Annotated in this window: 94 protein-coding genes and 2 pseudogenes (2 of these 96 running past the window's edge); 46 read left to right on the top strand and 50 right to left on the bottom strand. The window is 69.8% G+C overall.

What is annotated here, in order from left to right:
- The 3 genes in view from ACTWP9_RS04075 to ACTWP9_RS04065 are tightly spaced (each overlapping or abutting the next) and all read left to right on the top strand, a layout consistent with a single transcriptional unit that may run on beyond the window.
- On the top strand, window positions 1-785 hold the 3' portion of the coding sequence (locus tag ACTWP9_RS04075) for a DUF58 domain-containing protein (protein WP_443244552.1). 391 nt of this gene lie to the left of the window's left edge; 785 of the gene's 1,176 nt are visible here — the last part of the coding sequence; its start codon lies beyond the left edge, outside the window; the stop codon is at window positions 783-785.
- Window positions 782-3,286: a DUF3488 and transglutaminase-like domain-containing protein gene (locus ACTWP9_RS04070; protein ID WP_443244551.1), complete on the top strand. Its 2,505-nt coding sequence runs from the start codon at window positions 782-784 to the stop codon at window positions 3,284-3,286. Before ACTWP9_RS04075 ends, ACTWP9_RS04070 begins: the two co-directional genes overlap by 4 nt.
- Window positions 3,283-4,791, top strand: coding sequence for a protein kinase domain-containing protein (locus ACTWP9_RS04065; RefSeq protein ID WP_443244550.1), 1,509 nt, complete (start codon window positions 3,283-3,285; stop codon window positions 4,789-4,791). The genes ACTWP9_RS04070 and ACTWP9_RS04065 overlap by 4 nt, the downstream gene beginning before the upstream one ends.
- A gap of 135 nt (window positions 4,792-4,926) precedes the next feature.
- On the opposite strand, the gene ACTWP9_RS04060 is transcribed toward ACTWP9_RS04065, so the two are convergent.
- The 4 genes from ACTWP9_RS04060 to ACTWP9_RS04045 form a co-directional block, all read right to left on the bottom strand.
- Window positions 4,927-6,837, bottom strand: a complete 1,911-nt coding sequence (locus tag ACTWP9_RS04060; protein WP_443244549.1) for a hypothetical protein — start codon at window positions 6,835-6,837, stop codon at window positions 4,927-4,929.
- Between the two features lie 121 nt (window positions 6,838-6,958).
- The gene (locus ACTWP9_RS04055) at window positions 6,959-7,273 is read right to left on the bottom strand and encodes a hypothetical protein (RefSeq protein WP_443244548.1); all 315 of its coding nucleotides are present in this window, start codon (window positions 7,271-7,273) and stop codon (window positions 6,959-6,961) included.
- A 180-nt stretch (window positions 7,274-7,453) separates the two neighbouring features.
- A complete protein-coding gene (locus ACTWP9_RS04050) occupies window positions 7,454-9,178 on the bottom strand; it encodes a hypothetical protein (protein ID WP_443244547.1) in 1,725 nt (574 codons plus the stop codon).
- A complete protein-coding gene (locus ACTWP9_RS04045) occupies window positions 9,178-9,480 on the bottom strand; it encodes a hypothetical protein (RefSeq protein ID WP_443244546.1) in 303 nt (100 codons plus the stop codon). The genes ACTWP9_RS04050 and ACTWP9_RS04045 overlap by 1 nt, the downstream gene beginning before the upstream one ends.
- A 182-nt stretch (window positions 9,481-9,662) precedes the next feature.
- Between ACTWP9_RS04045 and ACTWP9_RS04040 the strand changes: the two genes are divergently transcribed.
- Window positions 9,663-14,087: an FtsK/SpoIIIE domain-containing protein gene (locus ACTWP9_RS04040; RefSeq protein ID WP_443244545.1), complete on the top strand. Its 4,425-nt coding sequence runs from the start codon at window positions 9,663-9,665 to the stop codon at window positions 14,085-14,087.
- 109 nt (window positions 14,088-14,196) lie between these two features.
- On the opposite strand, the gene ACTWP9_RS04035 is transcribed toward ACTWP9_RS04040, so the two are convergent.
- Together ACTWP9_RS04035 and ACTWP9_RS04030 are read right to left on the bottom strand one after the other, a co-directional pair.
- Window positions 14,197-14,457, bottom strand: coding sequence for a WXG100 family type VII secretion target (locus ACTWP9_RS04035; protein ID WP_443244544.1), 261 nt, complete (start codon window positions 14,455-14,457; stop codon window positions 14,197-14,199).
- Between the two features lie 153 nt (window positions 14,458-14,610).
- Entirely contained in the window at window positions 14,611-14,748 is a 138-nt protein-coding gene (locus ACTWP9_RS04030) for a hypothetical protein (protein ID WP_443244543.1), read from the bottom strand.
- A gap of 161 nt (window positions 14,749-14,909) precedes the next feature.
- Here ACTWP9_RS04030 and ACTWP9_RS04025 point away from each other — a divergent pair, with 161 nt between their 5' ends.
- Window positions 14,910-15,389 carry an SPW repeat protein gene (locus ACTWP9_RS04025; protein ID WP_443244542.1) on the top strand — a complete coding sequence of 160 codons (480 nt, stop codon included), beginning with the start codon at window positions 14,910-14,912 and terminating at the stop codon, window positions 15,387-15,389.
- Window positions 15,390-15,723: 334 nt separating this feature from the next.
- Complete coding sequence (locus tag ACTWP9_RS04020; protein ID WP_443244541.1) at window positions 15,724-16,851, top strand: YihY/virulence factor BrkB family protein; 1,128 nt, start codon at window positions 15,724-15,726, stop codon at window positions 16,849-16,851.
- Between the two features lie 2 nt (window positions 16,852-16,853).
- Here the strand turns inward: ACTWP9_RS04020 and ACTWP9_RS04015 are convergent, their stop codons facing one another.
- A complete protein-coding gene (locus ACTWP9_RS04015; protein WP_443244540.1) occupies window positions 16,854-17,450 on the bottom strand; it encodes a hemerythrin domain-containing protein in 597 nt (198 codons plus the stop codon).
- Between the two features lie 137 nt (window positions 17,451-17,587).
- Between ACTWP9_RS04015 and ACTWP9_RS04010 the strand changes: the two genes are divergently transcribed.
- The gene (locus tag ACTWP9_RS04010) at window positions 17,588-18,241 is read left to right on the top strand and encodes a HemK2/MTQ2 family protein methyltransferase (protein WP_443244539.1); all 654 of its coding nucleotides are present in this window, start codon (window positions 17,588-17,590) and stop codon (window positions 18,239-18,241) included.
- Window positions 18,222-18,509 (top strand): CDGSH iron-sulfur domain-containing protein, encoded by a 288-nt coding sequence (locus tag ACTWP9_RS04005; protein ID WP_443244538.1) that lies wholly within the window; start codon window positions 18,222-18,224, stop codon window positions 18,507-18,509. The genes ACTWP9_RS04010 and ACTWP9_RS04005 overlap by 20 nt, the downstream gene beginning before the upstream one ends.
- 31 nt (window positions 18,510-18,540) lie before the next feature.
- On the opposite strand, the gene ACTWP9_RS04000 is transcribed toward ACTWP9_RS04005, so the two are convergent.
- The 3 genes from ACTWP9_RS04000 to ACTWP9_RS03990 form a co-directional block, all read right to left on the bottom strand.
- Window positions 18,541-19,443 carry an SDR family oxidoreductase gene (locus ACTWP9_RS04000; RefSeq protein WP_443244537.1) on the bottom strand — a complete coding sequence of 301 codons (903 nt, stop codon included), beginning with the start codon at window positions 19,441-19,443 and terminating at the stop codon, window positions 18,541-18,543.
- 103 nt (window positions 19,444-19,546) lie between these two features.
- Window positions 19,547-21,817 (bottom strand): catalase, encoded by a 2,271-nt coding sequence (locus tag ACTWP9_RS03995; RefSeq protein ID WP_443244536.1) that lies wholly within the window; start codon window positions 21,815-21,817, stop codon window positions 19,547-19,549.
- Between the two features lie 157 nt (window positions 21,818-21,974).
- On the bottom strand, window positions 21,975-22,889 hold the full coding sequence (locus tag ACTWP9_RS03990) for a Rieske 2Fe-2S domain-containing protein (protein ID WP_443244535.1): 915 nt from the start codon (window positions 22,887-22,889) through the stop codon (window positions 21,975-21,977).
- Window positions 22,890-23,120: 231 nt separating this feature from the next.
- Here ACTWP9_RS03990 and qcrB point away from each other — a divergent pair, with 231 nt between their 5' ends.
- Complete coding sequence (qcrB, locus tag ACTWP9_RS03985; RefSeq protein ID WP_443244534.1) at window positions 23,121-24,818, top strand: cytochrome bc1 complex cytochrome b subunit; 1,698 nt, start codon at window positions 23,121-23,123, stop codon at window positions 24,816-24,818.
- Here qcrB and ctaF read toward each other — a convergent pair.
- The 3 genes from ctaF to ACTWP9_RS03970 all read right to left on the bottom strand — a co-directional run bounded on the left by ctaF (window position 24,763) and on the right by ACTWP9_RS03970 (window position 30,217).
- A complete protein-coding gene (gene ctaF / locus ACTWP9_RS03980) occupies window positions 24,763-25,152 on the bottom strand; it encodes an aa3-type cytochrome oxidase subunit IV (protein WP_443244533.1) in 390 nt (129 codons plus the stop codon). The genes qcrB and ctaF overlap by 56 nt on opposite strands.
- Window positions 25,152-26,867 carry an aa3-type cytochrome oxidase subunit I gene (ctaD, locus tag ACTWP9_RS03975; protein ID WP_443244532.1) on the bottom strand — a complete coding sequence of 572 codons (1,716 nt, stop codon included), beginning with the start codon at window positions 26,865-26,867 and terminating at the stop codon, window positions 25,152-25,154. The genes ctaF and ctaD overlap by 1 nt, the downstream gene beginning before the upstream one ends.
- 158 nt (window positions 26,868-27,025) lie before the next feature.
- A complete protein-coding gene (locus tag ACTWP9_RS03970; RefSeq protein WP_443244531.1) occupies window positions 27,026-30,217 on the bottom strand; it encodes an FAD-binding and (Fe-S)-binding domain-containing protein in 3,192 nt (1,063 codons plus the stop codon).
- A gap of 260 nt (window positions 30,218-30,477) precedes the next feature.
- Between ACTWP9_RS03970 and ACTWP9_RS03965 the strand changes: the two genes are divergently transcribed.
- Entirely contained in the window at window positions 30,478-32,280 is a 1,803-nt protein-coding gene (locus tag ACTWP9_RS03965) for a thiamine pyrophosphate-requiring protein (RefSeq protein ID WP_443244530.1), read from the top strand.
- Window positions 32,281-32,411: 131 nt separating this feature from the next.
- Entirely contained in the window at window positions 32,412-32,774 is a 363-nt protein-coding gene (locus ACTWP9_RS03960; RefSeq protein ID WP_443244529.1) for a hypothetical protein, read from the top strand.
- A 17-nt stretch (window positions 32,775-32,791) separates the two neighbouring features.
- Here ACTWP9_RS03960 and ACTWP9_RS03955 read toward each other — a convergent pair whose 3' ends face one another.
- Window positions 32,792-33,625 (bottom strand): SAM-dependent methyltransferase, encoded by an 834-nt coding sequence (locus ACTWP9_RS03955; protein WP_443244528.1) that lies wholly within the window; start codon window positions 33,623-33,625, stop codon window positions 32,792-32,794.
- A gap of 182 nt (window positions 33,626-33,807) precedes the next feature.
- A complete protein-coding gene (locus ACTWP9_RS03950; RefSeq protein ID WP_443244527.1) occupies window positions 33,808-36,384 on the bottom strand; it encodes an alpha-L-arabinofuranosidase C-terminal domain-containing protein in 2,577 nt (858 codons plus the stop codon).
- A 242-nt stretch (window positions 36,385-36,626) separates the two neighbouring features.
- Here ACTWP9_RS03950 and ACTWP9_RS03945 point away from each other — a divergent pair, with 242 nt between their 5' ends.
- The 3 genes from ACTWP9_RS03945 to efeB all read left to right on the top strand — a co-directional run bounded on the left by ACTWP9_RS03945 (window position 36,627) and on the right by efeB (window position 40,734).
- Window positions 36,627-37,814, top strand: coding sequence for an aldose epimerase family protein (locus ACTWP9_RS03945; protein WP_443244526.1), 1,188 nt, complete (start codon window positions 36,627-36,629; stop codon window positions 37,812-37,814).
- Between the two features lie 255 nt (window positions 37,815-38,069).
- Window positions 38,070-39,233 carry an iron uptake system protein EfeO gene (gene efeO / locus ACTWP9_RS03940; RefSeq protein WP_443244525.1) on the top strand — a complete coding sequence of 388 codons (1,164 nt, stop codon included), beginning with the start codon at window positions 38,070-38,072 and terminating at the stop codon, window positions 39,231-39,233.
- Window positions 39,234-39,513: 280 nt separating this feature from the next.
- On the top strand, window positions 39,514-40,734 hold the full coding sequence (gene efeB / locus ACTWP9_RS03935; RefSeq protein ID WP_443244835.1) for an iron uptake transporter deferrochelatase/peroxidase subunit: 1,221 nt from the start codon (window positions 39,514-39,516) through the stop codon (window positions 40,732-40,734).
- Window positions 40,735-40,756: 22 nt separating this feature from the next.
- Here the strand turns inward: efeB and ACTWP9_RS03930 are convergent, their stop codons facing one another.
- Genes ACTWP9_RS03930 through ACTWP9_RS03920 form a run of 3 tightly spaced genes read right to left on the bottom strand, consistent with a single transcriptional unit; the run spans window position 40,757 to window position 43,410 of the window.
- Window positions 40,757-41,365 carry a DJ-1/PfpI family protein gene (locus ACTWP9_RS03930; RefSeq protein WP_443244524.1) on the bottom strand — a complete coding sequence of 203 codons (609 nt, stop codon included), beginning with the start codon at window positions 41,363-41,365 and terminating at the stop codon, window positions 40,757-40,759.
- Window positions 41,362-42,351 (bottom strand): GlxA family transcriptional regulator, encoded by a 990-nt coding sequence (locus ACTWP9_RS03925; protein WP_443244523.1) that lies wholly within the window; start codon window positions 42,349-42,351, stop codon window positions 41,362-41,364. Before ACTWP9_RS03925 ends, ACTWP9_RS03930 begins: the two co-directional genes overlap by 4 nt.
- A gap of 42 nt (window positions 42,352-42,393) precedes the next feature.
- The gene (locus ACTWP9_RS03920; protein WP_443244522.1) at window positions 42,394-43,410 is read right to left on the bottom strand and encodes a GlxA family transcriptional regulator; all 1,017 of its coding nucleotides are present in this window, start codon (window positions 43,408-43,410) and stop codon (window positions 42,394-42,396) included.
- Window positions 43,411-43,528: 118 nt separating this feature from the next.
- Here ACTWP9_RS03920 and ACTWP9_RS03915 point away from each other — a divergent pair, with 118 nt between their 5' ends.
- The gene (locus tag ACTWP9_RS03915) at window positions 43,529-44,200 is read left to right on the top strand and encodes an HD domain-containing protein (RefSeq protein WP_443244521.1); all 672 of its coding nucleotides are present in this window, start codon (window positions 43,529-43,531) and stop codon (window positions 44,198-44,200) included.
- 178 nt (window positions 44,201-44,378) lie between these two features.
- Window positions 44,379-45,215, top strand: a complete 837-nt coding sequence (gene efeU / locus ACTWP9_RS03910; RefSeq protein WP_443244520.1) for an iron uptake transporter permease EfeU — start codon at window positions 44,379-44,381, stop codon at window positions 45,213-45,215.
- A 105-nt stretch (window positions 45,216-45,320) separates the two neighbouring features.
- On the opposite strand, the gene ACTWP9_RS03905 is transcribed toward efeU, so the two are convergent.
- Window positions 45,321-45,611 (bottom strand): hypothetical protein, encoded by a 291-nt coding sequence (locus ACTWP9_RS03905; protein ID WP_443244519.1) that lies wholly within the window; start codon window positions 45,609-45,611, stop codon window positions 45,321-45,323.
- A gap of 100 nt (window positions 45,612-45,711) precedes the next feature.
- Here ACTWP9_RS03905 and ACTWP9_RS03900 point away from each other — a divergent pair, with 100 nt between their 5' ends.
- Window positions 45,712-45,849 (top strand): hypothetical protein, encoded by a 138-nt coding sequence (locus ACTWP9_RS03900; protein ID WP_443244518.1) that lies wholly within the window; start codon window positions 45,712-45,714, stop codon window positions 45,847-45,849.
- Window positions 45,850-45,870: 21 nt separating this feature from the next.
- Here the strand turns inward: ACTWP9_RS03900 and ACTWP9_RS03895 are convergent, their stop codons facing one another.
- Together ACTWP9_RS03895 and ACTWP9_RS03890 are read right to left on the bottom strand one after the other, a co-directional pair.
- Window positions 45,871-46,089 (bottom strand): hypothetical protein, encoded by a 219-nt coding sequence (locus ACTWP9_RS03895; protein WP_443244517.1) that lies wholly within the window; start codon window positions 46,087-46,089, stop codon window positions 45,871-45,873.
- A complete protein-coding gene (locus ACTWP9_RS03890; protein WP_443244516.1) occupies window positions 46,086-46,319 on the bottom strand; it encodes a hypothetical protein in 234 nt (77 codons plus the stop codon). The genes ACTWP9_RS03895 and ACTWP9_RS03890 overlap by 4 nt, the downstream gene beginning before the upstream one ends.
- A gap of 119 nt (window positions 46,320-46,438) precedes the next feature.
- On the opposite strand from ACTWP9_RS03890, the gene ACTWP9_RS03885 reads away from it, so the two are divergent.
- Both ACTWP9_RS03885 and ACTWP9_RS03880 read left to right on the top strand, forming a co-directional pair.
- A complete protein-coding gene (locus ACTWP9_RS03885; protein WP_443244515.1) occupies window positions 46,439-47,257 on the top strand; it encodes a helix-turn-helix domain-containing protein in 819 nt (272 codons plus the stop codon).
- A complete protein-coding gene (locus ACTWP9_RS03880) occupies window positions 47,254-47,487 on the top strand; it encodes a DUF397 domain-containing protein (RefSeq protein WP_443244514.1) in 234 nt (77 codons plus the stop codon). The genes ACTWP9_RS03885 and ACTWP9_RS03880 overlap by 4 nt, the downstream gene beginning before the upstream one ends.
- Window positions 47,488-47,559: 72 nt before the next feature.
- On the opposite strand, the gene ACTWP9_RS03875 is transcribed toward ACTWP9_RS03880, so the two are convergent.
- Window positions 47,560-48,240 (bottom strand): pyridoxamine 5'-phosphate oxidase family protein, encoded by a 681-nt coding sequence (locus tag ACTWP9_RS03875; protein ID WP_443244513.1) that lies wholly within the window; start codon window positions 48,238-48,240, stop codon window positions 47,560-47,562.
- 232 nt (window positions 48,241-48,472) lie between these two features.
- Here ACTWP9_RS03875 and ACTWP9_RS03870 point away from each other — a divergent pair, with 232 nt between their 5' ends.
- Together ACTWP9_RS03870 and ACTWP9_RS03865 are read left to right on the top strand one after the other, a co-directional pair.
- Complete coding sequence (locus tag ACTWP9_RS03870; RefSeq protein WP_443244512.1) at window positions 48,473-51,061, top strand: polysaccharide lyase family 8 super-sandwich domain-containing protein; 2,589 nt, start codon at window positions 48,473-48,475, stop codon at window positions 51,059-51,061.
- 161 nt (window positions 51,062-51,222) lie between these two features.
- Entirely contained in the window at window positions 51,223-51,390 is a 168-nt protein-coding gene (locus ACTWP9_RS03865) for a hypothetical protein (protein ID WP_443244511.1), read from the top strand.
- Window positions 51,391-51,400: 10 nt separating this feature from the next.
- Here the strand turns inward: ACTWP9_RS03865 and ACTWP9_RS03860 are convergent, their stop codons facing one another.
- Together ACTWP9_RS03860 and ACTWP9_RS03855 are read right to left on the bottom strand one after the other, a co-directional pair.
- Entirely contained in the window at window positions 51,401-52,096 is a 696-nt protein-coding gene (locus tag ACTWP9_RS03860) for a Clp protease N-terminal domain-containing protein (protein ID WP_443244510.1), read from the bottom strand.
- 77 nt (window positions 52,097-52,173) lie between these two features.
- Window positions 52,174-52,953: a hypothetical protein gene (locus ACTWP9_RS03855; protein ID WP_443244509.1), complete on the bottom strand. Its 780-nt coding sequence runs from the start codon at window positions 52,951-52,953 to the stop codon at window positions 52,174-52,176.
- A 761-nt stretch (window positions 52,954-53,714) separates the two neighbouring features.
- Here ACTWP9_RS03855 and ACTWP9_RS03850 point away from each other — a divergent pair.
- Window positions 53,715-54,263 carry a CU044_5270 family protein gene (locus ACTWP9_RS03850; RefSeq protein ID WP_443244508.1) on the top strand — a complete coding sequence of 183 codons (549 nt, stop codon included), beginning with the start codon at window positions 53,715-53,717 and terminating at the stop codon, window positions 54,261-54,263.
- Window positions 54,264-54,393: 130 nt separating this feature from the next.
- The gene (locus tag ACTWP9_RS03845) at window positions 54,394-54,969 is read left to right on the top strand and encodes a DUF4232 domain-containing protein (RefSeq protein WP_443244507.1); all 576 of its coding nucleotides are present in this window, start codon (window positions 54,394-54,396) and stop codon (window positions 54,967-54,969) included.
- 162 nt (window positions 54,970-55,131) lie between these two features.
- Here the strand turns inward: ACTWP9_RS03845 and ACTWP9_RS03840 are convergent, their stop codons facing one another.
- From ACTWP9_RS03840 to ACTWP9_RS03815, 6 genes are read right to left on the bottom strand one after another with little or no spacing between them, the layout of a single operon-like run.
- Window positions 55,132-55,545, bottom strand: coding sequence for a sigma factor-like helix-turn-helix DNA-binding protein (locus ACTWP9_RS03840; protein WP_443244506.1), 414 nt, complete (start codon window positions 55,543-55,545; stop codon window positions 55,132-55,134).
- On the bottom strand, window positions 55,500-56,762 hold the full coding sequence (locus ACTWP9_RS03835) for a cytochrome P450 (protein ID WP_443244505.1): 1,263 nt from the start codon (window positions 56,760-56,762) through the stop codon (window positions 55,500-55,502). The genes ACTWP9_RS03840 and ACTWP9_RS03835 overlap by 46 nt, the downstream gene beginning before the upstream one ends.
- Complete coding sequence (locus ACTWP9_RS03830; protein ID WP_443244504.1) at window positions 56,759-57,379, bottom strand: GTP-binding protein; 621 nt, start codon at window positions 57,377-57,379, stop codon at window positions 56,759-56,761. The genes ACTWP9_RS03835 and ACTWP9_RS03830 overlap by 4 nt, the downstream gene beginning before the upstream one ends.
- Entirely contained in the window at window positions 57,360-57,728 is a 369-nt protein-coding gene (locus ACTWP9_RS03825; RefSeq protein WP_443244503.1) for a DUF742 domain-containing protein, read from the bottom strand. The genes ACTWP9_RS03830 and ACTWP9_RS03825 overlap by 20 nt, the downstream gene beginning before the upstream one ends.
- On the bottom strand, window positions 57,725-58,129 hold the full coding sequence (locus tag ACTWP9_RS03820) for a roadblock/LC7 domain-containing protein (protein ID WP_443244502.1): 405 nt from the start codon (window positions 58,127-58,129) through the stop codon (window positions 57,725-57,727). The genes ACTWP9_RS03825 and ACTWP9_RS03820 overlap by 4 nt, the downstream gene beginning before the upstream one ends.
- A gap of 4 nt (window positions 58,130-58,133) precedes the next feature.
- Window positions 58,134-59,765 (bottom strand): ATP-binding protein, encoded by a 1,632-nt coding sequence (locus tag ACTWP9_RS03815; protein WP_443244501.1) that lies wholly within the window; start codon window positions 59,763-59,765, stop codon window positions 58,134-58,136.
- 744 nt (window positions 59,766-60,509) lie between these two features.
- Here ACTWP9_RS03815 and ACTWP9_RS03810 point away from each other — a divergent pair.
- Complete coding sequence (locus tag ACTWP9_RS03810) at window positions 60,510-62,168, top strand: hypothetical protein (protein ID WP_443244500.1); 1,659 nt, start codon at window positions 60,510-60,512, stop codon at window positions 62,166-62,168.
- A 137-nt stretch (window positions 62,169-62,305) separates the two neighbouring features.
- Here ACTWP9_RS03810 and ACTWP9_RS03805 read toward each other — a convergent pair whose 3' ends face one another.
- Genes ACTWP9_RS03805 through ACTWP9_RS03795 form a run of 3 tightly spaced genes read right to left on the bottom strand, consistent with a single transcriptional unit; the run spans window position 62,306 to window position 63,817 of the window.
- Window positions 62,306-62,602: a hypothetical protein gene (locus ACTWP9_RS03805; protein WP_443244834.1), complete on the bottom strand. Its 297-nt coding sequence runs from the start codon at window positions 62,600-62,602 to the stop codon at window positions 62,306-62,308.
- Complete coding sequence (locus tag ACTWP9_RS03800) at window positions 62,599-63,306, bottom strand: HNH endonuclease family protein (protein WP_443244499.1); 708 nt, start codon at window positions 63,304-63,306, stop codon at window positions 62,599-62,601. The genes ACTWP9_RS03805 and ACTWP9_RS03800 overlap by 4 nt, the downstream gene beginning before the upstream one ends.
- 43 nt (window positions 63,307-63,349) lie before the next feature.
- The gene (locus ACTWP9_RS03795) at window positions 63,350-63,817 is read right to left on the bottom strand and encodes an Lrp/AsnC family transcriptional regulator (RefSeq protein WP_443244498.1); all 468 of its coding nucleotides are present in this window, start codon (window positions 63,815-63,817) and stop codon (window positions 63,350-63,352) included.
- Between the two features lie 84 nt (window positions 63,818-63,901).
- On the opposite strand from ACTWP9_RS03795, the gene ACTWP9_RS03790 reads away from it, so the two are divergent.
- The 4 genes and pseudogenes from ACTWP9_RS03790 to ACTWP9_RS03775 form a co-directional block, all read left to right on the top strand.
- On the top strand, window positions 63,902-64,921 hold the full coding sequence (locus ACTWP9_RS03790) for an EamA family transporter (protein WP_443244497.1): 1,020 nt from the start codon (window positions 63,902-63,904) through the stop codon (window positions 64,919-64,921).
- A gap of 41 nt (window positions 64,922-64,962) precedes the next feature.
- Complete coding sequence (locus ACTWP9_RS03785) at window positions 64,963-65,943, top strand: aldo/keto reductase (RefSeq protein WP_443244833.1); 981 nt, start codon at window positions 64,963-64,965, stop codon at window positions 65,941-65,943.
- 105 nt (window positions 65,944-66,048) lie between these two features.
- Window positions 66,049-66,618: a hypothetical protein gene (locus ACTWP9_RS03780; protein WP_443244496.1), complete on the top strand. Its 570-nt coding sequence runs from the start codon at window positions 66,049-66,051 to the stop codon at window positions 66,616-66,618.
- Between the two features lie 161 nt (window positions 66,619-66,779).
- Window positions 66,780-67,324: pseudogene (locus ACTWP9_RS03775) on the top strand (chitinase); the annotation flags it as partial.
- Between the two features lie 147 nt (window positions 67,325-67,471).
- Here ACTWP9_RS03775 and ACTWP9_RS03770 read toward each other — a convergent pair.
- Window positions 67,472-68,407: an endonuclease/exonuclease/phosphatase family protein gene (locus ACTWP9_RS03770; protein WP_443244495.1), complete on the bottom strand. Its 936-nt coding sequence runs from the start codon at window positions 68,405-68,407 to the stop codon at window positions 67,472-67,474.
- A 607-nt stretch (window positions 68,408-69,014) separates the two neighbouring features.
- A complete protein-coding gene (locus tag ACTWP9_RS03765; RefSeq protein WP_443244494.1) occupies window positions 69,015-70,865 on the bottom strand; it encodes a SpoIIE family protein phosphatase in 1,851 nt (616 codons plus the stop codon).
- Between the two features lie 97 nt (window positions 70,866-70,962).
- Between ACTWP9_RS03765 and ACTWP9_RS03760 the strand changes: the two genes are divergently transcribed.
- Window positions 70,963-75,420: a HAMP domain-containing protein gene (locus ACTWP9_RS03760; protein WP_443244493.1), complete on the top strand. Its 4,458-nt coding sequence runs from the start codon at window positions 70,963-70,965 to the stop codon at window positions 75,418-75,420.
- The gene (locus tag ACTWP9_RS03755) at window positions 75,417-76,100 is read left to right on the top strand and encodes a response regulator (protein WP_443244492.1); all 684 of its coding nucleotides are present in this window, start codon (window positions 75,417-75,419) and stop codon (window positions 76,098-76,100) included. The genes ACTWP9_RS03760 and ACTWP9_RS03755 overlap by 4 nt, the downstream gene beginning before the upstream one ends.
- Here the strand turns inward: ACTWP9_RS03755 and ACTWP9_RS03750 are convergent.
- The gene (locus ACTWP9_RS03750; protein WP_443244491.1) at window positions 76,062-76,928 is read right to left on the bottom strand and encodes an AraC family transcriptional regulator; all 867 of its coding nucleotides are present in this window, start codon (window positions 76,926-76,928) and stop codon (window positions 76,062-76,064) included. The two genes, ACTWP9_RS03755 and ACTWP9_RS03750, sit on opposite strands and share 39 nt — an antisense overlap.
- Window positions 76,929-76,986: 58 nt before the next feature.
- Between ACTWP9_RS03750 and ACTWP9_RS03745 the strand changes: the two genes are divergently transcribed.
- From ACTWP9_RS03745 to ACTWP9_RS03720, 6 genes are all read left to right on the top strand, one after another.
- Window positions 76,987-77,445: a DUF2000 family protein gene (locus ACTWP9_RS03745; RefSeq protein ID WP_443244490.1), complete on the top strand. Its 459-nt coding sequence runs from the start codon at window positions 76,987-76,989 to the stop codon at window positions 77,443-77,445.
- Between the two features lie 161 nt (window positions 77,446-77,606).
- Window positions 77,607-78,581 (top strand): sulfotransferase domain-containing protein, encoded by a 975-nt coding sequence (locus tag ACTWP9_RS03740; RefSeq protein ID WP_443244489.1) that lies wholly within the window; start codon window positions 77,607-77,609, stop codon window positions 78,579-78,581.
- A 319-nt stretch (window positions 78,582-78,900) separates the two neighbouring features.
- Entirely contained in the window at window positions 78,901-80,787 is a 1,887-nt protein-coding gene (locus tag ACTWP9_RS03735) for an ATP-binding cassette domain-containing protein (protein WP_443244832.1), read from the top strand.
- A 234-nt stretch (window positions 80,788-81,021) separates the two neighbouring features.
- The gene (locus ACTWP9_RS03730) at window positions 81,022-81,171 is read left to right on the top strand and encodes a hypothetical protein (protein WP_443244488.1); all 150 of its coding nucleotides are present in this window, start codon (window positions 81,022-81,024) and stop codon (window positions 81,169-81,171) included.
- A gap of 143 nt (window positions 81,172-81,314) precedes the next feature.
- The gene (locus tag ACTWP9_RS03725) at window positions 81,315-82,718 is read left to right on the top strand and encodes a lanthionine synthetase C family protein (RefSeq protein ID WP_443244487.1); all 1,404 of its coding nucleotides are present in this window, start codon (window positions 81,315-81,317) and stop codon (window positions 82,716-82,718) included.
- Between the two features lie 7 nt (window positions 82,719-82,725).
- Complete coding sequence (locus tag ACTWP9_RS03720; protein ID WP_443244486.1) at window positions 82,726-86,013, top strand: lantibiotic dehydratase; 3,288 nt, start codon at window positions 82,726-82,728, stop codon at window positions 86,011-86,013.
- A 149-nt stretch (window positions 86,014-86,162) separates the two neighbouring features.
- Here the strand turns inward: ACTWP9_RS03720 and ACTWP9_RS03715 are convergent, their stop codons facing one another.
- Genes ACTWP9_RS03715 through ACTWP9_RS03680 form a run of 8 tightly spaced genes read right to left on the bottom strand, consistent with a single transcriptional unit; the run spans window position 86,163 to window position 94,860 of the window.
- On the bottom strand, window positions 86,163-86,960 hold the full coding sequence (locus ACTWP9_RS03715) for an SDR family NAD(P)-dependent oxidoreductase (RefSeq protein ID WP_443244831.1): 798 nt from the start codon (window positions 86,958-86,960) through the stop codon (window positions 86,163-86,165).
- 5 nt (window positions 86,961-86,965) lie between these two features.
- Window positions 86,966-88,459, bottom strand: coding sequence for an aldehyde dehydrogenase family protein (locus ACTWP9_RS03710; protein WP_443244485.1), 1,494 nt, complete (start codon window positions 88,457-88,459; stop codon window positions 86,966-86,968).
- On the bottom strand, window positions 88,456-89,346 hold the full coding sequence (locus tag ACTWP9_RS03705) for an ATP-binding cassette domain-containing protein (RefSeq protein WP_443244484.1): 891 nt from the start codon (window positions 89,344-89,346) through the stop codon (window positions 88,456-88,458). Before ACTWP9_RS03705 ends, ACTWP9_RS03710 begins: the two co-directional genes overlap by 4 nt.
- A complete protein-coding gene (locus tag ACTWP9_RS03700) occupies window positions 89,339-90,412 on the bottom strand; it encodes an ABC transporter ATP-binding protein (protein ID WP_443244483.1) in 1,074 nt (357 codons plus the stop codon). The genes ACTWP9_RS03705 and ACTWP9_RS03700 overlap by 8 nt, the downstream gene beginning before the upstream one ends.
- Window positions 90,409-91,287 (bottom strand): ABC transporter permease, encoded by an 879-nt coding sequence (locus tag ACTWP9_RS03695; RefSeq protein ID WP_443244482.1) that lies wholly within the window; start codon window positions 91,285-91,287, stop codon window positions 90,409-90,411. Before ACTWP9_RS03695 ends, ACTWP9_RS03700 begins: the two co-directional genes overlap by 4 nt.
- Window positions 91,284-92,234 (bottom strand): ABC transporter permease, encoded by a 951-nt coding sequence (locus tag ACTWP9_RS03690; protein ID WP_443244481.1) that lies wholly within the window; start codon window positions 92,232-92,234, stop codon window positions 91,284-91,286. Before ACTWP9_RS03690 ends, ACTWP9_RS03695 begins: the two co-directional genes overlap by 4 nt.
- A gap of 16 nt (window positions 92,235-92,250) precedes the next feature.
- Window positions 92,251-93,783: an ABC transporter substrate-binding protein gene (locus ACTWP9_RS03685; protein ID WP_443244480.1), complete on the bottom strand. Its 1,533-nt coding sequence runs from the start codon at window positions 93,781-93,783 to the stop codon at window positions 92,251-92,253.
- 3 nt (window positions 93,784-93,786) lie between these two features.
- A complete protein-coding gene (locus ACTWP9_RS03680; protein WP_443244479.1) occupies window positions 93,787-94,860 on the bottom strand; it encodes an isocitrate/isopropylmalate dehydrogenase family protein in 1,074 nt (357 codons plus the stop codon).
- Window positions 94,861-95,002: 142 nt separating this feature from the next.
- On the opposite strand from ACTWP9_RS03680, the gene ACTWP9_RS03675 reads away from it, so the two are divergent.
- Window positions 95,003-96,463: an amidase gene (locus ACTWP9_RS03675; RefSeq protein WP_443244478.1), complete on the top strand. Its 1,461-nt coding sequence runs from the start codon at window positions 95,003-95,005 to the stop codon at window positions 96,461-96,463.
- Window positions 96,460-97,227 (top strand): FadR/GntR family transcriptional regulator, encoded by a 768-nt coding sequence (locus tag ACTWP9_RS03670; protein ID WP_443244477.1) that lies wholly within the window; start codon window positions 96,460-96,462, stop codon window positions 97,225-97,227. The genes ACTWP9_RS03675 and ACTWP9_RS03670 overlap by 4 nt, the downstream gene beginning before the upstream one ends.
- A gap of 246 nt (window positions 97,228-97,473) precedes the next feature.
- Here ACTWP9_RS03670 and ACTWP9_RS03665 read toward each other — a convergent pair whose 3' ends face one another.
- Window positions 97,474-97,833 (bottom strand): imine reductase family protein, encoded by a 360-nt coding sequence (locus ACTWP9_RS03665; protein WP_443244476.1) that lies wholly within the window; start codon window positions 97,831-97,833, stop codon window positions 97,474-97,476.
- A gap of 117 nt (window positions 97,834-97,950) precedes the next feature.
- Between ACTWP9_RS03665 and ACTWP9_RS03660 the strand changes: the two genes are divergently transcribed.
- Complete coding sequence (locus ACTWP9_RS03660; RefSeq protein WP_443244475.1) at window positions 97,951-98,877, top strand: CehA/McbA family metallohydrolase; 927 nt, start codon at window positions 97,951-97,953, stop codon at window positions 98,875-98,877.
- Window positions 98,878-99,177: 300 nt separating this feature from the next.
- Here ACTWP9_RS03660 and ACTWP9_RS03655 read toward each other — a convergent pair whose 3' ends face one another.
- From ACTWP9_RS03655 to ACTWP9_RS03645, 3 genes are all read right to left on the bottom strand, one after another.
- Entirely contained in the window at window positions 99,178-100,839 is a 1,662-nt protein-coding gene (locus tag ACTWP9_RS03655) for a serine/threonine-protein kinase (protein ID WP_443244474.1), read from the bottom strand.
- A 303-nt stretch (window positions 100,840-101,142) separates the two neighbouring features.
- On the bottom strand, window positions 101,143-102,075 hold the full coding sequence (locus tag ACTWP9_RS03650; RefSeq protein WP_443244473.1) for a DUF6895 family protein: 933 nt from the start codon (window positions 102,073-102,075) through the stop codon (window positions 101,143-101,145).
- Window positions 102,072-102,824 (bottom strand): hypothetical protein, encoded by a 753-nt coding sequence (locus ACTWP9_RS03645; RefSeq protein ID WP_443244472.1) that lies wholly within the window; start codon window positions 102,822-102,824, stop codon window positions 102,072-102,074. Before ACTWP9_RS03645 ends, ACTWP9_RS03650 begins: the two co-directional genes overlap by 4 nt.
- A gap of 1,160 nt (window positions 102,825-103,984) precedes the next feature.
- On the opposite strand from ACTWP9_RS03645, the gene ACTWP9_RS03640 reads away from it, so the two are divergent.
- The 3 genes from ACTWP9_RS03640 (at window position 103,985) to ACTWP9_RS03630 (ending at window position 107,044) form a co-directional block, all read left to right on the top strand.
- Entirely contained in the window at window positions 103,985-105,004 is a 1,020-nt protein-coding gene (locus ACTWP9_RS03640; protein ID WP_443244471.1) for a LacI family DNA-binding transcriptional regulator, read from the top strand.
- A 918-nt stretch (window positions 105,005-105,922) separates the two neighbouring features.
- Window positions 105,923-106,477, top strand: coding sequence for a helix-turn-helix domain-containing protein (locus ACTWP9_RS03635; protein ID WP_443244470.1), 555 nt, complete (start codon window positions 105,923-105,925; stop codon window positions 106,475-106,477).
- A 141-nt stretch (window positions 106,478-106,618) separates the two neighbouring features.
- The gene (locus tag ACTWP9_RS03630) at window positions 106,619-107,044 is read left to right on the top strand and encodes a CBS domain-containing protein (RefSeq protein WP_443244469.1); all 426 of its coding nucleotides are present in this window, start codon (window positions 106,619-106,621) and stop codon (window positions 107,042-107,044) included.
- A gap of 85 nt (window positions 107,045-107,129) precedes the next feature.
- Here ACTWP9_RS03630 and ACTWP9_RS03625 read toward each other — a convergent pair.
- Both ACTWP9_RS03625 and ACTWP9_RS03620 read right to left on the bottom strand, forming a co-directional pair.
- Window positions 107,130-108,836 (bottom strand): annotated as a pseudogene (locus tag ACTWP9_RS03625) (ATP-binding SpoIIE family protein phosphatase); the annotation flags it as partial.
- A gap of 1,918 nt (window positions 108,837-110,754) precedes the next feature.
- Window positions 110,755-110,961 carry a hypothetical protein gene (locus tag ACTWP9_RS03620; RefSeq protein WP_443244468.1) on the bottom strand — a complete coding sequence of 69 codons (207 nt, stop codon included), beginning with the start codon at window positions 110,959-110,961 and terminating at the stop codon, window positions 110,755-110,757.
- 337 nt (window positions 110,962-111,298) lie between these two features.
- On the opposite strand from ACTWP9_RS03620, the gene ACTWP9_RS03615 reads away from it, so the two are divergent.
- The 4 genes from ACTWP9_RS03615 to aspA all read left to right on the top strand — a co-directional run.
- Window positions 111,299-112,045, top strand: a complete 747-nt coding sequence (locus tag ACTWP9_RS03615) for a FadR/GntR family transcriptional regulator (RefSeq protein ID WP_443244467.1) — start codon at window positions 111,299-111,301, stop codon at window positions 112,043-112,045.
- 11 nt (window positions 112,046-112,056) lie between these two features.
- Entirely contained in the window at window positions 112,057-113,532 is a 1,476-nt protein-coding gene (locus tag ACTWP9_RS03610) for an amino acid permease (protein WP_443244830.1), read from the top strand.
- Window positions 113,533-113,687: 155 nt separating this feature from the next.
- Window positions 113,688-114,620, top strand: a complete 933-nt coding sequence (locus ACTWP9_RS03605) for an asparaginase (protein WP_443244829.1) — start codon at window positions 113,688-113,690, stop codon at window positions 114,618-114,620.
- Window positions 114,621-114,709: 89 nt separating this feature from the next.
- Window positions 114,710-115,343: the 5' portion of an aspartate ammonia-lyase gene (gene aspA / locus ACTWP9_RS03600; protein WP_443244466.1), read on the top strand. It continues 767 nt past the right edge of the window; 634 of the gene's 1,401 nt are visible here — the first part of the coding sequence; it begins with the start codon at window positions 114,710-114,712; the stop codon falls past the right edge of the window.

Genomic DNA, 115,343 nt, shown 5'->3' with positions numbered 1-115,343 from the left:
TGGAGCGTACGGACCCGCTCGGACTGGCCCGCCGGGTACGGGTCTTCGGGCCCGGCGAGGGCGGTACGGACACCCTGCTGGTGCGGCCGCGGGTGTGTCTGCTGCCCGTCCTGCCTTCGGGTACGGCGCACCATGTGGAGGGGCCGACGTCGGACACCGCGGACGAAGGGTCGCTGACCTTCCACGCGCTGCGCGAGTACGTGCTCGGCGACGATCTGCGGCGGGTGCACTGGCGGTCCACGGCCCGCACCGGAACGCTGATGGTCAAGCAGCTGGTGGATGTCTCGCTGCCGCACACCACGGTCGTACTGGACACCCGGGCCGCCGCCTACCGCACCGAGGACGACTTCGAACTGGCCGTGGACAGCGCCGCGTCCGTCGCGTTCGCCGCCGCGCGCTCCAACTTCCCCGTCGATGTGCTGAGCGAGACCGGCCCGGTGCTGCGCACGGACGGCGCGGGCGGCAACGACGCGGAGGCGCTGCTGGACCGGCTGGCGCTGGTGCGCCGTTCGGACCGCGCTTCGGCGGCGGGGGCCTTCGACGATCTGGAGCGGGCGCGCCGCCGCGGCTCCCTCACCGTCATCACCGGCACGGGTGATGTCACCGGGCTGAGCGCACTGGAGCGGGTGCGCCGCCGGTTCGACCGGACGGTGGTGCTGCGGGCCGGGGCCCAGAGTGAGGACGACCCGCACGAGCCGCCCAGCGTCGGCAGCGATGTTCCGCAGCTGCGGGTGACAGGACTCGACTCCCTGCTGGCAGCCTGGCGTTGGGAGGCGGTGCGATGAGCCCGGCCTCCAGCCCCCGTGCCGCCGCGCTGCCCGGCGTGAGCCCCGCGAGCTCCGCCGGTCACGACGGCCCCTCGTGGGCGCCACCGCGTCCGACGGCGGCCGAAGCGCCGGGGCCGGCGCCGACGATCCAGGGCACGGACGACGGGCCGACCGGCAGCGGGCACGGCGGCGGCCGGGTGAGGACGGCACCACCGGCGCCGCACCGGCTGTCGCTGCGCCGCCGCCTGTGGTCGCTGCTGCCCGTCGCCGGGCTGTTGGCCGGTGCGGGGCTGGGCTTCCACCGGGTGTTCCCACCGGGGCCGCTGCTTCCCGTGCTGGTGGTTGCCGTGCTGGTGCCGATGGCGGTCGCGGCCGGGCTGTTCCTGGCGCAGGGCCGCAAGGGACGCCCGGCGCCGCTGTGGCCCTCGCTGGTGCTGGGTGCCGTGGTGTGGTTGGTGACGGCGCGCGTGACGCTGTTCCAGGACTCGGCGGGCGGGCTCGCCTCGGGCGGTGCCGTCGGTGAGGTCTGGTCGGCGCTGCTGGACTCGCCGCATGCGATCCTCACCACGATCCTGCCCGCGCCGACCGGACCGGACTTCCTCGTACTGCCGCATGCGGTGGTGTGGCTGGCCTCGCTCACCGCCACCGAGCTGGCGCTGCGGACCCGCTCGCCGCTGCTGCCCGCGCTGCCGCCGGTGCTGGCCTTCGGCTTTCCGCTGGTGCTGGGCGTCTCGGGGCCCGGCTCCAACACGCTGCCTGCGACGGGTCTGGTGGCCTGTACGGCGCTGCTGGTGCTGCTGCGGTCGCGGGCGGCCCGGCGCGGCACCGTACGGGCCCTGAGCACCGGGCTGCCCGTCGTCGCCGTACTGGCGCTGGCCGCGGCGCTGCTCGGGCCGCGGCTGCCGGGGCTGTCCTCACGCGAGCCGTTCGACCTGCGCCAGGATGTTCGCCCGCCCACCGTCCACCCGCAGTCCACCAGCCCCCTCGACCAGGTGGGTGCCTGGCTCCAGCACCCGCAGACGCGGCTGTTCACGGCGCGGACCGCCGGGAAGGCCCACAACTGGCGGCTCGCCGTGCTGGACCGCTACGACGGAGTGAAGTGGACGGCCGGCGCCGAACTGGCCCGCTCCGGCGGCCGGGTGCCCCCGCAGCTGGGCGCCGATCCGGGCCGCCGCGAGCGCGTGGAGCAGCGGGTGACCATCCAGGACCTGCCCGGCATCTGGCTGCCCGCTGCGGACCGGCCCTCCTCGGTGGAGGTCACCGGCAAGAGCACCAAGGGCAGTGCCAAGCATCAGGGTGACGGGGCCGATCGCGAGGGGAGGCAGCTCGCCGTCGATCCGGCCAGCGGTGTGCTCGCCCTCGGTAAGGGCGGCGCCACCGGTACCCGGGTCAATCGCGGGCTGTCCTACACCGCCGTCTCACAGGCGCCGGTGTTCGACGCGAAGCGGCTCCAGTACGCGGCAGTGCCGAACGGGCCCGCGTACACGACGCTGCCCCGTACCGACGCGACGGGCAAGCCGATCAAGGCGGTCGAGACGTTCTCGAAGCTGGCGGCCACCGCAACGGCCGGCAGCAGCTACCCGTACGAGCAGGCGCACAAGCTCGCCTCCTGGTTGCGCGAGCGCTACCGCTTCGACCCCAAGTCGATTCCCGGGCACGCCTATCGGAACCTGGAGTTCTTCCTCACCACGGGCAAGCACGGCACCTCGGAGCAGTTCGCCGCCTCGTTCGCCGTGATGGCGCGGACGCTGGGGCTGCCGACGCGGGTCGCGGTCGGCTTCCGCGCGGACGGCGCCGACAAGAAGGGCACCACACAACTGACCGGGCGGGACGCGCTGGCCTGGCCGGAGGTGCGGTTCAAGGGCGTCGGCTGGGTGCCGTTCTATCCGACGCCGGGGCAGGCGTCCAAGGACGGCTCGTCCGTCCCGCCGGCCGGCCAGCCCAAGGAGCGCGAGAAGGCCGACCGGGACATCGCCGAAAAGCCACGGCCGTCCGTACCGCCCAAGCAGCAGGACGACGGCAAGGACCGGGACAGCAAGGCGGCACCGGACGACGGCGGCGGACTGCCCGCGTGGGCGTACGCGCCGCTGGCGGTGCTGGTGCTGCTCCTGGCGTACGGCGGCTATGCGGCCTGGGCCCCGTACCGCATCCGCAGCCGGCGCCGTGGCGCCCGCGATCCGGGGCAGCGGGTGCTGGGCGCCTGGCAGCAGATCGTCGACCGGCTCACCGAGATCGGGCTGCCGCCCACCGCGGCACACACCGCGACCGAGGTGGCGGCCTTCGGAACCGGGCGGATCGGCGGCAGCAGCAGCGAACAACTGCCCGCGCTGGCCCGGCTGGTGAACGAGGTCGGCTACGGGGGCCGGACGCCTGACGAGGCGACCGCGGACGCCGCCTGGCGGCACTGCGATGCGATCGAGGAGGTCGTCGCGCGGACGGTACCGCGCCGTGAGCGGGTCAAACGGGCGCTGCGGCCCCGCACGTTGCTACGTCACAGCCGATCAGGAGCACGCCAGTGAACGCCACCCCGAGCTGGGGAACCGCGAAGACGGGTACGACCGGCCCCGCCGCCGCGGCTCCCTCCGCATCCGCCGACATCGCGCCTGTCCTGCCCGACGGCTACCAGCCGCGGCGAGTTCTCGTCACGGGTGCGCACAGCACGGTCGTGCTGTGCCAGGAGGTGTCCAGCGGCCGGGAGGTGGCCGTCACGGTGCCGGCGCCGAGGGTGGAGGACCCCGCGCGCCGCCTCGCCGCGCACTCCGAGCTGCTGGCCGCCGGCGCTGCCGCCAAGCACCCGTGCGCCGCCACGGTCATCGACGCCGGGGCCACCAGCGCTGAACAGCTGTATGTGGTGGAGGAGTTCTGCCCGGGCGGCTCGGCCCAGGACCGGCTGACGGCCTCCGGCCCGCTCCCGGTCGAGGACGTGCTGGTGATCGGCGTACGACTGGCCCTGGCGCTGCACTCCTCGCACCGCCGCGGCGTGCTGCATCTGGATGTGCGCCCGGCGAACATCCTCTTCGACGCCCAAGGCGGCCCGCTGCTGGCCGGGCACGCGCTCGGCCGCGTACTCCAGCGTGCCGTACCGTCCCAGGGCGCCGTCTTCGACCCGGCGTACGCGGCGCGGGAGATGTTCGGCTGGGAGGCCCCGGGGCCCGCCGCCGATGTGTACGCGCTGGGCGCGACGCTGTACGCGCTGCTGGCCGGTGAGCCCGCACGCGCCGAGGCGGTACGCCAGGGTGGCTCGGCGCCGTACGAGGCGGCGCTGGCAGGTGAGCTGCCCCGGCTGCCGCGCGGCGATGTGCCCGAGCCGCTGTACGCGCTGCTGCACCGGATGACGGCTCCGCATGCGGAGGGGCGGCCGCCGCTGACGGAGGTGCACCGCATCCTGCGGATGCTGCTGCCCGTCTCGTGCGCGTCCCGGGTTCCGGATCTGCAGCCGGAGGCCGAGCCCGAGATTCCGCTCCCGGGCTGGGACCCCGCCGACGACGCCCTGACCCAGCCGCCGCCGGAGACGGACGACGACCCCGACTCGCCGGAGGCCGTCGCACGCCGCCGCCGCAGCCGCAACCGGGTGCTGGCCGCCGTCGGGGCACTGCTGCTGGTGGGTGGGGCCGGGCTGGCGCTGTTCCTGGTGCGGTCCGCGAACCAGGCGAAGCACGAGAGCGCCGACAAGCCCCCGAAAAAACCCGCCAGATCAGCGCACCCACTGCCCAGGGGCCAGGTCCCGGACTTCCAGGCCCAGGACGTGAAGGTCACCAGGGTCGGCAAGCAGGTGCAGGTCGTCTGGAGCAAGCCGAAGAAGCCGCAGCCCGTCTACGGCTACGCCATCACCGCGCAGTCCCGCGACGGCGAGACGGTGAAGGTGAAGAACACCAACGCGGACGAGCCGAGCGTCATCTTCTCCTCCCCGCCCGTGAAGCCCGGCTCCTGTTACGTGGTCACCTCACTGGTGCAGACCGCCGACGGCAGCGTGGGGCTGGCTTCTGCGGAGTCGGTGTGTGACAGGGGGGAGCAGCCCGGCTGAGCCCGTCGATTTTTCCGCCGGATCCTGTGGTCGGTGGTTGCTCCCCCGACCCCCGGCCTTCGGCCGGGAGGTACCCCAGTTGCGGCGGAACAAGTCCGCCGCAACGACCAAGGTGGGTGCTCGCTCCCGCGAGGTTCACTCGCTCGGGGCGACACCGCCCGCACGTTCAGCCGCTTCCTCGGCTTTGTTGTCGAACGTGTCGTTGTCCGCCGCCGAGGTGGAGTCCGACCAGTCGCTCAGCGCTTTGAGCTTCTGCTGGAAGATCTCGGTGGGATCTCCGCCGTCCGCCTCGTTCTGCGCCTCCTGCTGGAGCTGGTCGAGCGACTTGAGGCTGCCGTCCGCGTTGAGAAGCTCCTGCGGGGGCGGCGGCTGCACCGGATAGCCGGACTCGTACAGAATCTGGGTCATGCGGTACTTCTGGATCTGGTCGTAGTTCTGGTACTCCTCGGTCACCCGCTGCTGCTCCGGATTTTCGCCTTCCGCCCAGCTTCCGGCGCCCTTGCCGATGGCGAACTTGACGGCCTTCCAGCCGTAGTTGAGGGCCTCCTGGGCAATGGTGGCCTCCCCCAGGCCGAGGGTGGCTACGTCCTTGAAGAAATTGCGGACCGAGGCCGCCTGCTCGTCCATGTCCTTCCCGGCCGCGAGTTCCGCGTCGTACTGCATCTGGGCCAAGCTGCCGAAGGCTCCGGAGAGCCGGGAGAACTGCTCCGGGTCCTCGCCCCCGCCGGCCACGGCGTCGGCGTCGATCTCCGCCGCTTCCCTGAGGGCCTGATCGCTGAACTGGCCTGCTGCAGTGTCGAAGATGTCTGTGGCCGACTGGTTGTTTGAGAACGTCGTCAGGAAGTTCTTGGTGTCATCCTGACTCAGGTAGAAGGCCGGGGTGATACCCGCAAGGTCGGTCCAGTTGGCAGGCTTGGTCATGCTCGACGGGTGGCCCTCCGCGTCCGTACCGCGGGATCCGGTCGTCAGCTCGTGGATGTAGGAGGCGCCCAGGTTCGCCATGGATGTCTTCATCGACCAGGGGGTCTCGTCCTTCCCTTTGCCGGCCATGTACCTCATGGCGTTGAAGGCGAACTCGGAGGCGGCCATGCTGTGCTGACCCGGCTGCTCGGTCCCCACGCCGGATCCGGCCTCAATGGCCAGGCCCAGTCCGGCGGCGACGTCGTCGCCCGAGCCGTGCGACCAGGCGTAATCGAGGAAGACGTCGTACGTCTTGTCGGAGGCACCCTGGTACATGCCGTTGAGCACGTGGCGGGCGGCGACGCCGTCCTTCCCCAGCAGGTTGAGGGCGAGTGCAAGATTGTCCTCGCTGAGGCCCAACTTGGCGGCGTCCGACATCGAGGTGCCACGCCAGTCCTGGCCGTCCGGGTCCTGGGCGAACTGGTCCAGGGCCAGGTTCTTCGCCGCCGTCTCGATGTACTCGGTGGGGAAGTGCCCGTACTGCATCAGGGCGAGCCGGTCCCAGGCGTCCCCCGGGTACTCCGACGGGCTCAGCATCATCTGCGTGACTTTGTCGAAGCCGGGCGTGGCCAGGTACGCGGCGCTGCTGGCCGTCCCCAGGGTCCGGCTGAAGGTCTCGAGGTCTTCCTGAGCGGTCGTGCTCCCCGACTGGGCCAGCCACGTCGGCAGCGTGGAGAGGCGGTTGTCACCCAGGTTCGCGTAGAACGCGGCCAGCACCTCCGGATCGTCCTGGTAGCGGGCCAGTTCACCGGCGATGGCGTGTATCTCCTCGGCGCCCGAACCGTCGACCTGGTCGATCTGGTTCATCCGGTCGGCCAGCTCCTTGCCCTTGCGCTGGGCGTCCGAGAGCGAGAGGAAGTCGTCCGGCACCTGGACCATCGTGCTGCCGGAATCCGGGTGGTTCTGCTCCATGGCCTGCGCCAGGTCGCAGCGGCGTTTGAGATCGGGCAGATGCTGTTCCACCCAGACCCCGATGGCCACCAGCCGGTTCAGGCCGCTGGTCTCCACGCCGAACTGGAGGAACCGCCGGCTCCAGCCGTTGGCGCCCTGCAGTACGTCGGCGCCGGTCACCAGTGAATCGATCATTTCCTTGAGTCGCCCCGGGTCGATTCCGCTGAACGTTCCGGATCCGGACCCATCTGCCGGCGGAGTGCTCACCGACGTCTCCCCCCTCGTACCCTCGTACGACGCGCTCGGAACAGCCCGTTCACATTGCGTTGCGGTAAGCCCGCGCCCAGCTGAGCGTTACCTGCTTCGGCGTGCTGTTGATCACCGCATCCACCTCGTCCACGATCTCCTGGGCCAGGCTTTGCACCTCGCCCTTGCGGCCCTCGATCTCCGAGGCGAACCCGTCCGCAACCGACCCTTCCCAGACCCCGCCACCGCCCATGTCGGACGCTGCGCGGTCCAGGGTGGTCGCAATGCTTTCCTTCTGGGAGGCCACGCTCTGCCGCAGCTGCGAAAGCTCCGCGTAGAGCGGGCTGTCCACCATTTGCTCGTCGGAGTCCCCGTGCTCACACATCACGCCCCCGTCCTGTTGTGCATCGCCAAAGGTGCCGCCGGGCCCGATGGCCTCGGCGGCACCCTGCGATCCTAGGACGAATCGTCCCGCACAGACGTGCTGTTGCGGGATTGCTACGCACCGCTGAGCACATCGGTGCACTGGCGAAAATACGGGACGATCTCCTCCGTATCCGCGGTGTCACTTGATGGGCACGAACCGCCGCTCGCCGGTTTTCGGGTCGGGAGCGCCGAGATACTGCTGACCGACGACGTGATCCTCCTTCGCCCCCACTGTCCCCTCGAAGCCGAAGGGGATGCCCTCGATCGTCACCTTTGCACCGGCCTTCACCTCGGTGGCCCTGCCCTGGTAGGAGACAGCGCTCACCTGCCCCCGCTGGTGTGCCAGTTTGGTGAAAAGGTCCGCGTCGGGGGGCGGCGGGCCGGCCGGGACACCGGGGTTGATCAGGGCGGAGCCGGGCGGCGTCTGCAACCACTGCCGGGCGGCGGCCTGCTCGTCGGGGGCTGCGCCGATCGGCACGTTGACCGTCACCACGTTGGCGTTGGTGCCCCCTGACTTGTAGGAGCCGGACACCTCTGCGGCCTTGACGTCGAGTTCGCCGCCGAACGATCCGTTGAGCTTCCCCTCCACTGTCCGGATGAGCCGGACTGCGGTGATGTTGGTGTTGGGGTCCGGGTTGTTCTTGTCCCGGACCACCTGGATCGTGCCGTTGAGGACAGTCCCGCTCTCGATCTTCTTTCCGTTGCCCGCGGCGGCCGTGCCCTCCACGACGAAGTCCCGGCTCTCCGTCACCGTGTGGGGCTTGTCGGGGAGGGTGCTGGTGATGGTGGACATGTTGCCGGCGAACTTGGCGTTGACGGTCAGGTTCCCTCCTGCGATCTCGAGGCTCCCCTCCGTCCCCAGCGTGCCCGTCTTGATCTGTGGCTCACCGATCCGCTTCAGAATCTTGTCGATCTCCATCGTGGCGACGCCCATGGGGTTCATGTCGGGCGCCATCTCCTGCTGCCGCAGCATGAATACCTGGTGGATGTCCTGCTGGAGCCGGTCCGCTTCCGCCTTGTCCCTGAACACCCAGGTGTCGCCGATCTCCAGCTTGACCGCACCGCTCAGAGTCAGCGCTCCCCCGTTGTCGACCTTGACCCCGGCCTGCCCGTTGTTGATCATCGTGACGCGGTAGGTGCCGTCGCTCATCTGCTCCGTGCGGAAGGCGAAGCCCTGGCCGATCTCGAAGATGCCCAGCGACAGCTTGACGCCGCCCGTGCTCTCCTCGCTCGACGTCTTGTAGGGCACCACCTTGAAGTAGGCCAGACTCGCCGCCTGCTGCTGGACCTCCGGGGGAAGCCCCTTGAGCGTCTCCAGCACCTCCGGCTTCAGATACAGGTACTGCTCGCGCTGCGCCGGTGTCAGACCCGCCCACCACTTGGCGATCGCGTCCTCGCCCGCGTTCGGCTTCGGTGTGGCATTGAGATCGACCATGGAGTCGAGGAGGGCGCCCGCGTCCAGTTGGGCGCCGAGCGGAGCGGCCTGAGCGACCTGCTCCAGCCGGTCGCACCGGGTACGGATGTCGGCCGCCGTCTGGCGGAGGAACGGATCGACGGAGCCGGGCATCGGCCCGGCGGCAAGCGCCCCCGCCGACATGGAATGCGGAAACAGTTCCACGGGGAAGTCGGTCACGCTGGAGGTTTGCGGCAACGGCAGCGGCGCTCCACCCGGCAGCTGGAGGGTGGTGAGCACCGGGTCGAGTTCCGGGCTGGTGCTCACCCGCTGCGGCGCCACATCGTTGGCTGCCGCCTGCAGGATCTGTGTCAGCTGCCGGTGCATGGGCACCATCGAGCCGGCCACCGTGTCCAGGTGCCCGGCCAGCTCCCGTACCCCCGCCGGATCCAAGCCTTGGAACTGTCCCATCAGCGACCCCCCGTACCGGCCGCGGCTGCCTCCTGGTCGAGCAGATCGGCCTGGTTCTCCCAGGTCTGTGCGCTGGTGCGCAGCCCGTTGGCCATGCTCTCCAGCGAACCCTGGTAGTTGCGCAGCGCTCCTGTGATGCGTTCGGCGTACGGGCCGCTCCACACGCCGTCGGCAGTCGCCTTGGCCACCCCCGAGCTCAGCGTGGAGCCCAGCGAACCGGCGAGGGTGCGGGCCTGTGCTGCGTGCTGCCGAAGGCGCAAGGCCCGAGCCCGCGCCTGCTCCGGTGTCTCCCCCGGTCTCATCGCTCCCAACGTTCCCCCTGGTCCTGATCAGCCACCGTCGAGCGGTATCTCGATCGTAGGACGAACTGTTGGACGCGAGCGCTCTGTTGCATGATTGCTACGCAGAGCAGAGCGCATCAGTGCAATGGCCGACGAGTCTGAACCACGGAACGGACACCGGCCGACCCCGGGGGAGAGCTCATATGGAACTGCGGCTTACTGCCGCCGACGCCGCGGGCGGGCGGCGTGCGGACCTGCTGGTGGATGTCGAGCCCGACGCCGCAGTCGGAACCGTCGCACGGGAGGTCGCCCGGCAGCTGGGCGGCACCGCACCGGACCGCGGCCGACCGGACGGCAGCGCTCCGGGCGGCGACGGTGCGCCAGCCCTCTTCGTCAACGGCTACCCCCTCGATCCCGCCCTCCCGGTGGCCGACTCCCCCGTCCGGGACGGCGCGACGGTCTCCGTGGGAGCGCCCGGCGCATGCCCGCAGCCCGAAGCGCAGGGCCCTGTGGAGGTGCGGGTGGTGGGCGGCCCGGACTCGGGGCGGGTGTACCGGCTGGGGCCGGGCGTCGCCGTCGTCGGCAGTGGGCCGGAGGCGTGGGTGCGGCCGGCGGACAGCACGCTGCCCAGCTCGGCCTGCGAGATCGATGTGGCCGTCGACGGCACGGTGACCGTCACCCCGGCGTTCGGCAGCAGCGTCACGATGGACGGCCACCAGCTGGAGCAGCCCGGAACGTGGCGGCAGCGGGGCGTGGTCGCCGCGGGGCACTCGCTGTTCGAGCTGCGCGAGCCCAGCTTCCCGAACGCCGCGCTCAAGCCCTCGCAGGATGGTACGGGCCTGGATTACAACCGGCCGCCGCGGATCAAGCCCTCAGCGCGTAAGACACAGTTCCAACTGCCGTCCAGGCCCACGCAGTCCGAGAAGCGGCCGCTGCCGTGGGCGGTCGCGCTTGCGCCGCTGCTGGCCGCCATCGCGATGGTGGTGATACTAGGCAGCGCCATCTACATGATCATGGCCGTGCTGACCCCGGTCACGCTCGTCGCCAACCACTTCTACGACCGCCGGCACGGCCGGACGTCGTACCGCCGCAAGCTCCGCGAGTACGAGCAGCACAAGGTCTCCATCGAGTACCAGGCGCTCAAGGCGATGGCCGAGGAGACGGCCGCGCGCCGGCTGGCCTGCCCCGACCCGGCCGAGCTGTACGTCGTCGCCACCGGACCCGGGCAGCGGCTGTGGGAGCGACGGCTGGAGGACGACGACTACGGCGTGCTGCGCGTCGGCACCGGCACGCAGCCCTCCGAGGTGGAGGTGAGCGACCCCAACCAGCAGGAACACCGGCGTACCGAGCCGCGGATGCTGACCGACGTCCCGGTGAGCATCCCGCTGCGGACCCACGGCATCCTCGGCGTGGCGGGCCGCGGCGAGCTGCCCCGCGCCGTCGGACGCTGGCTGGTCGCGCAGGCGTCGGTGCTGCACAGTCCGACGGACCTCAGCATCTGTGTGCTGACCGATCCGTCCGGCCGCGAGAGCTGGGAGTGGGTGCGGTGGCTGCCGCACGCCCGCGGGCGCGAGGGCCGGAGCGCGGTGGCGCTGCTGGGCACCGAGATGGAGAGCGTGGCCCGCCGGATCAGCGAACTGCTGGCGCTGCTGAACGCCCGCCAGGAGGCCGCAGGCGAACGCCGTCCCGGCGCCGACGACCAGTGGCGCGGCCCTTCCGTCCTCGTCGTCCTCGACGGTTCCCGCAGGCTGCGCGCGCTGCCCGGGCTGACCCAACTGCTGCGTGAGGGGCCCCGCTTCGGGATCCACCTGGTGTGTCTGGACGCGGACCGGGGGCTGCTGCCCGAGGAGTGCCGGGCGCTGGTGGAGGAGGACCACTTCGGGCTGTTGCAGGTGTCGCAGTTCGGCGAGAACCCGGTGCAGTCGGTACGGCCGGACTGCGTACCGCCCGCCTGGTGCGAGTCCGTGGCGCGCGCCATGGCGCCGGTCCGCGATGTGAGCGAGAAGGAGTCCGGCGCCCTGCCCGACTCCTGCCGGCTGCTGGACCTGCTGGACCTGGAGCCGCCGTCGGCCGCCGCGATCACGGCGCGCTGGGCGGCGGGCGGCCGGTCGACCGCCGCCGTGGTCGGCGCCTCCTTCGACGGCGCGTTCACCATCGACCTGGTGCGGGACGGACCGCACGGGCTGGTCGCGGGCACCACCGGATCCGGTAAGTCGGAGCTGCTGCAAACGCTGGTGGCGTCGCTGGCGGTGGTCAACCGGCCGGACGCGATGAACTTCGTACTCGTCGACTACAAAGGCGGCGCCGCCTTCAAGGGCTGCGAGCAACTGCCGCACACCGTCGGCATGGTGACGGACCTCGACTCGCACCTGGTGAAGCGGGCGCTGGTCTCGCTCGACGCGGAGGTACGGCGCCGCGAGCGGATCCTGGAGCCGGTCGGCGCCAAGGACATCGAGGCGTACGACCGGGCCGCCCGCCGCGACCCGTCCCTGGCGCCGCTGCCCCGGCTGCTGATCGTCGTCGACGAGTTCGCCTCGATGGCCCGGGAGCTGCCGGACTTCGTCACCGGTCTGGTCAACATCGCCCAGCGGGGCCGCTCCCTGGGCGTCCATCTGATCCTCGCCACCCAGCGGCCCAGCGGTGTGGTCTCGCCGGAGATCCGCGCCAACACCAACCTGCGGATCGCGCTGCGGGTGACCGACAACTCCGAGAGCCAGGACGTCATCGACGCGCCCGACTCCGCGTACATCTCCAAGAGCACTCCGGGGCGGGCGCTGGTGCGGCTGGGCGCCTCCTCGCTGCTGCCGTTCCAGTCGGGCCGCGTCGGCGGGCGCAGGCCGCAGACCGCCGCGGAACAGACCAGCGAGCCCTGGGCCGTGCCGGTCGCCTGGCCGGACCTGGGCCTTCCGGCGCCCACCCGGCCCAGGCCGTCCAGCCGCCCGGACGACGATCCGCTGACGGACCTGGCGCTGCTGGTCGAGGCCGTGGGCGAGAGTGCCGTGGCGCTGAAGTGCGAGGAGCCGTACCGGCCTTGGCTGGAGCCGCTGTCCGACCTGGTGACGGTGGCCGAGGTGCCCCGCCCGGCGGCCGACCGCCGCAGCGATGTGCCGCCCGCGGTGTTCGGCGTCACCGACGTACCGGCGCGGCAGGCGCGCGAGGCGCTGACCCTGGATCTGGTGGACGGCGACCATCTGCTGCTGGTCGGCGGGCCGCGCTCGGGCCGTTCGACAGCCCTGCGCACGATCGCCGCCTCGCTGGCCGACATCGCCTCCCCGGCCGATGTGCACCTGTACGGCGTGGACTGCGGCTCCAACGCGCTGGTGCCGCTCTCCGTTCTGCCGCACTGCGGCGCAGTCGTCACCCGGGACCAGCCCGACCGGCTCACCCGGCTGCTGGCCCGGCTTCAGACGGAGATCGCCCGCCGCCAGCAGATCCTGGCGCGGGCAGGCGCGGCCAACGTCGCCGAACAGCGCGCATCCGCCGTCTCCCCCGAGGAGCGGCTGCCGTGGCTGGTGCTGCTGCTGGACGGCTGGGAGAGCTACACCGCCGCTTTCGAGTCGTACGACTACGGCAAGCTCATCGACGCCATGACCCAGCTGTTCCGCGAGGGGCCCTCCGTCGGTCTGCGGGTGGTGATGACCGCGGGACGCAACGGCCTGTCGGGCGTCGTCTCCTCCTCCTTCGGCGACCGGCTCATCCTGCGGCTGGCCGACCCCAACGACTACACCACGGCCGGCTTGACGCCCCGGGAGGTGCCCTCCCACCTCCCGCCGGGCCGCACTCTGCAGCCCGGTGACGACGGGGTGCTGGAGAGCCAGATCGCGCTGCTGGACCCGGACCCCTCCGGCCAGGCGCAGGTGAGTGCCATCCGGCGCATCGCCGAGCGTGCCGCCACCACGCACGGCCGCCCGCCACGCGGCCTGCGCCCCATGCGGGTGGACGCCCTTCCGGGGCGCGCCACCACGGGCGAGGCACTGGCGCTGGACCCGGAGTTCGCCCCGCCGTCCCCGCTGTGGGCGCTGGTGGGCGTGGGCGGCGACGAGCTCGGCCCGCTCGGTGTCGACCTGTCCCAGCACGGCCCCGGCTTCGTCATCGCGGGCCCGCCCAAGTCGGGCCGCTCCACCTCGGTGTGCGCTGCGGCACGGTCGCTGCTGCGCGCGGGCCTGCCCCTCGTCGTCGTCACCCCCAAACGCACGCCGCTGCGCGAGCTGGAGAACGAGCCGGGGGTACTGGGCGTGATACGGGAGACGACGGACGCGGCGCCGCTGCAGGAGTTGCTGGAGCGGGCCGCCGAGGGCGGCCGGTACGCGGTGGTCGTCGACGACGCCGAACTGGTCTACGACACGCCGCTGGACTCCGTGCTGGAGGCTGTGGTGCGCAGCGGCGTGGACGGCGGCCACGGGCTGGTGGCTGCCGGTACCACCGACTCGCTGACCTCGCAGTACCGCGGCTTCGTCAGGGAATCCCGGCGCGCCCGCAGCGGGCTGCTGCTCTCGCCGCAGAACAACTCGGAGGGCGAACTGTTCAACATCCGGCTTCCCCGCGCCGCCGCCTCCGGCGTGGCGGGACGCGGGCTGCTGGTGCTCAGCGGGGAGATGCTGCCGGTGCAGGCCGTCACGGACGTCTGAGCGCCGGGTGCCGGCACCCGCACGCCGCCGGGGGCCGGCACCGCACACACAGACGGGCCGCAGCCGACAGCGGCTGCGGCCCTTCCGTGCTGGATCGGTCAGGAGCGGATCAGTTGGTGGCCTGGTCGATGTTGTCCGCGTTGGTCCGAGCGGCGCTTCCCGCGTCCTGCAGCGTCTGCACGAACCTGTCGAAGGTCGGCTTCAGCCCCTCCCACTCGGTACGGAACTGGTCCGCCTTGCCGCCCTTCCAGTAGCCGCCGCTGTTGTTGCAGGCGCTCTGGAGGCTGGTGATAAGCCCCTGAAGCGTGGTGGCGTCACCGTCGAACTTGCCCGCCAGATCCCGCAGCTGCTGCAGATCAGCACCGTTCATTCCCATAAGGAACCCTCCCCGTATTCCGGCTTTGACACGTCTTGCAGCACGGTAACGCACTCCGCGGTGAACCGGGTACGGATCGTGTCACAGACCGTCAACGCCCTTGTCGCGCCCGGCAGAAGCCGGGTCCGGCCCGGCCTGTGCTTGCCGTCAACGCCGGGCCGGGCCGTTGGGGCCCCGTGGCTCGGTCGAGGCCACCCGCGTAGCGGCGCGCATCGTCCATCTCGCCGCGATCAGGCCGCTCTGGATGATCGGCCCGACGTCCCCCTTGATGGTGACGACGCTCACCGTGCTCCCTCAGTTACAGAGAGTGCTCGAATGGCCAATCCGTTCAGGTGTGATATAAATCACACTGTATGGGGTGATTTATCCCGATTGTTGGTCACTCGGGGTAGGTGGTGGACGGTTTCCGCCGTTCGCCGCAGGCGCTCCTAGGAAGGAGGACGACCATGGCAGTGCCTACTACCGGCAGCACCATCGAGCACCACCCGGATCTCGTGGAGATGCGCGCCCGGTACGAGAAGGCCGGATCCACTCCGGTCGCACAGCTCGTCGAGGGGCTGACCTTCCTCACCGGTCTCTACATCGCGATCTCTCCGTGGGTGGTCGGGTTCAACGGATCGACCACTCTGACGGTGAGCAACCTCATCGTGGGGCTGGCGTTCGCGGTGCTCGCCCTCGGGTTCGGTTCCGCTTACGAGCGGACACATCTGCTGGGTTGGACAGCGCCGCTGCTCGGAGTCTGGGTGATCATCTCGCAGTGGGTGATCAACGGGGCTCCGGATACGGCGCAGATCGTGGTCAACAATGTGGTCGCGGGAGGTGTGGCAGCCGTCTGCGGATTCGCGATCATGGGGTTGGCGCTCATGGGCAAGCGGAAGACGACAGAACGGCGTACAGCGCCTGTGACGCGCGAACGGGAGACGTGAGCACAAGACACCGAATGAAGCCATGACGCGCGGGATCCGACGCGCGTACGGACGGGCGGAGCGGTCTGACGAGCGACCGCACCGCCCGTTCTCCGTTTCCCATGACTTCCCGGCCCCGGCTCCCGGCCCGGACCGTTCCCCTCCCCCCGACCGGCTCCGGTTCCGGTTGGTTCCGGCTCCGGCCTTCCGGCCGCCGCCGGATGGCTGCCAGGGGGTGCGGCCCGGGGCGGACTGGGATTGGCTGGGGTGATGAGGGGCCGCAGCCGGCATGCGGGTGGAGGGCCGCGGCTCGGCGACACGGCACACGGGCAGTCAAGGAGGCGTCCGACGGGCCATGGGCATGGGCACGGCGCAGCGGATCGACGCCTTTCAGCAGCGGCACCGCTGGGCGGGTCTGCCCCTCGCCGTCGTCTACAAGATCTTCGACGACCAGGCCCTCTATCTGGTCGCCTTGCTCACGTACTACACCTTCCTGTCGATCTTCCCCATGCTGCTGCTGTTCGTCTCGGGGCTCGGCTTCTTCCTCGAGGACAACCCGGAGCTCCAGCGGCGGTTGCTGAACTCGGTGCTCGGCGAGTTCCCGGTGCTCGGTGACCAGCTGCGGGGCCGTATCCATGCGTTCCGCAGCAACGGCATCGCGCTTGCTGTCGGTGTCGCCGGAAGCCTCTACGGCAGTCTGGGAGCCGCGCAGGCCGCGCAGTACGGCCTCAACAAGATGTGGGCGGTACCCCGGTACAAGCGGCACGATCCCTTCAAGTCACGGATGAAGGGGATGCTGTTCCTGATGACGGTGGCGTGCGGGCTGTCCGTGACGCTGCTGCTGTCGCTCGCGACCTCGGAGTCCCGGGCGTTCGGCACCGACCTGGGCACCGGGCTGCGGGCGACGATCGCGCTGGTGGCGGTGGCCGTCAACGCCGGGCTGCTGCTGGCCACCTACACCTTCCTCACCCACCATCAGGTGGCTCTGCGACGGCTGTGGGCCGAGTCCGTCGGCGGTGCCTGCGCATGGCAGCTGCTGCAATGGGCCGGCGGGTACTACGCCACCAACGTGCTGCGTGGGGCGAGCTCGACGTACGGGATGTTCGGCATCGTGCTCGGTCTGCTCGGCTGGATCTATCTCGGCGCGCTGATCTTCGTGGTGGCGGCCGAGGTGAGCGTGGTGCGTGCCCACCGGCTCTGGCCCCGCAGCCTGCTGACGCCGTTCACCGACCGGGTGTGGCTGAACTGGGCCGACCGGAAAGCGTACGCCTCCTATGCCACCACCGAGACGTTCAAGGGCTTCGAGACCGTCAGCGTGGACTTCCACCAGCGGCCACCCCCGGGCGCCCCGCCCGCCGAGGACCCGCCACCCGATCCGCCGCCCGATCCCCCGTCCGATTCCACGTCCGATTCCTCGTCCGATGCGCCGCCCGATTCCACCTCCGGTGAGGAGCCGTCGCCCCGCAGGCCGGGCCCGGGCTGAGGCTAAGGCTGGGCTTCGCCTCGGTGGTCGGGTTCCTCCTCCACCTTGCCGCGGCCGGTGAACGCGTCGCGGGCGCGGTCGACGAGGCCGACGCCCGGGGCCAGGGCCTTGAGGGCATGGGGCTCGTGGGGGCTCGCGCGGTGCGGGCGGGTGGGAGCGGTCTTCTTGGCGTGCCGGACCTTGCCGCCGAGGTCGGAGAGCTCCGGGGGTGGCAGCACCTCCTTGAGCCGCGGGAAGAGGTTGTCCTCCTCGTCCCGCACATGGATACGGACCTCCTGGATCAGGCTGGTCAGGATGTGGTCGAAGGCCGGGTCCTCGCCGCCCAGCCCCTCCAGGTCCCTCATCAGCCGCTCGACGCCCTTGTGGTCCTCCAGCTCCCTGTCCGCGAGAGCCTCTCCGCCGACCACATGGGAGCGTACGGCCGGGTACAGATACTCCTCTTCCGCCACGGAGTGCCGCACCAGTTCGATCACGGCCCGCTCGGCATACTGCTTGCGCGCCTCGTGTCCGGGCGGCAGCGCCTCGATCTTGGCGAAGAGCTCCTCCACCTCACGGTGGTCGGCGGTGAGTTCTTCGATGACCGTTCCACCGTGTGTCATGGCATCTCCTCCCGCGGGCCGCTGTTCCGGGGCTCCTCGGGTCCCCGCGGGGCGTACCCGGCTAACCTCCGCGGTCCGACCGTGTACGGAGAGGCAGAGAACGTTTCGGCGGCGTCTTCCAAGGAACCCAGTGGCGCGTGTGGCTCCTGAGACCGCCAGGGGTGTACGCCCCGCAAGGCGATTCCGAACTGCTGCTCGAAGCCCTCCACGACGCGGCCGTACCGCGCGGTACGCGGATGCTGGACGTCTGCACCGGCACCGGCGTGGTCGCGCTGGCGGGCGCGCGGCTGGGCGCCGCCGAGGTGCACGCCGTGGATATCTCAGCCCGGGCCGCGCTGGCGGCCGCCTGGAACGCCCGGCTGCGGAAGCTGCCCGTACGGGCGCACCGCGGGGACTTCTTGGCTCACGCTGCGGGCCGCTTCGACATCGTGACCGCCAACCCTCCGTACGTACCGCACGCGGAACCGGACAGGCACGCCGGGCGCCGGGCGCGTGCCTGGAACGCCGGACAGGACGGACGCAAAGTGCTGGACCGGCTGTGCCGGGCCGCACCGCAGTTGCTCGCCGTGCACGGTGTACTGCTGGTGGTGCACTCCGCGCTGTGCGGTCCGCAGCGGACGCTGGACATGCTGCACCAGGGCGGGCTGAAGGCAGCGGTGACCGCACGCCGTATCCAGCCGTTCGGCCCGCTGCTTCGGGAACGGGCGCACTGGCTGGAGCAACAGCAACTGATCGCCCCTGGACAGCGACACGAGGAACTGGTGGTCATCCGTGCCGACCTCACCCGGTGAGCAGGACGAGCCACGCCGCGACCGACGGCGTGTGACTCTGGAGCAGGGCGGACCGGTGCTGGTGGAGGGCCCCGTGGAGGTCCGGCTCGACGACGGGCGTACGGTCGTCTCCGACCGTTTCATGACGGCGCTGTGCACCTGCCGCCGCAGCCGCACCTACCCCTGGTGCGACACCAGCCACCGCCGCCGCTCCCGCTCCCCCTCCCGGGACAGGGACGTCACCTCCCGGACCGGTGACGCTCAGGGAGGTGGCGACCCCACCGCGTAGTCGATCGATGGGTGCCGCCCACCCCCGCGGCTCAGGGCAGCGGTATGCCGCCGGTGGCGTTGAGGATCTCCGCAGTCACGTAGTTGGCGTCCTCGGAAGCGAGGAAGACATAGCCCGGCGCCATCTCGGCGGGCTGCGCGGGCCGTTGCAGCAGGCTCTTGGCGCCGAACTCGGAGGTGTCGGGGAGCGTCGAGGGGATCAGCGGCGTCCACACCGGGCCGGGCGCGACGGCGTTGACGCGGATGCCGCGCTCGGCCAGATTCTGCGCGAGGCCCTGGGTGAAGGTGACGATGGCGCCCTTGGTCATGGCGTAGTCGAGCAGATACGGCTTGGGCTGATACGCCTGTACCGAGGTGCTGTTGATGATGCAGCCGCCCTGCGGGATGTGCGCGAGCGCCATCTTGGTGATCCAGAACATGCCGTAGAGATTGGTGCGCACCACACGGTCGAACTGCTCGGTGCTGATGTCGTCGATACCGGCGGACTGCGCCATCTGGAAGGCCGCGTTGTTGACGAGTACGTCGATCCCGCCCAACTCCCGCACCGCGCGCTCGACCAGCCGGCGGCACTCGGCTTCCTGGCGGATGTCGCAGGCCACGGGAACGGCGCGGCGGCCCGCCTCCTCCACCAGCCGGGTCGTCTCCTGGGCCTCGTTCTCCTCCTCGGGCAGATGGCCGAAGGCGACGTCGGCCCCCTCGCGGGCGTAGGCGAGCGCGACGGCGCGTCCGATGCCCGAGTCCCCGCCGGTGATCAGGGTGCGCCGGCCGGTCAGCCGGCCGCTGCCCCGGTAGCTGCGCTCGCCGTGGTCGGGGCGCGGCTCCATGGCCTCGGTGTCACCAGGATGGGTCTGCTCCTGCTGCGGAAACTCCGGCTTGGGGTGCTTGTCGGCGGGATGCCCACCGGTCGGCGGGGTGCCGTTGTCTGCTGCGCTCATGTTTCCTCCTCTGTCTTCGGTTCGCGGTCGGTCGGCACCCGTCCGCCCTTTCCGGGAGGGGCGGGCGGGTCGGGAGGTGGTTCCGGGCCCGGCCGCCGGATGGTCAGCCCGCGGATGCGCCCGCCGGGAAGCGGTCCCAGGCCCGGTGCTCCGTCAGCAGCTCGGTGACCCGGCTGAACACGGAACGCGGGTCGTCGGCCACCACGACGCCGGCCGCGTCCTGCGGGCACCCGGCCGCGGCAAGCACGTCGGCGCCGGCTCCCCACGCGCCCAGTGCCTTGGCGTGCCGGAACGCCTCGGAGACCAGCAGCAGGACGCGCGGGTCGATGCCGCCGCTGCCGGTGTGCAGGCCCGCCTTGGCGTCGCGGGCCCCGTGGGCGTCACCGCCGATGCCGGGTGCTGCGGCGAGCAGTACGGCGTCGAACTCGATGGAGCGGGCGCCTGCGAAGGTCCGCTGGACGACGACGGGCCCGCCGGCGCCCGCGAGTTCACCGCCGTGCGGGGCGATGACGAGTGGCACCATTCCCCCGTCGTGGATGGTGGTGCGCAGCGTGGACAGCGCCGCCAGGTCGCTGTTCTCGTCGGCGACGATGCCGACGACCCGGCCGTCGGTGGGCCAGCTGCGGCCGACTTGGGACAGCGCCGGGCTGGGGGTCACGTCGGGGAGCGGGCCGGAGGGCTCGGGGGCCGGGAGGCCGAGCCCGGCCGCCACCGAGGCGCACAGCTCCGGGTCGATGTCGGCGAGCACCCGCAGCTGGCGCTCCTTGATGGACTGCTCGTAACACTTGCTCAGCTCGAAGGTGTACGCGGCGATGACGTGCTCCCGCTCGACCGGGCTGAGGCTGAGGTAGAAGCGCCGCGGGTGGCTGGTGTGGTCGCTGAAGGACGCGGGGGCCGCCCGCACCTTGGACGCCTGCGGGACGGTGACCGGGCTCTCCACGTAAGCCCCCTCCCCGGCGCCGGCCAGGAACGGGCAGCCGCCGTCCAGCGAGTTGGGGCGGAAGGGCGCCACGCCGCTGTGCACCGCGGTCTGGTGCATACCGTCCCGTGTCATGTCGTTGATCGGTGCGTGCGGCCGGTTGATGGGCGCCTGCGCGAAGTTGGGACCGCCCAGCCGGGTGATCTGGGTGTCGAGGTACGAGAAGAGCCGGCCGGCCAGCAGCGGGTCGTCGGTGATGTCGATGCCGGGCACCAGATGGCCGGGGTGGAAGGCGACCTGCTCGGTCTCGGCGAAGAAGTTGGAGGGGTTGGCGGTGAGCGTCATCAGCCCGAGGGGCTGCACCGGTGCCCACTCCTCGGGCACGATCTTGGTCGGGTCGAGCAGGTCGATGCCCTCGAACGTCTGATCGGGGGTGTCGGGGAAGGTCTGGATGCCCAGCTCCCACTCGGGAAAGGCGCCCGCCTCGATGGCGTCGGCCAGGTCACGGCGGTGGAAGTCCGGGTCCATGCCGCCGGTGATCTGCGCTTCCTCCCAGGTCATCGAGTGCACACCGAGCCTGGGCTTCCAGTGGAACTTCACCAGGGTGGTGCCGCCCTGCTCGTCGACGAGCCGGAAGGTGTGCACGCCGAAGCCCTCCATCATCCGGAACGAGCGCGGGATGGCCCGGTCGGACATGGCCCAGATGGTGTGGTGGGTGGCCTCGGTGTGCAGCGAGACGAAGTCCCAGAAGGTGTCATGCGCGCTCTGCGCCTGCGGGATCTCCCGGTCCGGATGCGGCTTGCCTGCGTGGATGACGTCGGGGAACTTGATGGCGTCCTGGATGAAGAAGACCGGGATGTTGTTCCCCACGAGGTCGAAGGTGCCCTGCGCGGTGTAGAACTTCGTGGCGAAGCCTCGGGTGTCGCGCACCGTGTCGGCGGAGCCGCGGGAGCCGAGCACGGTGGAGAAGCGTACGAAGACAGGGGTCTCGACGTCCTTGCCGAGGAAGGCCGCCTTGCAGATCTTCGAGCCGGTGCCGTAGCCGCGGAAGACGCCGTGCGCCGCGGCGCCCCTTGCGTGCACCACCCGCTCCGGGATCCGTTCGTGGTCGAAGTGGGTGATCTTCTCCCGCAGATGGTGGTCCTGAAGCAGTACGGGCCCGCGCTCACCGGCCTTGAGGGAGTGGTCGGTGTCGTACAGCCGCAGGCCCTGCGCCGTCGTGAGCCGGCCGCCCGTCTGGGCCCGTACCGCCGGGTCCACTCCCCCGGCCTCCGGCCGGGAGGTACCCCCGATGTGCTCGCCGGTCGCGGAGTACACCTCGGGGCCCGACTGGTCCTGTTTGGGCGGCAGCGGCTCGCGCGGGGTGGTCGGCTCCTCCACGGGGGGTGCTTCGGGTGCTGGACGTCCGGGGATGAACGGCTCCCCGTTCCGGTTCTCGTGGGTCGGGCCGGCCATGGGACCTCCAAGAGCGAGTGGGACGGACCACCGCAGGGGTAACCCGGCCGTCCCGCTCCGAAACGGGAGGTATCGGAAGTATCCGCTGATGCCGCAGGCCCCGGAAGCTCGCCCCACTGCGGGGGAACTGACGGCGCATTACCTCATCGACACTGCCTCAGCCCGCTTCCGGCAGGCGCACCTCCAGCATGCCGTCCCGCTCCCGTGCCTCGAAGCTGGGCTGCGGTGCGGTGGCAGGGCCGCGTACGTTCCAGCCGTCCGAGAGCCGGAAGGTGCTGCCGTGCCAGGGGCAGGTCACACAGCCCTCGGCCACCGTGCCCTGGGACAGCGGGCCCGACTGGTGGGCGCACCGGTCGGCCAGCACCCGTACCGGCCCCGCGGGCTCGCGGTAGACCAGCAGCCCGACTTCGCCGAGCACGGCGCTCGTCGGCTGGCCGACGGGGAAACTGTCGGCCTTGCCCACCGGGTGCCAGCCGGGTTCGACGAGGTGCGGTACCGGCTCGGCCTTGTTGGGGCCCGCCGACTGCCGGAAGGCGAGATGGCCGCCGAGCAGCCCGCCCACACCTGCGACGGTCAGCCCGCCGAAGCCCAGCAGCCGCCCCCGGCACTCGCGGCCGCGCAACCGGGCCGCCAGGGAAGCCGTGTACAGACCGAGGGCCGCGACGTTGGCCGCCGCATGGACCAGTCCCACCCGCAGCTGCGGCTTGTGCAGCTCTGTCCAGTCGGTCGCGCCGCTGACCGCAGCGGGAAGCGCGGCGACCACCCCGGTGCCGATCAGCACCCGGCCGGCGCGTCGCGTACCGGGCATCAGGTCCAGCAGCGCCGCCGAGGACCAGGCCCCGATGGGGACCTGCACCAGCGCGGGGTGCAGCGGGTGTCCCAGCCAGGTGCCGTGCAGTACGTCGCGGAACCTGCTGAGCGGACTCTTCTTGACGGCGCTGCGGAGCGGGCCGATCGCGGGGTCCAGGGCGCGGAGCGTACCCAGCCTGTCGAGCCATGCGGGGAGCGAAGAAGCTTCGGACGGCGTTGCAGCCGATGTGTCGGACGACTTGGACGACGTTTCGGAGGACATATCGCTCCGGTTGCCACACCTGGCCGCGGACAAACGGTCCGCGGCGCGCACCACTCCGTCAGCCGCCGTCCCGGGCCCACAGTTCGATCCGCGGTCCGAACCGCGATCCGGGCCGCGTTCGCCGCCGTTGGTGTGCCGTGCCGGGGGCGTACGAGGCAACCGGGAACCCGGGGCGTTTGCCGCCCGGGCGGCGGGGCACTGAGGTATGCGGTCTTCGAGGAGGGCGACCGCATGACACACTCTCGGGCCCGTGCCGCCCGGCGGGCCGCACTGCGCAAGGCCGCCGAGCGCGGGTTCACAGCCGCGGACCAGAGACTGCCCGTGGCCGCGGGTGGGAAGGCGCTGCTGCGCAAGGCGTTCCCCGAGCACTGGTCCTTCCTCCTCGGGGAGCTCGCTCTCTACAGCTTTCTCGTCCTGCTGATGACGGGGGTCTACCTCACCCTGTTCTTCGACGCGGACATGACGCAGATCCGCTATGACGGCGCCTACCGTCCGCTGCGCGGCCAGCCGATGTCGGTGGCCTACGCCTCGACGCTGGAGATCAGCTTCGAGATCCGCGGCGGACTGCTGGTCCGTCAGATCCACCACTGGGCCGCGCTGATCTTCATCAGCGCCATCGGGCTGCATATGCTGCGGATCTTCTTCACCGGCGCCTTCCGCAAGCCGCGGGACATCAACTGGGTGATCGGGCTGACGCTCTTCGTCCTGGCGCTCGCCGAGGGCTTCTCCGGTTACTCGCTCCCCGACGACCTGCTCTCCGGTACGGGGCTGCGCATCGCGCAGGGCATCATGCTCTCGATCCCCGTCGTGGGTACCTACGTCGCGCTGTTCGCGTTCGGCGGCGAGTATCCGGGCGACGAGATCATCGACCGGCTCTATCCGCTGCACATCCTGCTGCTCCCAGGGCTGCTGCTCGCCCTGGTGGTGGCCCATCTCATCCTGGTGGTGGTCCTCCAGCACACGCACTGGAGCGGACCCGGCAGAACCAACAAGAACGTGGTCGGCCATGCGATGGTGCCGCAGTTCGCCGCCCGGTCGACGGGGCTGTTCTTCATGGTCGCCGGGGTGCTGGGAATCCTCGGCGCGGTGGCGCAGATCAACCCGGTCTGGAACTACGGGCCGTACCAGCCGGGCCAGGTGTCCACGGCCGCGCAGCCGGACTGGTACGTCGGCTTCCTGGAGGGGTCGCTGCGGCTGATGCCGCCGTTCGAGACGACGCTGTTCGGGCACACCGTGATGTGGAACGTGCTGGTGCCCGCCGTCATCCTGCCCGCGCTGCTGTTCCTCGTCCTGTACGCGTACCCCTTCTTCGAGCGGTGGATCACCGCAGGGGACGAGACGCCGCACGTGTGCGACCGTCCCCGCAACCGTCCCGTACGCACCGGCCTGGGAATCGCCGGGGTCACCTTCTACGGCGTGCTGCTGATGGCCGGCGGGAACGATGTCCTCGCGCACACCTTCGACGTCTCCCTCAACGCGCTGACCTGGGCGTTCCGCGTCCTGCTCGTGGTGGGGCCGCCGCTGGCCTTCCTGCTGGCGAAGCGGCTGTGCCTGGCGCTGCAGAAGCAGGACGCCGAGCGCGTCACCGAGGGCGAGGAGACCAGCCATGTGCGGCAGTCGGTCGAGGGCACCTTCAGCGCCGACCACGAGCCGCTGTCGCAGGCCGAGAAGTTCCGGCTGGCGGCCCAGCGGTTCCCGCGCCCGCTCGACGCGGAGGCGGCGGCGAGCCGTGCAGCGCGGCTGCGGGCAGCGCTCAGCCGCTGGTACTACCAGGACTCGCCGGCCCGGCAGTGGCGGACCATCGGCCACCAGCGCGAGCGCGCCCAGACCGCGGTCTCGGGCCTGCGCGCCGAGCAGCGCAACGTCCGGACGCTCAGTGGTCGGTCTGCGCGTACTGGAAGGCGAACCCGCACACTCCGGCGCCGGTGAGACCGGCACCGATCAGGGCCAGCCACAGCCCGAAGACGGTGCCGGTACCCAGCGTCGCCACGCCCAGCGCGGTCAGCACCGGGTAGGGGCTGCGCGCGGGGAAGAAGTCCAGCGGCCCGCCCCGCTCGTGGATCTCCCCGTCCCTGCGGTCCTCCGGCCGTACGCCGCGGCGCTTGTACTGCACCGTGAGGAAGAACGAGACCAGTGAGGCCATCAGGGTTGCGATCAGCACGGCGGCTGTGCCCGCAGGATCGTCGCCGTAAAGCGCGTACGGGATGGTGACGCAGGCGAAGAAGAGCGCGACGCCTGCGAACAGAATGGCTTCGAGCTTCATCAGGGGCTCCCCTTCATGGGCGTCCGCTTCGAGGCGGGGTCCTGTATGCCGGGCGTCGGCGGGCTGGGCGGCTCGTCAGGGCCCACGGGCCGCACTCCGGGGCTCTCCGGCGCACCCGGCGCCACGATCGCCGCTCCCTCCTCGGCCTCGGGGTGGTGCAGCCAGAAGGCGGGTGAGTCGGAGCGGATGTTGGGCAGGGCGACGAAGTTGTGCCGGGGCGGCGGGCAGGAGGTCACCCACTCCAGGGAGCGCCCGAAGCCCCAGGGGTCGTCTTCGGTGACCTTTTCGGTGTGTGTCGTCGTCCACCAGACGTTGTAGAGGAAGACCAGGGTGGACACGCCGAGAGTGAACGCGCCGATCGAGGAGACCGTGTTCAGCGGCGTGAAGCCGTCGGCAGGCAGGTAGTCCGCGTACCGGCGCGGCATCCCGTTGGCGCCGAGCCAGTGCTGCACCAGGAACGTCGTCTGGAAGCCGACCAGCGTCAGCCAGAAGTGCACCTTGCCCAGCCGCTCGCCCAGCATCCGGCCGGTCAGCTTCGGCCACCAGAAGTAGAAGCCGCCGAACATGGCGAAGACGACGGTGCCGAAGAGGACGTAGTGCAGATGGGCGACGATGAAGTAGCTGTCGGTGGCGTGGAAGTCCAGCGGCGGGGAGGCGATCAGGACGCCGCTGAGTCCGCCGAGCAGAAAGGTGACGAGGAATCCGACGGCCCACAGCATCGGTGTCTCGAAGCTCAGCGAGCCCTTCCACATGGTGCCGATCCAGTTGAAGAACTTCACCCCGGTCGGCACGGCGATCAGGAAGGACATCAGGGAGAAGAACGGCAGCAGCACGGCGCCGGTGGCGAACATGTGGTGCGCCCATACGACGGCGGAGAGCATGGCGATGCTGGCCGTCGCGGCGACCAGCCCGATGTAGCCGAACAGCGGCTTACGGCTGAAGACCGGCAGGATCTCGCTGATGATGCCGAAGAACGGCAGCGCGACGATGTAGACCTCCGGGTGCCCGAAGAACCAGAACAGGTGCTGCCACAGCACGGCCCCGCCGTTGGCCGGGTCGTAGATGTGCGTGCCGAACTTCCGGTCCGCCTCCAGCGCCAGCAGCGCCGCCGACAGCACCGGGAAGGCGAACAGCGCCAGGATCGAGGTGAACAGCACGTTCCAGGTGAACAGCGGCATCCGGAACATCGTCATGCCGGGGGCGCGCAGGCAGATGATGGTGGTGATGAAGTTGACGACACCGAGGATGGTGCTCAGCCCCGCCACGGCCAGCCCCATGGTCCACAGGTCGCCGCCCGTGCTGGGGGTGTACTTGGGACCGTTGAGCGGGGCGTACGCGAACCAGCCGAAGTCCGCCGCACCGTTGGGGGTCAGGAATCCGCCGACCACCATCAGCCCGCCGAACAGATACACCCAGTAGGTGAAGGCGTTCAGCCGGGGGAAGGCCACATCGGGGGCGCCGATCTGCAGCGGCATCACGGCGTTGGCGAACCCCGCGAACAGCGGGGTGGCGAACAGCAGCATCATGATGGTGCCGTGCACGGTGAACAGCTGGTTGTACTGCTCCTGGGAGACGACCTGCATTCCGGGGTGGGTCAGCTCGGCCCGCATCACCATGGCCATCGCGCCGGCGGCGAGGAAGAAGCAGAAGGATGTGACGAGGTAGAGGTTGCCGATCACCTTGTGGTCGGTAGTCGTCAACCACCGCAGCACCATGTGGCCTCCGCCCTTCGCCGAACGCTCTGGTCTGGCCCGCCGACCTTTCCGCCGGGGCGAGCGCCGCAACGAGCGCGCTCGGCTCATCCGCCGGGCAGGCTCGGTAGGAGTAGCCCGCTCGCCGGTGCGGAAACCTGATCTGCACGAAGTCAACCCGCTCAGCGGCCGGGGGCGCCGCGCCCGGCGCGACCCGCTGCGAGGGCTGCCACCCCGGCGGCTGCCGCGCCGCCGGCCAGGGCGAAGGGTGCCGCAAGGCGCACCGCGCGGTGGGTCCAGGCCGGTGCGGGCTTGACGGTCCGATCCGGCGCGCCCTGGTAGGCGCGCCGGACCAGTTCGGCGAGGTGTACCGGCGCGGCGCCGATGTCCGCGGCGGCCAGCTGGGTCTTGCAGGAGAACCCGTTGGCCACCACGGTGGTGCCCGGCGCGGCGTCGCGGACCGCGGGCAGCAGCGCCTGTTCGCCACAGTCCATGGAGATGCCGTACTTGCCCTGCTCGAAGCCCCAGGAACCGGCCAGCCCGCAGCAGCCGCCAGCCAGGTTCTCGACCTGAAGGCCGAGCTTGGCCAGCAGCTTCCGGTCGGGCTCCGTACCGCCGGTGGCGCGCTGATGGCAGTGGCCCCACAGCAGGACGCTGCCGCGGTTCCCGGCCGGCCGGGGCAGGGTGATGTCGTAGGTGTCGAAGAACTCGGCGAAGTGGTGGGCACCGGCCGCCAGCCGCCGGGCGCCGTCGTCGTGCGGGAGCAGCTTGGTCAGCTCGTCCTTGAAGACGGCCAGACAGCTGGGCTCCATGCCGACCACGGGTGTTCCGGCGCGTAGGTGCGGGCGCAGCGCGTCAAGGACGCGGTGCAGATAGCGCTCGGCGGCGTCCAGGAAGCCGTAGTCGTAGAGCGGGCGCCCGCAGCACAGGTGCTGCTCGGGCATGATCACCGACCATCCGGCTGCCTCGACGGCCTCCACGCAGGCGACACCGACGTCCGTGTCGAAGTAGTTGTTGAACGTGTCGGGAAAGAGGACGACCGGCCGCCCGGCGGGGTTGGCGGTGCCGCCGCGCTGCCGGAACCACCGCTGGAGCGTCATGGGCGCGAAGGCGGGAAGGGGCCTGCGCCGGTCGATGCCCGCGGCGAGCTTCGCGAACCGGCCCAGGAGCGGGGCGTGGGTGGTCAGGTTGGCGGCCTCCGGCAGCCGGGAGGCGAGCCGTGCTGCCTGGTCGATGAAGCCGAACGCGTAGGCGTGGCGGGGCCGCCACCTGCGGGCCGACCGGTAGTGGTGGTGCAGGAACTCGGCCTTGTAGGTGGGCATGTCGACGTTGACGGGGCAGTCGTTGGTGCAGCCCTTGCAGGCCAGGCACAGGTCGAGCGCTTCGGCGACCTCTTTGGACTGCCAGCCGTCCTTGACGGTCTCGCCGCGCAGCATCTCGTGCAGCAGCCGGGCCCGGCCGCGGGTGGTGTGCTTCTCCTCGCGGGTGACCTGGTAGCTGGGGCACATGGTCTGCCCCTGGCCGGAGTCGGGGACGCGGCAGGCGCCGATGCCGACGCAGCGCAGGCTCGCGTGGGCGAAGTCGCCGTTGTCCTCGGAGTAGGCGAACTTCACCTCGGGCCGGGGCGGGTTGTAGTCGGCTCCCAGCCGCAGGTCCTCGTCCAGCCGGTAGGCGTCGACGACCTTGCCCGGATTCATCCCGGCTTCCGGGTCCCAGATCTGTTTGAACTCGCGCATGGCCTGGACGAGTTCGCTGCCGTACTGCCGCTCCAGCAGCTCGCCGCGCTGCTGGCCGTCGCCGTGCTCGCCGGAGAGGGAGCCGCCGAAGGAGGCCACGAGGTCGGCGGCCTCCTCCATGAACCTGCGGTAGTCCGCCACTCCCGCTGCGGTGCGCAGGTCGAAGCTGATCCGGGAGTGGATGCACCCGTGCGCGAAGTGCCCGTACATGGCGCCGCGCAGCCCGTGCTTGTCGAGGAGCCCGCGCAGGGCCGTGACGTACTCGGGCAGCCGGTCGGGCGGTACGGCGGAGTCCTCCCAGCCCGGCCAGTGGTCGCCGTCGGGCGGGAAGGCGGTGGCGCCCTCCCCGCCCTCCCGGACGGCCCACAGGTTCTGGGCCTTTCCCTCGTCCTGGTCACTGGTGGTGATCCGGTCGGACGCGTAGCCGCGCGCCTCGGTCAGCCAGGTCACGAACCGTTCGGCCTGGGCGTGCGCGTCCTGTTCGGTGTCGGCGCCGAACTGGACGAGCAGCCAGGCGGCGCCGCCCTGCCGGGGCAGCTGTTGCAGCGAGGCGAGGTTCATGTGCTGGAGCTTCTGGTCCTGGATGAGCTGTTCGTCGAGGGCTTCCAGGCCGATCGGCCGGAACCGGTGGGCGCAGATGTGGGCGTCCTCGGCCGCGGCGGTGATCTGCTCGTACTCGACGACGACCAGCGTCCGCTCCAGCAGCGCCGGGGTGAGCAGCACCTGCGCCTGGAGGACGGTGGCGCAGGTGGACTCGGTGCCGACCAGGGCGCGGGCGACGTTGAAGCCGTTCTCGGGCAGCAGCTCGTCCAGGTTGTAGCCGGAGACCCGGCGCGGCATCCCGGCCACCGGAGGGAAGCCCGCGCGGATGGCGTCGGCGTACCGGTCGCGCAGGTCCCGCAGCTTGGCGTAGATCTCGCCCTTGGGCCCACCGGCGGCGGTGATCGACTCCAGCTCCCGCTCCTCGTCCACGCCGACCCAGAACCGGTCGCCGCCGTAGGTGACGACCTCCAGCGCCCGCACGTTGTCGGAGGTACGCGGCCCCGGCCCGTACAGCTGGGCCTGCACGGAGTGGGTGCCGCAGGAGTTGTTGCCGATGTTGCCGCCGATGACGCAGCGGGAGTGGGTGGAGGGGTCGGGCCCGAAGACCAGGTTCCAGGCGCCGGTGTGCCGGTTGAGCTCCTCGTTGATGACGCCGGGCTCGACGGTGACGTGGCGTTCCTCGGCGTCGACCTCGCCGATGCGGGTGAGGTACTTGGAGTGGTCGATGACGACGGCGTAGTTGACGGTCTCCCCCGACAGGCTGGTGCCGCCGCCGCGGTTGAGGACCGGGGCGCCGTACTCGCGGCAGATCCGGTGGGCGGCGACGACGTCCTCGACGGTCTTCGGCACCACGACGCCGATCGGCACCTGGCGGAAGTTGGAGGCGTCGTGGGCATACAGCCCCTTGGTGGCGGTGTCGAAGCGGACCTCGCCCTCGATCGCGTCACGCAGGGCCCTGGCCAGCTTCCCGACGGCGAGCAGCCGGCGGGCACGGGGCGGCCCGGGCACCGCGGGATCGGTCCTGGCGGGGATCTCCTCGGTAAGCAACGTGCGGGGCAGGTGCGAGGTGCCGGTGCGGTCGGGTGTCTCGGCCATGCGGGTCGCCTTCAATCACGTTCGTCGGCGGGGGGCGCTGCTGCTCGGCCGGGCGGGCGGGCGGGCGGGCGACCAAGCCGTCACCGTGGGTAAATGCCAGGCCAGTGGCCCGGTCCACGCGGCGACCGCGCGCGGTCATGGGTACCTCGCCGACCGGCTGTGAAACGGCCCCCAAGGCTGAGCAGCGACTTGTTTGCGGGTGTCCGCGGCGTGGGACCCGGGCCGGGACCGTCGCGTCGACCATGTGAATGGGAGTACCAATGGCGCAGCAAGTAGCCGACTACGTTCTTCAGCGCCTCCGCGAATGGGGCGTGCACCGGGTCTTCGGGTACCCCGGCGACGGCATCAACGGCATGCTGGGCGCCTTCGACCGCGCCAAGGGCGATCCGGAGTTCATCCAGACCCGGCACGAGGAGATGGCCGCGTTCATGGCGTGCGGGCACGCCAAGTTCACCGGTGAGGTCGGGGTCTGCGCCGCCACGTCGGGACCCGGCGCGATCCATCTGCTCAACGGGCTCTACGACGCCAAGCTGGACCACCAGCCGGTGGTAGCCATCGTCGGGCAGCAGAAACGGCTCGCCCAGGGCACCCATTACCAGCAGGAAGTCGGCCTCGAACAGCTCTTCTCGGATGTGTCGGAGTACTGCCAGATCGTGATGCACCCGGGGCAGATGCGGCATGTACTCGACGGCGCGTTCAAGACGGCGCTGACGACGCGCGGCGTCGCCACGGTCATCGTTCCGGAGGACATCCAGGAGTCGGAGGCGCAGCCCTCGCCGCCCAAGACGCACGGCTCGGTCTACTCCAGCGTCGGCTGGAGCCGGCCGCGGGTGCTGCCCAACAAGGACGAGCTGCGCAAGGCCGCGGACATCCTCAACGAGGGCAAGAAGGTCGCCATCCTCATCGGCCAGGGCGCCGCCGACGCCGAGGCCGAGGTCGTCGAAGTGGCCGAACTGCTGGGCGCGGGGGTCGCCAAGGCGCTGCTGGGCCGCGAAGTCGTCCCGGACGACCTGCCGTTCGTGACCGGCCCGATCGGGCTGCTGGGCAGCAAGGCCAGCGACGACATGATCATGAACTGCGACACCCTGTTCATGATCGGCAGCAGCTTCCCGTACGCGGAGTGGCTGCCCGACGAGGGCCAGTGCAAGGGCGTCGAGATCGATATCGACGGCCGGATGATCGGCATCCGGTACCCCATGGACGCACATCTGGTCGGCGACTCCCAGGAGACGCTCAGGGAGCTGATCCCGCTGCTGCAGCGCAAGGAGGACCGCTCCTGGCGCAAGCAGATCGAGGAGAACATCCGCGCCTGGAACGCCGTCCTGGAGAAGCGGGCCGCGCAGACCTTCGACGGCAAGGTCAATCCGCAAGCGGTGGCCCACGAGGTCTCCTCGCTGCTGCCGGACGGCGCCATCCTCACCGCGGACTCGGGCTCGGCGACCAACTGGTGGGCCCGCCACATCAAGCTCCGCAAGGGAATGCAGGCGTCCCTCTCCGGCACCCTGGCCACCATGGGCCCCGGGGTTCCGTACGCGATCGCGGCGCGCTTCGCCTACCCGGACCGGCCGGTGATCGCCTTCGTCGGTGACGGTGCCTTCCAGATGAACGGCATGAACGAGATGATCACCGTCAAGCGCTACGCGGACCGGATGGCGGGCTCGGCGCCGCTGATCTTCTGCGTCCTCAACAACCAGGACCTCAACCAGGTCACCTGGGAACAGCGCGCCATGGGCGGCGACCCCAAGTACCCGGGCTCGCAGTACATCCCGGACTTCCCGTACGCCGAGTACGCGGAGCTGGCAGGGCTGCGCGGGATCCGCTGCGACGAGCCGAAGAAGGTCACCTCCTCCTGGGAGGAGGCGCTGGCCGCCGACCGCCCGGTCGTGCTGGAGTTCGTGGTGGACAACGAGATCGCCCCGATCCCGCCGCACATCATGAAGGACCAGGCCAAGAAGGCCGTCAAGGCGGGGATTCGCGATCCCGAACGCAGCGGGATCGCTGCGCGCGGCTTCCGCCAGAAGCTGACTGAGGTCACCGAGCATCTGCCGGGCCGCAAGCATTGAGCGTTGCTTGTCCGCGGACCTTGCCTTGGGGGAGCAGACTGCCCAAGCTTCGCAGCACGGGCAATCCGCGAAGCACGCGTGCGATCCGCGAAACCGCTGACGCGGTCTTGGCGGGTCGCTACCGTGAACGCATGGACGACAGGGACGCTGACCACGACCCCGCTGACGCCTGGCCGCTCCCTCCTGTGTGGATGTGGGGGTGTGAGAAGTGCATCGAGCTGTACAAGGGGATGAAGCACGCCTGTGAGGTGACCAACGCCGCGCGGGAGGAGTACGGCCCGGCGTTCGACTGCGATCCGTTCGACACGGTGCTCACCAGTCAGATCCGGCTCGCCGAGCACCTGGTCACCCAGCACGGGGACGACATCCCCGCCGAGGACCCGGCGTGCGGCAAGTGCGTCTCGCCGGAGATGCTGCATCTGCCCCGGCGCTTCGTGCTGGAGCACCGCGCACGCCACCTGTTCGCCCCGCCGAGCATCGTCGACCTGCTGTAAGCCTCCTGGGAGGGGTGCTACGCCGTCGGCTTGAGGCCCACCGCGGCCCAGCAGCCGACCTCTTCCGGGCTGATCGAACCGGGCGGGCGGCGCATGCCGTCCTGGCTGTCCGCCATCTCCGGGCGCCAGTCGCAGGTGGCCACGATGCCGGGCTCGACGAGGGAGAGGCCGGCCGCGGCGAAGAACTCGCGGACCTCATCCGTGCCGCGCAACTGCACGGTGATGCCCTGCGATCCGTAGATCTCGACGACCTTGCGGAGCGTGACGTCGAGCTCGTCGGTGCCGTGGGAGAGCACCAGCGCACTGCCGGGGGCGAGCGCGTCGACAAGGGTGCGGACGATGCCCTGCGGGTCGTCGGCGTCGCCGACGAAGTGCAGCAGGGCGACGAGGGAGAGCGCGACGGGCTGCTCGAAGTCGAGGGTGCTGCGAGCGTGGTCGAGGATGCGCTTCGGGTCCCGTACATCGGCTTCGATGTAGTCCGTTGCACCCTGAGGCGTACCGGTCATCAGGGCCCGGGCGTAGGTGAGCACGATGGGGTCGTTGTCGGCGTAGACGACCCGGCATGTCGGGTCCTCCCGCTGGGCGACCTGGTGCAGATTGGGGGAGCTGGGGATACCGGTGCCGATGTCCAGGAACTGCCGGATGCCCTGCTCGCGGGCCAGGCTGCGGACCGCACGGTGCATGAACTCGCGGTTCTCCCGGGCCGCGGTCAGCACATTGGGGAAGGCGGCCATCGTCTGCGCCGCCACCTGGCGGTCCGAACCGTAGTTGGTCTTGCCCCCGAGGTAGTAGTCGTACATCCGGGCCGAGTGTGCCTTGGCTCCGGTCGACTCGGGCATCTGGTGGCTCATGTGCGGCGGCTCCTGAGTAGCGGACAGCTGGGTACGAGCGCGCACGTGCGGTGCTGAAGCGACGCACGCGACGTACGGCCTGTTGGGGCAACTACTCTCGTACACAGGGCGTTTGAAATCCAGGCAGCCCCCGGAAGTCCGGGAAACGGATGTCCGGGGGCTGCACACTCAGCGACGCGAGCTCAGGATCTCGGGCTCTTCGCCTTGATCCGCAGGAACGTCACCGAGTTCGGCGGGAATGTGTGGGTGAACTCGTCACCGACGCCGCGCAGCGTGGAGCGGCGGGGTGCGATGGGCCGGTCGGTTTCGGTGTTGACCGCGTCCGGGTCGCCTTCGAGCGTGGTCAGCCGGGCCGTGTCACCGACGACCGTGCCGCGGCCGAGCGCAACACGGGTCCTGGCCTGCGCATCCTGCGCGTTGACCACCTTGACGACGAGCTCGCCGTGCTTGTCGTCGTAGGTGACGACCTGGCGGAAAGGATCGGCGGGCTTGTCGGTGAAGCTGCCCCACTTCTTGCCGTCGAGGTAGAGCGTGACCTGACGGCCGCGGACCTTGACCCGCAGGTCGTACTCCTTCCCCTCGGTGATCTTCGTGTTGTCCTCGATCACCGTGTTCCGCGCACCGCCTCGGGCCTGCTCCACCGCGGACTTGGTGTTGTTCCAGCCGCCGAGGTTCCACCAGTAGTGGTTGCCGGTGTCCTTGACGCCGAAGGCGAGCATGAAGCCTTCCTTGCCGGCTTTCTTGGTGGCCTTGGCCCGTACGTCGTAGTCGTGCCACTTCGGGTCGCCCGCGGTGACCATGGTGTCCTCGGCCGTGGTGTCGGACTGGACGTAGGCACCGTTCTCGGTCTTCCACGAGCCGCGCTTGGAGGCCGGGGTCCACTGTCCGGCGGTGCCGGAGAAGTCGTCCTTGAGCAGGGTGTCGCCGTCGGCGGAGGTGACGGAGACATCGTCGAACGCGGCGCTGGTCGCCCATGTCGACAGCCCGATGCCACCGCTGATCGGTGCGTCGGCCGAGGGCGTTCCGGACGCTGTGCTGGGCACGACCCGGTCACCCACGTTGTTCATGAACAGCTTCTGTGTCTCGTAGTTGGCCGAGCCCCAGGAGGCGTGGTTGTTGAACCAGATCATGTTCGGCTTCCACTGCACATAGTCCTCGTTGGCGAGCAGCGGCGCGTACGAGGCCAGCTTGACGGCATCGGCGTTGCGCTCCAGCCCGGTCATGAACGCGGCTTCGGCGAGCGCGTTGCGGAAGCGGTTGTCGCGGGAGGCGTACTCGCCGAGGAAGACCTTGGGGCCCTTGCGGTCGTAGTTGTCGTAGCGGTCGTTGTTCTCCAGGAACCACTCGGGGCTGTTGTAGTAGTGCTCGTCGACCATGTCGACACCGGATTGCCGGTTGAGCTCCCAATGCCGGTCGAAGACCTGCCCGGAGTCGTCGGGGCCGGAGTTGCTGATGACGGTGATGTCCGGGTACTTGGCCTCGATGGCCTTGCGGAATTCCTTGAAGCGGGCGTGGAACTCCTCGGGCAGGTTCTCCTCGTTGCCGACTTCGAGGTGCGTGAGGCCGAACGGTTTCGGGTGGCCCATCTTGGCCCGCTTGGCGCCCCATTCGGAGGTCGTGGGGCCGTTGGCGAACTCGATCAGGTCGAGGGTGTCCTGGATGTGTCGCTTGAGGAGCGCCGGGTCGTCGGTCACCTTGTTCTGGCCGCAGCCGGTCACCAGCGCGGGGACGACGGGCAGCGGCATGGCTCCGGTGTCCTCGGCGAACTGGAAGTACTCGTAGTAGCCGAGGCCGTAGGACTGGTTGTAGCCCCAGAAGTTGGCGTTGGTCGCCCGCTGTTCGACCGGGCCGATGGTGTCCTTCCACTGGTAGGAGCGGCGGCGCTCGAAGTCGGGTGCGTCGTAGCCTTTGTGGCTGCCGGTGTTGACGAGACAGCCGCCGGGGAAGCGGAGGAAGCCGGGATCGAGGTCGGCGATCTTCTGTGCGAGGTCCGGGCGCATCCCGTTCGGCCGGTTCTTGAACGTCTTGCGGGGGAAGAGCGAGACCTCGTCCAGCCGTAGCGTGCCGGAGCCGCCCGCGGCGACGGTCAGCCTGCCGTCGTTGCTGGTCTGCTCGGCGGTGAGGGTGCCGGTGTACTTGGCCCAGCGGTCGCCGCGCGCGGTCAGGTGCAGCGGCTTCGCGAGGGTGCCTGCCGATTTCGCGTCGGTGAGGGAGACGGTCAGCGGGGTGCCGGAGGGGCGGTCGGTGCGCGCCCATACGGAGAAGTCGTACCGCTCGCCCTTGCGTACGGCCAGGCCGGAGTTGTAGCCGGAGTTGGTGAGGCGGAACTCCTCGTTCCCGCCGGTGAGGGAGGCCCGCAGATAGTTCCGGTTGCGGGTGTTGAGGCGGGCGTCGTCGTTCGCCACCTGCGCGGTGCCCGGCCCGGAGGCGGTCCAGGCGGTCATGGGCGTGTACTGCTCGTTGTCCGCTTTGTCGTACTCGAAGGAGCGGTTCTGGACGAGTTCCGCGTAGAGCCCGCCGTCAGCGGCGCGGTTTATGTCCTCGTAGAAGACGCCGTACATGGACTTGTCGATGGCGGGGCCCTGCTTCCCGGCGTCGACGGTGAGGGTGTAGTCCGTCGTCGGGGCGGCGGGCTCGCCGGAGGCGACGGCCGGGACGATCCCGACGGTGCAGGCGAGCAGGGCACCTGCGGCGAGCCGGAGGCGTGGCCGCAGCCATCGTCTGGCGGGTGCGCGTGGTCCGGTGGGGCGGGTCTTCATCTACTGCTCCTCCTCGACCCAGCTGTTCGAGATATCGAATACAGTTCGGTATTGCGCCAAGCCGAGAATGAGGGAGCCCGCAGCCGCGGGTCAATGAGCCTGCGGCGAACTTGGATTGGCGCGGCGCGAGGTGTTGACAGCCGGAATGCGGAGCCCTTCACTGGTGCCGCCTTATCGAACGGTGACCGAAATATCGAACAGCCAGCAGACACGTTCCGCCCAGGCCGAGGAGCCCAGCACCGATGATGACGAGCAGACGCACACTCCTGGCAGCGACCACCGGCGTCGCAGCAGCAGCCGCCACCACCTCAGCGGCCAAGGCCGCAGCGCCGACGACGGCCACTCGCAGCAGCACAGCAGTCGGCTATCAGCCGCCTGTCCGGGAGCATTTCGGCAAGCTGGACAACGGTGACCGCGTCGACCGCTGGACGCTCGCCAACGGCGGAACCCGGCTGCGTGTGCTCTCCTACGGCGGGATCGTCCAGTCCCTGGAGATCCCCGACCGGCGGGGCCGCACGGCAAACGTCTCGCTCGGCTTCGACGCGCTGGACGACTACGTGGCGGACAGCCCCTACTTCGGCGCCCTGATCGGCCGTTACGGCAACCGCATAGCAGGCGCGAAGTTCACCCTGGACGGCGAGACGTACAAACTGCCCGCCAACGACGACAGCAACAGCCTGCACGGCGGCACCAAGGGGTTCGACAAGCGGGTGTGGGACGTCGAGCCGTATCGCAACGGCCCGGACATCGGCCTCACGCTGCGGTACGTCAGCCGGGACGGGGAGATGGGCTACCCCGGCACACTGCGCACCCGGGTCCGCTATCTCCTCACCCCGCGCGGCGAGTTGCGTATCGACTACACGGCGACGACGAACAAGGCCACGGTCGTCAACCTCACCAACCACACCTATTTCAACCTCGCCGGCGCGGGCAGCGGCAGCATCGAGGGCCATACGCTGCGCATCGCCGCCTCCCGCTACACCCCCGTCGACAACGCCCTCATCCCCACAGGCGCGCTGGCGCGGGTCGCCGGGACGCCGTTCGACTTCCGCAACGGCAAGCCGATCGGCAAGGACCTCCGCGAGGGGCATCCGCAGATCCTGCGCGGCCAGGGATACGACCACAACTTCGTCCTCGACAAGGGCATCACCGAGGAGCCGCGCCCGGTGATCACGGTGACCGAGCCGGAGTCGGGCCGTACGATGCGGGTCTCCACCACCGAGCCCGGAGTGCAGTTCTACAGCGGCAACTTCCTCGACGGCACCCTCAAGGGCACCTCCGGCCGCGTCTACCGCGCGGGGGACGGCTTCTGCCTGGAGACCCAGCACTTCCCCGATTCGCCGAACCAGCCCGACTTCCCCTCGACGGTGCTGCGCCCGGGTCGGAAGTACCGGTCCACGACCGTCTACTCCTTCGGCACGGACCGCTGAGGTGACGGCACACCGGTGAGGGGGACGGCGGGCCGGGGGCGCGCTGACGGCGGGTCGGTGGCGGCGGTGAGGGCGGGCCTGGGACGGGGCCGGGGGAGCGAAGCGGTCAGGGCGGGCCGTGACGGGGCCGGGGAGCGGGCGGTGACGGCGGTCACCGGCGATGTCGGCAGCTGGACCGTGAGATAAGGTCCGGCTAAGTTAGGCTCGCCTCACCTTGGAGGCCCGCTCGTCACACTCGCCCCGCTGGAGTTCGATATGCGTCCCGTCCGCCTCTGTGCCGTCAGCGCTGCCCTGGCCGCGATATCGCTTGCCGCAGTCAGCGGGTGCGCCGAGAAGGCCGACGCCGGCGGGGAGGGCGCGATCGAGGTGACCGCCACCGACGACTCCTGCAAGGTGTCCCGTACGTCGTTCCCCGCCGGCCATGTCCAACTGGCGGTGGAGAACAAGGGCTCCAAGGTCAACGAGGTCTACATCCTCTACCCGGACGGCCGGATCGTCACCGAGCGGGAGAACATCGGCGCCGGGACGAAGGCGAAGGTCACCGCGGAGATCAAGGCGGGCGACTACGAGATCGCGTGCAAGCCCGGGATGAAGGGCAACGGCATCCGCCAGAAGGTCAAGGCGACCGGCGGCTCCAAGACCGCCAAGCGTGACCCGAAGCTGGACGCCGCCGTCTCCGCCTACCGCGACTACACGCTCCAGCAGGCCGAACAGACGCTGCCGAAGGCCAAGAAGTTCGCAGCAGCCGTCAAGGCGGGCGACATGGAGAAGGCGAAGGAGCTGTACGCGCCCTCCCGCATCGGCTGGGAGCGCACCGAGCCGGTCGCGGAGTCCTTCGGCGACATCGACCCCAAGGTCGACCTGCGCGAGGACGGTCTGGAGGACGGCCAGGACCCGGAGAAGGACTGGACGGGCTGGCACCGCCTGGAGAAGTCGCTGTGGAAGGACAAGAAGCTCACCGCAGCCGACAAGAAGCTCGCCGACCGGCTCATCAAGGACCTCACCGACTGGCAGAAGAGGGTCGGTAAGGCCGAGATCACCCCCACCTCCATGGCCAACGGTGCCAAGGAACTCCTCGACGAGGTCGCCACCGGCAAGGTCACCGGCGAGGAGGAGCGCTACAGCCACACCGATCTGGTCGACTTCAAGGCGAACGTGGAGGGCGCCGAGAAGTCGTACAAGCTGCTCAAGCCGGTCGCCAAGAAGAACGACGCGGCGCTGGTCAAGGAGCTGGACACCCAGTTCTCCGCGCTGAACAAGCTCCTGGACAAGTACCGCGAGGACGACGGCAAGGACAAGGACAACTACGCGTTCACGTCGTACGACAAGGTCGGCAAGAGTGAGCGCAAGGAGCTCTCGGACGCGGTGAACGCCCTGGCGGAGCCGCTGTCCAAGCTGGCGGCGGCCGTCGTCAAGTAGCCGCCGGAGCCGACGTCCGGACGGCGGAGACGGCGACCGGACGGTGAGTACGAGGAGCGCGTCCGTGACAGCGGAAGACAGCAACAGCACTGAGCAGCACCGGGTCGAACCGGACGAGGAACGAACCCCCGAGCCCGGGCAGAGCCAGGGACAGCGTGGCCAGGAACAACAGCGCAGCCCGGGAGAACAGCGCGAACAGGTCGGACAGCCCGGGCAGGACGGGCAGCCCGGACAAGGCGAACAGCCCGGACAGGCCGAGGCCACCGGTGCCCGGCCCGCCGTGGCGCGGCGCTCCCTGCTCGGTTGGGGCGGGGCCGGGGTGGCGTTGGGCGCCGTCGCGGCCGGTGGTACGGCCACCGCGCTGCACAACGACAACGCGAAGACCGCTTCCGGAACCGCGGGGCAGGCCGTGCCCTTCCACGGCGCACACCAGGCGGGTATCGCCACCGCCGTGCCCGACCGGCTGCACTTCGCGGCGTTCGACGTGACGACCAAGGACCGCGCCGAGTTGGTCCAGCTCCTCAAGGACTGGACCGCCGCCGCGGCACGGATGACGGGCGGCCACGCGGTCGGTGAGGGCGCGTTCGGGCCGATCCCCGAGTCGCCGCCGGACGACACGGGTGAGGCGGCGGGGCTCAAGCCGTCCCGCCTCACCCTGACCATCGGCTTCGGCGCCGCCCTCTTCGACAACGACCGCTTCGGGCTGGCCGGGCGGCGGCCCGAAGCGCTCGTCGAGCTGCCGGCCTTCCCCGGCGACAAGCTGGAGAAGGCCCGCAGCGGCGGCGATCTGTGCGTGCAGGCGTGCGCGGACGACCCGCAGGTCGCCGTGCACGCCATCCGCAATCTGGCCCGTATCGGCTTCGGCAAGGCCGCCATCCGCTGGTCCCAGCTCGGCTTCGGCAAGACCTCGTCCACCACGCCCGACGCGCAGACCCCACGCAATCTGTTCGGCTTCAAGGACGGCACCCGGAACATCTCCGGCACCGACGCCAAGGCCCTCGACGAGCACGTGTGGGTGTCGAAGAAGGACGGCCCCGAGTGGCTGGCCGGCGGCTCCTATCTGGTGGCCCGCCGGATCCGGATGCACATCGAGACGTGGGACCGCACCTCGCTCAAGGAGCAGGAGGACATCTTCGGCCGGGACAAGCGCGTCGGCGCGCCCGTCGGCAAGGCGAAGGAGCACGACGAGCCGTTCCTCAAGGCGATGCTGCCCACCTCACACGTCCGTCTCGCCCACCCGGACAGCAACGAGGGGGCCCGGATGCTGCGCCGCGGCTACTCCTTCACCGACGGCACCGACGGTCTCGGCCGCCTCGACGCGGGGCTGTTCTTCCTCGCGTACCAGCGGGACGTACGCCGCGCGTTCATCCCCGTCCAGCGCAGGCTGGCGCGCAACGACGCACTCAACGAGTACATCCAGCACGTCGGCTCAGCCGTCTTCGCCATCCCGCCGGGCGTCCGCGACAAGGACGACTGGTGGGGCCGCGAGCTGTTCTCTTGACCGGAGTCCCCGAAGAAGCTGCTCAGGCGGCAAGCGGCTCGTCGGCGAGGTAGGGCGGCGCGGGCTCGTACTGGATGTAGCGGCGTACGGCGCGGGCGTGGTCGCGGCCGTGCAGGGCGCCGATGAGCCACAGGGCGCTGTCGATCCCGGCAGACACGCCCTGGCTGGTGACCAGATTCCCGTCCACGACATAGCGGGCTTCGCGTGCGACCGTCACATCGCCGTGCGCCTCAAGGGTGTCCTCATAGTTCCAGTGTGTGGCCACCCGGCGACCACGCGCCGGACCGGCCGCGTGCAGCAGGGCGGCGCCGGTGCACACGCTCGCCAGCCAGGTGACCTGCCGGGCGGTTTCGGCGATCCAATCGAGCAGTACGGGGTTGTGCAGCTGACCTATGCGGGCGCCACGACCGCCGGGGACCAGCAGCACGTCCAGCATCGGATGGTCGTCCAGCGTGTGGTCAGGCAGCACCCGCATGCCCTTGTTGCAGCGGACCGGGTCAGGCCGTTCGGCGATCAGCACGGCGGTGTCGGCGTCGCTGCGGAGCATCGAGGAGGCGGTGAACACCTCCCAGGGGCCAATGAAGTCCAGCTCCTCGGCCTCGTCGAAGATCAGCAGACCGTAGGTCGTCATGAGTACTCCTGTGCGGTAAGGGGGTCGGCAGTGGACCGGAACCTGCTCCGGTAGTCGGACGGCGCGACGCCGAGGTGCCGGTGGAAGGTGCGGCGCAGGGTCTCGGCGGTACCGAAACCGCAGCGGCGCGCGACGGCTTCCACCGGTTCGTCGCCCTCGGCGAGCGCCCGCTGTGCGGCCTCGACGCGGGCGCGTTCGACGTAGGCCGCGGGTGGGACACCGAGTTCGGCGGTGAACCGGCGTTGCAGGTGGCGCGGGCTGAGCCCGGCGTGCGCTGCCAGTTCGTCGATGGCGTGCCGGGCGCGCAGGTCCGCGTGGATGGCCGCGACTGCGGCTCGGACGGGGTCTGTGGCCGGCGGTGTGGTGGACAGCGCCACGCTGAACTGTGCCTGGCTGCCGGGCCGCCGCAGGAACAGCACCAAGTGGCGGGCGACGGCGTGGGCGACGTCGCGGCCCAGGTCGTCCTCCACCAGCGCCAGTGCCAGGTCCATGCCGGCGGTGACACCGGCCGAGGTCCATACGCGGCCGTCGCGGACGAAGATCGGCGCGCTGTCGACGTGCACCCGTGGGTACTCGCGGGCGAGCTGTCGGGCGCGGCCCCAGTGCGTGGTGACCCTGCGGCCGTCCAGCAGTCCGGCTGCGGCCAGCAGGAAAGCACCGCTGCACACTGAGGTGACGCGCCGCGCACCGGCCGCCGCGGCGGCGATCCACCCGGTCAGCGCCGGGTCGTGCCGGGCCCTGTCGACGCCCGAACCGCCGGCCACCACCAACGTGTCGACACCGTCGGACGGCGCGTCGTCCACGCCGTGCCCGGCGTGCACCGGCAGTCCGCTGCCGGAGCGCAGCAGCCCGGCGCGGGCCGCGACGATGTCGCATTGGTAGCCGCCGGCCAGGAGGTCGGCGCGCTGGAACACCTCGTACGGGCCGGTCAGGTCGAGGGTCTGGAATCCGTCGAAGATCACGAAAACGATGCGGCGTCCTTCCACGCCGTCCACCCTCGATCGCCACCGCGCCGACGTCAACGACGACTACCCCACAGATCGCGCCACCGGTTCCGGGGCCGCGAACGTGGCGCGGTAGGCGGTGGGCGACGTGCCCAGGACCCGCCGGAAGTGCAGCCGCAGGTTGGAAGGGCTGCCCAGCCCGCACCGCTCGGCCACCTGGTCGATGGTGAGTCCGGTGCTCTCCAGGAGTTCCCGCGCCCGGTCGATCCGGGCCGCGAGCAGCCACCGCAACGGCGTGGTTCCGGACTCGGCGACGAAGTGCCGGGCGAAGGTCCGGGGCGCCATGTGCGCATGTGCGGCGAGTCGACGGACCGTCAGCGGCTCATGCAGATGGGCAAGGGCCCACTCCCGGGTGGGTGCGAGCGTGGTGCCGTCCGTCGCGCCGGTCAGTGGGCGCCTGATGTACTGCGCCTGCCCGCCGTCGCGGTGGGGCGCGGCAACCACGGTGCGCGCGGCCTCGTTGGCGGTCGCGGCGCCCAGGTCGCGCCGTACCAGGTGCAGACACAGGTCGATACCGGCCGCAACACCGGCCGAGGTCAGTACCTGCCCCTCGTCCACGTACAGCACCCGCGGGTCCACCGACACCCGTGGGTGCCGCGCCGCCAGATCATCGGCGAACAGCCAGTGGGTGGTGGCCGTACACCCGTCCAGAACGCCGGCGGCGGCCAGGGCGAACGCACCGGTGCAGACGGAAACCAGCCGCCGGCCTCTGGCGTGCGCTGCGGCCAGGGCTTCGAGCACGGCCGCAGGCACCTCGCTCAGATGCGGCGCGTAGCCCGGGACCACCACGGTGTCCGCGCGCTCCAGCGCCTCCAGTCCCGCCGTCACCGTCACGGCAAACCCTGCCGCCGTCGGCACCGGGCCCGCCGAGCGCCCGCACAGCACCATCTCGTACGGCTCGTCCGGCACCGCGGTGAAGACCTGGGCCGGAATGCCCATGTCCAGGGGCAGCACACCGTCCAGCACCAGCACCGCCACCCGGTGCGGCGCACCACCACCGCACGCGCCGTCGGGATTCGTCGAGGCAGTTTCCTCTCGCATGGCGGCAATCCTGCCACTGTCGCGCCTCGGTGTCCCCGCCGAGCATGGAGGCGTGCCCGGCCCGGCGCCGAGGACCAGCCCTGTCCGCACCTCTCAGAAAAGACACCTGATGGACACCATGGACGCTTACGAACAATTGCCGTTTCCCCGCACCGAGATGGCGCTGAAGACGCTCCGATTCGTCAAGGGGATCGAGGATCCCGCGATCTTCAACCACAGCCTGCGCACCTACCTCTACGGGCGCACTCTCGGCGAACAGCAGGGCCTGCGCCCCGATCACGACTACGACGACGAACTGCTGTTCCTGGGCTGCGTACTGCACGATGCCGGGCTCAGCTCCGAGGGCAACGGGGATCAGCCCTTCGATATCGACGGCGCCGATCTTGCCGCCCGATTCCTCAGCGAGGAGGGGATGTCGGCCGACCGGGTCGAGGTCGTATGGGACGCCGTCGCCCTGCACCTGCACTACGAGATCGCGCAACGCAAGCGGCCCGAGATCGCCCTCGTGACGGCCGGTGCCGGACTGGACCTCGGCGACGACGACCCGCCCGTCCTTCCGGCCGGCTACGCCGACCGCGTCCATACCGTGCTGCCCCGCCTGCATGCCGCTGCCGTGCTCTACGACACGATCGTCGGTCAGGCACTCGACAAGCCGCACAAGGCGCCGCCCTTCACCATGCCCGGCGAACTTGTCCGCCAGCAGACCCAGGAGCCTTGGCCCACCTGGAAACAGCTGATGACCCAGCCCTCCGGCTGGAACGACTACGCGGGCTACGAACCGAAGAGGTGAGTGCCGACAGCGGGGCACTGGGCCTGCGGCGGGGCTGGCAGCTCCTCCCTGCGCGTAGGGCACCAGCGTCTTGCCTCTGAGCCCCTGCCTCCCCCATCCATGCAGGTCAGGCCACCGGTAGACTCCCGTCGACGCAGGTCAGGTGAACCAGCGGCACGGGTTGCACGGGAGGACCGGGATGTTCGGGAACTATCTGATCGGCCTGCGGGAGGGCCTGGAGGCCAGTCTGGTGGTCTGCATCCTCGTCGCCTACCTGGTCAAGACGGAGCGGCGGGATGCCCTGCGCCCCGTCTGGCTGGGTATAGCGGCGGCCTGCGCCATCTCCCTCGCTTTCGGCGCGACGCTCGAGTTCGGCTCGAAGGAGCTGACGTTCGAGGCGCAGGAGGCGCTCGGCGGCTCGCTGTCCATCCTCGCCGTCGGGCTGGTCACCTGGATGGTCTTCTGGATGCGCCGTACAGCCCGGCATCTGAAGAGCGAGCTGCACGGCAAGCTGGACGCCGCTCTGCAGATGGGCACCGGCGCGCTGGTCGCCACCGCGCTGCTGGCCGTCGGCCGCGAGGGGCTGGAGACCGCGCTGTTCGTCTGGGCCTCGGTACGGGCCGGCGGCGAGGGCAGCTCCTCGCCGCTGATCGGCGTCCTGCTGGGCCTGGCCACCGCCGTCGTCCTCGGCTGGCTCTTCTACGGCGGCGCCCTGCGGATCAACCTCGCCCGCTTCTTCACCTGGACCGGCGCCATGCTGGTGGTCGTGGCCGCGGGGGTCCTCGCGTACGGCGTCCACGACCTCCAGGAAGCGCGCTTCCTGGGCGGCCTCGAGAACAAAGCCTTCGACATCAGCTCCACCATCTCCCCGGACAGCTGGTACGGCACCCTTCTGAAGGGCGTCTTCAACTTCCAGCCCGACCCGACGGTCATCCAAGTCGTGGTCTGGGTCCTCTACTTGGGCGTGACGATGGCCTTCTTCCTGGCCCCACAGCGGGGCGCGTCCACGCGGAAGCCGACGACGACGGCGGCCTGAGCAGCTCGTCGGGGCTCGTCGGGGCTCGTCGGGATCAGCCGATTTATGGCCCGAGTATGGCCGTCGGCTGACGCCCAGGGGACGCGGATCGTCTCTGAGATGGGCTCACTTGCCCTTGGCGAGCTGATCGACACGCGGAACCGAGATGCCGAGCAGTTGCGCAACTTCGCGCAGCTTCATGTTCTCGCGCAGCTCGACCACCGCCTCACCCCGTACTGATTTCACGCGCCGAGCCGCCTCGGGCAGCAGGTCGTCGGCCAAAGCCCGGGCCGTCACCTCACGGTCGACCGGGTCGGGGATGGAGTCAAGACAGGCGAGTGCGGCTTCGATGTGTGCAGCCATGGCCGCGCGCACTCCGGGGGCTACTTGCGGGAGGGGAGCGGGCGTGTCGGTCATACGGTAAGCCTACGACGCTCCGCGAGCCCCTTCTACCCCCTCTTGATTTCTTCTAGCCCCCCTCTAAAAAATGGGTGCTACACCGACAGAGGGGGTCCACGTGAGCCAAGAGGACGTGACCCTGATCCTCACGGCCGTCTCCGCACTGTCCAGCGTGATCATCGCGATCGGGACCATCACCTCCGTCTGGATCGCCTGGGAGTCGATCAAGCGGCGGGGCAAACGCCGCCGCCGCTGAGATGGATGCCGCACCGCTTCATCAATGGAGCCCCCAACGGTGGTTGGCCGTCGCCACCTTCGCCGACATCACCTCGGCGCGGGTAGCCGGCCGCAGGTGCTGCGGATCAGCCGCCCATGCGGGCCCACCCGGGCGTACGAGCCGCACCGCGCCGTCCTCCGCAACCGAGTGGACGAAGCCCGCCGTGCGGCGGGCAAGGTCGGTGACGACCTCGCCCTTCCGCCATTCCGTACGGCTCAACTCCCTTGCCTGCCCAGCGCCTTGGCCAGCTTCTCCGCCGTCGCCAGATTGCAGCCGCCCAGTTCGAGAAGCGGGCTGCGCAGTGCGGCGCTCGCACAGGAGGCGAGGTCCACCCGGAGTGAGGGCAACATGATGTCCGCCTCGGCGAGTGCGGTACGGAGCCGCTCGCATGTCTCCTCCGCATCGCGGAGCTTGGCCAGCGTCGGGTTCTCGTGACGGCTCTCTGCCATGGAACGCGCCTTTCTTGAGGGGGATTTCACTTTCTGTGGCCCCACAGTGGCGCTCCGGACATAGCCTTGTGGAGAGCAATCGCTGTGCACCTGTGCTTGTCAAGAGGCGGAGAGTAAAGATGGCCGCAGAGAACGCCCTCGAAGTCGATCCCAAGGTGTCGACCCTGGCCTACTTCGGCACCGAGTTGCGGATCAGAAGGGAAGAGGCCGGACTGAGCCAGGTCAAGCTGGCCCGGCACACCTTCTGCACCCACTCGTACATTTCCCGGATCGAGTCCGCGAGCCGCGTCCCGAGCGAGGAGTTCGCCCAACGCTGTGACGAGGTGCTCGGCACAGGTGGAATGTTCGCCCGCCTGTGGCCCGTAGTGATCGAGCACGCGTACCCGGACTGGTTCCGGCCGTTCGTGGAACTGGAGAAGGACGCCGTCAGCATTTGGAACTTCGAGAACCAGGTCGTGCCGGGGCTGTTGCAGACGGAGGAGTACGCACAAGCACTCTTCGCCGCCGCCCGCCTGTCGAACGCCTATGAGCTGGTGGCGGCCAGAATGACCCGCCAGCACATCCTGGAGCGCGAAAATCGGGCCACGCTGTGGGTCGTTCTCGACGAGAACGTGCTGCGCAGGACCGTCGGTGGCCCGGAAGTCATGGCCCGACAGCTGCGGTCCGTCATGGAGGCGACGGAGGACCCCCGAACCATCGTGCAGGTCGTCCCGTTCGATGTGGGGGCGCATGCCAGCATGGATGGGCCGTTCGCCGGGCTGACGATGACCGAGGGCGCCGACGTCGTATACATCGATGGCCGTGCCCGCGGCCACATCAGCGCCGCACCAGCCGAGGTCACCGGTTACCACCACGCCTATGATCTGCTGCGAGCCGATGCACTCCCTCCCAGTGCGTCAGTCGACCTGATCGCTGCCAGAGCGAAGGAACTCTCATGACCAGCGCGACCGATCTGCCCGTCACAACATGGCGCAAGAGCAGCTACAGCGGCCAGAACGGCGGCAACTGCCTGGAGGTCGCCGTCGACTACCCCGGCCCCTCCCTCCCCGTCCGCGACTCCAAAAACCCCCAAGGCCCCGCCCTCCTCATCCCCTCCCCCGCCTGGCAGGCATTCATCACGCAGGTCCGCGAAGGCGGCTTCAGCCAGGACCGAACTCCCGTCACCTGAGCGGTTCTCGTTCGGCCCGGCGGGCGGGCCGGAGGGCAACTTGCCGTGCCGTTGACGTGCGCTCCGGCAGGTTCAGTCGAGGGCGGTGCCCTGGCGTGCTTCCAGGTGGGGCGGGGGCTGGATGCCGGTGGGGAGGGCCGGGTCGGCGCATAGGGTGCCCCAGAGGGTGTGGAGGGGGAGTTCGCCCGCCCACAGGCCGAGTTCGGCGTCGGGGCTGTCACCGTCGTCGGGGGCGCCGGTGCGGATCTTGACGGACGCCTCGTCGAGGGAGAGGGCGAGCAGGGAAGTGGCGGCCAATTCCTTGCGGTTGGGGCGGCGGGCGTAGTCCCATTGGCCGGGCGTCACCTGCTCGGTGAGGCAGCGCAGGCCCGTCCACTTCTCGTCGGGGTCGGTGACGCGGCGGGGGATGCCGAAGATCATGGCACTGCGGTAGTTGATGCCGTGCTCGAAGACGGAGCGGGCCAGCACGAGTCCGTCCACGTGGGTCACGGTGACGCACACGTTCGCCGTCGGGGAGGCGACCAGGCTGCGGCTGGCGACCGAACCGTGTACGTACAGCGTGCTGCCGTCGGAGCCGTAGACGGTGGGCACCACCATGAGGCTCCCGTCGACGGTGACCCCGAGGTGGCAGACGAACCCCGCAGCAAGGATGGCCTCCAGGTCGCCCCGGTCGTGGCTGCCTTGCTCGCGCAGTCTGCGGTGTCGAGTGCGGTCCGTCTGCGACAGGGACCGGCTGGGGGCTGGCTGGCTCATACGGCACCTCGTGGGCGTGCTGCGTCGGACTCGGCTCAAGCTACTGTTTTCTTTGCTGTATGACCAGAGCACCATGGAAAGCGTTGCAAAAATAATCCACGGCAACGGATTCCGCAGCACGTCCGCACCCGGTACCGGTTCCTCGTGCGCGGTTGCTTGTCGAGGTCCCCGGTGGCTGTTTGACTGCTTGGTTGGCTGCGCCACATCGGTCCGGCTCCCACCGGGAGGCCCCATGGAGATCACGCGTCGACATGTGCTGTCCCTCTTGTCCGCTGCCGGGCTGGCAGCGGTGATTCCCTCCACCGAGGCGTTCGCCGCGGCGGGCAGTGCCCATGGCGGCGACGCCGGTGTCGAGCGGCTGCTCGGCAACATCCGTGCCGTCCTCGCCGGGACGCCGGAGTCCAACTCGCGCCCCGAGACGGCGGCCAAGCTGGCGGCGGTCGCCGAGGCGGCCCGCAGCCATCTGGCGGACATGGCTGCCGCGGGCGAGAACGAGTTGTTCCGCGGGCTGCCGCTGGGCAGCAGCGACGCGAACCTCAACACGTCGTTCCGGCGGCTGTACGAGATCGCCCTGGCCGCCCGCGCCCCGGGCATCCCGTCCGGCGGCCCGCCCGGCGATGCCGCCACCCGGCGCCGGGTCGTCGACGGGCTCGTCTCGCTGCATGAGCGCTACTACGGCGACCAGTCGCAGGGCTACTACGGCAACTGGTTCAACTGGGAGATCGGCATCTCCACCAGCGTCACGGCCACCCTGGTGCTGCTCGCCGAGGACGTCGCCGCACAGCGGCCCGAGCTGACGCACCGTTACATCGCATCGATGGACGCGTATCTGCGCAACGGCAAGGACGGCGACGTCGATCTCGACTCCCGATTCCACACCGGCGCCAACCTGGCCGACATCACCACCAACCGGATTCTGCAAGGCGCTCTGCTGGGCGACGAGGCACGGATCCGCAAGGCGCTGGAGGATCAGCTGACCGTCTACGCGACGATCGACCCGTACCACCTGAACCACGGCGTCACCGACGGGCACTACGCGGACGGCTCGTTCATCCAGCACACGTCCGTCGCCTACACGGGGTCGTACGGAAAGGGCCTGCTGACCCGGGCTGTGCAGATGCTGAAGTTCCTCGACGGGACCGGGTATGCCAACACCGAGGTGCTGGTGCCGGTGGTGCACCGGTGGGTGACGGACGGTTTCGCGCCCGTCGTCTTCGAGGGCTGGATGATGGAGATCGTCAAGGGTCGGGCCGTCTCCCGTACGGGTGGCGGATACGCCGACAGCGCGGCGGTGGCCGAGGCCGTCACCGATCTGTCGGCGTATGCGGAGGGGGAGCGGGCCTCCGCGCTCAAGAGTTACGTCAAGCATCTGGACGCGGCCTCGGCCACCCCGCCCGACCCGGCGCGCTTCGTCTCGCCGCTCACGGTGGTGCGCCACGCTGCGATCCTCGCGGACGGTTCGGTACCGGCCGCCGACCTGAATCCGGCAGCGCGCTGCACCGCCTTCAACGCCATGGACAGGACGGTGCACCGGCGCCCTGGGCACGCCTTCGCGCTGGCCCGCAGCTCGGAGCGGATCAGCAAGTACGAGTACATGAACGGGGAGAATCTGCTGCCCTGGTTCCAGGGCGACGGCGCGTACTACCTCTACCTCGCCGGGGAGGACCAGCGGGACGCGTTCGGTGTGGACTACTACACCACCGTGCCGCCCCACGGGCTCGCTGGTGTCACCGCCCCTGACGAGCAGCGGAAGAGCGTCCCCGAGCTGTACGGGAAGCCGTACTACGACAACCCGGACCACCCGCTGCACTTCACGCCCTCTTCCGAGTCGCAGAACACGTATGTGTACTTCCCGCGGGGCACCGACCGCCACTCCGGCGGCGCCGTACTGGGTGCGTACGGGACGGTTGGGATGGTGCAGTCCGACGACATCGCCTACGCGGAACGCGACCGGCTGCCCGACGACTTCACGGTGTACCGGAATGCGACGGCCACCAAGTCCTGGTTCCTGCTGGACGACGAGATCGTGGTGCTGGCGGCAGGTGTCGGGGACGGGGAGGGAGAGGGAGGCGGCCGGGCGGTGACCACCACCGTGGATGCGCGTATCGCGGCTCCGGACGCCATCGTGCGGATCAGCGCGGAGCGTGCCGGTGGCGGCCGGTGGTCGTCCGCCACGGGCACGGAGCGGCTGCGCTGGCTGCGGTACGCCGACGAGACGCGGGGGTCGGCGGTCGGGTATGTGTTCCTCGGCTCCCCCGGCGCGGACCGCCACCCGGTCACCGTCGCTCTGGAGACCGTCACCCGCAGCCGCCGGGTCGTCCGTACCGCGAACCCGGACACCGCCGTCACCCGCCAGGTCTTCCGCGCCGCGTTCCGGCAGGAGGCGGGTGCCGCGCCGCGGTCCTTCGCCTACGCGCTGGTGCCGCACGCCACCGAACGGGACCTGCGCGCCTACGGTGCTGATGGCGGCCCCCTCGCCGTCCTCGCCAACACCACCCGCCTCCAGGCGGTGCGGCACACCGGGCTCGGCCTGCTGGCCGTCAACTCCTTCGGCGACGGCAGGCGGACGGTCGCGGGGCTCGCCCTCGACGGCCCGGCCTCGGTCCTCGTCCGTCGCGGAGGCGGCAACGGGCGGGTGACCGTTGCCGCCTCCGATCCCACCATGCGGCGTGACCGGCTCACCGTCCTGCTGCGCGGCCGTCGGCTGCGCCCCGTCTCTTCGGTACCCGACGTACGGGTCGGCCCCGCGCCGGGCGGCACCCTGCTGAGTATCCGCACCCGGCATGCCTACGGGCGGTCCTTCGCCGTCACTCTCCGCTGAGTACCCGGCATGGGGGCTGCGCCCCGTCAGGGGCGCGGGGAACTGCGCGACCGGCCACGACGCTCCCGCAGCCTGGGGAATCGGGCAAGGGGCACCCTCTCGTCAGAAGTGGGTACTCGGCATACGCACGCGGGATCGCGGTTAGCGAGAGGAGCGACACGATGAGTGACCAGACACCGACGCCCTCCCAGGCTGAGGGTGAGCGCGACAACGGCTTCGCGGAGGCCCGTTCCATACCACCCTCGGAACGCCGCAAGGCCGAGCATCCGGACCTCCCGCGCACCACACCGTCCCAGGCCGAGGGCGAACGCGACGAGGACTCGGGCTGATCCGCCCGGATCAGCCCGTATGTGTCTTACGCAGCCGGTCAGCGCCCAGCCCTGCCTCGATCAGCACGGTACCCCCCGCACCGCGGCCGATCTCGGCGATGCCGAGGAGCAGGTGGTCGCAGCCGATGAGCTCGGCACCGGACTGTTCCGCCTGCTCCTCCGCGAGGGCGATGGCCTTGCGGGAGTACGGGGTCCAGGCGATGCGCTCGGCCGCCTGGGAGGCGCCCATGCTCAGCCGGTCCCCCACGGCGCGGTGGATCTCCTCGGGGTCGGCTCCTGCCGCGGCCAGCAGCGCTGTGGCGCTGTTGCCCTCCGAGGTGAGCCCCCACAGCAGGTGTTCGGTGCCGATGTAGTTGTTGCGGTGCTGCATGGCGGCCTGCTTCATATGGGCCATGGCCTGCTGGAGTTCCTCGGTGAGGACCTCCGGCGTGTATCTCTTGTGCGGGGCGTGGAAGCGCTGTTGCACCGCTTGCCGGGTGACACCGAGGGCGGCACCGATGTCCGTCCAGGAGATGCCGTGCAGCCGGCAGTGTTCCACGTAGTCTTCGACCAGGTCGTCCGCGAGGACCTGGAGTTGGGATGCCAGCTCGGCGGCCGAGGCCAACAGGGCGAGCCAGTCGGGCTGTTCGTGCCCGCCGGGGCGGTGCGCGACCTCGCAGGTGCGGTCGACTTCCGCGATGAGAGCGTCCAGGTCAGGAAGTGCCATAGGTCAAGTACGCCTTGACAAAACGTCTTTGTCAAGGTCGCCTTGCACTCGTCTCGTTCGGCGGGGCACCGCGCTCCTTACGGGGCGCGGGTTCGGGCCCGCTTCAGGGCTTGGTCGGCCTCGCGCACGCGGGCGCGAGCTGCCTGCCTCGCGTCGCGGGCTGCCCGCAGCTCTTCCTCGGCCTGGCGGAGTTGCTCCCGTGCTTCCGCGACGTTCTGTTCGGCCTGCCGATGGCGTTCCTCGGCGCGGTCGGCCTCGGCCTGGGCCGTACGTTGTTCGTCCTGTCGGGCCCGTAGCTCTCGCTCAGCCTCGCGCGCCTTCTTCCGGGCCGCGTCGGTGCGGCGGGGCCGAGCCGGGGCTTCGGCGGCGGACTCCGCGATATCGCCCGTGAAGCCGACCGGGGCGGGGAGGGGTTTGGACAGGTGGCCCGCGGCCCATTCGCGGCCGGCGTCGGGGTCGGCCAGTGCGGCGTGCAGGGTCTCGGTGACTTCGCGCTGGGCGTCGTCGCTGATCCGTCGGCCTGCCCGGGCCGTCAGCTCGCGGGCCTGCCGGGCGAGGGCTGCGGTGATCTGCCGCTGCCGCGCGGACAGCTCGCGGAGCTGGTGGCCGTCCAGGTCGCGGTGGGCCGCGCGCAGCGCCTCCCCCAGCTCCAGCAGCAGCCGCGCCTCCTCGGGTTCCTCGCGGACGAGGAGGTTGCTGGCCCACGCCGCCGCCGTCGGGCGGCGCAGCCCGCGGATCCGCTCGGCCAGCTCCCGCTCCCCCGCCGCGCGGGCCTGCTGCGCCCGCGCGTCGCGGGTGGCGGTGAAGTCAGCGGGCTGCAGTCCGTACAGCTCGTCCGCGACAGCGTCCAGATCCAACCCGTCCTCCAGGAAAGCGCGTCCGACACCTGCCCCACGGCCGTTCCCGCGGCCCCGTCCGGCACAGCCGGACCCTTCGGAGAAGCACCCGACGGCGCCACCGGTTGACCCGGATGCCCGCGGTGGCGTGACGGCGCACGTACGCGATCCGGAGGGAACTGTGCTGGAGTTCCAGTACTAATGAGGACAACGGAATTCGGTGGCAAAGCGGCGATTATCCGCTGTTCGACTTTTCGCCTGCACCGGGCGCGGTGTGGGGAATACGGTTCTGGATCAGTCACGTGGGGCAGTGCGCCCCATGTCCAGGTCATGCGCCCCTGACGCTTCAACTCCGTCCCGTCGGGGGGTTATTCGACGATTCCCTTGCTTTCCCTGCGGTCGCTTTCTGAAATGGATTCTCCGAAGTCCGTCATGGAGAGCGAGAACCCAGACGTCGAGAAAGAAAGGGAGCCGCGTTCGAGGAGATGACGGCTTCGGAGCCCGAGGCGTTTGCCGGCCGCAGCTTCCTGCCCTCCACAGGAACCGCGCCTGAAGCCTGATCGGGCCCCGTGCCCCTGGCCGCCTGCACCGGACGGTCAGGGGCACGGCACGCGGCGAAGGGACGCCGCTGCCTGTACATGCGGCGTACCGCCGAGCCCGGACGGCGCATCCGGCGCCAGGCGTACCGGCGGCGCGAGACGTACCCGGCCGAGTTCCGGCCGACGCAGGCGGCTATCGAAACCCGCACATGAGACCCCGGCGGTCCCGGCCCTGCGCAGGGATTGATCCCGCCCATCAACGCGAACCTCGGCGACACGGAGGGCACTCCGGCCGGCATCGACCGGCCCACCTACCACTGGCTCGGCTCCCTGCCCACCGACCCGGACAAGCTGCTGGACTATCTGTACGCCAAGACCCCGCGGGCCAAGGGCACGGGGCCGGACCGACGCGAGCGGGACCAGGCGGTGTTCGAACGGATCGGGTCGCTCCTCGGCAGTGTGATGCCACCCGAGACCAGCGCTGCTCTCTACCGGGCCGCGGCCGAGCTGCCCGGTGTCACCCGGGCTCCGGGGGCCCGCGACGCCATCGGCCGGCAGGGGCTCGGTATCGCCCGTGACGACAAGCAGCACGGCGTCCGGACCGAGTGGGTCTTCGACAAGGAGGATTTCTCCTTCCTCGGCTCCCGCAGTTACCTCACCAAGGACACCAGCTACGGAAAGGCGGGAACGCTGCTGTCCAGCGAGGCGGAGCTGGAGCACGCCGTCGTCGACAAGGCCGGCCGCCGGCCCGGCAGCGCGGACGAGCAGACGGCGACCGAGCACAGGAGCTGACCGCACCGGGAAGCGGCGGAGTGAGCAACATCACAGATTTCGGTGGGTTCCGCGGTGAACTTTTCGCTCCGTGACCGCATCCAATCTCCCGTAAGCGCACAATTGACCGGCCTCGAGGGGGAAGACCGAAATGACGGAGAAGCACCACCGCACCAGCGCGGCAGGGCAGCTGTGCAAGCGCGTCGGCGCTGCGGGCCTGGCAGTCGCCGCGGCCGCGGGGCTCGGGCTCGTCGGAGCCGGGGCCGCGCAGGCACTCGGCAGCCAGGCGACGGCCACCGTACCCACCTGTCGGACGTCGGGGCTGACCGCCTCGTTCGGGGAGAAGCTCGGGGGCGGGATGAACCACGAGGGGGTCGTCCTCAAGCTGAAGAACACCAGCGGACAGACCTGTAATCTGCGCGGCTACCCGGGACTGGGCCTGGAGGACTCCGGCCACCGGACGCTGGGCTCGTCCGTCCACTGGGGCGACACCTATTACGCGCAGGACCCCGGCAAGAAGACGCTGAAGCTCAAGAACAACCAGAGCGCCGAGGCCGTCATCGCCTGGACCCACGCCAACGCCGGCACCCCCGAGGCGCGGCACGCCGGATACCTCCAGGTCACTCCGCCCGCCAACACCACCCACAAGACCCTCAAGCTCCCCACCTGGGTGGACAACGGCCGCCTGGACGTCACAGCGTTCGCCCCGAAGGTGCCGGTCGGCTGATCCCGTCCGGCCGGCCACAGGCTCCCTACGCGCACATCCTGTGCCCCTGTCAGCGTGCAGCCGACAGGGGCACAGCTGTACCGACCGGGTGTCCAGGCTCGTACGGCACCGGTTTCGCCTGCCGGTGCCGTACGAGCGCTCGGGGGGTCGGCCACGCCTCGGCTACCTCGCCGTGGACACGAGCTTGCCGTCGGCGACTTCGGTGACGCCCAGGGCCTGCCGCAGTTTCCGTACCGCGTGATACAGCCGCGACTTCACGGTGCCCGGCGGAATGCCGAGTACCAGGGACACCTCGCGCGTCGACCTGCCGGTGCAGTACGTCTCGTACAGCACCTCGCGGTGCGCGGGCGAGAGCGTCCGGAACGCCTTTACGAGCACCAGGGAGGAGAGCACCCGGTCGATGTCGTCGGTGTCGGCCAGCACGTCGTCCAGCCAGGCGGTGCCGTCGACCTCCTTGGGGAGGCCCGATCCCGCCGCTCCGGCCCTCCAAGGTGTCCGGGCAGCCAGGGCGTCTCCCCCGTCATCCCGGCCTACGACGCGAAGCTGACCGGAAGGTGGTCGAGGCGGGTCTCCCATGTGGAGGCGGTGTCGGTGAGCTCGGTGGGGTCCACGGTGAGGCGGAGGCCGGGGAGGCGGTGGATCAGCACCTCCACGGCCGCCTCGATGATGGCTTGGCCGATGGCCTGCCCCGGGCATTCGTGGGGGCCGCTGCTGAACGCCAGATGGGCCTGGTTGCCCCGTACCGCGGTACCCGTGTGCGGGCGGATCTCCGGGTCCAGGTTTCCCGCGGCCAGGCCGAGGATGAGCAGGTCGCCGACCTTGAGGTGCTGGCCGCCGAGTTCGCAGTCGGCGGTGGCGAACCGGCCGGGGAGCACGGCAAGTGGCGGCGAGTTCCACATCATTTCCTCGATGATCGCCGAGACGGTCAGCTGTCCGCTCACCACCTTGGCGAGGTGGGAGTCGTTGCTGAGGATCGTCTGGAGCACCCGCGCCAGCAGGTTGCTGGTGGTGGTGTGGGCTGCGATGAGCACGAGACGCAGGTGGTTCTGGACCTCGTCGTCGTCCAGGGAGGCAGGGTGCTGAATCAGTCCCGTGGCGAAGTCCGGGCCGGGTTCGGCGCGTTTGTGCGACGTGAGGGCGGCGAGCACTCGGCCGATGCGATCGTTGTGCGCGATGGCGTCCTCGCCGCCCTTCATCATCTGGGCGCAGGACGCCGCCAGGCTCTTCCCCTCGCTCTCCGGCAGGCCGAAGAGCCGTGTCAGGACGAGCATCGGCAGGTATTCGGCGTACTGGAGCACCAGATCGGCCTGCCCGGTGTCCGCGAAGGCATCGATCTGCTGGTGGGCGAAGTGGACGACGTGGCGGCGTATCCCGCGATCGGCGACCGTCCGCATGCTTTCGGTGACGGCTGTGCGCAGCCGCTGATGGGGCTCGCCGTCCTGCGAGAGACAGTCGGGACGCCACCCCAGCATCGGAACGAGCGGTGAGGTCTGCTCGATCCGCCCCTCCTGCCAGTCCCGCCATTTGCGCGAATCCCGGCTGAACTGGTCGGGGTTGTCCAGCACCCGCCGGTTCTCCCGGTAACCGAGTACGAGCCAGGCGGGCACGTCGCCCTCCAGCAGCACCGGCGCGACCTGCCCGTACTGTTTGCGCAGCCGGGAGTAGGTTCCGTACGGATCGACCGTGGACTCCGCCGCGTACAGCCGCGTCGCGGCACCGGCGTGCCGCACGGGACAGCCCGCGGGCGGGTTCGGCGGGTCAGGGGGCGGACTGTCGGAGGGCTGGGCGTTCATCGGGGCTCCAATGCGGCAACAGACCGGTCCTTGATGTGGTGGATGAGCGCGATCAGCACATCGCGGCTGGCCGCCCGGTCGCGTGCGTCGCAGGTGAGGATCGGTGTGTGCGGGTCGATGGCCAGGGCCTCCCGCACCTCCTCGGCGGGGTAACTGCGGGCGTCGGGGAACATGTTGAGGGCGATGACGAACGGTACGTTCAGCCTCTCCATCTCCTCGATGGCCCGGAAGCTGGACTGCAGCCGCCGGGTGTCCACCAGGACGACCGCGCCGAGAGCGCCCTTGAACAGGCCGTTCCACAGGAACCAGAACCGCTCCTGCCCCGGCGTGCCGAACAGATACAGCACCAGTTGTTCGTTGAGGCTGATCCGGCCGAAGTCGAGGCTGACGGTGGTGCTCTTCTTGTCCGCCACGCCGACCAGGTCGTCGACGCCGACAGTGGCCTGCGTGAGGGTTTCCTCGGTGGTGAGCGGCACGATTTCGCTGACCGAGCCGACCATGGTCGTCTTCCCCGTGCCGAAGCCGCCGGCGACCATCACTTTGACCGATCGGCTTCCCGCGTGCAGCGCTTCCGCCCGTTGCGGAAATGCCGGCCGGTCAAAGCCGTTGAAGTCCACTGAGTACCTCCTCAAGGAGCGCGAGGTCGGGCCCGCCGTCGCGCGTACCTGCGATGGGATCACGGGCTTCCACGCCGCCTGTGTTCAGCAGGTCGGCCACCAGCACCGAGAGAACGTTGAAGGGCAGCTCCAGATACGCGCCCAGCTCGGCCACCGACAACGGGTCGCGGCAGGTCCGGAGGATGGCTTCGTGCTCGGGCTTGATGCCCGGTTCGGGCGCGGAGCGGGCGACGATGAGAGTGGCCACGTCGAGGCTCGCCGCTCCCACGGTGGGCGCGCTGCGGCCGTCGGTGAGTATGTAGTAACGCTCCAGCCCGGACGGCCCCGGGCCCAGTTGCCGTTCGGTCATCCAGGCTGCTCCTGGCGCGGAACGGTGCCGAGGAGATCGCCCATCCTGCGGGCGCAGTCCCTCATCTGGTGTCCCAGCAGGCCCTGGTCGAGCCCCGTTTTGGCCAGCACGCCCAGGTACGTCTCGGTGCCTGCGCGTACGACGAAGAGGTGTCCGCCGTCGACCTCGATCCCGGCGAGCCGCAACTGGCCGTTGTTCTTGGGGAACTGTTCGGCGACGGGCTGGGCCAGCGACTGAAGGCCCGCGACGATGGCGGCGAACCGGTCGGCGTCATCGGTGTCCGCGCCGAACGCGGTGATGGCCTTTCCGTCCGAGGAGGCCACCACGGCGAAGCGGATCTCCGGGATGCTCTCCGCCAGGTCGCGGAGTGCCCAGCTCAAGTCGGGCTGATGCTGCGTCATGTGGCTAATCACTCTCTTGTTGCTCGTCGAGGCGGTCGTGCGTGTCGGGCCCGCCCGCCGGGCTGTTGCTGGACACGAAGGCGGCCAGTCCGGCGAACGACTCCTCCGGCGGAACGCCGTGGGTGTCAGCGCCCGCCGCGGCACGCATGCCGTTGCCGGGGCCCGGTACGTCCGTGAGCTGCTTGCTGCGCTTGGGCAGACCGCCCGGTGTGGTGCCGTCCGGAACCGGCTCCTCGTCCGGGAGGACCAGGCTGCCCGGAGCAGCGGTCCCCGTCGGGCCGCCCGGGGCGGCTTCGGAGCCGGCCGTGCCGGGTTCGGGCCGAGCGGTGACGGGTTCGGGCCGAGCCGTGCCGACGGGTTCGGACTCCCGCCGGGGCTTGGTGGCCCGCGCCCGCTCGGAGTACATGGGCTTGTCGAGGGGCTTGAAGTACTTGTGGGGCACCACCACGACTGCGGCGGTGCCGAGCCACGGCGAGTCGTCGAACGTGATGGTGATGCCGTACTTGCGGGCGAGATTGCCCACCACACGCAGGCCGATCTGCGCGTCCTCGGCCAGCCCGCCCGGCCCGGAGCCGATCATCACGCCGTTCAGCAGCCGCAACGCCTGCTGCCTCTTCTCCGCCTTGAGCCCGGTACCCGCGTCCTGGATCTGGATGCCCAGCCCGTTGGGCACTTCCCGGCCGGAGACGATCACCGGTTCCGCCGGAGGCGAGTACCGCGTCGCGTTGTCCATGAGGTGCGCGAAGATCAGCGTGAGGTGGTCGACCAGGTTGCCGTCCACGCCCAGTTCGGGCAGTCGGCGTAGCTGTACGCGCTTGTACTCCTTGATGCGTCCCATGCCGCCGCGGACCACGCTGATCAGCGGCTGGTGGGTCTGCCACTGCCTGCCCGGGTGGTCGGCCCCGCCAAGCACGACGATGCTGGCGGCCAGGCAGTCGGCCGGGCCGATCTCCTGGTCCAGGTGCATGAGGTCACGGGCAACCGCCGGCAGCCTGCAGTGCTCACCCTGCATCTCGTGCAGTTGGGCACGGATCTTGTTCGTGTAGACCTGCATCCGGCTGCCGATGCTCACCACCGACTGGCGGGCAGAGGTGCTGCGGTCGAACTCCTCCTCGATGGCGAGCATGGCGGACCGCAGCAGCTTCCTGAGCGTGCTCTTGAACTCCTGCGGTACGTCGGGATCGTCGGCCAGCGGGCGCAGCAGATCGTCCATCGCCTCGCCCGCGCGCAGTTCGTCGATGGCCTTGGGCAGGAACTCCTCGGCGATCCGGACCAGTTGCGCCTTGTGGAACTCGGTCAGCTGGGAGAGCCGCGTTTGCAGCGAGGAGACCTCAGCGGCGTGCTTCTCCTGCACGGACGCCAGCCAGTGCTCCGCCTGCGCCTTGTCCGCCGCCGCCTGCGCCTGGTGGTTCCCGGCGGCCTGGCGGGCGCGGCTCTCGCAGTTCAGCAGGCGCTCGACGCAGATGGCCGTGGCCGCGGTGGCCAGCGCCCCGGCGAGGAGAACAGTCGGCCGGCCCTGGGCCGACCCCGCGACCATGGCCACGGCCGTGGCCAGGCATATCGCTACGGGTAGTGACCACCACGCGTACCAGGCAGCGGGCAGCCGGGCCGCGGGTGAGTTCGTGGCTCGTTCCATCTGGGTCCTCAACCATTTTTCAAGCGGGGCTGGGTCGGAAACGCACTCGTCCTACGGCCGCTGCCGTACGGCGAGGCGGCGTTCACCGAATGGCCTGCTGGTGGTGCTGGTTCCTTTTCACGGGAGGCATGAAGCGGTCGGCGGCAGGCCAACGGCGCCCTGCGAGTGCGTCAACTCGCCGGGAGTCGGGGAGCTTAACGAGAAGAAGGTCCGCCCCGCAGGAGATGCCGTGTTCTGCCATGCATCCCGGATTTCCGTTCGAATACAACAGGCGAGATCCTTCGCCCCCGCTTCCGGGGCGCTTTGCGGGAATTTCCAGGCGCCACGTATCGCCGACGATCCATCCCGGCGTTAACGGCAGCACTTTCCGGCTTCCTCCGTTCGGAGAATGCCGCCCGCTTGACTGTTCTTGCTCATTTTTGATCGCTCAGGGCGGCGGAGCGCGCGCCTATCTCACGGCTGACCTGGACACATCCCCTCAGTCTGGGGAAACTGCCCTAGCACTGGCAGCTACCCCCCTCACCGGCCACGTCCGCCGGCCGGCCGCGAGCCTTCGCGGCCGACGGGTTGACAGCCTCTGCTGCCTGTGTGACCTGGCCCAACAGGTCGTCAGCTGAAAAGTGCACCACACAGTTCTCCCGTGTCCGAGGAGGAGCACTGCGCCACCGCACGCCCCACCGCACCACTGGCCGTCATGCACCGCAGCACCGACGTGAGCGCATCCACGAGCAGGAGGACTCACCGATGGGACGAAGCGGAATCAGCACCGAACTGGCAAACGTGGTCAGAGACTCCATCAAGAGCTGCACGGAAGATTACAAGCGCCGCGAAGAATCCGGTATCGCACGCAGTAACAGGGCCGCGTGCGGAGAAGAGCGGCACGGGGACAGCGTGATGTTTCCCGTGGAAGGGACGCTGACCCTCGCGCCCAGGGCATTTCCCGCACCCGACGACCACGGTGCGGAACGTCTGCGCAGGCTGGACGCGTGTCTCGCCGTGATAGAGCAGGCGTTCCCCGGCGTGGAGACCGGCATCCGCCTGTGCCGGCTCTCGTGTGAATTGTTGGAGGGCGCCTGGCGCGAGCGGGCGGAGAGCACGGACGTTGCACCCCACGATGATTCGTGCACCTGCACGCTCTGCGCCCACTTACCCAAGCCGCTCATCCGCAGCCTGGACGACTACAACTGGCGTAGAAGCGACGGACGCCCGCTCTCGATCAAAACCTGGCCCTTCCGAAAAGAACTGGACAGCGTGTTGACCGGCGGCTGGGTGTGGACCAGGAAGATGAACGACTCCGACCGGGATCTCGGCCTCAGGTTCCGGCACGAGGACGACATCCTGGTGCTCCACGAGTACAAGCGCGTCGAGGCGGCGATCCAGATGTCCGACACCGTCCGGGCGGTCGAGCAGCGCCTCGCCGAGGACCGTACGACCAATGGGGCACGCGCCCTGATCTGCGGGCTCTACGCCGCCTACAAACGGTCGGTCGACGAGCACTGGCTCAAACGGCACGTGTCGGGCACCGTCACGCTGCCCCAATCCACACCGCTCGACCGCTCGGCCTACACCCTGCTCCAGCTCATGGACTGCCTGTTCTGGCACGTCTCCCCCGACAGCGAACTCTGGCAGGAGGAACACCTCGCCTCGCTGGTCCTGTGCCGGGTGCTCAACGACATGACCGACGTACGCGCGGACGCGGTCACCGGGGAGGCCAGCAACTTCTGGCTGAGCTCCATGTCCACGCACGAGAAGGCCCTGTACGGAGCGTGCGTCGTCGCGCTGATCAAGTACGGGTGCATGCCGGAAGCGCACGGCCTGCTGTGGAACACCTGGCTGATGGGCACCACGATCGTCTGGGAGGGGCTGACCGGGCGGCACGCCCTGTGGTTCGACGGGATCACCAACGGCCTGCCCCCAAGGGACGGCTGCCCACTGTGCGGCATCGAGCCCAACGCCTGCACCGGTCTGCTGACCGACGGAGTCACACTGCGCATCGGCTGTACGCCCACGGTGGACGCTCTCGGCGAACGCGCGGCCCTGCTCTCGGCTCGCTGCCGTAGCGAACACCCGGAAGTGTGGCGGCTGTTCGACCAGGAGCTCGCCACTTTCGAGGCGCTGCACGGGGAATGGCACGGTGACGTCGGCACGGTCTGGGTCGTACTGCGCCGCACCTACATAGCCGCCGTCATCGCCTCCCTGGCAGGCGGCGAGGGAGCCCGCGACGTCCAGATCGACTCCGGCAACGTCGGCGCGGACTTGTTCCACGCACTGCACCGACCACCTACCTGGAAGGAGGACACGGCCCTGCTCGCCTACATGTTCGGCTGCGCCCATCCGCACTTCCTCTGGAACGCCCAGGCGTTCGCATCCACCGCAGTCGGCGGTGACTGGCTGGACGGCTGAGCGGCGCCGAACGGCAGGGCCTCGCGGGACGCCGCATCAGCCCCACCCTCACAGTTGTCCCGGTGAGGGGGTGCCCTTGCCCGAGTCACTCCGGCTGCGGGTGGCACCGTCGCTGGGCGCGCAGTTCCCCGCGCCCCTTACGGGGCGCGGGGCGCTTCCGCGCAGCCTCCGCGGCGTAGAAGGTCAACCACCTGGGCGTGGAGGGCCGCCAGCCCTCCGGGCGGCAACGGTGCGGGACTGCCGGTGAGGGTGTACCACTCTTCCGCACCGGCGTACTGCACATCGATCGCGGCTCGCCCCCCGGCCGCTCGCCAGGTCACAACGGTCACCTCGCCGGTGATGACGCCGACCTCGTCGGTCATGATGCCGCCCGGGCCCGCCTGGACACGGTCCTCGTACCTGTCCGGGCCACGGCCCGCCTCACGGCCGGTCATCGCCCGCACGTCTCCAGCATGTCGTCGAGCTTCTGCTTCTCGGCGCGGGTGACCGTCAGTTCGTACGTGGATTTCACCGCGGTCCAGGCGCGAGCGTACGTACACCAGGAGGTCTTGGCCGGGGGCTGCCACTCCTCGGGGCCCTGGTCGCCCTTGGTCCGGTTGGTGGAAGCGGTCACCGCGAGCAGCTGTGGGTGGGTCAGATCGTTGGCGAACGCCTCGCGCTTGCGCTGTGTCCAGGCGCCTGCGCCGGAGCGCCAGGCGTTGGCGAGCGGGACCATGTGATCGATGTCCAGTTCGGAGGCGTCGGTGATTTCCTTGCCGTCATAGAGGCTGGTCCAGCGCCCGGAGACGGCCCGGCACTCCTCGTTGCGTTTCACGTCGGTGCCCGCACGGGCGAGGACTCTCTCCCGGGTGTCGCAGCTGTCGCCCTGCGCGCTCCAGTGCGGGAACTTCTCCCGGCTGTAGCCGGACATCGACCTGTGCGCCGCCACCTTGAGCCCGGACAGTTCGCGTTGGGCCGTCGCCGCGCTCGGTACCCCCGGCAAGCCCCTCTCGCCGGCCGCCCGGTCGTCGTCGGTCCGCCCGGAGGCGGGCGGCTTGTCCTCCGGCGGCGAGGACGACGTCCCCCCGGACGAACAGCCGGCCACCGCGAGCATGACCAGCGCCACCGTCCCCGGACCCCACCACGGCTGACGCCTCATAGCTCCCCCGTGCCTCCGCCTCGCCGACTCTCCCGGCGGGAGCCTACGGCAGGACCGGGCGCGGTGGCACGGGTGTGGATACGACGAGCGAGCTGGTGGTCTGGCCGTGCAGCAGGAATCGGTCGAGTACGGATTCGAGGTCGCTCAGCTCCGGCACATGCACTTTGAGCAGAAAACAGTCCTCACCCGAAATCCGGTGGCACTCACTCACTTCCGGTGTCCGCTCGGCGAGTTCGGTGATGCGGGCCATCTGGCCGGGGCCGGGCCGCAGCCTGATCCAGGCCGCGACGGGGCGGCCGAGCGCCGCGGGGTCCACATCGAGCCGGTAGCCGCGGATGACGCCCGTCTCCTCCAGCCGCCGGATACGGTCCCGCACGGTGGGCGCGGAGACGCCGAGTTCGCGGGCGAGCTCCGAGGCACCCCGCCGGGGGTCGGCCGCCAGCAGGCGCAGCAGGCGTCCGCTCAGCTCATCGACAGGCTGTTTTCCGTTCTGAAAGCGATCATTGGTCACGGCTTTCCCTTCCGCGGATAACCAGCACTCCTGGCCTTCAACCGTCGATGGCTCTGTGCGCTGCTGCTTTCTAGGTTAGAGGGCATGCAGAACCCCAGCACCGGAACCGCTCGCGGAAACGGCGCCGTACGCAGCGGGCAGATCGCTGACACCCTGCGTGCCGTGCGCGTACGACGCGTACCGCCGCACGCGTACTTCGTCGTCAGCGCCGTCTTCCACTACCTCGGCCCGGCCTTCGCCGTTCTGCTGTTCGCGCATGTCCAGCCGTTGGGCGTCGCCTGGCTGCGGATCGTCACGGCCGCCGCCGTGTTCGCGGTGTGGCGGCGGCCCTGGCGGCGGTGGCGGTCGGCCGACCGCGCAACCCGGCGCTCGCTGCTGGCCTGGGGCGCGCTGCTGGCGGCGATGAACTCGAGCTTCTACCTCGCCATCGACAGACTGCCGTTGGGCACCGTCGCCGCGATCGAGTTCCTGCCGGTGATCGCCCTCGCGGCGGTGGCGGTACGGAGCAGACGCAATCTGCTGGCGCTGGTCACGGCGGTCGCCGGGGTGTACCTGCTGACCGACGTGCACCTGGCCGTCGAGCCGCTCGGGCTGTTCTTCGCGGCCCTCAACGCGGCGCTCTTCGCGCTCTACGTCGTCCTGGCCCACCGCGCCTCCCGCAACCCCGCCGTCAGCGGCATCGACGGGCTGGCGCTGGCGATGCTCATCGCCTCGGCCGCCGCACTGCCCGTCGGCATCGTGCAGGCCGTACCCGCACTGTCCGACCCCGGGCTGCTGGCGGCGGGCGTGGGCGTAGGTGTCTGCTCGTCGGTGATCCCGTACGTCTGCGACCAGTTGGCCATGGCCCGGCTGAGCCGGGGCACGTACGCGCTGCTGGTCTCCCTGCTGCCCGCCACCGCGACCGTCATCGGAGTACTGGTGCTGGTGCAGATCCCGGTGCCGTTGGAGGTCGCCGGGATGGCGCTCGTGGTGCTGGGCGTCGCCGTACACCGCGAACGGTCGCCGGACATACCGGGCGACCCAGCCGACATACCCGCCGGCCCGCCGGACGTACGAAGCGGCGCGGCCCCGGCGCCGACTCCCCCGCCCGACAGCGACCGATGACCCCGCCCGACAGCGACCGCCAGGGCGAGAAGGACCACGACATGCACTACACCCGGCTCGGCACCACCGGCCTCACCGTCTCCCGTATCTGTCTGGGGATGATGAGCTACGGCAACACCTCCGAACGCGCCTGGCACCTCGACGAGGCGGCGGCGGAACCGCTCCTGCGGCGCGCGATCGAGGGCGGTGTCACCTTCTTCGACACCGCCGACGTGTACGACGACGGCGTCAGCGAGGAGCTGACCGGCCGCATGCTGCGCAGGCTCTTCCGCGACCGGGAGGCGTACGTGCTGGCGACGAAGGTCTACTTCCCCATGGGCCCGTCCCCCAACGACCGCGGCCTGTCCCGGAAGCACATCATGGCCGCCGTCGACGCCTCGCTGCGCAGGCTCGGCACGGACTACGTCGACCTGTACCAGATCCACCGCTGGGACTACGGGACACCCATCGAGGAGACGATGGAGGCGTTGCACGACGTGGTGCGGGCGGGAAAGGCCCGCTATCTCGGCGCTTCGGCCATGTACGCCTGGCAGTTCGCGAAGGCGCAGCAGATCGCTCGCGAGGCGGGCTGGACCCGGTTCGTGTCGATGCAGAACCACTACAACCTCGTCTACCGCGAGGAGGAACGGGAGATGCTCCCGCTCTGCGCCGACCAGGGTGTCGGCGTGATCCCGTACAGCCCGCTGGCGCGCGGCCTGCTCGCGGGCGGTCGCGAGCGCGGCGGCGCGCGGTACACCGTCCGGGCAGGTGACGACCCGCTGGCCGACGAGATGTACGAGGATGCCGACTTCGACGTGGTCGACGCCGTCCGCGCACTCGCGGCCGAACGGGGCGTGCCCCCGGCCCGGATCGCCCTGGCCTGGCTGCTCGGCAACCCCACCGTGAGCGCCCCCGTGGTGGGCGCCACGAAGGCCGCCCACCTGGAGGACGCACTCGCCGCGATCGACATCGACCTGAGCGCCGCGGAACGCCGGCGGCTGGAATCTCCGTACCGCCCGCACCGCGTACTCGGCCACACCTGACCCGTCCACGAAGCCGATCCCCTCCGACGAGCGGCGCCGCGAACTCGTCGTCTGCCGTTGGTCCGTTGGTGCCGGATGGCCTGTGGGAGCTGCCAGAATCCGTGCATGGTTGCGACGACATATCTGACTCTGACCACGCAGTTGGTGGAGCTTGGCCTGGTCACCAGAGAGCGGATGGATGACGTGTTGGCGGCGGAAGTGGAGGACAGCTCCGACCTCGAGGAAGAACTGGAAGAGGTAGACATCTTGGAGATACTGGAGGAATGCGGCGTTGCGGTTGTCGTGCACGGCGAGGATGTGGACGACCTGGAGGAGAGTTACCAGGAAATCCTGGAAACGGCAGCGGCGTGCTCCGGCGGCACGGTCACGGTTTCCGGCGTGGAACTCACCGAAGACGAGGACGAGGGTGAGTGCCTGAAATTCCGACTCAACGGCGAGTCCATATCGTGGCCGATGGAGCATCAGGCCGAGGACATTCTTGACCAGTTCGCCGTGTGGCAGTACATCGACGATCTGGAACCCGGGGGCGACGATCCGAGAGTGTTCCATCCGATTCCGGGCGGGACGGCCGAGGACGATGTCTACGTCCTGGCCACACCGGAGCAGGCCCGCGCCCTACGGGACGCGTTCGGCCTCAAGCTGGAAATGCGAGGCTTGCCCGACCCCGAGGACTGATCCCGGGCTGGGGTGAGCGCTCGTATCGGCCCGCACCGGCGGACTTGGTGAACAGCCCTCCGGTGACGCCGTTCGCCTCCCGCCGTCCGGAAGTCCGTTGCTCATAGCGCCCGCCAGGAAGCACTGGATCGTGCCCGCCCCGAGTTGTCCGGCGGGGTCGGTTCCCGAACCGGAACTCCTTCTACACCTACAGCGGCCTCACCGCAGCCCTTGACGCCTACCCGGCATTCGCCAACACGGGCTGGCCAACGTCAGCCACGAAACCGGCGGCCTGGTCCACGTCGTGGAGCAGGACCAGAGCAACTACCCCCACTACTGCGACGCAAGCAAGCCGTACGGCTGCCCCGCCGGCCAAGCCGCCTACTACGGCCGCGGCCCCATCCAGCTCAGCTGGAACTACAACTGCAAGGCAGCGGGAGATGCGTTGGGCATCGATCTGCTCAACGACCCGTACAAGGTGGAGCGGGACTCCGCGGTCTCCTGGAAGACCGGCCTGTGGTACTGGAACACCCAGACCGGCCCCGGCACGATGACCCCGCACGACGCCATGGTCAACGGCGCCGGTTTCGGCGAGACGATCCGCGCGATCAACGGCACCTTGGAGTGCAACGGCGGTAACCCGGGTCAGGTCCAGAGCCGGATCAACAAATACAAGGAATTCACCGGGATACTGGGCGTGCCCCCGGGCGAGAACCTCAGCTGCTGAGCAGTTCGCAGGCCGGCAGCTCCGTTCGGGGACCGTATCGGCGCCGAACGCCGAGCGCCGGACACCTGACGCAGCCCGGGCCAGGATCGCCTGGCCCGGACTGTTCCGTTCCGCGCGTACGTCAGCTACGGCCCCCGCCGTCGCAGGTCAGATGGTGAAGGTGGCCAGCACCACATGGTGGTCCGACGTGGGTGTGGGGATGCTGCGTGCTGAAGTGGCCTTCAGACCGCGGTGGAAGAGGTAGTCGAACTTCTTTCCTACGTCGTGTGTCGGGGGGCAGGTCGTGGTGTCCGGTACGCATCGGGGGTCGGCCTCCTTCCAGCCGGACTCCCACAGCGGCTTGAGCGGGCCTTTGCCGGTGGGCTCGCTGTTCAGGTCGCCCATCAGAATGCCGGCCTGCGGGGTGCCCACGCCGTTGGCCAGCGCCTTGGTCTGTTCGGTCTGGGTGCCCTTGTAGCCGATGTGGGTGTTCCACACCGGAACGGTCCGGTTGCCGAACCCGATGCGCGCCCACACCACGCCGCGTTCCTCCTTGTCCTCCGAGGTCGACACGGCCGGCAGCCGGAAGTTGCCCTTGCTCAGGATCTTTCCGGCTCCCTTTCTGACGAGAAGGGCGTCGCCGTTGGCGCCCTTGCTGCCCGCCCCGTTGCCGCAGCGCCAGTCGGTGCGCCATGTGCCGTGAACGGCTTCGTAGTGGAGACCTTGCGCTTTCAGGTCGTCGAGCAGGTGGTCGACCCACTTCACGCAGATCTCCTGAAGGCCCAGCACATCGGGGCGCTGATTCTTGATGACGTTGGTCCAGCCCGGCTTGTACCAAGGGTGTTTGGGCATCTCCCAGTTCCAGGTCATCACCCGGACGGACCGGGCGGCTGCCGGTGCCGGCCCCGCGGCGGCGTCGGGCCGTGCAGCGGCTTCCGCGGCAGCGCTCCGCGGCTCGTCGGTCGGGGATGCCGGTGCCTGTGGCGAGGTGTCGCGGAGCGACTGGTTCGTGGCGGTGGGCGTGGCGCAGGCCGTGGTCGCGACCAGCAGCCCGGCGCCGAGCACTGCGAGGACGGTGCCCAGGCGGGCGCGGTTGGCTGTCATGTCTCCTCCGTGAAAGTGGTGCCGTGGCAGAGAGGCGGCCCGGGCCGGTCGTCAGGCCCGACGACGGGCTCGAACAGCGGCGTTGTTGCCGTGGCGCCGCGATCCGGCGCAGCCGGACGCAGTGGATGCCTGTGGGGTGGCTGCCCCTGCCGGTGAACGTCTGGGCCGGGGCCGACCAGGCACGAGCATGCTGACGTGGTCCGGGCGGGGGCAAGACACTGCGGCTGTCCCGGACAGCTCTCGGCTGTCCCTGCTGGTCAGCCGACTGTCCGAGGGCTGTCCCAGCGCTCTTCGGTACCGTCAGGCACTCGGCTCCCGGGGTGCGAAGGTCGCTCCCGGCAGACCGGAGCGGCGCCGATCCCCCCAGAAAGCCCGGAAGTTGACGGACCGGCAGCGCCGGGCCACCTGCGTCGGGGAGTGGGCATGGCTGCCGGCGGCATCGGCGCTCGGGGGCTTCGACCGGGGACGCTTCGTGTCCTCACCGGCCAGAAGACGTGCACATCGAGCACCCACCGGCCACCGACGCGTACGCACAATACGTGCATGCCTGGCCACAGCACGTGGTTCGGCGGTTCCCCCTGCCGGGCAGCAGATTCCGGGCGATGGTTCAGCTGTCAGCGACCACCGCGTGCAGGACGAGGATGGCCAGATCGTCCTCGAGCGGCTCCGGACCGAAGGCGTGCGTGGCCTGACGCACCCGTTCCGCCACCGCCGCGGCCCCCAGTCCGACGCAGCCGGCGAAAATCTTCGCCAGGCCGTCGTCGTCGTCCAACTGTCTGCTTCCGTTGCGGCGTTCCGTCACCCCGTCGGTCACGCACAGCAGCGACTGCCCCGGCGCCAGATCGAAGCTGTAGGCCGTGAAGTCGGAGCCCTCGTCGATACCGAGCAGAAGCTGTGACTCCAGCACCGGCACGACCTCACCGTCCACGGACAGCTTCAGCGGAGGCGGATGTCCGGCGCTGGCAGCGGTGCAGTGGGCACCGCCGGCCCGCTCGTCGGGCTCCAGCTCTCCGTAGATGAGGCTCAGAAAGCGCGGCTGGGCGCTCTCGCCGCCCACGGCCACGGCCTCGGCGCCCTCCTCGGCCATGGCGGCGTTCAGCTTGCCGAGTACGGATTCGACGCCGTGCCCCTCGCGGGCGAGCAGCCGCACCAGGTGGCGGGTGAGCCCGGTGACGGACATCGCCTCCGGGTCCTTGCCCTGGACATCGCCGAGCAGGAAGGACCAGCGGTTGCGGCCCATGGGGAAGAGGTCGTAGAAGTCGCCGCCGACGGTCTGGCCCATCGCGTGCGGTTCGTAGACGATCGCCGTCTCCACGCCCGGGAGGTCGGGGAGCGACCGCGGCAGCTGCTTGCGCTGGAGTGCGCTGCTGATGGTGGTCTGACGGGTGTACTGGCGGGCCGTGACGACTGCCTGTGCCACCCGGCGCGCGACGTCCTCCACCGTTCGGGCGGCGAAGCCCGTCATCTCCGTCGGACCGGACCTGCCGATCACCAGCGAGCCCACACAGCTGCCGCCCGCGACCAGGGAGAAGGCCAGCGCCGAACCGCTTCGCCCGGACGCCTCACCGGGCCAGGGCCAGGGGAGGCCGACGGTTCGCAGGCCGGCCGGCGGCGGATCCGGTTCGAGGGCGAAGCGCAGCGCGGCGACCTTGCGCTCGTCGGAGTGCCAGACCCGGGACAGCCGCATCCCGCCGGTCTCCGTGGTCAGCCAGACCGCGCACCAGTCGGCCAGCCGCGGCACCAGCAGCTGGCCGGCCAGCGCCGCGACCATGTCCTCGTCAAGCTGCCCGGCAAGGAGCTCGCTGGCCTCGGCCAGGAAGGCGCCGCCGGGGTCGGTCCACGCCGCGGTGCGGCGCTGGTCCGCCTGCCCGGGGGCGGAGAAGATCTCCGCGGCGGCCAGCTCGCGGTGCAGGGCCTCGCTGAGGGCGCCCGAGGGCTTGGGCACATCGGAGACGGCGATACGGAACCAGACGATCTTCTCCGTACGCCGGTAGACCACGCCCCAGGACTCGGCCAGCGATCCGACCATCTGGAGGCCGAGCCCCCGCGCGCCGGTGCGGCGGGCCGACGAGTCGCCGGTGACGACGCGGCCCGAGGGCTGCGCGTCGGTCACCTCGACCAGGACGGCGACGATCTCGACCGGGCCGCCCTCGGTCGCCCCGCCGTCAGGCGCCGCACGCTGGGCCGCGTCCTGCGGAGGCAGGGACCGCGTCTCCACGGTGCAGGCGACTTCGATCCGGGTTCCCGCGTGTACGAGGGCGTTGGTGACGAGTTCGCTGACGAGGAGCTCCGCGTCCTCGGTCAGCCGTCTCGTCTGCGACTCCGGCGTCGCGCTGGAGCGGCCGTGCTTGTCGATCTCCGAGCGTACGAGCGCACGCGCCGCGGAGGGCGCGAGGTGACTTGTGGGGAGGGCCCGCCGCGACGCGGGATCGCTCAGGCCGACGGACGGTAGTCGCACAAGCCTCTCCTGACTCGGATGACCGGCGCTAACCCATCTATATTAGGATAAGAGAGAATATAAGGGATGCCGAGGATGGGATGCCATGGAGGACCCCATGGACGACCCTCAGGGCCTTGCTGTGCAGGAGAGGGATCTCCGTCCGCTGCTGGGAGCGATGAAGTCGCTGAGCGACGGAGACTTCTCGGCGCGCGCGGGGGTCGAGAGCCAGGGCATACTGGGCGAAATCGCTGGAACGTTCAATCAGATAGCCGCCCGTAACGAACACCTGGCTTCCGAGCTGAAGCGGGTCCGCCGCGAGGTGGCCAAGAACGGCCAGCTGGACGAGCGGGTCTCCGCCAGCCCCGGTCAGGGCGCCTGGTCCACCAGCGTCGACGAGGCGAATCAGCTGATCGAGGCCCTCGCAACCCCGGTGATCAGGGCGACCCACGTACTGGAAGCGATCGCCGACGGGGACCTGGCCCACCATGTGGAGCAGTCCGGGTCCCCGCAGTGGCTCCACGGCGACCTCGGACGCCTGGAGGGGGGACTGCACCGTCTGGTGGACCAGCTCTCCATGTTCACCGGAGAAGTCACCCGAGTCGCCCGCGAGGTCGGCACCGAGGGCAACCTCGGCGGACGTGCGGATGTGGGAGAACTCTCCGGTGACTGGCGGCGGGTGACCGAGGCCATCAACGACATGGCGGAACGGCTCACCGGCCAGGTACGCGACATCGCCGGTGTGACGACCGCGGTCGCCAACGGAGATCTGACGCAGAAGGTCATGGTCGAGACCTCCGGTGAGCTGCTGCAACTGAAGCTCACCGTGAACACGATGGTCGACCAGCTCTCCGCGTTCGCCGACGAGGTCACCCGCGTCGCCCGCGAGGTCGGCACCGAAGGCAACCTCGGCGGACAGGCCGAAGTGCGGGGGCTGTCAGGCGTGTGGCGGAACCTGACCGACAACGTCAACCTCATGGCCTCCAACCTGACATCCCAGGTCCGCAACATCGCCCAGGTCTCCACGGCCGTCGCCCAGGGCGATCTCAGCCAGAAGATCACCGTGGATGCGAAGGGCGAGATCCGGCAGCTGATGAGCGCGGTGAACGCGACGGTCGACCAGCTCTCCGCGTTCGCCGACGAGGTCACCCGCGTCGCCCGCGAGGTCGGCACCGAAGGCAACCTCGGCGGACAGGCACAGGTCCGCGGCGTGTCCGGTGTCTGGCGTGACCTGACCGACAACGTCAACCTCATGGCCTCCAACCTGACCTCGCAGGTCCGCAGCATCGCCCAGGTCGCCACGGCGGTCGCCGACGGAGACCTCTCCAAGAAGATCGACGTCGACGCGAAAGGCGAGATCCTCCAGCTGAAGACCACCCTCAACACGATGGTGGACCAGCTCTCGGGCTTCGCCGACGAGGTCACCCGCGTCGCCCGCGAGGTCGGCACCGAAGGCAACCTCGGCGGACAGGCACAGGTCCGGGACGTGTCGGGAGTCTGGAAGGACCTCACCGACAGCGTCAACTCCATGGCGTTGAACCTCACTTCGCAGGTCCGCAGCATCGCCCAGGTGACCACGGCGGTCGCCGACGGCGACCTCTCCAAGAAGATCGAAGTCGACGCACGCGGCGAGATCCTCGAACTGAAGGACACCGTCAACACCATGGTCCGCCAGCTGCGGGCCTTCTCCGACGAGGTCACCCGCGTCGCACGGGAGGTCGGCACCGAAGGCAACCTCGGCGGTCGCCGGGCCGAGGTCCACGGGGTGTCGGGCCTGTGGAAGGACCTCACGGACAACGTCAACTTCATGACGATGAACCTCACTTCGCAGGTCCGCAACATCGCCCAGGTCGCCACCGCCGTCGCCAACGGAGACCTCTCCAAGAAGATCGACGTGGATGCGCGCGGCGAGTTCCTGGAGCTGAAGACCACCCTCAACACCATGGTCGACACCCTCTCCTCCTTCTCCTCGGAGGTCACCCGTGTCGCACGGGAGGTCGGCAGCGAGGGGCAGCTGGGCGGACAGGCCCGCGTCGAGGGCGTCTTCGGCACCTGGAAGGGACTGACGACCAGCGTCAACGAGCTCGCCCTGAACCTCACCACCCAGGTCCGCGCGATCGCCGAGGTCGCCAGCGCCGTCACCCAGGGCGACATGTCCCGCTCGATCCAGGTGGACGCACGCGGCGAGGTCGCCGAGCTGAAGGACAACATCAATGTGATGGTGGCCAACCTGCGCGAAACCACCCGCACCAAGGACTGGCTGGAGTCCAACCTGACCCGCATCGCCGGACTGATGCAGGGCCAGCGCGATCTGGTGGAGGTCGCCGATCTGATCCTGCGCGAGCTGACGCCGCTGGTGAACGCGCAGGCCGGCGCGTTCTTCCTGGTCAACTCCGGCGGGGAACCGGGCGAGGAGCTGGAGTTCATCGCCGGATACGGCACCAGCGGACGCGAGGACAGCGGCCAGCACGCCGACTCCCCGCTGCGCGGCCTCATCTCGCAGGCGGTCGCCGAGAAGAAGCGCATTCTCATCGAGGACGCCCCACCGGACTATGTACGGGTGGAATCCGGGCTCGGCTCCGCACCCGCGGCACACATCCTGATCCTGCCGATCCTCTTCGAGGACAGGGCACTCGGCGTGATCGAAGTGGCCTCGTTCAGCAAGTTCAACGATGTCTATCTGACGTTCATCGACCAGTTCGTCCACACCATCGGCGTCTCGATCAACACCATCCTGGCCAACGCCCGTACGGAAGTACTGCTCTCGGAGTCCCAGCGGCTCACCACGGAACTGCGCCAGCGCTCGGACGAACTGCAGCGCACCAACGCCGAGCTGGAGGAGAAGGCCGCGCTGCTGGCCACGTCCTCCCAGTACAAGTCGGAGTTCCTGGCGAACATGTCGCACGAGCTGCGCACACCGCTGAACTCGCTGCTGATCCTGGCGCGGCTGCTCGCGGACAACCCCGACGGGCGGCTCTCCGAGCAGGAGGTGGACTTCGCGACCACGATCTACCGTTCCGGTTCGGACCTGCTTCAGCTGATCAACGACATCCTGGATCTGTCGAAGGTCGAAGCCGGGCGGATGGATGTGCGGGCCAGGAAGCTGCCGCTGACGAAGCTGCTGGACTACGTGCACGCCACGTTCCGCCCTGTGACCGTCGACCGCGGGCTGGCCTTCGAGATCGGGGTGGGCGAGAACGTGCCGCGCGAGCTGTACTCCGACGAGCAGCGCATCCAGCAGGTGCTGCGCAATCTGCTGTCCAACGCCGTGAAGTTCACCTCCTCCGGCGGTGTGGAGCTGCGGGTGGACCGCGTCACCGACAAGGAGTTCAGGGAACCGACGCTGCGCGACGCCGAATCCGTGATCGCCTTTTCCGTGAGGGACACCGGAAGCGGTATCCCGCCGGAGAAACTCTCGGTCATCTTCGAAGCGTTCCAGCAGTCCGACGGCACCACCAGCCGCAGGTACGGCGGCACCGGGCTCGGGCTGTCCATCAGCCGCGAGATCGCCGGGCTGCTCGGCGGCCGTATCGACGTCGAGAGCACAGAGGGTGTGGGGTCGCGGTTCACGCTCTACATTCCGGCGGTCTACCCCGGCAGTGCCCCCTCCCCCGCAACGGTGCCCACAACGGCGACGCCGAGCGTGGACCTCGGCGAGGGCACTGCGGCCGTCGCCCCGGCACCGACTCCGCCCACCATGCTGCCCGAGAGGGAAGGGCCGGAGCACTCCCGGACGGCCACAGCCCGGCAGCCCGAACCCGAACCCGCACCTGCACCCGCACCGGAACCGGAACCGGAACCGGCCGCCCCCGAACGGCCCGCCGCTCCGGCCGACTCGACCGCCGCAGCATGGCCGGAGACCCCCGAGCCCCCTGCCGCTCCCCTCTCCCCCGCACCCCGGGCCGAACCGGCCGGACCGGAGGGGCTGCCACGCATCGAGCCGCTCGGACGGGATGAGGGACACGAGAACGCCTGGCCCGAGACGACGCAGCTGAAGCAGTGGCTCGGCGAACCGCAGGGGCAGGTCCTGGCAGGCAAGAACGTACTCATCGTGGACGACGACATTCGCAACGTCTTCGCACTGACACACGTACTGGGCCGCGTCGGGATCTCCGTGAAGTACGCCGAGAACGGCCGCGAAGGTCTGGAGGTGCTGGACCGTTCACCCGAGGTCTCGCTGGTCCTGATGGACATCATGATGCCCGAGATGAACGGCTACGAAGCGATCCAGAGAATCCGGCGCACGCCGCGGCTGGCGGGACTGCCCGTCATCGCGCTCACCGCGAAGGCGATGTCCGGCGACGACCAGAAGGCGCTGGACAGCGGCGCGGACACGTACATCAGCAAGCCGGTGGACCTCGACAACCTGCTGCAGGCCATGTACGACCTGCTCAGCACACCCGGCGTGCGCTCGGGAGCCCGGGCCGGAGCCGGAGCCGGGGGCAGCACCAGCTCAGCCGGTGACGCGGACGCTGCTTCCCACACCGGCGGTGCCGACGGCGGCGACGGCTCGGGCGCGAGCAGTCCGCAGTCGGCGCGCGGCAGCGATCACGAACCGCCGGGAGGGATGCCATGACCTCGGCGGCGCCGGAGAAGTCGAGCATTCTGATCGTCGACGACATGGAGGAGAACCTCGTCGCCCTCCAGGCCGTGCTCGGGCCGCTGGAGCAGCAGCTGGTGGTCGCACGCTCGGGCGAGGAGGCCCTGAAGGCGATGCTTCGCCAGGACTTCGCGCTCGTACTGCTCGATGTGCTGATGCCCGGGATGGACGGGTTCGAGACGGCGAACAACATCAAGCGTCTCGACCAGACCAAGGACGTCCCCATCATCCTGCTGACCGGCACCGACGTGGACCGGGACTACGCCTACCGCGGCTATGCCCTGGGGGCAGCGGATTTCCTCTCCAAGCCGATCGACCCCTGGGTGCTGCGTACGAAGGTCAACGTGTTCCTGGACCTGGACCGCAAGAACCGGCAACTCGCCGTCCAGTCGGAGCAGTTGCGCCGTCTGCTGGTCGCCGAGCACGCGTCTTCCGGGGCCGGACGTCCGGAGGGCAGCCATCCGGGTGGCCGGGAACCGAACGCGCCGCAGGCAGCCGCGGTCGGCGCCGAGCTTGCTCACCTCACCGGGCAGCTCGACCGGATCGAGGCGATGCTGCGGAGCCGTGACACCGCCGACGGCCCTGAACTCGCCGACCGCATCGCCGAGTTGGAGCATTCAATCCGTCGGCTGGAGCCCGGCGGCCACACCGGATGACCCGACGGAAGAGCCCGCCCTGCTCGACCGGGAGGCCCCGGTACGGGCGTACCGGCCCGGGGCGATGCCCAGGACCCGCTTGAAGTGCCGGGTGAGGTGGGACTGGTCGTAGAAGCCGGCGGCGGTTGCCACCTCGCCCGGTGGCCATCCGTCGAGCAGCAGACGACGGGCAAGGTCGACGCGGCGGGACGTCACGTACTGGTGGGGTGCCATGCCGAACGCGGCACTGAAGGCACGTACGAGATGCGCGGGGTGGGCGTGCAGCTCGCGCGCGGTCTCTTCCAGTGTGGTGCCTTCGCGGAATCGCTCGTCGAGGAGGTCACGCAGGTGCTGCGCGATGCCGCGGTCGGGAACCGTGCCGCCGACGGCGGCACCGGGGCGCAGGTGCCGGCGCAGGCGCTGACTGATGAGGGCCAGCCGGCTCTCCGCCTCCAGCTCGTCCCCCCGGCCGGCGAGGGCGGTGTGCAGCTGTCCGACACGTCTGCGCAGAAGGGGGTCGATGAGGTCCGGGCCGTCGACCGCAGGTCCGATGAAGCCGGCGTCCAGCTGCGTCATGTCGAGGTAGAGCACCCGCTTGCGGAAGCCGTGCGGAGTGGCGGGTGAGCCGTTGTGCGGGACCTGCGGCGGCAGCAGGCTGACGGTGCCGTCCGGGGTGCCGCGCTCATGGCGGTCCAGCTCGTAGCGGACCGCGCCGTCGTCGACGATCAGCAGCGTCCAGGCGTCGTGGACATGCATCGGGTACACGTGCTCGGTGAAATGGGCGTGGAGGACCTCCCTGACGCCCGGGACCGACGGGCGCCAAGCAGAGATTTCCTGCTGGGACACCATGCAAAGAACGTACAAGACGGGGCGGGTGTGCAGCCTGCAGTCTCACAGCATGAGAACGATGGATGAGACCGCTGTGAGGGCCGGCGTGGGGGCCGAGAACGCGCCTGTACGCTTCGACACGAAGATCGCCGTACTGCTGCGTGACGACCTGGAGCCCTGGCAGCGGCTGAATGTGACCGCCTTCGTCGTCAGCGGGCTCGGCACGGTGTCCCCCGAGGTGATCGGCGAACCGTACGCGGACGCCGACGGCATCGCGTATCTGCCGATGTTCCGCCAGCCCGTGCTGGTTTTCGAGGGGACGAAGGAGATGCTGACCACCGCACACGGTCGTGCGCTGTCCCGTTCCTTGCCGAGGGCGGTGTTCACCTCGGACCTGTTCAGCACGGGCAACGACCGCGACAACCGGGCGGCGGTACGCGCGGTGGGCACCGACCAGCTCGACCTGGCGGGGATGGCCGTCTACGGGCCGCGCAACGCGGTGGACAAGGTACTCAAAGGCGCGCGGATGCATCCCTGAGCAGTAGCAATGGCTGAGGGCCGTCGAGGGACGAGCGGGCTCGGCGGCACCCCGGCCGGCCACGCCCGGTCCGGTGTGCGCAGGAGAGGGCGTGGGTACGGTCCGCAGCGGCACGCCCACCCACGGTGGTGCGCCGGTGCGGGCGAGGAGGAGTTGATCCGGTGGTGGAGACAGCGGCCGGCGGTCGTCCCGTGGTGCGGTACCGGTCCCCGGTCCTCGACAGCGCACGATGGCAGGGCTTCCCGTTCCGCGGCGACGACATCGTGATCAGTACGCCGCCCAAGTGCGGCACCACGTGGACGCAGATGATCTGCGCCCTCCTCGTCCACGGCACCACCGAGCTCCCACGGCCGCTGAGCAGCATGTCGCCCTGGGTGGACGTGCTGTACCGGGACCGCGACGAGGTGCTGGCCTCCCTGGAGGGGCAACGGCACCGCCGGTTCGTCAAGTCCCACACCCCGCTGGACGGCCTGCCGTACGACGAGCGCGTGACCTATGTGTGCGTGGGCCGCGACCCGCGCGACGTGGGCCTGTCGACGCAGCACCACATGGCCAACATCGACCCGGCCACCGTCGCACGCGTCCGCGCGCGAGCAGCCGGTGAGCAGGCGGCCGCGGAAGTGGCCGAGGAGGTGACCCGGCGGGTACGGGAGGCTGCCGAGCCGGGCGCCGCCGGCTTCCGGCGCTGGGTCGAGAACCGGGCCCCGGTGGCGGAGGCGCCGGCGAGCCTGCGCTACACGCTGCACCACCTGCGGACGTTCTGGGAGGCCCGGCACCTCGGCAACGTGGTGCTGCTGCACTACGACGGCCTCAAGTCCGATCTGGCGGGGAACATGCGCCGCCTGGCACGGCGACTCGGCATCGCGGTGCCCGAGGAGAGGTTCCCCGAACTTGTGCGGGCGGCGACCTTCGAGGCGATGCGCGGCAATGCCGGCCAGCTCGTTCCCGAGGCCGACATGGCCGTCTGGCGCAGCCCCCGCGACTTCTTCCACCGGGGCTCGTCCGGCCAGTGGCAGGAGATCCTGGCCGAGCCGGACCTGCGCCGGTACGCGGAGGTGACCGCCGAGTGCGCCGGCCCCGACCTGGTGGCGTGGCTGCACCCGACCCACCCGCTCACGGCCGCGCGGGCGGACTGAACACGGGGCCTCTCGCGAGTGCCGGCCACCGCCCCGGTCTCGGCGCCCGGTCTCGGCGCCCCGCCCTGATCTCCCGCTGCGCGCATGAGTACGGTGATCCCCCGCCCGAGCGCCCTCCTCGGCCCCCGTTCGCAGATCACCAGTACGCCTGAGCGCCCCTCCGGAGGAAACCGTGGCCCCAAGTCCCGCCCCAGCGACCGAGGATGAGCCGCGTGAGGGGGCGACCGCGGAGGGAGTCTCGGCAGCGGAACGGGAGCTGTTCGGCGGGCGACTGCGCTGGGATGACGCGTTCGTCGAGTACGAGGGCGCGCTGACGCGTATGCGGTTCGGTCAGATGGCCGCCGCGCTGCCGCGCATGGTGGGCGTGGTGCTGCGGGCCGGATGGGCCGCGGACCGGCGGGCGCTGACCGGCCTGGTGACCGCGCAGATCGGCCAGGGGCTGACGGCCGCGTTCGGGCTGGTGGCGGTCAACGGGGCGCTCAGCAAGCTGTTCGCGGACGGCCCGGCCGGCGACAAGCTGCTGCAGTCCCTCCCGGCGCTCGCGATGCTGGCCGTCGTCTCCGTGGGCTCGGCGCTGCTGTCGGCCTGGTCGACGGCGATGTCCGGTCGGCTGGAGCCCCAGGTCGAGCGGGCCGTCTCCCTCCGGTACTACCGAGCGGTCACGCAGGTGGAGGTCGAGGCCACCGAGCAACCGGAGGTCCAACGACACCTGGACGCCGGGAAGTTCGGCACCGACTCGGCGCGGCGCATGCTCGGCCTGTCCGTAGGCGTCGCCAATGTCGTGATCGGCATGGTGGCCGCAGCCCTCGTACTGGCCTCGCTGCACTGGGCGCTGCTGCCGATGCTGCTGGCGATCGCCCTGCCCAAGGGCTGGGGGGCGGTGCGCTCGGCGCGCCGGGAGTACATCTCGCGTCGGCATTGGGTGGATCACCGGCGGGCGGTCGCCACGCTGTTGCAGTACCTGACGATGCCGCATGCCGCCGGAGAGATCCGGGCACACGCGGCAGACTCACTGCTGCTGCGCGGGTACGAGGAGATGTCGGGGCTGATGGAGACCGAGCAGCGGCGTCTGGCCCGGGCCCAGGCCCACACCGATCTGGTCGCCGGCGCATTCTCCGGCCTGGCCTCCCTGGGCTGTTACGGGGTGCTGTGGTGGCTGCTGACCAGCGGCGGTCTCCCCCTGGCTGTGGGGGGTACTGCGGTGGTCGCCATCCGTAACTCCACTGCCCGGCTCACGTCGTTGGTGCAGCAGGTCAACCGTATGTACGAGGAGATGCTGCAGCTCGGCGACACCGAGGAAGCCACCCAGCTGGCTGCGCGGCACGCCATCCCCCGTACCGGCAAGCAACTGCCCGCGCCCGTACGGGAGATCCAGGTACGGGATGTCTCCTTCACCTACCCCGGCGCGACGGTGCCCGCGCTGCACCGCGTGGATGTGTCCGTACGGCGGGGCGAGGTGACCGCGCTGGTCGGCGCGAACGGCTCCGGCAAGTCCACGCTGGCCAAGATCCTGGCCGGTCTGCTGCTGCCTGGCAGCGGCAAGGTGTGGTGGGAAGGCCCGTCCGGGGAACGGGTGGAGGTGCGCGAGGCGGACCGGACAGACGTGTTCCGGTCCGTCGGGCTGCTGACGCAGGACTTCCCCACCTGGCAGATGACGGCCGCCGCGAACATCGCCATCGGTGCCGGTGACCGCCCGCGGGACATGGCCGGCGTCAAGGAGGCCGCGCGAGCTGCTGACGTGGACGATCTGATCGAGGGGCTGCCGCACGGCTGGAACTCCATCGTCTTCAAGGGCTACGAACGCGGCGTCCAGCTCTCGGGCGGCCAGTGGCAGAAGCTGGGCACAGCGCGCAGCCTCTACCGCGGCGCGCCGTTCCTCCTGGTCGACGAGCCGACCTCGGCGCTCGATCCGCACGCCGAAATCGAGGCGTTCGACCGGCTGCGGACCCTGGCCGACAGCGGCGTCGCGGTGGTGCTGGTCACCCACCGGCTCGCCGCCACCACCACGGCCGACCACATCTACGTCCTGGAGCGCGGGCACATCGCCGAACACGGCGCCCACCAGGAGCTCATGGGAAGGAGCGGCGGGCTGTACCGGGGCATGTTCGAGGCGCAGGCCGCACAGTACGGGCTCGCCTCGCCGCCGGCCGCGTCCCAGACGTACGGGTCGCCATTCACCAGTAGTTTGCCTAACCAATCACTTTGAGTCCGGACAATCCCGATATACATGTCGGGGTTTCCTGCCGCGTGGACGGCCGGTCTTCGCTGATCTCGCGATACCTTCGAATCATCGGGAGTTCATCAAGAGGCAAGTGTGGACCGGTAGTTGACGTTGATCGCAACGCTCCACTACCTTTCAAGAGATTCTGGGAAATCCGGCATTCACAAAGACCCTTGTCCGGAGAATCCCGTGCGGGCACCTTTAAACGGAGGGAACAGAATGAACGAAGAGATGCTGGAAGACGAATTCTCCCTCGACCTGCGTGTTGGTTACTCGGAGGCTTCGTCCCATTCCGGTGGTGTCACGAACGACACCTGTGGGACGTCGCGCACGTCGGCCTGTACCGACACGCTCAGCACGTGCTGCTGATACGCCACATCTGATGTGACGAACACCCAAGGCGAATCACGCGGAGGGCCCCCGGTCCGTGCCCAGGGGATCCCCGTGTACAGGGGATTCCTGCGCCCTCCGTGTGGTCGCCTGCCGGGCAGGCCGAGGAAGGGAGCGGTGCCATGGAGTCTCGTCCCGTGGGGAAAGTGACCGACGACGAGGTTCTACGGCTGGCCCGCGACGTGGCTGACCGGCTCACGACATCGACCGGCGCCGCCGAAGGGAAAGCGGATCTCGCCGACGGCGCTCCCGGCGTCGCGCTCGCCCTCCGGTATGCCGCCGAAGTCTTCGACGACGACCGCTACTTCAAGGCCGGTCGGCTGCAACTGCGGCGCGCCGCAGAGGCGAGTGCCGCCGCGCCCTTGCGCGAGGCGAGTCTGTACCACGGCACCGCGGGAGTCGTCTGGGCAGTGACCGAGTACGCCCGGCTGGAGCCGCGCTACCTTCCGACACTCACCACGATGACCGACCAGCTCGCCCGGCAGACGCTGGCGATCAAGCTCCCCGTCGCCGTCGGCAGCGTGGCCGAATGCGATTTCGACGTCATCTCGGGCGCGGCCGGCTGGCTCGCCGCGCTCCTCAAGGCCGCGGACGTCCTCGGCGGGCCCGCGACGGCCGCGGCCGAGGAAGCCACGGACCGCCTCGTCGGCTATCTGCTGGATCTGGCCCAGGACGACGGCGGCAGACCCAAGTGGTTCTGCGCGCCCTCCCACTTCCCCCGCATTCCGGGCCCCGACGGACAGCTGATACGCCTTCCGACATATGTGAAGCAGTATCCCGACGGCATGTACAACATGGGATTCGCCCACGGGCCGCCGGGTATTCTCGCGGCCCTCTCCCGCCCCGACACCGCCCACGTGGCCGGCGTCACGGGCCGGGGCGAGGGGGGAGACGCGCGGCCTCGCCGGGTACAGCAGGGAATCCGCGCCCTCGCCCGGACGATCGAAGCGCTGCGTATCGACGGCCTCGACCATCCGGCGTGGGCCTACGTTCTGCCGGCCCACCCGGACACCGGGCGCCCCGACACCGTCTCGCGGGTACCGGCCAGGCCCGCGTGGTGCTATGGCGCGCCCGGCGTCGCGACGTCCCTGCTGTCGGCCTCGGCGGCCTGCGGCGACCCGGAGCCGGCCGACCTCGCGGTGGCCGCGCTCCTCGGCGTCGAACACACCCCCGCCGAGGAGCAGCGCCTCAACTCACCCACGATGTGCCACGGGCTGGCGGGGCTGGTGACCATCTACGGCCGCGCCGCCGCACAGACCGGCGTGCCGGACCTGTGGCGTATGCACGACGACTTCCGGTCGCGGTTGTGCTCCCACGCCGACCCGGAGCACCCCTACCTCTTCCCGAACTACACCCCGACGGGAGAGCAGGAGCACCAGGCCGGCCTGTTGATCGGTGCGGCCGGAGTCCTGCTCGCCCTTCTCGGCACCGTGTCCGACGCCGCCGCCGAGTGGGACGAGCTGCTGTTCCTGACCCCGGGGCCCGCGCGCGGGCGCGGGCGTGGACCGGGCGCGACGCAGGCGTGAGGGAGACATGAGCGAAGAGACCGCCGACACCTACCGGGCCTGCGGGTTCTTCATGCTCAGAGCGCCGGCGCTGCCCACCCGTCCGATGCTCGAACTGCTCAGGTCGCTGCCCATGGCGAACGGCGACACCGAGCGCACGGACGCCTGGCAGGACGATTACGCGGACCAGCTCCGCAAACTGTGGTGGACCCCCGGAGTGCCGGACGCCGTGCGGGCCGCCTCGCCTCATCTGGCGGACGCCGTCGAGCGGTTCGACAGCCTCACGGGCAAGAACCGGCGGAAGGCCGTCCGCGGCCTCAGCCGCTATCTGAACCGGATGAGCTTCCGCTCGACGCCGTTCGGCCTCTTCGCGGGCGTGGCCACCGGCGTGTTCGGCGAGGAGCAGCGGGCCCGGCTGGGGCACAGCTCCATCGGGACGGCCCGGGCACGCGCCGACTCGGGCTGGGTCATGCACCTGGTGAAGCAGCTCGCCTTCGGAGCCGAGCGCCCCCACGACGTGCGAGTGCGGCGCAACGACCTGCTCCACGTCTCCCGCGGCCGGGTGTGGCTGTCCACCGCCGAGGGCTATGGACTGGACGACGGGGCCGAGGCCCGCCCCGGCGCGCACGACGAAGAGCCCACCACGCCCAGGGGCCGACGCTTCGTCAGCGTACGGCTCACGGCCCCGGTGCGGTCCGTGCTCGACCACACCCGCACACCGAAGACGCTCGGCGAGCTCACCGCCCTGCTCACCGAGACCTACCCGAGCGCCGGCGCCGAGCGGATCAGGGAGCTGCTCGACGGTCTCCTCGACAGCGACATCCTCATCACCGCCGAGCGGCCCCGGCTGCTCGTCCCGCCGACCGGCGGGACGGAGCGTGACGCGCTCCTGCGCTCGATGCTGCCGCCCGCCACCGACCCCGATGTCGCACGGGCGATCGACGACGTGGAGGCCGCGATCAGCGCGTTCAACCAGGGCGGGACCCCGGTGCGGGAACTGCTGCGGACGGCGAGCGCGCCGGTGCCCGAAGCCATCGGCGGCCACTCGGGGCCGACCCTCCAGATCGACTCGGCGCTGGACTTCGAGGCGCCCCCGGTCCTCCCACGGGCCGTGGCCGACCTGGCCGAGGAAGCCGCCCATGTGCTCGCGCGCGTGGGAACGGAAGACCAGTACCCGCCGCACCTCGCGGAGTACGCCGAAGCCTTCTCCGAACGGTACGGCGACCGGTCCGAGATCCCCCTGCTGGAGGCGCTGACCCCGGAGACCGGCCTCGGCCCGCCCCGTCGGTACCGCAGCCCAGGACGGGCCTATCCGCTGCCCGGCGTCGTCGCGGAGCCCGAGGCCCGGCCGGGCTGGACGGACCCGTCGTCCCGGGAGGCCGTGCTGACCCGGCTGGCCACCGCCGCTCTCGCACGCCGGGAGCTGAGCGTCCAGCTCGACGACCGGCTGCTCGACGAGCTCGCCGAGGCCCCGGCCACCAAGGACGACGACCGGCCGCCGTTCCCCGTCCTCGATCTGTACCTCAGCCTCACGGCACCGGGCCCCGGCCGCGCGCACTGGCGCGCCGTGTGCAGCACCATCGGGGTGGGTTTGGGCGGCAGGACCTTCGCCCGTTTCCACGATCTCCTCGACGGCGGGGCGCAGTCCGCGCTGCGGGAGCTGGCCGCCGCCGAGGAGCAGCGCCAGGGCGACGCCGTCTGCGCCGAGCTGTCCTACCTCCCCGGGGACGCCAGGTCCATCAACGTCTCGACACGTCCCACCGCGCACACATGGGAACTGCCGGTCAACGTCACGCCCGGCCGGGACGAGGACCATGTGATCCGCCTGGACGACGTCCTCGTCGGCGTGGCTGCAGGAAGGCTGTATCTGCGCAGCCGTTCGCTGGGCCGGCGGCTGCATGTCACCCAGCGCACGATGCTCAACCTGGCAGGGGCGCCGGACCCCTGCCGGTTCCTGGTGGAGGTCTCCTACGCGCTCTCGCGCCTGGTCACGCCGTTCAGCTGGGGAGACCTGGGCTGGACCATGCCGTTCCTGCCCCGCGTCGAGCGAGGCGGTCTGGTGCTGCGGCGGGCGCAGTGGCGGCTGCGAAGGGGTGAACTCGCGCTGTCCGAAGAGCACGGCGGCGGGGACGGACTGGCCGCGTTCGCCGAGGCCGTCGACGCCTGGGCCGGGACATGGATGGTGCCCCGTCTGGTCAATATCGTCGACTCGGACAACACCCTGCTGCTCGACCTCACCAGCGCCCCTTCGCTGCGCGAACTGCGCGACACCCTGGAACAGGCTCCGGAGGAAGGAGTCGTTCTGGAGGAGGTGCTGCCCGCGCCCGACGAGGGCTTCCTGCGGGATGCCGCCGGTCAGCCGTACGCCTCCGAGGTCGTGGTGCCGCTCGTACGAACCAGCCGGGACCCGGGCCGGGTTGCCGGGCACGTCCCGCGCCGCCAGGTCCACGCCGCCACCGAGGATCCGGAGGCACGGATCAAGCGGATCGGCAGCGACTGGCTGGCCGTGAAGCTCTACGCCGAGCCGGACGCGCACGACACGCTGCTGGGAGTGGGCCTGTCCGGCCTCACCGAGCGACTGTCCGAACAGTACGGCGTACCCGCACCCTTCTTCCTGCGGTACCACGATCCGGCCCCCCACCTGCGGATGCGGTTCTTCGTCCCCGAGGAGGCCACGCGCCCGGACGTCCTGCGTGAGGTGACCGCCTGGGCCCGGGACCTCGCCCGGGGCGGGCACATCTCGGACCACACCTTCGTCAGCTATCAGCGCGAGGTCGAGCGGTACGGCGGCCCCGAACTGATCGCCGATGCCGAGGAGTGCTTCCGACAGGACAGCACCGCCGTCGTCCAACTCCTCCGGCACCTCCGCGACTCCGGAACCGGTCTGCCGGCCCTGGGCCTGGACGCGGGCCAGGAACGCGCCGCACTGGTCGCCCTCACCCTCGACCGGTTGTGCGCCTGTCTGGTCCCCGAAGCCGAGGCCCGCCACGCCCTCGCCCGCGTCGCGGCGCTGCGAAACGCCGGCGGCGGCCTGTACCGGACCGCAGGGCGCAGCCTGTGGGCGGCCCGCACCGAGGTCGGCCCGACCCGCGAACCGCTCGACCGGGCCGCCGCCGTGTGGCAACCGGCCGCGGAGCGGCTCACCCGGCGGATGACCGAGCTGGAGCGGACAGGTGAACTCCAGGCGGAGCGTGACCACATCCTCCTGAGCCTGCTGCACATGCACTGCAACCGCATGGGCCTCCGCCGCGCCGAGGAGGAAATGTCCTACGGGGTATGGCGACGCCTCCTCGACCGCGCCGCCCACACCCGCTGACACTCCCGGTGTGGAAACGGGGCGCCCCCTACGCGTGTCCGGCGCATCTTGCTGGGCACGGGCTGCCCCTGGCTGTTTGCAACAGACTGCAGGCGTTTTGTGGTTGAGCGCGCAGTTCCCCGCGCCCCTGACGGGGCGCGGGCCAAGTCCTAGTTGGGCGGCGTGTAGCGGCCGTCGATCGCTGTCCAGCCTCCGTCCACGAAGAGCTGGCTCCCGGTGACGAAGGATGACGCGTCCGATGCGAGGTAGACGACGGCGCCGGCCAGCTCGTCGGGACGGGACCAGCGGCCCAGGGCGCTCTTGCTCGCGTACGCGTCCGACCATTCCGGCACTGCCCGGATCTGCGCGGTCAGCGGGGTGTCCACGACGCCCGGCGCCACGGTGTTCACCCGCACCCCCGACGGGCCCAGTTCGGCCGCAGCGGTCCGCAGCAGCTGGACGAGGCCGGCCTTGGTGGCCGCGTACACCCCCTGCCCCGGCTCGACGGCCACTGCGCGAATGGAGCTGAAGCCGATGATGCTTCCCCTGCCGCGTTCGGCCATGCCGCGGCCGAACGCCCGTACCAGGTCGAAGGATGCGCGCAGATTGAGCGCCACGACCCGCTCGAATTCCTCCGCCGTGTAGTCGAGCAGGTGCTTGCGCACGTTCGTCGCGGCGGTGAAGACGAGCACGTCGACGGGTCCGAGCTCCTCGGCGGCGCGCGCGACGGCCTCGCCGTCGAGCACATCGAGGGCGTACGCCGAAAGGCCACGGCCCATCGCCGCCGACTCCGTGGCCGCCTTCAGATCATGGTCGGCGCACACCACCGTGGCGCCGTGCGCGGCGAGGGCCAAGGCGCTCTCGCGGCCGATTCCACTGCCCGCGCCCACCACGACAGCCCTGCGGCCGTCGAGCCTGAACAGGCGGGAGTACGTATCCACCGCATCGGTGCGGTCCTTTGCTTGCATGGTCCTCACGGCTTCGTTGTCGTCGGACGGATCACTGCCATACGGGTCACGGTGAGCTCTTCGATGGCGAACCTCGGGCCCTCTCTCCCGGCCCCGGAGTCCTTCACGCCGCCGTACGGCATGACGTCGGAACGGAAGCCGGGAACCTCATTGACCACCACCCCGCCCACCTCCAGGCGGTCGAGAGCGGCGAACGCCGTGTCCAGGGCGCTCGTGTAGACGCTCGCGTGCAGTCCGTAGCGCGAGTCGTTGACCACGTCGAAGGCCGTCTCCAGATCGGGGACGGACCGTACGGCGACCACGGGGCCGAAGACTTCCTCGCCCCAGACGTCCAGGGCGGGGTCCACGTCGAGCAGCACGGCGGGCTCGATCACCCCGTCGGTGACCCTGCCTCCGGCCACCAGCGAAGCGCCCGCCTCCACCGCCTCTTCCAGCCATGCGCACACCCGCTCGGTCGACCGTCCGTCGATGAGCGCCGAGACTCTCGTCGCAGGATCGCGGGGATCTCCCACCACCACCTGGGCCACCCGCTCCGTCAGGCGGGCCACGAACTCCTCCCGCACGGCGTCCACCACGATGACCCGCTGCACGCTGATGCACGCCTGGCCCGACGCGTAGTACCCGCCGCGTACCGCCGCATCGGCGGCGGCGTCGAGGTCGGCGTCGGCGGCCACCACCAAGGCGGCGTTGGAGCCGAGTTCGAGCAGCACCTTGGTGGGTGCCGCGTCCCGGGCGATCCGGTGGCCCACGGCGGCGGACCCGGTGAAGGACACAGCGCCGATCCTGCGGTCGGTGGTCAGCGCGGCGCCCACCTCGGGGCCCCCGGTCACCAGCTGCACCGCGGCTTGCGGCGCGCCGCCGGCGCGCAGGGCCTCGCGGAGGAGGTGCACCAGCCACAGGGTGGCCAGCGGCGTCTGCGGGGCCGGCTTGGCGATGACCGGGCAGCCGGCGGCCAGCGACGGCGCGATCTTGTGCGCGGCGAGCAACAGCGGGTAGTTGAAGCCCGCGATGCCCACCACCACGCCGATCGGTTTGCGGGTCCAGAAGCCGAGCAGCCCCTCACCCGACGGCAGCAGGTCCAGCGGCACCGTCTCGCCGTGCAGCCGGGCCACTTCCTCGGCCGCCGTCAGCAGGGTCAGCAGGGTGCGGTCCACCTCGATACGGCAGTCGACCAGCGGCTTACCGGTTTCCAGGACCAGGAGCCGCTCGAAGTCGGCGCGGCGGGACGCGATCGCCTCGTGCGTCGCGAGCAGCGCCGCCCTGCGGGTGTACGAGGGGAGCCGTCCGACCCGTCCGCGGACCGCGACGGCCGCGTCCACCGCCTGGCGTGCGAGGGCGCTGTCCCCGACCGGCGCCCGCGCGACGAGCGTTCCGTCGTAGGGAAAGCGGACGTCCTCGGCGGTGGGCGCCTCCACCCAGTCCTCGCCGATGGGGAGACCCTCCGGAAACTCCCCCACCACGGGGCTGTCGCCGCCGGCGGGTTCGACGTGCGTAGTCACGGTCGGTACTCCCGGTTGAGGTCGGCCGCCGACACTCCGGACAGTGCCTTGCCCAGAGTCGGAACGGCGGCGATGAGCCTGCGTGTGTAGGAATGCTGCGGTTCCTCGTACACCTGCTCCGTGGACCCGGTCTCCACGATCTGCCCGTCGTGCATGACCGCGACCCGGTCGCACACATGACGGACCACGGACAGATCGTGGGAGACGAAGACCAGGGTGAGGGACAGCTCGTCGACGAGGTCGGCGATGAGGTTGAGCACCTGGGCCCGTACGGACACATCCAGGGCGCTCACCGGCTCGTCAGCCACGATGATCTTCGGACGGGGGGCGAGAGCACGCGCGATCGAGATGCGCTGCCGCTGGCCGCCGGAGAACTGGTGCGGATACCGGTCCGCCGCGTCCGCCCGCAGGCCGACGGCCTCGAGCAACTCGACCACCCGCTCCTTGCGGTTGCGGTGCCCCTGCGCGACGAGCGGTTCGGCCACGATGTCGCCGACGCGCATCCGCGGGTCCAGCGCGCTCATCGGGTCCTGGAACACGAGTTGGAGCCGCTCGCGGACGAACCGGAGCTGTCTCTCCGGGAGCCCGGTGATGTCCCGGCCGTCGATCGCGACGCTGCCGCTGGTGGGGCGGTCGAGCCCGGCCAGAATCCGCAGCAGGGTGGACTTGCCGCACCCCGATTCGCCCACGATGCCGAACCGCTGCCCCTCGGGGACGGCGAAGCTGACGCCGCGCAGGGCGTGCACCGGCGGGCTGGGGCGGCGCAGCGAGGTACGGGGCCGTCGGTAGTCGCGGGTGATGTCGCGGACGGTGATGGCATCCACGGGCCCGGTCTGCGCCCCGGGGGCGAGTGGGTCATCGTGTTCGGCGGGCGACTGCTCAGCCACGGCCGGCCTCCTGGTTCGTAGGGATGCGCGACCCGGCTTCTTCGGGCACCGGGTGGAAGCAGGCGTAGCCGGAGTCCGGCCCGGTCGGCACCCATTCCGGCCGGGTGGCGCACACCTCGGTCGCCTCGGCGCACCTGTTTCTGAAGACGCATCCGGCGGGGAACCGGCCCGCCGCAGGCACCGAGCCGCCGATCGTGGCCAGCCGGCCGCGATCGTCGACCACGGTCAGGTCCGACGCACCGATCAGGCCCTGGGTGTAGCGGTGCCGGGGGCGGGTGAACACCTCCCGGACCGGGCCGGATTCGACCAGCCGCCCGCCGTACATGACCATGACCCGCTCGCAGGCGGTGGCCACCACTGCCAGGTCGTGGGTGATGAAGAGCATGGCCGACCTGCGGTCCTGGACGCCCCGCACGATCAGGTCGAGCACCCGCGCCTGGACCGTGACATCGAGCGCGGTGGTGGGTTCGTCGCAGACCAGGAGCGCGGGGTCGTTCGCCAGTGCGATGGCCAGCACCACTCGCTGCCGCTGGCCTCCGGAGAACTGGTGCGGGTATGCCTGCGCGGCGGCAGCGGGGTCGGGAAGCCCCACCTGGGCGAGGAGTTCCACGGCGGCGGCCCGGGCGGATGCGCGGTCCGGCCTGGTCCGGTGGACCAGCAGCACCTCGGCGATCTGCCGCCCGACCCTCATCGTGGGGTTCAGCGCTGTCATGGGTTCCTGGAAGACCATGGCGATCTCCTTGCCCCGCACCCGGGACATCCGCGCCTCGTCGGCACCCACCAGGTCGTGGTCGACTCCGGCGAGCCGCACCGAACCCGTGGCCCGGAGCCCCTCGGGGAGCAGGCCCATGACGCTCAGCGCGGTCAGTGACTTGCCCGATCCCGATTCACCGATCAGGCCGACCCGTTCGCCGGCCCGGATGGTGAAGTCGACATCCTCGACGAGCTTTTGGCCACCCACCGCGACATCGAGGTTCCGTACGGCCAGCACGTCGCCGGGAGTGCCGGAGGGGCCCGGCCCGGAGGCCGGTGCCGCGTCGGATGCCGTGTCAGGTGCCGGGGTCATCGGCGGTCCTCCAGCTTGGGGTCGAAACGGTCGCGCAGGCCGTCACCGAGCAGGTTGAATCCGAGCACCGCCACTGCGATCGCGATGCCCGGGAACACGGCGAGCCGAGGTGCGGACGACAACATCTCCTGGCTCTCCTGCAGCATCCGGCCCCAGGAGGGCGTGGGGGGCGGGGTTCCGAAGCCCAGGAAGGACAGCGCGGCTTCGGCGAGTACGGCGATGGCGAAGCCGACCGACGCCTGCACGATGACGAGGCTGCTGACGTTGGGCAGGACATGCCGCAGGCCGATGGAGAACGGCCCCCGGCCCGCCGCGCGCGCCGCGATGACGTACTCGGTCTTCATGACCTGCAACGTGCCGCTGCGGATCAGCCGGGCGAAGTGGGGGATGGACGCGATGCCGATGGCGATCATCGCGACCAGCGTGCTGCCCCCGTACACGGCCGCGAACATGATGGTCAACAGGAGCGCCGGGAACGCGAGAAGCAGGTCGTTGCCGCGCATCAGCAGCTCGCCGAACCAGCGGGGCGCCATTCCGGCGACTATTCCGAGGGGCACTCCGACCAGCGCTGCGACCCCCACCGCCACGAAGCCGACGAACAGCGTGGTGCGCGAGCCCATCAGGATCTGGCTGAACACGTCGCGGCCGAACTTGTCCGTGCCGAACCAGTACTCCAGCGACGGCTTCTGCAGCCGCGCCGAGGCGTTCACCAGGGTCGGGTCGTGCGGGGTCCATACGAAGGACAGCAGCGCCATGCCGAGCACGACCGTGACGATGAGACCGCCCACCAGGAGGCTGCCCGTCACCGGGCGGCGCCGCCTCCGGCCGTCGGGCAGCGCGGACGCGACAGCGGTTTCCAGCTCCGGAGCGCTCATGACGCACCCGCCCTGAGCCGGGGGTCGATCAACAGGTAGACGAGGTCCACCAGGAAGTTCACGAACAGCACCGCCATTGCGATGATCATGACCACGTCCTGCACCATGAGGAGGTCCCGGTTGGAGACGCTGTCCAGCAGCAGGCTCCCGAGCCCGGGGATGACGAAGACCCGTTCGATGACGACGGCGCCCACCAGCAGCGTGGCGAGCTGCAACGCCAGGACGGTGACCACCGGCACCGCCGCGTTCCGCAGGCCGTGCCGCAGCAGCGCCTGCATCGGCCGGAGCCCTTTGGCGCGCGCGGTACGGAGATAGTCCTCCCTCAGGACGTCGAGCACGGCGCTGCGGACATAGCGGGTGAGCACTGCTCCCTGCACCACTCCGAGGGACAGCGCAGGCAGCACCAGTTGCTTGAGGAACAGGCCGGGATCCTGCGCCGGGGGTGTCCAGCCGTTCGCCGGCAGCCACCCGAGCCCCACCGCGAACACGGTGATCAGGAGGATGCCCGCGAGGAAAGCCGGGACGGCCACGCCGACTTGGGACAGCGCCGAGAGAATGAGCCCGGACGGCCTGCGGTGCCGCACAGCCATGAGCGTTCCCAGGGGCAGCGCCAGGATGCAGGCGATCAGCATCCCGGTGCCGACGAGCCACATGGTGACCTGGAGGCGGTCGGCGATCTGCGGGCCGATCGGCGTGTGTGAGATGTAGGAGTTCCCCGGGTCGAAGGTCACCAGCCCATGTATCCAGCTGAAGTACTGGGCCACGAGCGGCCGGTTGAGCCCGAACTCCTCGCGCAGTTGCGCCACCGCCGTGTCCGACGCGCTGGTGCCGAGGGCAACGCGGGCGGGATCCCCTGGCAGCACCGCCATGAACGCGAACACCAGCACGGAGCTCACGACGAGGCTGGCCAGGAGGACCCCGAGCCGCTGCACTAGACGGACGATCATCGGTTGAGGCCGCCTTTCACGACCGGCCGATGCCGGTGAGATCCAGTGACTCGGAGACGTAGTTGACGGGCAGGCCGGTGATGTCCTTCTCCGCCACCATCAGGTTCGGCAGCAGGAACAGCCAGTCGGCCGCGGCGTCCTTGGACAGCAGCCGGGCAGCCGCCCGCATATTGGTGATCTGCTCCTGCTGGGTGCCCTCGTCCGCCTTCTTCAGCAACTCGCGGAATTTGGCGTTGTCGTAGCGGGTGTAGAAGGACTTGCTCCCGAACACCGTCCCCATGTCGCGGGGCTCCACATGCGCGACGATGGACATGTCGTAGTCGGCGTTCTTGAACACGGTGGACAGCCAGGCGGCGGGGAATTCCAGCTGGTCGAGCTTGACCTTGAACCCGGCCTGTTCGAGCTGGCTCTTGACCACCGTGCCGCACGCGGTGGCGTAAGGCAGCGTCGGAATCCGCAGCCGCAGCGTACGGCCGGCCACGCCGGACTCCTTGAGGAGCTTCTTGGCCTTGCTGCGGTCGTACGGATACTGCTTGGTGAGGTTCTGGTACCACGGGTCGGTCGGAGGCACCATGCTGCCGATGAGCTTGCCGCGGCCTGCCCAGCAGGTGTCCATCAGGGATTTGTGGTCGATGGCGTAGCGGACTGCCTGGCGGGCCTTCAGGCTCTTCAGCGGGCCCGAGCCGTTGTTGAAGGCGAGAAGCACCTCGGAGTTGGTCGAGCCCTCGGTGACCTTGTACTTCGGGTTGTTCTTGAACCGGTCCAGCGCATCCGGGGGCTGCATCGTGCCGATCATGTTGATGGTGCCCGTCAGCAGCGCGTTGTGCATGGCCGTCGGGTCCTTGAAGTACTTGAGGGTGACCGAGGCGAAGTTCGGCTTGCGCCCCCAGTAACTCTCATTGCGGGCCAGCGTGATCGAGTCGCCGCGGTTCCACTTCTTCACCGTGTACGGGCCGGTGCCCACCGGCTTGGTGGCCAGATTGCTGACGCCGGTCCGGCTGAACATCGCGCCGATGCGGGTGCTCATCCGGTACAGCCATTCGTTGCTCGGTCTCTTGAGGGTGACCTTGAGCTCGGTGGGCGATTCCGCCTGCGCCTTGTCCACGACGTCCATCTGGGACTTCGTCGCAATCGTCCAGTCGGACTTGACGCGCTCGATGGAGAATTTGGCGTCCTCGGCCGTGAACGGTTTGCCGTTGCTGAACTTGGCGTCCTTCACCAGCTGGAAGGTGTAGGTCTTGCGGTCCTTGGACAGGCTCCACGATTTTGCCAGAGCCGGTCTTATCTTCCCGGACTGGTCCACCTTCACCAGGTTCTCGTAGACGTTGTAGAGCAGTGCCTGCGGAATGGCGGCACCTTCGGTCTTGGTGAAGTCGAGGTTGGCCGGCTCGGCGATGAGGCCGACCTTCAGCGCTTCGTTGGTCTTCCCGGAGCTGCCGTTGCTGTTCCCGTCTGCCGAGGACCCGGCCGAGCAGGATGCCAGCAGCAGGCAGGAGAGCGTGGCTGCGATCGTCCCGGTGTTCCGCGTCAGCTGCTTGTGTGGCCTCATGTGCTATCCCTGGCTTTCCATGGTGTGCAGGACGGCGGATGTGACGTCCGCTGTGGTGGCATTACCGCCGAGGTCGGCCGTGTGGTGCCTGGTGTCTCGCAAGGTGCCCGCCACCGCGTCGCGGACGCGGCGAGCCGCGCCGGTGTGGCCGAGGTCGTCGAGCAGCAGTGCGCCGGAGAGCATGCATGCCACCGGGTTTGCCACACCCTTCCCGGCGATGTCGGGTGCGGAGCCGTGGACGGGTTCGTAGATGCCCGGTATGTCCGCGCCCGGAAGGACGTTGGCACTGGGTGCCATGCCCATACCGCCGGCCAGCACCGCGGCGAGATCGGACAGGATGTCGCCGAAGAGGTTGCTGGTGAGCAGGACGTCAAGGGATCGCGGATCCTGGATCATGCGTGCTGCCATGGCGTCGACCAGCACGGTTTCCAGCCGGACCGCCGGGTAGTGTGCGCCGACCTCGCGCACCACCCGGTCCCACAGCGGATAGCCGTAACGCATCGCGTTGGACTTGGTCACCAGGCACAGACGCCCCGACCGCCCAGCGGCCAGGGCGAAGGCGTGGTGGGCGGCGCGCTCGATGACGCGACGGGAGTGCACGGCGATCTCGATGCCGAGATCGTGACCGCTGCCGGCGTGCGCCACTCCGCCGGCGCCGACGTACTCGCCCTCGGTGTTCTCGCGAACGATCACCAGGTCCACGCCCTCGGTGTCGCGCACCTTGGTGGGAACGCCGGGGAACGCGTGCACCGGGCGGAGGTTCACGGCGAGGTCCAGTTGCTGCCGCAGGCCGATGATCAGGCCCCAGATCAGTTCGTGCTCGGGCACATCGGGGCGTCCGACGGCGCCGAACAGCACGGCGTCCGCCTTCTTGACGAGCTCGGCCGCATCGTCCGGCATCGCCGTGCCCTGCCGGAGGAACCGCTCGCCTCCCCAGTCGAACGAGGTCACCTCGAGCCGGTGGCCGTCGGCCTCCAGCGCGGTGCGGAGCACGGGCACGGTCGCCGCGACGACCTCAGGGCCGATTCCGTCGCCCGGTATGGCGGCGAGCCGCACGACTGTGGTCTCCCGCGTCATGGACGGCACCTTTCGCTATGACTGGCCTGACCAGTAAGCTCGCTTGCCAGGTACCGTGACGACTGGAGCTGTTCTTGTCAAGGGTTCGAATGCCCAGGTATCCGGGCCGACGAGCCCGGTGTCCGAGCAAAGGAGAGTGCGGGTGCACACGGAACAGGGCCTGGCCGCCATGCCGGCCGTCGAGATGGTGGCCGGATTCGCTGACCGCACGTTGTCGCCGGTCCAGGTCCACGACGCCGTCCAGTCGGTGATCGAGGCGCGCGAGAGTGTGCTCAACGCGTTCTGGGTGCGGGATCCGGACGAGTCCCGTATGGCAGCCGTGGCCAGCGAGGCCCGATGGGCGGCGGGGGAACCGCTCGGTCTCATCGACGGCGTGCCCGTGACGCTGAAGGAGAACGTCGCCCGCAAAGGCGTCCCCATGCCCTCGGGCAACGCGGGCACTGAGCCGGTCGTCCCCGAGAGGGACGCGCCCATCACCGCGCGGGTCGTCGAATCCGGTGGGGTGATACTCGGATCGACCGTGATGCCGGACTGGGGCATGCTCTCCTCGGGGGTCTCCAGCCGGCACGGCATCTCCCGCAGCCCCTGGAACCCTGCCTGGACCACGGGCGGTTCCAGCTCCGGTGCGGGGGCCGCGGCCGCCGGGGGATACGGTCCGCTCCACGTCGGCACCGACATCGGGGGATCGATCCGGCTGCCGGGCACCTGGCTGGGCCTCGCCACGCTCAAGCCCAGCTACGGGAGAATCCCGCTGGACACCCCGTACCTGGGGCGCAACGCCGGCCCCATGACCCGTACGGTGGCGGACGCGGCCCTGTTCATGCGTGTCCTGAGCCGGCCGGATCCCCGGGACTGGTCGAGCCTGCCGCCGCAGGACATCGACTGGTCGGCGCTGGAGGGCGATGTACGCGGGCTGCGGGTGGGGGTGCACTTGGACGCCGGCTGTGGAGAGCCATGCGACGCCGAGATCCTCGCCGCGGTGCACGGTGCCGCCGCGCTCTTCGAGGCGGCGGGAGCCGTCGTGGAGCCGGTCGAGCCGTATCTGAGCCAAGATCTGCTGGACGACCTGGACCTGTTCTGGCGGGTGCGGTCCTGGAACGACTTCCGCGCACTGGCGCCCGATGCGGGGCTGCGCGTCCACCCGCACATCATCCAGTGGTGTCAGGGCGGCGCGGACGTGCCGGGCACGAAGGTGCTCCAGTGCTACCAGCAGATCATGCGCATCCAGGCACAGACCGTGGCGGCAACGCTCCCGTACGATCTGGTGCTCTCGCCGGTGGCTCCGGTGGCGGCGTTTCCCGCTGAGCAGCCGATGCCGTTCATGGGGGACGGGAAGAACATGTCCCACATCGGCTTCACCGCGCCGTACAACATGTCGGGGCAGCCCGCGGCGACCGTCAACTGCGGTTTCACGGCGGACGGTCGGCCCATCGGGGTGCAGATGGCGGGCCGCCGCTTCGACGACCTCGGCGTCCTGAGGGCAGCGGCGTGGTACGAACACAACCGGCCTGCCGACGCGGTCCCGCGCTGGCCGGACAGCGTCCCCGGGGCGGTCACCGGGGAGCACACGACACGGACCACGCTCGAAGGGGAGAAGCAGTGAGTGACGGGGCACAGTTCCGGCAGGTTGCGCCGGTACGGCTCTACCAGCGCATCGTCGAGCAGATCGAGCAAGCGATCGCGCGGGGTGACTTGAAGCCCGGTCAACGGCTGCCGAGCGAGCGAGAGCTGGTGACGCAGTTCGGGGCGAGCCGGCCCACGGTGCGGGAGGCGTTGCGCGTGCTGGAGAGCAACGGCCTCGTCCGCTCGCGCCCGGGTGACCCGAACGGCCCGGAGATCCTCCCCTTCACGTCGGCCGGTCTGACCAAGGAGATGACCCGGCTCGTCCAGTTCGACAACATGTCGATGGCCGAGCTGATCTCGTTCCGCATGATCCTCGACGGATCGGCGAGCATGCTGGCGGCTCGGCTGCGGACCGAGGACCAGCTGTCTGCCATGGAGCGGACGCTTGCCGTCATGTCGGACGCGATCGAGACGGGCTACGAGGAGTTCAGCAAGGCGGACGTCGCATTCCATGAGGCGGTGGCCCTGGCCAGCCGCAACTCCCTCATCGAGGTCTGCAACCAGGTGGTACGGGGCGCTGTCCTCTCGCTGATCTCGGACAAGGTCGCCCATGCGCTCAACAGCACAGCGCTCATGCGGGAGTCGCTCCACCACCACCAGGAAGTGCTCGAGGCGATCCGGGTACGGGACGGCCAGGCGGCAGCACGCATCTCGCGGCGCACACTCTTCGACTACTACGCGGGCTACGTCCCCGAGGACGAGCAGGGGCCGCTGCTCGCACTCGTGGACGACGAAGAGACCTGAGTCCCCGCGCGACCACGCGCCGCGACCTGGCCTCGCCCTGCTCACAGCCGGGCAGCGGCAGGTCCGGGTTGTGGCGCAGCGCGTCCAGCCCAACGTGCACGCCACACCCTGAACCGGCCCGGGGCCTTCCGGCACACCCCTCCCGCGGCGAGCACCACTGATCCCACGCCCTCGGCCGTTGGTGATTCACGATCGGGGCAGCCCACCGTGCGCAACGCCGGGACGAGGGCCGGGTGTCGGGACCGTTCAGTCGTCGCGGGGTTTGCGGAACTCTTCGATCAGCACGGGATACTGCTCCCCGCCGTGTCCGGCGGCGATCGAGCGGTCGGCCATCGCCTTGATCAGTTTCGGCAGTTCGGCGTTGACACCCACCGCCTCGCTCTCCTCGATCAGGTGGGCCATCGCCCGCGCGTCGGTCTCCAGGGCCGACACCTCGGCCGGGAAGGAGCCGCTGTCGATCTGCTCGGCATATCCAGGCAGCCATTCGGCCACACCGGCAGCGATCTGCTGCGCGAACGGCGCATATGTTGCAGCGTCGACCCCGGCCGTCCTGAGCATGGCGGTGCCCTGGAGCCAGGCGTTCAGGACGCTCCACATCATGGCCAAGCCGGCCATCGTTGACGCGTTCCGCGAACCTTTCGGCGGGGAATGTCCCGTCGACAGGTCAGCCGCGCTTCGGTCACTGTCGCGCAAGTCGAGGACGGACAACTGAGGGGGACTCGTGTGATCGATCTGCCGTTCAACCAGCCAGGTCGTTTCTGGAGGGGCAATCTGCACACGCACTCCGATCGATCCGACGGAGCGCTCTCCCCCGCGGAGACGGTGCGCCGCTATCGGGAGGCCGGCTATGACTTCCTGGCCGTCACCGATCACTTTCGGACCGAGTACGGCTTCCCGGTCACGGACACTCGGCCGTTGCGTACGCCCGGATTCACCACGTTGCTGGGCGCCGAACTCCACGCCCCGCGCACCGAGGCCGGACCGAAGTGGCACATTGTCGCTGTAGGACTCCCCCTTGACTTCTCGCCGCCCGAGCCGGGCGAGAGCGGTCCGGAGCTGGCACGCCGGGCACGTACCGCGGGCGCGTTCATCGGTATGGCCCATCCGGCGGCTTCACTGCTCACCGCTGCTGATGCCGAAAGCCTGGATGCGGCCCACGCGGTCGAGGTCTACAACGCGCTGTCCGCGCGCGAGGACCGGGCCGAGAGCTGGCACTTGACCGACGTCCTGCTCAACCGGGGACACCGGCTGCATGCCTACGCCGCCGACGATGCCCACTTCCAGCCCCAGGACCCGCCGGGGTGCGCGGCCTGGGTACAGGTCCGCGCCCAGTCCCTCGACCCTGCGGCGCTCCTGTACTCCCTCAAAGCCGGCCACTACTACTCCAGTACCGGCCCTGAGCTGCTCGACATCCGACTCGAAGACGGCCTGATCAAGGTGCGCTGCTCCCCGGCACGCAAGGTCTTCCTCAGTGGGGGCGCTCCAGGCGCGCAGGTGGTCGAAGGCGAAGCATTGACGGAGGCTTCCCTGCCTGTGGCGATGTTCGAACGTGGTTACTGCCGGGTGACCGTCGAGGACGCCACCGGAGGACGCGCCTGGAGCAACCCCATCCAGTTGCGAGCACGACCCCACGCTTCCACGCAGATCTAGCCGGCGGCGGTGCCCTCGTTGTCGACCCTGAGCGTGGGGGCGGTCTGGTACGTAGGAGGCGGAGGGCGCCACCTCCCGTCCTCTGCTGCGTACGGCTCGCGTCCGGGCGGCGCCAGCAGTCCGCGCGCTTGAGGATCACGGGCCTCCCGGGCTCGGCGACACAGCCATGCGGGTCGGGAGTGTCGCGCTGCGGTCAGGCGCGCCGTACCGTTCGGCGATCTCGGCTCGCTGCTGTGCGCGAGGGGCGGCGCCGTCCAGATCGGCCCGGGCGACCGTTCTCAGCTGCGTGGGCAGAGGCTTTCACAACTTGTCGAGGCCGAGGTTGGCAATGGCGGTCTTGGCCACTTCCCTGCCCCGATCGGTGAAGTCGCCCTTGCCGGGATAGGTGATCACCAGCTTGTACATGTCGCCGGACGTGGTCCGGTAGTAGAAGATCTTCGCCTCGCGCGGAAGCTGGTTCTCGCTGTCGGTCGACGAGAAGGTGATGGTGTTCTCGGCAGCCTTCTTGTCCTTGTACGTGGTCTCCTTGGGATAGCTCTTGGGAGCCGGCTCCGAGTCCATGCCGAGATCGCTGCTGCCGCTCTCCTTGTAGGTGGCATTGTCGTCGTACATCTCGGCGGCAGCCGACTCGGCGACGCTGTTGCCGAAGCTGTCGTCGGACTTCTTCTCCAGGTGCAGAGTGATCCGCACCGCATCGCTCAAATCGGCGTACTGGACCCAGCGTTCGTCCTTTGGGGAGTCGGCGTCCGGTACCGACTTCTTGTATCCCTCGGGTACCACCATCGTCGCGCTCAGGCCCTCGACCTGTTCTGTCTTCCACCCGTCCGGCAGCGGTCCCGCGAACGGGTTGACGACCAGCAGTACGCCCGCGACCACGACGGCCAGGCCCCCCGTACCGACCGCGATCCAGCCCTTACGGCTGAGACCGATGCCCTTGCCGCCGCCCGGGCCCGCAACCCGTACCACCTGGGTGGGCTGCGGCGGTTTCGCCGCCTCCTCCAGCAGCTTCCGGACCTGGGTCGCGTTCGGACGCCGGGCCGGGTCCTTGTTGAGGAGCCCGTTGATCACTTCGGCTGACGGGCCCTTCGCCGAGGCGGGAGCCGCGGGCGTCCCGTTGAGCACCGACTGCAGGGTTGCCGGCGTGTTGTTGCGCCGGAACGGCGAGATGCCCTCGGTAGCGGCGTACAACACGACGCCCAGCGACCAGAGGTCGCTCGCAGGGCCGGGCCGCCGGCCCAGTACTCGCTCCGGTGCGATGAACTCGGGTGAGCCGACGAACCCGCCCGTTTCCGTCAGATTCGTCTCGCCCTCGATCTGTGCAATCCCGAAGTCGGTCAGGATCACCCGGCCGTGCCGACCGAGCATGACGTTGTCCGGCTTGACGTCGCGGTGCAGGATTCCCGCCTGGTGCGCGGCATCAAGGGCGCCCAGTACCTCCAGGCCGATACGGGCCGCCTCGCGCGAGTCGAGGGTTCCCTCCTGCAATGCGTCGGCCAGCGACCGGCCCTGGAGGAACTCCATGACGATCCACGGCTGCCCCTCCTCGACCGCCACGTCGTGGACGTTGACGACCGCCGGGTGGTCGAGCCGGGCCGCGGCCCTGGCCTCACGGCGCATCCGTTCGAACGCGTTGGCCCGCTCCCGCTCCGGAAGGTGCTCCGGGAGCCGCGGCTCCTTGACCGCCACCTCGCGGTCCATCATCTCGTCCTTGGCCCGCCACACGGTGCCCATTCCGCCGTGGCCGAGCTTGGTCAGCAGCCGGTAACGGCCCGCGATCAGCCGCCCCGCACCCGGGTCCGGCTGCGCCTGCTGCTGCGGCGCGACGTGAGTGGGCGTGTGATGCGGAGACGCCTCGTTCTGCTGGGAGTACGGGCTGTGCAGTTGGTTGTACGGGTCCTGCTGTGATGGTGGCTGAACCCACTGGCTCGTCGGCTCGTACGGGCGTCCCCCTTGGTGCGTCATGGCCACAGATCATCACAAAAGCAAGTGGCGGATCACCACGCAAGGTGCCCAAGTTGCGGGATTGTGACGTGTTTCCACGTCAGTAGCCTCGGCGTCTCCAGCGCGAGGGAGCCGATTGCCGCGATCGACTCTTTGCCAACCAGAATATTGGCCAGATTGCACCATGCCGGCCGGCTCGGAACAACCCCCCGCGGCGGGTGGGTGTGGTGTCGGCAGCTGCGGCCAGGCCGACACCCGCGTTCGGGGAGAACCCGGCAAACGCCGTGAAGCACCCGGGCCTGTGCGGTCATGCTCATCGGCGGCCTACAGCCCCACTGGGGCAGGCGTGCCGAGCGTGCAGGACAGCGTCAGGGTGCCGGCCGCGGCGGCCACGAGAGTCGTGTGCTGGTGAATCCTGAATGCCTCGGCCGGATCGTCGGGCACGGGTTCCGCGTCGCGCGGCAGCAGGCCGTCGTCGTGCTGCGCCGCGGCGAGCTCCTCCCACACCGTACGGTCGCACAGCGGTTTCTCCAGGCATGCGCCGACGATCAGCAGTTCGCCGACCAGATCCCACTGCGCGACCTCTTTCCAGATGTCGATCCAGACCGGCAGCCAGGTGGTCAGATACGACTGGAGCTCGCTGGGCATGGCGTTCGGCCGGGCGCCCCAGTCAGTGAGGTGGAAGACGGTGTGGGTGAGGTTGTACGCGGTCGCCCAGTCGATGGCCCACGGCTCAGGCGTGCGGCCGAGCCATGTTTCCGCGGCGAGCGCCTGCCAGTCCTGCTCGCCGACGATGCCGGCTACGCGGGCGGCGTTGGCGACGGCGAGGCGGCGGTTGGGCATCATCTCGACGGCGTGCCACGAGCGGAGACCGTCCAGATGCGCGAGCAGGCCGTCCAGGCGTGGGTGACGGTAGCCCGCCCTGACGAAGTGCGTGTAGAGCTCCAACGGGTCGGTCGTCACCGGATGCCGTAGCTGCCGCTCGTACAGCCGGTCGCCCTCGCGCAGCTGCTGCCAGGCGAAGTCGAGCAGCTCGCGGGCCGTCCGTGTCTCCCGCCGTCCGGTGACGCCTTCGCGCAGGACGAGCGAGCAGACCATGGCCGTCTCGCCGAGGGGCTTGTACATGCTGTCGGGGTCGGCCAGTTCGGCTGTGGTGTCCGCGGGCAGGCCGCCGTAGACCTCGGTCCTGCGCAACCAGTCAAGGGCCCGGATGGCGACCCGGTGGGCCGTGGCCGTCACCGGCATCGGCGCGCTCATCGGCTTCTCCTCCGTCCGTTCGGGCGTAACATCCACCGGCTGATCGCGACCTCGAGCGCCGTACGCGCATCTCTCGCACCGAACAGCAGCATGTGGTCCAAGACCGGTGCGGGGTCCAGCGGGGCATCCGTCCCACGGACCCGCACCAACGTCAGCCAGCGGGCGAGGCCGATGGCGGTGGCGGGGTCCCGGCGCAGCATGGAGCGTGCGACGCTGCGCGAGAGCCACACCGCGTGGCGGTGCGCCGCAGCGTGTACCGGGCTGTCCAGAGCGGGCAGCGCCAGCGGCGACAGCTGGGCCATGCACACGGACCAGCTCTGCCAGTGGAACCCCTGGGACTCTTCCGAAGCCGCGTACGGAGCCGGCGGTGCATCAGGCAGCGGCACATCCGCCAGGCGCCAGCCGGACAAGGCCAGGACCTGGGCCGTGGCCCAGTCGCGCGACGCCGTGATCCGGGCGGCGCCGGGATCGGCCATGGTCAGCGGAAACACGCGGTATGCCGCCGCCACCGCCTCCGCTTCCTCCGCGTCGACCGGCAGACCCCGCAGCACGTACGGGGCAAGCACGTCCGCCCCGAGTACGCGCACGGCGGCCAGCGCCACCTTCCTGTCAGCCGCGCCCCGAAGATAGGCGCCCAGCACACCCGGGCCCGTGCCCCCGGCGCCCTGAAGGGCACCGAGGACGCGGGCGGCGAGTTGTTCGACCGCCTCTGCATACTCCGCACGCGGCGCGGTGCCAACGTATGACATCCGCAGATTCACCTCCACCAACTGCACCACGGGCGAAGCCCGTTCGCTACAAAGCGGTTTTCACCGAAGCGGCACTCTTCCTTGAGTGCGATAGGCAAGAAGCCCGTTACGACTTGTCCTTGGGCTCCTTCAGGGACAGCAGAAGCAGGGCCGCGAACAGCCCGCCTACCGCCTCAGGGCAGTACTGAGGTGCGTCACCCACGCTCGCTTCGTGCCGGACCGTCAGCTCCATCACTGCCGCGGACTCCGCCGGGAGTGCTGAGGCTGTGCCGACTGAATGGTGCGTCTCCTTCATGTGCCCGGCGTTCTTCCACGAACCGGCGCCATCGCCTTCGATGGCGCTTCGGTGAAGAAACTATGACGGTTCCCTGGCGGTCACCATCGGCCAGATGGCCGGAGCGCACCCCCCAAGAGGCCGAGGCGGCCGCATCCGCCGGCGTCTGCGGCGTCCCGGGCGACTTCGGACTGTGGCCGGATTTGCCGGTCGGTCGGTGGTGCCGGCCGTCGGGACCGACGGAGGCATCCGCCGCCACATGCTGGGAGAGTGTCTCAAGTCCGCGGGGTTCGGCCCGTCGGTCACAGAAGCTCGGCGCCGAAGGGCAGGGCGGTGATTTCAGCCAGGTTCACAGTGAGTACTTGTGCGAGCTGTATCGAGTAGCCATAGTGTGTGACGCAAGCGCTTGCGTTGACGGAGGGGGAAGTGGGGATTCAGAGCCCCTGTTTCACGCCCTGCCCTGGTCACCCCTTCTCCGCCCGCCCATGGACCGGCCCTGGTCAGTGTCCCCCGTCGCTGGCCAGGGCCTCTTCTTCTCCTGATGACCAGTCGTGCGTCGCCGCCTCATGCCTCGGCGGCATGGGGGCGGCGGCGCAACCCGAGCGTATCGGCTGGCCGCAGCGTTCAGGGACAACGTTTGCGCCCCAGCATGAAGGGGCGCATGGCGCATGCCACCCTCCCGGCATTCGACTGCTCACCGAACCGGCCGAGAGCGGCCCACTGGTCGAAGCCGCCGGGCAACCCGGTGCCGAATGCAGCGCCTTGAGGCTCCCCCCAGCGGACCAAGTAGATAGACGCAAACGCTTGCGCAATTAAGTCTCCCAGTCGTACCGTCTGTCCACCTGCGGATCCCACCGATGTGATCCGGTGAGAGGAGAAGTCTGCTGTGGCGGTCAGCATCGTGGATGTCGCCCACGCCACTGGCGTCTCGGCGTCGACCGTGTCACGCGCGCTACGCGGCCGGCCGGGCGTCTCGGAGGACGTACGAGCGCAGATCGCGGCCGTGGCTGAGTCGCTCGGGTACACCGCGTCCCGGTCCGCGGCGACCCTCGCCAGTGGCCGCACATTCACGATCGGTGTGGTGGCGCCGTATGTGAGCCGCTGGTTCTTCGGCACGGTGCTCGACAGTGCCGAGCAGGTGTTCAGCGCCGCAGGCTATGACGTCATGCTGTACAACCTCGGTTCGCACGAAGCCAGGAACCGGTTCTTCAGCAAGATGCCGGCCCGCAAAAGCGTGGACGCCATGCTGTGCCTGCTGATTCCTACCGAGCAGGAGGCTGCGGCGCTCCACACCCTAGGGGTACCGATGGCCACCACCGTCGGTGGCCCGCGTCCCGGGTTCACCGTGGTCGGCATCGACGACTACGCGGGGGCAACGCAGGCGATACGGCATCTGGTGAACCTCGGTCACCGCAGGATCGGCATGATCGCCGGTGCGAGCGGACCGCAGCAATGGACGACGCCCATCGAGCGCCGTCGGGCATACCTCGACGTCCTCGACGAGGCAGGCATCGACCATGACACCGCCCTGGAAGCCGATGGTGGATTCACCATCGCGGGCGGTGAACGGGCCATGACCGAACTGCTGGCCGTGGCGCGTCCGCCGACAGCCGTCTTCGCCCAGTCCGACGAGATGGCGATGGGCGCGCTGCGATCCCTGCGGAAACACCGCTTGAAGACGCCTGACGATGTGTCCGTCGTCGGCTTCGACAACCACGAACTGGCCGACGTGGTCGGCCTGACCACGGTGGCTCAATCTGTGACGGACCAAGGCACCGAGGCGGCCCGGCTGCTGCTGCGGCAGTTGGAGGAGCCGGATTCCCCACCGCCCGTCTATACGGAGATGCCCATCGGCCTGGTGCTTCGCGAGACAACTGCTCCGCCCCGCCTGCGCGGAACTCAGTAGCGCGCCGTCCTTCCTTTCCCCCGTTTCCCCCGCTTTCTCCGTCTCCCCCGTTTCCCTGTCTTGAAAAAGCAGACCCCGGCACCGCGCCAATCGAGGCGCAGGGCACTGTCGAGGACAAGTTTACGACCTGGGGATGTACGACTCCGGCCTGGGAATCTACGCCGCGACGACAAAGGCGAACAGAGCTCCGCCCGCCAAAAGAGCGCCCCTCGCAAAATGTCAGCTGTACAAGAAGGGCGGCCCGCTCCACCTCTTCGCCGAATCAGGACTTCTCCGCCAACGACGGCTACCCGCTCCGGTAAGGACGGGAAAGCCGGGTCTGGGGCGGGGGCCGCGCCGGAGGGGGGCGCGGCCCCGCCCCGCCTGGCTCACGGCACGGACGGGCCGCCGTTCCTCATTCAATGGATCTCCTTCCTGTGTCCCGTACTGATGGTGTTCGACTTATTTGAAAGTGCACACACCATGGGAAGTGGTCGCTCACCAGTTGTGGTGTGCCCGAAAAGAATGGCCACCTTGCCGTCCAGCTCCCAGCTCACGCAGCAATTCGGAAACGAGGACCTTGCGGGGTCATTTACCGGGAGAGTGGCGTGGCGCTCCCGCGGCGAACCCACCAAGTGGTCGTTATCCGGCACCGATTGGCCGATTGTTCGCGGTTACCAACCGGAAACCCTCAGGCGAAGCTCAAAACCGCCGGGACGGCATTGACTGGACTCCCGGTAACGCAAGAGGCTCCTGACGGAACGAAAAGGTCGGCCTCATTGGAACGCACACGCGGCCCTGCCGTCCTCTCACAAGGGACACACCGTGATCTGCGTCATCGTTGTTGGTAACGAGAATCTGCTCCTTGTCGGCGCAAAAAGAACACTGGAGGAAGCGGTCGACATTCAAGTACCAGCAGTCTGCGGACAGTCGACCGCCTTGGAAACCACCGCACTTCTCAATCCTCAGGTGGTACTGCTGAACCACGACGGTGCACCGGACGAAACCCTTTCGCTGCTCTCCGAGTTGCGTGCGCTGCCGCGGACGCCCGGCGTCGGTGTGCTCACCGGATCCCCGGATCTGCGGTTCGCCACCGCCGCGCTCCTCGCGGGCGCGACGGGCATTCTGTTGCGGGATGCCGCTCCGGCCGAGCTGACCAACGCGGTCCGTCTGCTCGCCTCCGGAAGTTGGGTGCTGGGAGAGAAAGCTTCCCCCGCGCTCGTCGATGAGCTCCGGGTTCCGCTCCCCGAGGGCACCTACACCCGGGCAGCGACCCTCTCGGACCGGGAGCGGGAAGTTCTCTCCCTCCTCGTCGAGGGACTGTCCAACGCCGAGATCGGCCGCCGCCTGCTGATCAGCGTGTCGACCGTCAAGGATCACATCAGCGCCATCTATACAAAGCTGGGCACAACCAATCGGGTACGGACGGCAGTCCTGGCAGACCGCATAAGGAGGCACTCCCTACGGCCGGCCCGCGCCGAGGGCGCGGCCTGACGATGCGGCCGACACAAACGAGTGCTCTCCGGCATCGGTGAGGGGCCGTGCTCTCCCTCACGTACTCGAATGGCACATATCGGTTGTACCGGGGACGATGGGGAGGGGTGGGAGCGGATTACGTCGACAAGAGGAGCCCCCATGGCCACCGCAGCCGACATCATGAACCGTGGCGCCAATTGGGTGCCCGCCACCGAAACACTCGACCGGGCCGCACAGCTCATGCGCGAACTCGATGTGGGCGCCCTGCCGGTCAGCGACCCCACCGACCCCAATGAACGCATGTGCGGCATCCTTACCGACCGTGACATCGTGCTCGGGTGCGTCGCTGCGGGTCACGACCCCTCGCGCGTCACGGCTGGAGACCTGTGCCGGGGCACGCCGCGCTGGATCAGCGCGGATGCGGACGTGAACGAGGTCCTTCGGGAGATGGAGACCAGTCAGATTCGGCGTCTGCCGGTCATCGATGAGAACAAGCGCCTGATCGGCATGATCAGCGAGTCCGACCTGGCCCGCCACCTGAGCGATCGCCAGCTCGCAGAGTTTGTGGAACGCGTCTACGCCTGACACCTGGCACCTGGCGGCCTCGGGACAGGGACCGGCACCAACTCACCCGCACACGGCCCGACGGTTCGCGGGCGGGGTCGGTCGGTCAACTGCCGGGCGTCCCCGGCGCGGTCTGCTCGGCCCAGATGACCTTGCCGTCCTTGGTGTAGCGGGTGCCCCAGCGCGCGGTGAGCTGGGCGACGAGGAAGAGTCCCCGTCCGCCCTCGTCCATGGTGGCTGCGTAGCGCAGGTGCGGTGAGGTGAGGCTGCGGTCGTAGACCTCGCAGGTGAGCGTACGGTCGCGCAGCAGCCGCACCTTGATCGGCCCGACGCCGTACCGCATGGCGTTGGTGATCAGCTCGCTGAGGATCAGTTCCGTGGTGTCCGCGAGGCTTTCCAGCTCCCACTCCGTCAGCCGTGCGGAGACGGCGGCGCGTACTCGGGGAACGGCTGCGGGGTCCTGCTCCACGTCCCACTGTGCGACCTGTCCGGCTCCCAGCACCCGCGTACGGGCGACGAGCAGCGCGATGTCGTCGCTTTGGACTTCCGGGAGCAGGGCGTCGAGCACGGCGTCGCAGGTCTGCTCGGGGGACTGGTCCGCGCGCGCCAGGGTCTCGCCGAGCAGCCGGAGCCCGGTGTCGATGTCCTGGTCGCGGCGTTCGACAAGGCCATCGGTGAACAGGACGAGTCTGCTGCCCTCGGAGAGCTGCAACTCGGCGGACTCGAAGGGCAGTCCGCCGATGCCGAGGGGAAGACCCGAAGGTACGTCCAGGAACTCCACCGTGCCGTCGGGGTGCGCGAGGGCGGGCATCGGGTGGCCGGCCCTGGCGATGGCACAGCTACGGGACACGGAGTCGTAGACGGCGTACAGGCAGGTGGCGCCGGTCATCGTGGTCTCGTCGCCGGCCACGATGGCGTCCTGGTCGGTGCGGGTGACCAATTCGTCGAGGTGGCCGAGGAGTTCGTCGGGCGGCGGATCGAGGGAGGAGAAGTTGTGCACGGCGGTGCGCAGCCGTCCCATGGTGGCGGCAGAGTGCAGTCCGTGCCCGACGACGTCGCCCATCACCAGGGCGACCCGGGCACCTGACAAGGGGATGACATCGAACCAGTCGCCGCCGGCTCCCTCCTGCGCGGGAAGGTAGCGGGAGGCGACCTCGACGGCGCTCTGTTCAGGCAGGGTGCGGGGCAGCAGACTCCGCTGAAGCGCCACGGCCATGCCGTGCTCGCGGGTGTAGCGGCGTGCGTTGTCGAGGGACACGGCAGCGTGGGCGGCCAGTTCGGCCGCGAGGGAGAGATCGTCCTGCTCGAAAGGCTCGGGCGTCTCCGAGCGCCAGAAGTTGACAACGCCCAGCAGTACGCCGCGGGCGGGCAGCGGTGCCGAGATGAGCGAGTGGACTCCGTAATCGAGGATGCGGGAGGCCCGCCCCCGATCCACGGTCTGCCACCCCAGGGAGTCACGCAGCCGGGGCACCAGGATCGCCCGCCCTGTCTCGATGCAGCGGGCGGGTGGCGAGGACGGCGTGAAAGTGACCAGGTCGCCGACGGGGAAGAAGGGAGTGTCCTCGCGGATGCCGCTGACGGCCGTGCGCCGCATCAGCGTGCTGCTGTCACTGGTGCCGCTGCCGTTCACCCCCGGTTCTTCGCCGCGCAGCACGGGCTCGGCCAGGTCGACGGTGACGTAGTCGGCGAAGCGCGGGACCGCGACCTGAGCCAGCTCCTCGGCCGTATGAGTCACATCGAGGGTGGTGCCCATACCGCGGGTCGCGTCGTAGAGGAACTCCAGCCGCCCCCGGACCAGCTCGACCCTCTGCGACGCCTCGCCGATCATCTCCATCACCTCATCGGTGCGGAGTGGTTCCTCTCCGACCACCGCGTCGACCGCAAGCCGCGCGGACGCCGCGCCAATGGGGCCGGAGAGCTGGGCTTCCGCGTGATGGATCAGATCCGGGGTCGCTGCGGCTTCGGGTGAGTCGGGTCTCGTTCCGGGGTAGGAGCGCATCGCCCGCTCGGCGCCCTCCCGCCCGAGGAAGCGCTCCAGCATTGTCTGCAATGTGCCGACCGTGGCACGGGCCTGCCAGCGCCGCTCTCTGGCAGGCTCCGCGAAGATATCGACGAACTGCACCGCCTGCGCCCGCTCGGCGGCGTTCGGTCGTCCGGCGAGTGAGACGGCGACATACCCACCGACGTTCACCAGTGCGCTCCAGAACATCGCATGGCTGATCGGGTCCATTCCCGCCAGGCCGAACAGCTGCTGCGGCCGGAGCAGCTCAATGCCGAGCGGGCCCTCACGCAGGAACGAGGCAGGCAGCAGCCCGGCCTCGGCGAAGCTCGGCAGCAGCAGGGTGTACCCCCACATGAAGAAGCCCGCCACAAGGCCCACCAGCACGCCCCAGCGGGTGCCGTTCTTCCAGAACAGACCGCCGAGGATCGCGGGCGCGAACTGTGCCACAGCAGCGAACGACACCAGGCCGAACGACGTCAACGCCCGTCCCTCGCCTGCGAGTCGGAAGTACGCATACCCGAGCAGCAGGACCAGCACGATGGTCGTCCGGCGGATGCCCAGTACCAGGCCGGTGACGTCGTCCCGGTGCGCCAGCCGGGACTTGCCGCGCAGCAGCAGCGGCATCACCAGTGAGTTCGACACCATGGTGCTGAGCGCGATGGTCTCGACGGTGATCATTGCGGTGCCCGCGCTGAGGCCGCCGATGAAGACGAACAGCGCGAGTGCCTGCTGCCCTTCGACCATCGGGAGGGTCAGCACGTAGGAGTCGGCGTCGGCGGCCTTCCCGAGCCGCAGAAGCCCACCGGCTGCGATCGGAATGACGAAGAAGGTGTTCGCGAGCAAATACAGCGGGAACAGCCACATCGCCCGCTTGAGGTGCCGCTCGTCCACGTTTTCGACAAAGGTGACCTGCCACTGCCGCGGCAGCAGCATGATCGACAGCATGGACAGCACCGTGAGCCAGACCCATGTGCCGTAGCCGGTGTGCCCTCGCAGCGTGAACAGTTGGGTGAGGTCGGCGTTCACTGCCTGGGTGAACAGGTCGTCGAACCCCCGGAACATCCAGAAGGTCACAAAGACCCCGACCGCGAGAATCGCCCCGAGCTTGACCACGGACTCGAATGCGACCGCCGCAACCATGCCCTCGTGGCGTTCAGCGGTGTCCAGGTGGCGGGTGCCGAAGAGGATGGTGAACACAGCGAGCAGCAGCGCTGCATACAGGCCGGTGTCCTGAAGCAGCGGAACATGGCCCAGATCCGACGGGGAGGTGATCCCCGGATACCGCCGAATGATCTCAAAGGTGTTGGAGACGGCTTTGAGCTGTAGCGAGATATACGGAACAACCCCGACCACAGCGATGATCGTGACCAGCCCGCCCAACACCGCGCTCTTGCCGTAGCGGGCGGAGACGAAGTCGGCCAGCGAAGTGACCCGGTGCCGACGGCTGATCCGGATGATTCTGCGCAGCACCAGCCAGCCGAGCGCGAACGTGATCACTGGCCCCAGGTAGAACCCCAGGAAGCCGATACCGGTCGTGGCGGCCGAGCCCACGTTGCCGTAGAGCGCCCACGCGGTTTCGAACACCGCAAGGGAGAGGGCGTAGACCGTGCCGCTGTTGATCAGGCTCCGGCCGGTGTCTGCCCGCCGATCGGCATAGAAGGCCACAGCGAAGAGCACACCGAGGTACGCCACCGAAACAGCGACGATGACCCCGGTCCGAAGCACAGCACTACCGCGATCTGGCGACGATGACGGCGACCAGGCCGATCACGATCGCCCATACGAGATAGATGTACGCCCAGAGAACCGGGACGCCGAAGACCCGGTCCCGTTGGTCGAACTGCGCCAACAACGGCGGGATGACCAGCACGAACCCCAACGCAGCTACGGCCGCCAGGCGCCCGGCCAGCCGGCCGTCGTCTCGTGACTCCGCCACGGCTGCCTCCACAACCCCAATGTCACGCCTCGCCACGCGCCAGGACTGTTCAGTGCCGTATCACGGCCGCCGAACACGCCATGACCAGCACAATCGTCATCCCAGTACGGTATCGGGGCCCCGCTGCATCGTCGAAGACCAACATGCCCATCACCTGGGGGACGCCCCTGGGCCGGCAGAGATCCCTCTTCCGCCTGGGGCTGCCCTGTGCGGCTTCGGAGGACGTCTTGGTGGTGGTCAGGCCGGGGCCCGCGTTCCGAGCGGGGCAGGTCGCGCAGAATCTGACAGCTCTCCGCCCCTTGACACGGCTCCCTCATGCCATTGAGGATCCTGCATCGTGAACCTGTCAGACAGCCAGACACCCTCAGGCATACCCCGGCGCATCAGCGCGATGGAAGCCGTCCTGACGCATCTGCGTGGTGCCATCGAGCGCGGCGAGTACGCGGTGGGCGACAAGCTGCCCTCGGAGGCGGAGCTCTGCCGTCGTCTGGAGGTGAGCAGGCCCGTACTGCGGGAGGCCCTGCGCGCCCTGGCGACGATGGGGCTCACGGTCTCGCGCACCGGCAAAGGCACCTTCGTCATCTCGAATGGCGCGGTGGAGGACCCGACCTTCGGCGACTACACGGCGAGCCACCTCCTTGAGGTGCGCCACCACGTGGAGATCCCGGTGGCCGGATACGCGGCCCTGCGCCGTACTCCCGAAGACCTCGACCGGCTCTCCCACCTGCTGGACCGGATGGAGCAGGAGACCGACACCACCGCGTGGGTGGCGATGGACTCCCTCTTCCATCTGGCGGTCGCCCAGGCATCTCAGAACCCGGTCTTCCGCAGGTTCGTCGAGGAGATCCGCGACGCGCTGGCCCAGCAGTCGGCGTTCCTCAACGACGTGGGCGGACGGCGCGAGCAGTCCAACCGCGAGCACCGGGCGATCGTGGAGGCGCTCGAGGACGGCTCCGAGCAGGACGCCGTGGACGCCATGACGCACCACCTCGAACGGGTCGAGACGACCCTCGAATCCATCGTGCGCCCCCACCGCACCGCCCCCACCGGCCCCCTCACGGAAGAAGGCGGAGAACAGGCGTGACCGAAAGAACCCTGCAGCAAACGGAACGGCAGCACACCGCCGCCGCGTCCCTCGATGCCATCGACGCCGGCGATGTCGGATACAGCAAGTCCCTGAAGTCCCGGCACGTCAACATGATCGCCATCGGTGGCGCCATCGGCACCGGGCTGTTCCTCGGCGCGGGCGGCCGGCTCGCGGGCGCCGGGCCCTCTCTTGCGCTGGCCTACGCGGTCTGCGGGGTCTTCGCCTTCCTCGTCGTACGGGCGCTGGGCGAACTCGTCCTGCACCGCCCGTCCTCCGGTGCATTCGTCTCCTACGCCCGCGAATTCCTGGGCGAGAAGGGGGCGTTCGTCGCGGGCTGGATGTACTTCCTGAACTGGGCAACCACCGGGATCGCCGACATCACGGCGGTGGCGACGTACACGCACTACTGGGGAATGTTCAGCGATGTCCCGCAGTGGGTGATCGCCCTGATCGCGCTCGCCGTCGTGCTGGCCGTGAACCTGATATCCGTGAAGATCTTCGGTGAGATGGAGTTCTGGTTCGCGATCATCAAGGTCGGCGCGCTGGTCTGTTTCATGCTGATCGGCATCTTCCTCCTGGTCACCCAGCAGCCGGTGGACGGCCACTCCCCCGGTCCTTCACTGATCACCGACAGCGGCGGGGTCTTCCCGCACGGCATGCTGCCGATGCTGCTGGTCATCCAGGGCGTCGTCTTCGCCTACGCCTCGGTCGAGCTGGTCGGTGTCACGGCAGGCGAGACTCGTGAGCCGGAGAAGATCATGCCCAAGGCGATCAACTCCATCATGTGGCGGGTGGCCCTGTTCTACGTCGGCTCGGTGGTGCTGCTGACGATGCTGCTGCCCTGGGACGCGTACTCGGCCGACGAGAGCCCCTTCGTGACCGTGCTCTCCAACATCGGCGTGCCCGCGGCGGGCGGCGTCATGAACCTCGTCGTCCTCACCGCCGCGATGTCCAGCCTCAACTCCGGGCTCTACTCGACCGGGCGCATCCTGCGGTCGATGGCGCTGTCCGGCTCGGGGCCCGGGTTCACCGGTGTGATGAGCCGCAGCCACGTTCCGTACGGCGGCATCCTGCTCACCTCGGCCGTCTGCGTCCTGGGCGTGGGGCTCAACTACGTCGTGCCGAGCGACGCGTTCGAGATCGTGCTGAACTTCGCAGCGATCGGCATCCTGGCCACCTGGGCGCTGATCATGATCAGTCATCTGCTCTTCTGGCGGAAGGCCAAGGCCGGAGAGGTCGTCCGGCCCGGCTACCGGCTGCCCGGCTCACCGTGGACCGAGCTCGTCACGCTCGCGTTCCTCGTCTCCGTCCTGGGCCTGATGTGGGCCGACGGCGGCGCGGGGCGGATCACCGTCATGTCCCTGCCCGGGATCGCGCTGGCGCTGGTGGGCGGCTGGTTCCTGGTACGCGGCCGGGTCGGATCCATCCGGGCCGCGGCTCAGGCCCGGCGGGCGGAAGCCGAGCGGACCGAGGGCGAGGCATGAGCGTGATCCGTACCGCGGACGGGAGCACGGCCGCGGTGCCGGTGCCCCCGGCCGAGCAAGTTGCCGAGCAACTTGCGACGGAACGGCTGGGAGCGCGGCGACCTTTGACAGAGCCGCCCGTGCGCCGTACACCCGCCCATGTCCCGCTCGCCCACATGGTGCGCGGCGGGATCGTCGAAGGCGTCCACCACGGCTCGGTCGTGGTGCTGGCCGCGGACGGCAGCGTGGAGTTCCGGGCCGGCGATATCGAGGCCGCCTTCTACCCGCGCTCGGCGCTCAAGCCTCTCCAGGCGGTCGCCCTGCGGCGCGCCGGACTGGAGCTGGACGGCGAGCTGCTGGCCCTCACCGCGGCCAGCCACTCGGGCGAGGCCCGGCAGCTGTCCGGCGCCCGGCACATCCTGCGCCTCGCCGGACTGGCCGAGGACGATCTGCACAACACCCCCGACCTGCCCTACGGCGCCGAACAGCGCGAGGAGTGGCTGCGCCGCGGGCTCGGCCCGACCCGGCTCGCCCAGAACTGCTCGGGCAAGCACGCCGCAATGCTGATGACGGCCAGGCTGCGGGACTGGCCACTGCCGGACTACCTCGACCCCGGACACCCGCTGCAACGGGCGGTCGCCGAGTCGGTGGCTGACCTCACCGGACAGGAGCTCGCCGGGGTGAGCGTCGACGGCTGCGGGGCACCGCTGTTCGCGGTGTCCCTGCACGGGCTCACCCGCGCCGTCGCACGGCTGGCGACGGCCGCGCCGGACACCCATGAGGGCCGGGTTGCGCAGGCCATGCGGGAGCACCCGGAGATGGCCTCGGGCACCGGACGGGACGTCGCCCGGCTGATGCGCGCGGTACCGGGCCTGCTCGCGAAGGACGGTTTCGAGGGCGTGCAGGTAGCGGCGCTGCCCGACGGACGCGCCGTCGGCGTGAAGATCGCCGACGGCGCCGATCGCGCCCGGATGCCGGTGACCGCGGCGGCGCTCGCCCGGTGCGGGGTCGACCCCGCAGTCCTGGCCGGATTCGCCGCCACGCCCGTCATCGGCGGCGGCGCGGCCGTCGGCAGCCTGCGGGCCGCGGGGGCACTGGCCGCCTCATGAGCTGGCCTGTCTCCTGTCCCCCGGGCCGACCCCACATTCCCTGCCAAACCCTCGCCCGCACCGCCTGAGCCCAAGGAAATGTCTGCGCCATGACCGCTGACCACCGTCGCGAGCACGATCTGCTCGGTGACCGAGACGTACCCGACGCCGCGTACTGGGGCATCCACACGCTCCGCGCCACCGAGAACTTCCCGATCACCGGCACAGCGATATCCGCGTATCCGCATCTGATCAACGCCCTCGCGGCGGTCAAGGAAGCCGCGGCACGCGCCAACCAGGACCTCGGGCTGCTCACCGCGGACCAGGCGGACGTCATCGCAGCCGCCTGCCAGGAGATCAGGGGCGGCCGGCTGCACGACCAGTTCGTCGTCGACGTCATCCAGGGCGGCGCCGGCACCTCGACGAACATGAACGCCAACGAGGTGATCGCCAACCGGGCCCTGGAGCTCCTGGGGTACGCCAAGGGCGACTACGCGCACCTCCACCCCAATGAGCACGTCAACCTCAGCCAGTCCACCAACGACGCCTACCCGACGGCTCTCAAGGTCGCCACGATCACCGCAGTGCACGAGCTGCGCGACGCGATGACCGTGCTGTGCGAGGCGTTCGCCGCCAAGGCGGAGGAGTTCAGCGACGTCCTGAAGATGGGCCGCACCCAGCTCCAGGACGCCGTACCCATGACGCTTGGCCAGGAGTTCTCCACCTACGCGGTGATGCTGGAGG

This window comes from Streptomyces sp. 3N207 (assembly GCF_052246355.1).
Taxonomy (GTDB): domain Bacteria; phylum Actinomycetota; class Actinomycetes; order Streptomycetales; family Streptomycetaceae; genus Streptomyces.
Note: the sequence above shows the minus strand (reverse complement) of the source record. Positions and strands in the feature narration are given on the sequence as shown.

Coding starts and splice junctions, on each gene's coding strand:
- ACTWP9_RS04070 (WP_443244551.1), top strand. CDS start 782: ATGAGCCCGGCCTCCAGCCCCCGTGCCGCCGCGCTGCCCGGCGTGAGC.
- ACTWP9_RS04060 (WP_443244549.1), bottom strand. CDS start 6,837: ATGATCGATTCACTGGTGACCGGCGCCGACGTACTGCAGGGCGCCAAC.
- ACTWP9_RS04055 (WP_443244548.1), bottom strand. CDS start 7,273: ATGTGTGAGCACGGGGACTCCGACGAGCAAATGGTGGACAGCCCGCTC.
- ACTWP9_RS04050 (WP_443244547.1), bottom strand. CDS start 9,178: ATGGGACAGTTCCAAGGCTTGGATCCGGCGGGGGTACGGGAGCTGGCC.
- ACTWP9_RS04045 (WP_443244546.1), bottom strand. CDS start 9,480: ATGAGACCGGGGGAGACACCGGAGCAGGCGCGGGCTCGGGCCTTGCGC.
- ACTWP9_RS04040 (WP_443244545.1), top strand. CDS start 9,663: ATGGAACTGCGGCTTACTGCCGCCGACGCCGCGGGCGGGCGGCGTGCG.
- ACTWP9_RS04035 (WP_443244544.1), bottom strand. CDS start 14,457: ATGAACGGTGCTGATCTGCAGCAGCTGCGGGATCTGGCGGGCAAGTTC.
- ACTWP9_RS04025 (WP_443244542.1), top strand. CDS start 14,910: ATGGCAGTGCCTACTACCGGCAGCACCATCGAGCACCACCCGGATCTC.
- ACTWP9_RS04020 (WP_443244541.1), top strand. CDS start 15,724: ATGGGCATGGGCACGGCGCAGCGGATCGACGCCTTTCAGCAGCGGCAC.
- ACTWP9_RS04015 (WP_443244540.1), bottom strand. CDS start 17,450: ATGACACACGGTGGAACGGTCATCGAAGAACTCACCGCCGACCACCGT.
- ACTWP9_RS04000 (WP_443244537.1), bottom strand. CDS start 19,443: ATGAGCGCAGCAGACAACGGCACCCCGCCGACCGGTGGGCATCCCGCC.
- ACTWP9_RS03995 (WP_443244536.1), bottom strand. CDS start 21,817: ATGGCCGGCCCGACCCACGAGAACCGGAACGGGGAGCCGTTCATCCCC.
- ACTWP9_RS03990 (WP_443244535.1), bottom strand. CDS start 22,889: ATGTCCTCCGAAACGTCGTCCAAGTCGTCCGACACATCGGCTGCAACG.
- qcrB (WP_443244534.1), top strand. CDS start 23,121: ATGACACACTCTCGGGCCCGTGCCGCCCGGCGGGCCGCACTGCGCAAG.
- ctaF (WP_443244533.1), bottom strand. CDS start 25,152: ATGAAGCTCGAAGCCATTCTGTTCGCAGGCGTCGCGCTCTTCTTCGCC.
- ctaD (WP_443244532.1), bottom strand. CDS start 26,867: ATGGTGCTGCGGTGGTTGACGACTACCGACCACAAGGTGATCGGCAAC.
- ACTWP9_RS03970 (WP_443244531.1), bottom strand. CDS start 30,217: ATGGCCGAGACACCCGACCGCACCGGCACCTCGCACCTGCCCCGCACG.
- ACTWP9_RS03965 (WP_443244530.1), top strand. CDS start 30,478: ATGGCGCAGCAAGTAGCCGACTACGTTCTTCAGCGCCTCCGCGAATGG.
- ACTWP9_RS03960 (WP_443244529.1), top strand. CDS start 32,412: ATGGACGACAGGGACGCTGACCACGACCCCGCTGACGCCTGGCCGCTC.
- ACTWP9_RS03955 (WP_443244528.1), bottom strand. CDS start 33,625: ATGAGCCACCAGATGCCCGAGTCGACCGGAGCCAAGGCACACTCGGCC.
- ACTWP9_RS03950 (WP_443244527.1), bottom strand. CDS start 36,384: ATGAAGACCCGCCCCACCGGACCACGCGCACCCGCCAGACGATGGCTG.
- ACTWP9_RS03945 (WP_443244526.1), top strand. CDS start 36,627: ATGATGACGAGCAGACGCACACTCCTGGCAGCGACCACCGGCGTCGCA.
- efeO (WP_443244525.1), top strand. CDS start 38,070: ATGCGTCCCGTCCGCCTCTGTGCCGTCAGCGCTGCCCTGGCCGCGATA.
- ACTWP9_RS03930 (WP_443244524.1), bottom strand. CDS start 41,365: ATGACGACCTACGGTCTGCTGATCTTCGACGAGGCCGAGGAGCTGGAC.
- ACTWP9_RS03920 (WP_443244522.1), bottom strand. CDS start 43,410: ATGCGAGAGGAAACTGCCTCGACGAATCCCGACGGCGCGTGCGGTGGT.
- ACTWP9_RS03915 (WP_443244521.1), top strand. CDS start 43,529: ATGGACGCTTACGAACAATTGCCGTTTCCCCGCACCGAGATGGCGCTG.
- efeU (WP_443244520.1), top strand. CDS start 44,379: ATGTTCGGGAACTATCTGATCGGCCTGCGGGAGGGCCTGGAGGCCAGT.
- ACTWP9_RS03905 (WP_443244519.1), bottom strand. CDS start 45,611: ATGACCGACACGCCCGCTCCCCTCCCGCAAGTAGCCCCCGGAGTGCGC.
- ACTWP9_RS03890 (WP_443244516.1), bottom strand. CDS start 46,319: ATGGCAGAGAGCCGTCACGAGAACCCGACGCTGGCCAAGCTCCGCGAT.
- ACTWP9_RS03885 (WP_443244515.1), top strand. CDS start 46,439: ATGGCCGCAGAGAACGCCCTCGAAGTCGATCCCAAGGTGTCGACCCTG.
- ACTWP9_RS03880 (WP_443244514.1), top strand. CDS start 47,254: ATGACCAGCGCGACCGATCTGCCCGTCACAACATGGCGCAAGAGCAGC.
- ACTWP9_RS03875 (WP_443244513.1), bottom strand. CDS start 48,240: ATGAGCCAGCCAGCCCCCAGCCGGTCCCTGTCGCAGACGGACCGCACT.
- ACTWP9_RS03870 (WP_443244512.1), top strand. CDS start 48,473: ATGGAGATCACGCGTCGACATGTGCTGTCCCTCTTGTCCGCTGCCGGG.
- ACTWP9_RS03865 (WP_443244511.1), top strand. CDS start 51,223: ATGAGTGACCAGACACCGACGCCCTCCCAGGCTGAGGGTGAGCGCGAC.
- ACTWP9_RS03860 (WP_443244510.1), bottom strand. CDS start 52,096: ATGGCACTTCCTGACCTGGACGCTCTCATCGCGGAAGTCGACCGCACC.
- ACTWP9_RS03845 (WP_443244507.1), top strand. CDS start 54,394: ATGACGGAGAAGCACCACCGCACCAGCGCGGCAGGGCAGCTGTGCAAG.
- ACTWP9_RS03840 (WP_443244506.1), bottom strand. CDS start 55,545: ATGGGAGACCCGCCTCGACCACCTTCCGGTCAGCTTCGCGTCGTAGGC.
- ACTWP9_RS03835 (WP_443244505.1), bottom strand. CDS start 56,762: ATGAACGCCCAGCCCTCCGACAGTCCGCCCCCTGACCCGCCGAACCCG.
- ACTWP9_RS03825 (WP_443244503.1), bottom strand. CDS start 57,728: ATGACCGAACGGCAACTGGGCCCGGGGCCGTCCGGGCTGGAGCGTTAC.
- ACTWP9_RS03820 (WP_443244502.1), bottom strand. CDS start 58,129: ATGACGCAGCATCAGCCCGACTTGAGCTGGGCACTCCGCGACCTGGCG.
- ACTWP9_RS03815 (WP_443244501.1), bottom strand. CDS start 59,765: ATGGAACGAGCCACGAACTCACCCGCGGCCCGGCTGCCCGCTGCCTGG.
- ACTWP9_RS03810 (WP_443244500.1), top strand. CDS start 60,510: ATGGGACGAAGCGGAATCAGCACCGAACTGGCAAACGTGGTCAGAGAC.
- ACTWP9_RS03805 (WP_443244834.1), bottom strand. CDS start 62,602: ATGACCGGCCGTGAGGCGGGCCGTGGCCCGGACAGGTACGAGGACCGT.
- ACTWP9_RS03800 (WP_443244499.1), bottom strand. CDS start 63,306: ATGAGGCGTCAGCCGTGGTGGGGTCCGGGGACGGTGGCGCTGGTCATG.
- ACTWP9_RS03790 (WP_443244497.1), top strand. CDS start 63,902: ATGCAGAACCCCAGCACCGGAACCGCTCGCGGAAACGGCGCCGTACGC.
- ACTWP9_RS03785 (WP_443244833.1), top strand. CDS start 64,963: ATGCACTACACCCGGCTCGGCACCACCGGCCTCACCGTCTCCCGTATC.
- ACTWP9_RS03780 (WP_443244496.1), top strand. CDS start 66,049: ATGGTTGCGACGACATATCTGACTCTGACCACGCAGTTGGTGGAGCTT.
- ACTWP9_RS03770 (WP_443244495.1), bottom strand. CDS start 68,407: ATGACAGCCAACCGCGCCCGCCTGGGCACCGTCCTCGCAGTGCTCGGC.
- ACTWP9_RS03760 (WP_443244493.1), top strand. CDS start 70,963: ATGGACGACCCTCAGGGCCTTGCTGTGCAGGAGAGGGATCTCCGTCCG.
- ACTWP9_RS03755 (WP_443244492.1), top strand. CDS start 75,417: ATGACCTCGGCGGCGCCGGAGAAGTCGAGCATTCTGATCGTCGACGAC.
- ACTWP9_RS03750 (WP_443244491.1), bottom strand. CDS start 76,928: ATGGTGTCCCAGCAGGAAATCTCTGCTTGGCGCCCGTCGGTCCCGGGC.
- ACTWP9_RS03745 (WP_443244490.1), top strand. CDS start 76,987: ATGGATGAGACCGCTGTGAGGGCCGGCGTGGGGGCCGAGAACGCGCCT.
- ACTWP9_RS03735 (WP_443244832.1), top strand. CDS start 78,901: ATGCGGTTCGGTCAGATGGCCGCCGCGCTGCCGCGCATGGTGGGCGTG.
- ACTWP9_RS03730 (WP_443244488.1), top strand. CDS start 81,022: ATGAACGAAGAGATGCTGGAAGACGAATTCTCCCTCGACCTGCGTGTT.
- ACTWP9_RS03725 (WP_443244487.1), top strand. CDS start 81,315: ATGGAGTCTCGTCCCGTGGGGAAAGTGACCGACGACGAGGTTCTACGG.
- ACTWP9_RS03720 (WP_443244486.1), top strand. CDS start 82,726: ATGAGCGAAGAGACCGCCGACACCTACCGGGCCTGCGGGTTCTTCATG.
- ACTWP9_RS03715 (WP_443244831.1), bottom strand. CDS start 86,960: ATGCAAGCAAAGGACCGCACCGATGCGGTGGATACGTACTCCCGCCTG.
- ACTWP9_RS03700 (WP_443244483.1), bottom strand. CDS start 90,412: ATGACCCCGGCACCTGACACGGCATCCGACGCGGCACCGGCCTCCGGG.
- ACTWP9_RS03695 (WP_443244482.1), bottom strand. CDS start 91,287: ATGAGCGCTCCGGAGCTGGAAACCGCTGTCGCGTCCGCGCTGCCCGAC.
- ACTWP9_RS03690 (WP_443244481.1), bottom strand. CDS start 92,234: ATGATCGTCCGTCTAGTGCAGCGGCTCGGGGTCCTCCTGGCCAGCCTC.
- ACTWP9_RS03685 (WP_443244480.1), bottom strand. CDS start 93,783: ATGAGGCCACACAAGCAGCTGACGCGGAACACCGGGACGATCGCAGCC.
- ACTWP9_RS03680 (WP_443244479.1), bottom strand. CDS start 94,860: ATGACGCGGGAGACCACAGTCGTGCGGCTCGCCGCCATACCGGGCGAC.
- ACTWP9_RS03655 (WP_443244474.1), bottom strand. CDS start 100,839: ATGACGCACCAAGGGGGACGCCCGTACGAGCCGACGAGCCAGTGGGTT.
- ACTWP9_RS03650 (WP_443244473.1), bottom strand. CDS start 102,075: ATGAGCGCGCCGATGCCGGTGACGGCCACGGCCCACCGGGTCGCCATC.
- ACTWP9_RS03645 (WP_443244472.1), bottom strand. CDS start 102,824: ATGTCATACGTTGGCACCGCGCCGCGTGCGGAGTATGCAGAGGCGGTC.
- ACTWP9_RS03630 (WP_443244469.1), top strand. CDS start 106,619: ATGGCCACCGCAGCCGACATCATGAACCGTGGCGCCAATTGGGTGCCC.
- ACTWP9_RS03605 (WP_443244829.1), top strand. CDS start 113,688: ATGGTGCGCGGCGGGATCGTCGAAGGCGTCCACCACGGCTCGGTCGTG.